General features: G+C 61.7%; 96 protein-coding genes and 2 pseudogenes (2 of these 98 cut by a window edge). 57 read left to right on the forward strand and 41 right to left on the reverse strand.

All coding sequences use genetic code 11. The annotated features are described in order from the left end of the window. Together ABNP31_RS11470 and ABNP31_RS11475 are read right to left on the reverse strand one after the other, a co-directional pair. A protein-coding gene (locus tag ABNP31_RS11470) for an acyl-CoA dehydrogenase family protein (RefSeq protein WP_350013334.1) crosses the window boundary here: on the reverse strand, positions 1-68 show its 5' end (the start). The gene continues 1,066 nt to the left of window position 1, outside the view; the window shows 68 of its 1,134 coding nt (coding positions 1-68); the start codon lies at positions 66-68; its stop codon lies off the left edge, out of view. A gap of 167 nt (positions 69-235) precedes the next feature. Beyond that, positions 236-1,126 carry a LysR family transcriptional regulator gene (locus ABNP31_RS11475; RefSeq protein WP_075045447.1) on the reverse strand — a complete coding sequence of 297 codons (891 nt, stop codon included), beginning with the start codon at positions 1,124-1,126 and terminating at the stop codon, positions 236-238. 198 nt (positions 1,127-1,324) lie between these two features. Here ABNP31_RS11475 and ABNP31_RS11480 point away from each other — a divergent pair, with 198 nt between their 5' ends. Then, entirely contained in the window at positions 1,325-2,290 is a 966-nt protein-coding gene (locus ABNP31_RS11480) for an ABC transporter substrate-binding protein (RefSeq protein WP_350013335.1), read from the forward strand. A gap of 16 nt (positions 2,291-2,306) precedes the next feature. Beyond that, entirely contained in the window at positions 2,307-3,263 is a 957-nt protein-coding gene (locus tag ABNP31_RS11485; RefSeq protein WP_075045444.1) for an aliphatic sulfonate ABC transporter substrate-binding protein, read from the forward strand. A gap of 68 nt (positions 3,264-3,331) precedes the next feature. Here the strand turns inward: ABNP31_RS11485 and ABNP31_RS11490 are convergent, their stop codons facing one another. The 4 genes from ABNP31_RS11490 to ABNP31_RS11505 all read right to left on the reverse strand — a co-directional run bounded on the left by ABNP31_RS11490 (position 3,332) and on the right by ABNP31_RS11505 (position 8,110). Then, on the reverse strand, positions 3,332-3,823 hold the full coding sequence (locus tag ABNP31_RS11490; RefSeq protein WP_085663905.1) for a GNAT family N-acetyltransferase: 492 nt from the start codon (positions 3,821-3,823) through the stop codon (positions 3,332-3,334). Positions 3,824-4,122: 299 nt separating this feature from the next. Continuing rightward, on the reverse strand, positions 4,123-5,388 hold the full coding sequence (locus tag ABNP31_RS11495) for an MFS transporter (RefSeq protein WP_085663904.1): 1,266 nt from the start codon (positions 5,386-5,388) through the stop codon (positions 4,123-4,125). A gap of 33 nt (positions 5,389-5,421) precedes the next feature. Next, on the reverse strand, positions 5,422-6,492 hold the full coding sequence (locus tag ABNP31_RS11500) for a sugar phosphate isomerase/epimerase family protein (protein ID WP_238066090.1): 1,071 nt from the start codon (positions 6,490-6,492) through the stop codon (positions 5,422-5,424). A 112-nt stretch (positions 6,493-6,604) separates the two neighbouring features. Next, positions 6,605-8,110, reverse strand: a complete 1,506-nt coding sequence (locus ABNP31_RS11505; protein ID WP_085663902.1) for a PLP-dependent aminotransferase family protein — start codon at positions 8,108-8,110, stop codon at positions 6,605-6,607. Between the two features lie 934 nt (positions 8,111-9,044). Here ABNP31_RS11505 and ABNP31_RS11510 point away from each other — a divergent pair. Together ABNP31_RS11510 and ABNP31_RS11515 are read left to right on the forward strand one after the other, a co-directional pair. Then, positions 9,045-9,281, forward strand: coding sequence for a hypothetical protein (locus tag ABNP31_RS11510; protein ID WP_015270586.1), 237 nt, complete (start codon positions 9,045-9,047; stop codon positions 9,279-9,281). 539 nt (positions 9,282-9,820) lie between these two features. Further along, the gene (locus tag ABNP31_RS11515; protein WP_350013336.1) at positions 9,821-12,373 is read left to right on the forward strand and encodes a bifunctional diguanylate cyclase/phosphodiesterase; all 2,553 of its coding nucleotides are present in this window, start codon (positions 9,821-9,823) and stop codon (positions 12,371-12,373) included. Positions 12,374-12,395: 22 nt separating this feature from the next. Here the strand turns inward: ABNP31_RS11515 and ABNP31_RS11520 are convergent, their stop codons facing one another. Beyond that, positions 12,396-13,310, reverse strand: coding sequence for a LysR family transcriptional regulator (locus ABNP31_RS11520; protein WP_054572910.1), 915 nt, complete (start codon positions 13,308-13,310; stop codon positions 12,396-12,398). 199 nt (positions 13,311-13,509) lie between these two features. On the opposite strand from ABNP31_RS11520, the gene ABNP31_RS11525 reads away from it, so the two are divergent. From ABNP31_RS11525 to ABNP31_RS11545, 5 genes are all read left to right on the forward strand, one after another. Beyond that, on the forward strand, positions 13,510-14,478 hold the full coding sequence (locus tag ABNP31_RS11525; RefSeq protein ID WP_015270114.1) for an ABC transporter substrate-binding protein: 969 nt from the start codon (positions 13,510-13,512) through the stop codon (positions 14,476-14,478). 75 nt (positions 14,479-14,553) lie between these two features. Next, on the forward strand, positions 14,554-15,405 hold the full coding sequence (locus ABNP31_RS11530; RefSeq protein WP_015270115.1) for an ABC transporter permease: 852 nt from the start codon (positions 14,554-14,556) through the stop codon (positions 15,403-15,405). Then, a complete protein-coding gene (locus ABNP31_RS11535; protein ID WP_081742278.1) occupies positions 15,402-16,235 on the forward strand; it encodes a quaternary amine ABC transporter ATP-binding protein in 834 nt (277 codons plus the stop codon). The genes ABNP31_RS11530 and ABNP31_RS11535 overlap by 4 nt, the downstream gene beginning before the upstream one ends. A gap of 11 nt (positions 16,236-16,246) precedes the next feature. Continuing rightward, the gene (gene hutH, locus ABNP31_RS11540; RefSeq protein WP_038408167.1) at positions 16,247-17,770 is read left to right on the forward strand and encodes a histidine ammonia-lyase; all 1,524 of its coding nucleotides are present in this window, start codon (positions 16,247-16,249) and stop codon (positions 17,768-17,770) included. A gap of 160 nt (positions 17,771-17,930) precedes the next feature. Continuing rightward, the gene (locus ABNP31_RS11545; protein ID WP_350013337.1) at positions 17,931-19,451 is read left to right on the forward strand and encodes an FAD-dependent monooxygenase; all 1,521 of its coding nucleotides are present in this window, start codon (positions 17,931-17,933) and stop codon (positions 19,449-19,451) included. A 299-nt stretch (positions 19,452-19,750) separates the two neighbouring features. Here ABNP31_RS11545 and ABNP31_RS11550 read toward each other — a convergent pair whose 3' ends face one another. From ABNP31_RS11550 to ABNP31_RS11565, 4 genes are all read right to left on the reverse strand, one after another. Further along, positions 19,751-21,052 carry an Nramp family divalent metal transporter gene (locus ABNP31_RS11550; protein WP_085663898.1) on the reverse strand — a complete coding sequence of 434 codons (1,302 nt, stop codon included), beginning with the start codon at positions 21,050-21,052 and terminating at the stop codon, positions 19,751-19,753. Positions 21,053-21,479: 427 nt separating this feature from the next. Next, positions 21,480-21,863 (reverse strand): MerR family transcriptional regulator, encoded by a 384-nt coding sequence (locus ABNP31_RS11555; protein WP_085663896.1) that lies wholly within the window; start codon positions 21,861-21,863, stop codon positions 21,480-21,482. Between the two features lie 165 nt (positions 21,864-22,028). Then, positions 22,029-22,607, reverse strand: coding sequence for an NAD(P)H-dependent oxidoreductase (locus ABNP31_RS11560; protein WP_025339443.1), 579 nt, complete (start codon positions 22,605-22,607; stop codon positions 22,029-22,031). A gap of 482 nt (positions 22,608-23,089) precedes the next feature. Further along, positions 23,090-24,004 carry a LysR family transcriptional regulator gene (locus ABNP31_RS11565; RefSeq protein ID WP_085663894.1) on the reverse strand — a complete coding sequence of 305 codons (915 nt, stop codon included), beginning with the start codon at positions 24,002-24,004 and terminating at the stop codon, positions 23,090-23,092. A 268-nt stretch (positions 24,005-24,272) separates the two neighbouring features. Between ABNP31_RS11565 and speB the strand changes: the two genes are divergently transcribed. The 12 genes from speB (at position 24,273) to lipA (ending at position 40,711) form a co-directional block, all read left to right on the forward strand. Next, complete coding sequence (speB, locus tag ABNP31_RS11570) at positions 24,273-25,244, forward strand: agmatinase (protein ID WP_023662744.1); 972 nt, start codon at positions 24,273-24,275, stop codon at positions 25,242-25,244. 15 nt (positions 25,245-25,259) lie between these two features. Beyond that, positions 25,260-26,768, forward strand: a complete 1,509-nt coding sequence (locus ABNP31_RS11575; RefSeq protein WP_238066121.1) for an aldehyde dehydrogenase family protein — start codon at positions 25,260-25,262, stop codon at positions 26,766-26,768. A gap of 98 nt (positions 26,769-26,866) precedes the next feature. Next, positions 26,867-27,046: a hypothetical protein gene (locus tag ABNP31_RS11580; protein ID WP_031325569.1), complete on the forward strand. Its 180-nt coding sequence runs from the start codon at positions 26,867-26,869 to the stop codon at positions 27,044-27,046. Next, positions 27,043-28,512 (forward strand): purine-cytosine permease family protein, encoded by a 1,470-nt coding sequence (locus ABNP31_RS11585; protein ID WP_350013338.1) that lies wholly within the window; start codon positions 27,043-27,045, stop codon positions 28,510-28,512. The genes ABNP31_RS11580 and ABNP31_RS11585 overlap by 4 nt, the downstream gene beginning before the upstream one ends. Positions 28,513-28,516: 4 nt before the next feature. Beyond that, complete coding sequence (gene betA / locus ABNP31_RS11590) at positions 28,517-30,205, forward strand: choline dehydrogenase (RefSeq protein ID WP_196178343.1); 1,689 nt, start codon at positions 28,517-28,519, stop codon at positions 30,203-30,205. A 446-nt stretch (positions 30,206-30,651) separates the two neighbouring features. Then, positions 30,652-32,076, forward strand: coding sequence for a D-serine/D-alanine/glycine transporter (cycA, locus tag ABNP31_RS11595; protein ID WP_085663891.1), 1,425 nt, complete (start codon positions 30,652-30,654; stop codon positions 32,074-32,076). An 81-nt stretch (positions 32,077-32,157) separates the two neighbouring features. After that, positions 32,158-33,690, forward strand: coding sequence for a sigma-54-dependent transcriptional regulator (locus ABNP31_RS11600; protein WP_085663890.1), 1,533 nt, complete (start codon positions 32,158-32,160; stop codon positions 33,688-33,690). Positions 33,691-33,949: 259 nt separating this feature from the next. After that, positions 33,950-34,327, forward strand: a complete 378-nt coding sequence (gcvH, locus tag ABNP31_RS11605) for a glycine cleavage system protein GcvH (RefSeq protein WP_085663889.1) — start codon at positions 33,950-33,952, stop codon at positions 34,325-34,327. A 14-nt stretch (positions 34,328-34,341) separates the two neighbouring features. After that, positions 34,342-37,212: an aminomethyl-transferring glycine dehydrogenase gene (gene gcvP, locus ABNP31_RS11610; RefSeq protein ID WP_350013339.1), complete on the forward strand. Its 2,871-nt coding sequence runs from the start codon at positions 34,342-34,344 to the stop codon at positions 37,210-37,212. A gap of 61 nt (positions 37,213-37,273) precedes the next feature. After that, positions 37,274-38,527: a serine hydroxymethyltransferase gene (gene glyA / locus ABNP31_RS11615; protein WP_085663887.1), complete on the forward strand. Its 1,254-nt coding sequence runs from the start codon at positions 37,274-37,276 to the stop codon at positions 38,525-38,527. A gap of 66 nt (positions 38,528-38,593) precedes the next feature. Continuing rightward, the gene (gene gcvT / locus ABNP31_RS11620; RefSeq protein ID WP_238066125.1) at positions 38,594-39,718 is read left to right on the forward strand and encodes a glycine cleavage system aminomethyltransferase GcvT; all 1,125 of its coding nucleotides are present in this window, start codon (positions 38,594-38,596) and stop codon (positions 39,716-39,718) included. Positions 39,719-39,742: 24 nt separating this feature from the next. Then, positions 39,743-40,711 (forward strand): lipoyl synthase, encoded by a 969-nt coding sequence (gene lipA, locus ABNP31_RS11625; protein ID WP_433916058.1) that lies wholly within the window; start codon positions 39,743-39,745, stop codon positions 40,709-40,711. 15 nt (positions 40,712-40,726) lie between these two features. Here the strand turns inward: lipA and ABNP31_RS11630 are convergent. Next, positions 40,727-40,900 (reverse strand): annotated as a pseudogene (locus ABNP31_RS11630) (S-(hydroxymethyl)glutathione synthase); the annotation flags it as partial. 15 nt (positions 40,901-40,915) lie between these two features. After that, complete coding sequence (locus ABNP31_RS11635) at positions 40,916-42,049, reverse strand: aminotransferase class V-fold PLP-dependent enzyme (protein ID WP_350013416.1); 1,134 nt, start codon at positions 42,047-42,049, stop codon at positions 40,916-40,918. A 311-nt stretch (positions 42,050-42,360) separates the two neighbouring features. On the opposite strand from ABNP31_RS11635, the gene ABNP31_RS26205 reads away from it, so the two are divergent. Then, the gene (locus ABNP31_RS26205) at positions 42,361-42,615 is read left to right on the forward strand and encodes a hypothetical protein (protein ID WP_433916059.1); all 255 of its coding nucleotides are present in this window, start codon (positions 42,361-42,363) and stop codon (positions 42,613-42,615) included. A gap of 56 nt (positions 42,616-42,671) precedes the next feature. Here ABNP31_RS26205 and ABNP31_RS11645 read toward each other — a convergent pair whose 3' ends face one another. Beyond that, on the reverse strand, positions 42,672-43,133 hold the full coding sequence (locus ABNP31_RS11645) for a type II toxin-antitoxin system YhaV family toxin (RefSeq protein ID WP_085663883.1): 462 nt from the start codon (positions 43,131-43,133) through the stop codon (positions 42,672-42,674). Beyond that, complete coding sequence (locus tag ABNP31_RS11650; protein ID WP_085663882.1) at positions 43,133-43,450, reverse strand: type II toxin-antitoxin system PrlF family antitoxin; 318 nt, start codon at positions 43,448-43,450, stop codon at positions 43,133-43,135. The genes ABNP31_RS11645 and ABNP31_RS11650 overlap by 1 nt, the downstream gene beginning before the upstream one ends. Before the next feature lie 241 nt (positions 43,451-43,691). Between ABNP31_RS11650 and ABNP31_RS11655 the strand changes: the two are divergent. Next, positions 43,692-43,865, forward strand: a pseudogene (locus ABNP31_RS11655) (DUF2274 domain-containing protein); the annotation flags it as partial. 79 nt (positions 43,866-43,944) lie between these two features. On the opposite strand, the gene ABNP31_RS11660 reads toward ABNP31_RS11655, so the two are convergent. The 8 genes from ABNP31_RS11660 to ABNP31_RS11695 all read right to left on the reverse strand — a co-directional run bounded on the left by ABNP31_RS11660 (position 43,945) and on the right by ABNP31_RS11695 (position 57,291). Next, entirely contained in the window at positions 43,945-45,678 is a 1,734-nt protein-coding gene (locus tag ABNP31_RS11660; protein ID WP_085663880.1) for a UvrD-helicase domain-containing protein, read from the reverse strand. Further along, positions 45,675-47,759, reverse strand: a complete 2,085-nt coding sequence (locus tag ABNP31_RS11665) for an ATP-dependent nuclease (protein WP_085663879.1) — start codon at positions 47,757-47,759, stop codon at positions 45,675-45,677. The genes ABNP31_RS11660 and ABNP31_RS11665 overlap by 4 nt, the downstream gene beginning before the upstream one ends. A 78-nt stretch (positions 47,760-47,837) precedes the next feature. After that, complete coding sequence (locus ABNP31_RS11670) at positions 47,838-49,112, reverse strand: TIGR02679 family protein (RefSeq protein WP_085663878.1); 1,275 nt, start codon at positions 49,110-49,112, stop codon at positions 47,838-47,840. After that, complete coding sequence (locus ABNP31_RS11675) at positions 49,109-53,254, reverse strand: TIGR02680 family protein (RefSeq protein ID WP_085663877.1); 4,146 nt, start codon at positions 53,252-53,254, stop codon at positions 49,109-49,111. Before ABNP31_RS11675 ends, ABNP31_RS11670 begins: the two co-directional genes overlap by 4 nt. After that, positions 53,251-54,519: a TIGR02678 family protein gene (locus ABNP31_RS11680; protein WP_085663876.1), complete on the reverse strand. Its 1,269-nt coding sequence runs from the start codon at positions 54,517-54,519 to the stop codon at positions 53,251-53,253. Before ABNP31_RS11680 ends, ABNP31_RS11675 begins: the two co-directional genes overlap by 4 nt. Then, entirely contained in the window at positions 54,516-56,063 is a 1,548-nt protein-coding gene (locus tag ABNP31_RS11685) for a TIGR02677 family protein (RefSeq protein ID WP_218191635.1), read from the reverse strand. Before ABNP31_RS11685 ends, ABNP31_RS11680 begins: the two co-directional genes overlap by 4 nt. A 449-nt stretch (positions 56,064-56,512) precedes the next feature. Beyond that, a complete protein-coding gene (locus tag ABNP31_RS11690; protein ID WP_238066130.1) occupies positions 56,513-56,974 on the reverse strand; it encodes a type II toxin-antitoxin system YhaV family toxin in 462 nt (153 codons plus the stop codon). After that, positions 56,974-57,291 carry a type II toxin-antitoxin system PrlF family antitoxin gene (locus ABNP31_RS11695; protein WP_186723061.1) on the reverse strand — a complete coding sequence of 106 codons (318 nt, stop codon included), beginning with the start codon at positions 57,289-57,291 and terminating at the stop codon, positions 56,974-56,976. The genes ABNP31_RS11690 and ABNP31_RS11695 overlap by 1 nt, the downstream gene beginning before the upstream one ends. Before the next feature lie 371 nt (positions 57,292-57,662). Here ABNP31_RS11695 and hchA point away from each other — a divergent pair, with 371 nt between their 5' ends. The 6 genes from hchA (at position 57,663) to ABNP31_RS11725 (ending at position 61,937) form a co-directional block, all read left to right on the forward strand. Continuing rightward, positions 57,663-58,541: a glyoxalase III HchA gene (gene hchA / locus ABNP31_RS11700; RefSeq protein WP_196180583.1), complete on the forward strand. Its 879-nt coding sequence runs from the start codon at positions 57,663-57,665 to the stop codon at positions 58,539-58,541. After that, positions 58,538-59,278, forward strand: a complete 741-nt coding sequence (locus ABNP31_RS11705; protein WP_238066132.1) for a PA1136 family autoinducer-binding transcriptional regulator — start codon at positions 58,538-58,540, stop codon at positions 59,276-59,278. Before hchA ends, ABNP31_RS11705 begins: the two co-directional genes overlap by 4 nt. After that, positions 59,250-60,038: an SDR family oxidoreductase gene (locus tag ABNP31_RS11710; protein WP_238066133.1), complete on the forward strand. Its 789-nt coding sequence runs from the start codon at positions 59,250-59,252 to the stop codon at positions 60,036-60,038. Before ABNP31_RS11705 ends, ABNP31_RS11710 begins: the two co-directional genes overlap by 29 nt. A gap of 94 nt (positions 60,039-60,132) precedes the next feature. Beyond that, entirely contained in the window at positions 60,133-60,555 is a 423-nt protein-coding gene (locus ABNP31_RS11715; RefSeq protein WP_238066134.1) for a nuclear transport factor 2 family protein, read from the forward strand. Between the two features lie 98 nt (positions 60,556-60,653). Further along, positions 60,654-61,556 carry an acetoacetate decarboxylase gene (locus ABNP31_RS11720; protein WP_238066135.1) on the forward strand — a complete coding sequence of 301 codons (903 nt, stop codon included), beginning with the start codon at positions 60,654-60,656 and terminating at the stop codon, positions 61,554-61,556. Positions 61,557-61,643: 87 nt separating this feature from the next. Then, the gene (locus tag ABNP31_RS11725) at positions 61,644-61,937 is read left to right on the forward strand and encodes a putative quinol monooxygenase (RefSeq protein ID WP_238066136.1); all 294 of its coding nucleotides are present in this window, start codon (positions 61,644-61,646) and stop codon (positions 61,935-61,937) included. Positions 61,938-62,031: 94 nt separating this feature from the next. On the opposite strand, the gene ABNP31_RS11730 is transcribed toward ABNP31_RS11725, so the two are convergent. The 5 genes from ABNP31_RS11730 to prpR all read right to left on the reverse strand — a co-directional run bounded on the left by ABNP31_RS11730 (position 62,032) and on the right by prpR (position 69,727). Beyond that, on the reverse strand, positions 62,032-63,798 hold the full coding sequence (locus ABNP31_RS11730) for an acyl-CoA dehydrogenase C-terminal domain-containing protein (protein WP_238066137.1): 1,767 nt from the start codon (positions 63,796-63,798) through the stop codon (positions 62,032-62,034). A 60-nt stretch (positions 63,799-63,858) separates the two neighbouring features. Next, a complete protein-coding gene (locus tag ABNP31_RS11735; RefSeq protein ID WP_414058087.1) occupies positions 63,859-65,520 on the reverse strand; it encodes a cation acetate symporter in 1,662 nt (553 codons plus the stop codon). Next, on the reverse strand, positions 65,517-65,843 hold the full coding sequence (locus tag ABNP31_RS11740; RefSeq protein ID WP_238066139.1) for a DUF485 domain-containing protein: 327 nt from the start codon (positions 65,841-65,843) through the stop codon (positions 65,517-65,519). Before ABNP31_RS11740 ends, ABNP31_RS11735 begins: the two co-directional genes overlap by 4 nt. An 85-nt stretch (positions 65,844-65,928) precedes the next feature. Then, a complete protein-coding gene (locus tag ABNP31_RS11745) occupies positions 65,929-67,524 on the reverse strand; it encodes a long-chain fatty acid--CoA ligase (RefSeq protein WP_238066140.1) in 1,596 nt (531 codons plus the stop codon). Positions 67,525-67,771: 247 nt separating this feature from the next. Then, on the reverse strand, positions 67,772-69,727 hold the full coding sequence (gene prpR, locus ABNP31_RS11750; RefSeq protein WP_238066141.1) for a propionate catabolism operon regulatory protein PrpR: 1,956 nt from the start codon (positions 69,725-69,727) through the stop codon (positions 67,772-67,774). A 196-nt stretch (positions 69,728-69,923) separates the two neighbouring features. Here prpR and ABNP31_RS11755 point away from each other — a divergent pair, with 196 nt between their 5' ends. Genes ABNP31_RS11755 through ABNP31_RS11780 form a run of 6 tightly spaced genes read left to right on the forward strand, consistent with a single transcriptional unit; the run spans position 69,924 to position 74,368 of the window. Next, entirely contained in the window at positions 69,924-70,982 is a 1,059-nt protein-coding gene (locus tag ABNP31_RS11755) for a phosphotransferase family protein (protein ID WP_238066142.1), read from the forward strand. Next, on the forward strand, positions 70,979-71,362 hold the full coding sequence (locus tag ABNP31_RS11760; protein ID WP_223625776.1) for a DUF6285 domain-containing protein: 384 nt from the start codon (positions 70,979-70,981) through the stop codon (positions 71,360-71,362). Before ABNP31_RS11755 ends, ABNP31_RS11760 begins: the two co-directional genes overlap by 4 nt. Next, entirely contained in the window at positions 71,352-72,065 is a 714-nt protein-coding gene (locus tag ABNP31_RS11765) for a histidine phosphatase family protein (protein ID WP_238066143.1), read from the forward strand. Before ABNP31_RS11760 ends, ABNP31_RS11765 begins: the two co-directional genes overlap by 11 nt. 25 nt (positions 72,066-72,090) lie before the next feature. Next, on the forward strand, positions 72,091-73,266 hold the full coding sequence (locus ABNP31_RS11770; RefSeq protein ID WP_238066144.1) for an acyl-CoA dehydrogenase family protein: 1,176 nt from the start codon (positions 72,091-72,093) through the stop codon (positions 73,264-73,266). Next, entirely contained in the window at positions 73,263-74,042 is a 780-nt protein-coding gene (locus ABNP31_RS11775; RefSeq protein WP_238066145.1) for an SDR family NAD(P)-dependent oxidoreductase, read from the forward strand. The genes ABNP31_RS11770 and ABNP31_RS11775 overlap by 4 nt, the downstream gene beginning before the upstream one ends. A 14-nt stretch (positions 74,043-74,056) precedes the next feature. After that, positions 74,057-74,368: a YdhR family protein gene (locus ABNP31_RS11780; RefSeq protein WP_238066146.1), complete on the forward strand. Its 312-nt coding sequence runs from the start codon at positions 74,057-74,059 to the stop codon at positions 74,366-74,368. Between the two features lie 52 nt (positions 74,369-74,420). On the opposite strand, the gene ABNP31_RS11785 is transcribed toward ABNP31_RS11780, so the two are convergent. Continuing rightward, on the reverse strand, positions 74,421-75,413 hold the full coding sequence (locus tag ABNP31_RS11785) for an NAD(P)H-quinone oxidoreductase (protein WP_238067621.1): 993 nt from the start codon (positions 75,411-75,413) through the stop codon (positions 74,421-74,423). A gap of 166 nt (positions 75,414-75,579) precedes the next feature. On the opposite strand from ABNP31_RS11785, the gene ABNP31_RS11790 reads away from it, so the two are divergent. Continuing rightward, positions 75,580-76,443, forward strand: coding sequence for a LysR family transcriptional regulator (locus ABNP31_RS11790; protein WP_238066147.1), 864 nt, complete (start codon positions 75,580-75,582; stop codon positions 76,441-76,443). A 69-nt stretch (positions 76,444-76,512) separates the two neighbouring features. Continuing rightward, a complete protein-coding gene (locus tag ABNP31_RS11795) occupies positions 76,513-77,463 on the forward strand; it encodes a LysR family transcriptional regulator (RefSeq protein WP_238066148.1) in 951 nt (316 codons plus the stop codon). Position 77,464: 1 nt separating this feature from the next. Here ABNP31_RS11795 and ABNP31_RS11800 read toward each other — a convergent pair whose 3' ends face one another. From ABNP31_RS11800 to ABNP31_RS11815, 3 genes are all read right to left on the reverse strand, one after another. After that, a complete protein-coding gene (locus ABNP31_RS11800) occupies positions 77,465-77,740 on the reverse strand; it encodes a DUF2790 domain-containing protein (RefSeq protein WP_238066149.1) in 276 nt (91 codons plus the stop codon). Positions 77,741-78,261: 521 nt separating this feature from the next. Further along, positions 78,262-79,820 (reverse strand): IS3 family transposase gene (locus ABNP31_RS11810; protein ID WP_414058088.1). Its coding sequence is split into 2 segments (ribosomal slippage): positions 78,262-79,361 and positions 79,361-79,820, totalling 1,560 coding nucleotides; the frame shifts between segments, so codons are not numbered across the junction. A 423-nt stretch (positions 79,821-80,243) separates the two neighbouring features. Beyond that, positions 80,244-81,158: a LysR family transcriptional regulator gene (locus ABNP31_RS11815; RefSeq protein WP_013972367.1), complete on the reverse strand. Its 915-nt coding sequence runs from the start codon at positions 81,156-81,158 to the stop codon at positions 80,244-80,246. Between the two features lie 206 nt (positions 81,159-81,364). Here ABNP31_RS11815 and ABNP31_RS11820 point away from each other — a divergent pair, with 206 nt between their 5' ends. The 3 genes from ABNP31_RS11820 (at position 81,365) to ABNP31_RS11830 (ending at position 85,642) form a co-directional block, all read left to right on the forward strand. Further along, positions 81,365-82,387 carry a zinc-dependent alcohol dehydrogenase family protein gene (locus ABNP31_RS11820; RefSeq protein WP_025339441.1) on the forward strand — a complete coding sequence of 341 codons (1,023 nt, stop codon included), beginning with the start codon at positions 81,365-81,367 and terminating at the stop codon, positions 82,385-82,387. Positions 82,388-82,901: 514 nt separating this feature from the next. Then, on the forward strand, positions 82,902-84,287 hold the full coding sequence (locus ABNP31_RS11825) for a hypothetical protein (protein ID WP_350013340.1): 1,386 nt from the start codon (positions 82,902-82,904) through the stop codon (positions 84,285-84,287). Further along, positions 84,287-85,642, forward strand: coding sequence for an aminotransferase class I/II-fold pyridoxal phosphate-dependent enzyme (locus tag ABNP31_RS11830; protein WP_350013341.1), 1,356 nt, complete (start codon positions 84,287-84,289; stop codon positions 85,640-85,642). The genes ABNP31_RS11825 and ABNP31_RS11830 overlap by 1 nt, the downstream gene beginning before the upstream one ends. A gap of 188 nt (positions 85,643-85,830) precedes the next feature. Here the strand turns inward: ABNP31_RS11830 and ABNP31_RS11835 are convergent, their stop codons facing one another. Together ABNP31_RS11835 and ABNP31_RS11840 are read right to left on the reverse strand one after the other, a co-directional pair. After that, on the reverse strand, positions 85,831-87,141 hold the full coding sequence (locus ABNP31_RS11835) for an MFS transporter (protein WP_350013342.1): 1,311 nt from the start codon (positions 87,139-87,141) through the stop codon (positions 85,831-85,833). 65 nt (positions 87,142-87,206) lie between these two features. Continuing rightward, on the reverse strand, positions 87,207-88,520 hold the full coding sequence (locus ABNP31_RS11840; protein ID WP_085663705.1) for an L-fuconate dehydratase: 1,314 nt from the start codon (positions 88,518-88,520) through the stop codon (positions 87,207-87,209). A gap of 101 nt (positions 88,521-88,621) precedes the next feature. Between ABNP31_RS11840 and ABNP31_RS11845 the strand changes: the two genes are divergently transcribed. From ABNP31_RS11845 to ABNP31_RS11880, 8 genes are all read left to right on the forward strand, one after another. Next, the gene (locus ABNP31_RS11845; RefSeq protein WP_085663704.1) at positions 88,622-89,569 is read left to right on the forward strand and encodes a LysR family transcriptional regulator; all 948 of its coding nucleotides are present in this window, start codon (positions 88,622-88,624) and stop codon (positions 89,567-89,569) included. A gap of 34 nt (positions 89,570-89,603) precedes the next feature. Next, positions 89,604-90,557 (forward strand): LysR family transcriptional regulator, encoded by a 954-nt coding sequence (locus tag ABNP31_RS11850; protein ID WP_350013343.1) that lies wholly within the window; start codon positions 89,604-89,606, stop codon positions 90,555-90,557. Between the two features lie 321 nt (positions 90,558-90,878). Next, complete coding sequence (locus ABNP31_RS11855) at positions 90,879-92,420, forward strand: UxaA family hydrolase (protein ID WP_238066156.1); 1,542 nt, start codon at positions 90,879-90,881, stop codon at positions 92,418-92,420. A 34-nt stretch (positions 92,421-92,454) separates the two neighbouring features. Then, positions 92,455-93,513 carry an Ldh family oxidoreductase gene (locus ABNP31_RS11860; RefSeq protein WP_350013344.1) on the forward strand — a complete coding sequence of 353 codons (1,059 nt, stop codon included), beginning with the start codon at positions 92,455-92,457 and terminating at the stop codon, positions 93,511-93,513. A gap of 20 nt (positions 93,514-93,533) precedes the next feature. Next, on the forward strand, positions 93,534-94,751 hold the full coding sequence (locus ABNP31_RS11865) for a fumarylacetoacetate hydrolase family protein (RefSeq protein WP_085663700.1): 1,218 nt from the start codon (positions 93,534-93,536) through the stop codon (positions 94,749-94,751). Between the two features lie 98 nt (positions 94,752-94,849). Continuing rightward, a complete protein-coding gene (locus ABNP31_RS11870; protein ID WP_350013417.1) occupies positions 94,850-96,151 on the forward strand; it encodes an MFS transporter in 1,302 nt (433 codons plus the stop codon). Positions 96,152-96,374: 223 nt separating this feature from the next. Continuing rightward, the gene (locus ABNP31_RS11875) at positions 96,375-98,024 is read left to right on the forward strand and encodes a VRR-NUC domain-containing protein (RefSeq protein ID WP_350013345.1); all 1,650 of its coding nucleotides are present in this window, start codon (positions 96,375-96,377) and stop codon (positions 98,022-98,024) included. Continuing rightward, entirely contained in the window at positions 98,021-100,282 is a 2,262-nt protein-coding gene (locus ABNP31_RS11880; protein WP_350013346.1) for an ATP-dependent DNA helicase, read from the forward strand. The genes ABNP31_RS11875 and ABNP31_RS11880 overlap by 4 nt, the downstream gene beginning before the upstream one ends. A 28-nt stretch (positions 100,283-100,310) precedes the next feature. On the opposite strand, the gene ABNP31_RS11885 is transcribed toward ABNP31_RS11880, so the two are convergent. Beyond that, positions 100,311-101,492: an NnrS family protein gene (locus ABNP31_RS11885; RefSeq protein WP_350013347.1), complete on the reverse strand. Its 1,182-nt coding sequence runs from the start codon at positions 101,490-101,492 to the stop codon at positions 100,311-100,313. 214 nt (positions 101,493-101,706) lie between these two features. Here ABNP31_RS11885 and ABNP31_RS11890 point away from each other — a divergent pair, with 214 nt between their 5' ends. From ABNP31_RS11890 to ureG, 9 genes are all read left to right on the forward strand, one after another. Continuing rightward, positions 101,707-102,621, forward strand: coding sequence for a site-specific integrase (locus ABNP31_RS11890; RefSeq protein ID WP_350013348.1), 915 nt, complete (start codon positions 101,707-101,709; stop codon positions 102,619-102,621). A gap of 395 nt (positions 102,622-103,016) precedes the next feature. After that, positions 103,017-103,850, forward strand: a complete 834-nt coding sequence (locus ABNP31_RS11895) for an urease accessory protein UreD (protein ID WP_350013349.1) — start codon at positions 103,017-103,019, stop codon at positions 103,848-103,850. Between the two features lie 9 nt (positions 103,851-103,859). Beyond that, entirely contained in the window at positions 103,860-104,162 is a 303-nt protein-coding gene (locus ABNP31_RS11900; protein ID WP_003256923.1) for an urease subunit gamma, read from the forward strand. Positions 104,163-104,181: 19 nt separating this feature from the next. Further along, positions 104,182-104,499: an urease subunit beta gene (locus ABNP31_RS11905; protein WP_015270155.1), complete on the forward strand. Its 318-nt coding sequence runs from the start codon at positions 104,182-104,184 to the stop codon at positions 104,497-104,499. Then, entirely contained in the window at positions 104,496-106,199 is a 1,704-nt protein-coding gene (gene ureC / locus ABNP31_RS11910) for an urease subunit alpha (protein ID WP_350013350.1), read from the forward strand. The genes ABNP31_RS11905 and ureC overlap by 4 nt, the downstream gene beginning before the upstream one ends. A gap of 10 nt (positions 106,200-106,209) precedes the next feature. Further along, positions 106,210-106,707, forward strand: a complete 498-nt coding sequence (ureE, locus tag ABNP31_RS11915) for an urease accessory protein UreE (protein ID WP_238066160.1) — start codon at positions 106,210-106,212, stop codon at positions 106,705-106,707. A 17-nt stretch (positions 106,708-106,724) separates the two neighbouring features. Next, positions 106,725-107,270 carry a HupE/UreJ family protein gene (locus tag ABNP31_RS11920; RefSeq protein WP_025339423.1) on the forward strand — a complete coding sequence of 182 codons (546 nt, stop codon included), beginning with the start codon at positions 106,725-106,727 and terminating at the stop codon, positions 107,268-107,270. Continuing rightward, positions 107,270-107,944, forward strand: coding sequence for an urease accessory protein UreF (locus ABNP31_RS11925; RefSeq protein WP_075045400.1), 675 nt, complete (start codon positions 107,270-107,272; stop codon positions 107,942-107,944). The genes ABNP31_RS11920 and ABNP31_RS11925 overlap by 1 nt, the downstream gene beginning before the upstream one ends. A gap of 11 nt (positions 107,945-107,955) precedes the next feature. Next, complete coding sequence (gene ureG, locus ABNP31_RS11930) at positions 107,956-108,579, forward strand: urease accessory protein UreG (protein WP_010953755.1); 624 nt, start codon at positions 107,956-107,958, stop codon at positions 108,577-108,579. Positions 108,580-108,899: 320 nt separating this feature from the next. On the opposite strand, the gene ABNP31_RS11935 is transcribed toward ureG, so the two are convergent. From ABNP31_RS11935 to ABNP31_RS11960, 6 genes are all read right to left on the reverse strand, one after another. Then, on the reverse strand, positions 108,900-109,628 hold the full coding sequence (locus ABNP31_RS11935; protein ID WP_085663692.1) for a DUF899 domain-containing protein: 729 nt from the start codon (positions 109,626-109,628) through the stop codon (positions 108,900-108,902). Positions 109,629-109,721: 93 nt separating this feature from the next. Next, on the reverse strand, positions 109,722-111,923 hold the full coding sequence (locus ABNP31_RS11940) for an LTA synthase family protein (protein ID WP_238066161.1): 2,202 nt from the start codon (positions 111,921-111,923) through the stop codon (positions 109,722-109,724). Positions 111,924-112,059: 136 nt separating this feature from the next. After that, positions 112,060-113,340, reverse strand: coding sequence for a hypothetical protein (locus tag ABNP31_RS11945; protein WP_085663690.1), 1,281 nt, complete (start codon positions 113,338-113,340; stop codon positions 112,060-112,062). A 46-nt stretch (positions 113,341-113,386) separates the two neighbouring features. Then, complete coding sequence (locus ABNP31_RS11950; protein WP_085663689.1) at positions 113,387-114,139, reverse strand: hypothetical protein; 753 nt, start codon at positions 114,137-114,139, stop codon at positions 113,387-113,389. 46 nt (positions 114,140-114,185) lie between these two features. Then, on the reverse strand, positions 114,186-114,866 hold the full coding sequence (locus ABNP31_RS11955) for a C39 family peptidase (RefSeq protein ID WP_085591260.1): 681 nt from the start codon (positions 114,864-114,866) through the stop codon (positions 114,186-114,188). Between the two features lie 62 nt (positions 114,867-114,928). Further along, positions 114,929-115,343 carry the 3' portion of a heme utilization protein gene (locus ABNP31_RS11960; RefSeq protein WP_085591258.1) on the reverse strand. Its footprint extends 1,133 nt past the window's final position, so only the last 415 of its 1,548 coding nucleotides appear in the window; its start codon lies off the right edge, out of view; its stop codon occupies positions 114,929-114,931.

Consider the following 115,343-nt stretch of genomic DNA (forward strand, 5'->3'; position numbering starts at 1 on the left):
TAGCGTTCGGCGTTGGCCGCGAGGGCCTGCGTCAGCTCGGCGAGGGCGCTGTCGGAGGGGTGACTCATGGGGTTTCATCCCTGAATGACGGTGTGTTGCTAAGACCGTATTCGTATGGATGAACGCTGTAAAAGTCTTTTTGGTTCTATGCTAATTATTTGTTTTAAGAATTTATTGTTTTTACTGTTATGCATGAATTGCATTTATTGGCGGGGCGCCAGGCGCCCCTGCGTGGTCAACCCAGGAGCCTGTGCCCTGCCACCTCACCGAAAAGCTCGACCGGTTCTTGCAGGTTGCCCAGGTAACGTGGATGGAACAGCCACAGGTCTACCTGCGGCTTGAAATCACTGACATTGATCACATCCAGCGCATCGCGGTGGCGGCTGGCCTGCAACAGTGGTTCGGGCACCAGCCCCAGGCCCTGGCCATTGGCGACCAGGCCCAGTTGCAACTCGGTGCCGAAGGTTTCCAGGTTGATTGACAGGCTCAGCCCCTGTTCACTCAGCGCCCGCTGCAGACCGGCGCGGAAACCACAGCCGTCGGGGTTGAGCACCCAGCCACGGGTGTAGCAGTCCTTGAGCTTGTAGCTGCGCTTGGTGACGCTGCCCTTGGCGGCTACCACCTTCAGCGGCATGCGCGCGATCGAACGGCTGGCGATGCCTTCGGGGAAGATCTTGCCCGGTGGGAACAGCGCGGCGGCGGCGTCCAGTTCAGCGTTTTCCATGCGCGCGATGAGGCTGCTGCCCCAACCGCTGCTGACCTGGGTGCGCAATTGCGGGTAGGCCTCGCGAATCTGCGCCAGGGCATCGAGCAGCACCACGTCACCCAGGGTTTGCGGCACACCCAGGCGCAGGGTGCCCGAAGGCGCGCCATCGTTGGCCACCAGTTCGCGCAGCGAGTCGATCTCGCGCAGGATCGCCTTGCACTGCTCGTACACCCGCAGGCCCATGGGGGTGGGCTTGAGCGGCTTGGTGTTGCGGTCGAGCAGGGTGGCGCCAAGGTCTTCCTCGAAGTTCTGCACCCGGCGGGTGATCGCCGGTTGCGTCAGTTGCAGGGCCTCGGCGGCGAGGTTGGTGGATTGGCAGCGGATGACCGCGACGAAGGCGTCCATATCATCGATTTTCATAATTGGCGCTCACAGGGTCGGAGGGAAAATAAGGCATTAGCATAATCTGCCTGGCGGGTAATGCCATCGGTTCTGTTTTGATAGATGAAAACGCATATTAGGATATTCCTAAAATCAATTTAATTTATTTGACGGATCTCGCTAGAGTCGCCTGGCACGGGCCGCATGATGCTGCCCGCCCAGACACCGAGGAACGCCATGTCCATCCGATCGAAGCTGCTGACCCTGGCCGCGGCCCTGCTGCTGGCCAGCCAGGCCGGCGCCGCCGAGCGCCTGACCCTGCGCATCGGCGACCAGAAGGGCAACATGCGCGCCCAGCTGGAAGCCGCAGGCGCATTGCGCGACCTGCCGTACGACATCCACTGGGCCGAGTTCCCCGCTGCCGCGCCGCTGGCCGAGGCGCTCAATGCCGGGGCGATCGATGCCGGCATCATCGGTGATGCGCCGCTGCTGTTCGTGCTGGCTTCGGGGGCACCGGTCAAGGCCATTGCCGTGGACAAGTCCGACCCCTATGGCACGGCGCTGCTGGTGCGTCCTGACGCGCAGCTGCACAGCGCGGCAGAGCTCAAGGGCAAGCGCATCGCCACCGGTCGCGGGTCGATCGGCCATCATCTGGCCCTCAAGGCGCTGGACCAGGTCGGCTTGAGTGAGAAGGATGTGGAGTTCCGCTTCCTTGGGCCGGTGGATGCCAAGATCGCCCTGGCCAACGGCTCGGTGGACGCCTGGTCGACCTGGGAACCCTACACCGCGCTGGCCGAGCTGAGCGGGCAGGGCCGGGTGCTGGTCAACGGCCGCGGCCTTTCCAGCGGCAACAGCTTCCTCGCCGCCACCGACAAGGCACTGGATCAACCCGAGCGGCGCGCGGCGTTGCAGGACTACCTCAACCGCCTGGCCGGGGCGCAGGTCTGGGCCAACCAGCACCTGGACAGCTACTCGAAAACCCTGGCCGCGATCATCGCCTTCCCCGAGGACGCCGCTCGCTTGCAGTTCGAGCGCCGCCAGCTGCGCTGGCAGGTGATCGACCCGCAGACCGTGGCGCAACAGCAGGACACCGCCGATTTCTACAACGCCCACGGCCTGATGAGCGAACGCCTCGATGTGGCACCGACCTTCGCCACCGGCTTCACCCTGCCCGATGCCGCCACGCTGGCCGCGCAACCCTGACTCCGGAGACCTCTACATGTCCTTCAAACCCCTGCGCCAGCTTGGCCTGGCGCTGCTGGCCAGCGCCTTGCTGCCGAGCCTCGCCAGCGCCGAACAGACCCTGCGCATCGGCTACCAGAAATCCTCGACCCTGCTGACCCTGCTCAAGGCCCGCGGCAGCCTCGAACAACGCCTGCAGGCCGAGGGCATTCGCGTCAGCTGGCACGAGTTCCCCAGCGGCTTGCCATTGCTGGAGGCGCTGAACCTGGGCAATGTCGACCTGTCGGCGGATGTTGCCGACACCGTACCGGTATTCACCCAGGCTGCTGGCGCCAGGCTCACCTACTTCGCCCGGGAGACGCCATCGCCAACGGCCCAGGCCATCCTGGTACCCGCGGACTCGCCACTCAGGACCCTGGCCGACCTCAAGGGCAAGCGCGTGGCGGTGACCAAGGCCGCTGGCAGCCACTATTTGCTGATCCAGGCCCTGGCCAAGGCTGGGCTGACCTTCAAGGACATCACCCCGGCCTACCTGATCCCTGCCGACGGCCGCGCCGCCTTCGAGAACCACAAGGTCGATGCCTGGGTAACCTGGGACCCTTACGTGGCCAGCGCCCAGCGCCAGCAGAACGCCCGCATCCTGGCCGATGGCAGCGAACTGGCCAGCTACCAGCGCTACTACCTGGCCAGCAGCGACTATGCCCAGGCCCACCCCGAAGTGCTGCAGCAGGTGTACCAGGCCCTGCGTGAGGCAGGTGTCTGGACCAAGGCCAACCCGGCGGCCGCAGCACGCATCCTCGGGCCGTTGTGGGGCAACCTGGACAGTGCCACGGTGCAGCAGGCCAATGCCCGGCGCAGCTACGACGTGCAGCCGGTGAAGCCGGAGAACCTGGCCGAGCAGCAGCGCATCGCCGATGCGTTCTACCGCGAAGGGTTGTTGCCCAAGGCGGTGGATGCCAAGGCGGTGAGCTTGTATCAGCCGGTTGCAGACTAGCGTGGGTTGTCTGTTTGGTTTGTTCTGTCTTGTTTTCAATCTCCGCTTTCGGACGAAAGCGGTAACTATCAACTAATGGATTTGGCCATTTCCGACGTTCCAGTCCAACCGGTCTGCTCATAGACCGGTTTACCCGTCTCGGTTGCGTGCAGGACAGCGAAGGTGATGCCTCGGCGAGCGAACTCGGCGTCAGCAGCTTGCATCAAGGCTGAAGCCAGGCCACGGCGGCGGTAGGCCGGCTGGACGAAAACATTCAGCACGTACCCACGCTTGTCCAGGGTCGGGTGCGATGGATGGGGAGGCCAATCAATGCTCATCAAGCCAATGGCTGCGACAGGTTGGTCGCCATCCAGGAGCTTGAAACCGTAGTACCGACCGTCACCGAGCCGCTCTTCAAGCCATGGGCGAAAGTGCTGAGTCATGACTTGCAGCTTTTCAGGGTCGCCACCTGCCTCAAGAAACATCTCCTGGCGATGTGAGCAGATCATTTCTGCGTCAGCGGGCTCGACACGCCGGCACTCCAAGCCTGAAAACTTTCCACATCCTTGTAGGTCGATCATCGTTTATCCCGTGTCAGTGGCCGATTCATGGAAAGGCAGCCTATGGCACCTTCAGGCCTGTTTGCAATGGCTAACGATCGACCTTGGCAAGCCACTCAGCTTTTGTCATCTCTCATGGAACTGTACATAACTCATTGAATCAGCAGGGCCCATGTAGGAGCGGCCTTGCGTCGCGATGGGGCGCGCAGCGGCCCCGGCAACTTCAACTGTTGCGCATCAATCCTGGGGCCGCGATGCGGCCCTTTCGCGACACAAGGCCGCTCCTACAGGTACAGCGACAACCTCGAGAGCAACGATGATCAGGCTTGTACCGCATTGACCCCGCCAGTGGGCATGGATTTTTTGCGCACCGCTTGATAGAGAAGGCTGGACACCATGAAGCCCACGATGGCCAGTATGCTCATCAAGGTGAACACATAGTTGTAGCCCTGTTGACCAGGGAAGTGGTCGAGGAGCGCGCCATAGATGACGTAGGCAAACATGCCGGGGGCATAGCCGATCAGGCAACCGATGCCGAAGGCCGAGCCGGTGATGTGCTGGGGAATGCCGACTTCGCCCATGGGTGCCCAGAACACGCCGCGCATCGAGAACACAATCAGGGCGAAGGAAAGGGTGGCCGCCATCCCCGCATAGATGAAGCCCGGGCTTTTGGGAATCAGCATGATCACGCCCATCAGCGGCAGTAAGGCCAGGAATGCCCACTTCAGGTAACGGCTGGTGCTCTTGAACTGCTTGTCGGCAATGAAACCACCGGCAGGCCCGCCGAGGATTTTCAGGAAGTACTGGTTGATGATGCCGTAGGCACCTACCAACGCCACGGGCAACCCGTACATTTCCTTGAGGTAGGGAATGAAATAGGTCAGGCCGCAGTAGACGATGTAGACCATGAACACGTTGAGACTGACCAACCAGATACCGGGTACCTTGATCGCCTCCATCAGGTTCGCCAGACCGTTTTTCGGCTTGGCGGCCGATTGCGTGTTACCGCCCTTGAGCAGGAGCCAGGTCAGGGTGCCGGCCAGAATGTCGATGACCGAGTAGAACAGGATCGCCGACTTCAGGCCGGTTTCCCCCGAGCCCATGGCGACGAACACGCCCAGTGCGGAAAAGGCCACCAGCGTATCAACCACGCCACGCCCGCCTTCCAGCAGGCCGAACAACCGGCCTTGCTCCTGATCGTCACCCAGATTACGGATGGCTTTGAGCAGCGATGGCCAGAACAGGCAGTCGGCACAGACGGCCAACAGGCTGAACACGATCAGCAAGCTGCTGAAGGGCGGAAAGGTTGCCAGGTACAACCCAAGAGCTCCGGTCCCGATCAGACCGAGGGGGATCAGTTTGCGCGTGTCATAGCGATCGGCGAGCAGGCCGCCAACCACAAACAGTGCAGTCGCGATGATCGCGTTGGCACTCAACAGCACGCCGATTTCAGTGTGGCTCAGGCCCATGAATTCCTGCATGGGGACATAGAAGGCGTCCTTGAGGTTCGCCAACTTGTAAATGGTGCCGCCACCGAGGATGAGAATCAGGAGTCTGAGCCATTTGGCCTTGTTTTGAGTTGTCATTATTGTTCTCCGGGCGTAATCGGGTCGTCAGGTTCAGGCGTTGGAAGGGGTGGCCAGGGTCAGTTCAGCCAAGGTGCGCAGTTCGCCCAGCAAGCGTCGGACATAGGCCACCTGATTGTTCGCCCAGCGGTGTTCGTCGGCCAGCATGCGCTCGAGCGAGTAGCCTTTCGGGAGCGGCGTTTCGCTCATCTCCCGGTAAGCAATGAATGGATCGGCCGCTTCAAGGCTCTGCCGGAAGGCCGGGGCCACGTAGTGATTTTCCTGCTCGAGAATGAACGCGATCACCTGTGGGGTTGCTTCGCCCAGCATCAACAGTTCGAACAGCATGCGGGCGCTGGGCAGATCGTCTTCGTCGCTGCCTTGCAATACGCCGTAATGGCCGAAGCCGTTCTGTTCGGGGACGATGCGTACGCCCTTCAGGTGAGCCTGGCGGATGTGCGGCGCCAGGTTGTGCAGGGCCTGCAGGGGCTGTTCGCAGGCATTGATCATGTTGCCGAAGTCGAACAGGGCATGCAGGCGAGGGTGGTTGAGACGGTTGAGCAACTGCGCGATTTCGCTGCTCTTGAGTTCTTCATGCTGCTCGAAGTCAAAGTACAGATCGTTGGCGTCGGCCTGTTGCGCGAGGTAGTGCAGGTCGGTCTCGATCACGTCCATCACCCGCGACAGCGTGCCCTCGTAACGTGAGTAGACACGGATGTTGCGCACCCCCAGGGCCTTGGCGATGGCGATCACCTGGTCGACATCCTTTTTCAGCGTGCTGCTGATTTCCAGGTGCACATCCAGCCCCAGCGCCTTGGCCTTGCTGGCAAACGCCTGGAGCTGCTCTGGCGACATCTGGCTCAGGCTGTTTTCCTCGCCGTCGAGCAAGTGCAGGCTCAGGCCTTGCAGCTCGTGGCGATAGGCGAAGTCCAGCAGGTCGGCGGGGGTGACACGACCGTGGGTGAGGTTGGTCAGTAGCGGATAGGCGTGGGCAAACAGGCGCAATTGCCCGAGACGCTCAAGCAACCGCTGGGCCAGTGCTTCGGTCAGCACTGGAGCAGCTACCTGTTCGACCACCTTGTGGCTCAGCAAGGCGTTGAATCGTTCCTGGATCTTGTTGTTCATTAGAGTCGTTCCTGGTTCAGACTCCGGGTCTACCGGCGCAGCCTTTATCGCGCCAGTCAGGAACTCTCGATAGATCCATTATCAACTAATTGATAAGGCCACTTGCCTCGCATCAAGTGGCTGGCGGAAGGTAACCCAGCGCGCGCAAGGCCTGGGCCAGCTCCTCGACACGCTCTCGGGCCTGCTTTTCGGGCGTGCCGGCAAAGCCGATCAACAGGGCAGGCGGCAGGTCATGCTTGATGCGGTAGTCGCTTAAGGCGTAGGTGTGAATGTTGTGTCGGGCCAGTTGCCGGGCGATGTCAGTGTCACTGAGTTCGGGGGGCAGCCAGGCGATCAGGTGCATGCCGGCATCCGTCGGAGTAATCCTGAAAAAGCTGCCGATCTGCTTTTCAAGTTGTTCGATCAATGCCTGCTGGCGCGCCTTGTACAGTGCACGCATGCGGCGGATGTGCCCCAGGAAGTGGCCTTCGCTCATGAAGTCCGCCGTTGTGGCCTGAAGCAGCGTGGGCGGGCTGCGATCCATGACCGCGCGCAGGGTGCAGAAGGGCTCGACCAGAGCCTGCGGCAGAATCACGTAACCCAGTCGCAGTGACGGAAAGAGCACTTTGCTGAACGTGCCGACGTAGATCACCCGGGCCATCTGGTCCAAGGCATACAGTGCCGGGAGAAGTCGACCACTGTAGCGAAACTCGCTGTCGCAATCGTCCTCGATGATCCAGCTCTGATGCTGCGCAGCCCAGTCGATGAGTGCCTGGCGCCGCACATAACTCAGGGTGACACCCAAAGGATGCTGACGCGAAGGCGTACAAAATACCAGGCGCGCATCAGGGCACTCGGCAAGGCCTTGCTGGACATCGATCCCCTGCTCATCAATACGCAACGGAATGATCTTGGCCCCCTGGGCTTGCAACGCAATTCGCGCGGCGATGTGCCCAGGGTCTTCCATCCAGACACTGTCCTGCGGATTGAGCAGCAGCATGCCCAGCAGGTTGAACGCTTGCTGCGCGCCGGAAACGATCACCACTTGCTCGGCATTGCAGTCGATACCCCGCGCATCGAAGACGTATTCGGCAATCGCTGTGCGAAACGCCTGCAAGCCTTGCAACTCGCCATAACCCAGAATCGCCTTGGTCGGCTTGAGCAAATGACGGTTCATCAGGCGCCGCCAGATGGCTTGCGGAAATTCTTCATAGGTGCTGTGACTGGGCAGGAAGGAGGTCGGCGTCGCGGGGTCCCAGTCTGCATAGGACACCCCGCGAAAATGATCGCTGCGCAGCGACAGCATCGACTGGCTCAGTTCGGACAGGCGCGGTGGCTGGCGCGGTTGCTCGTCCTCGATACGCCGGCTTTCCCACTCAGTACCGACATACGTACCTGCACCCGTGCGCGAGGCCAGGAAACCTTCGGCGATCAACTGATCGAAAGCATTGAGGATGGTGATTCGCGACAGCCCCAACTCGATGCTCAAGGTCCGGGTCGACGGCAGGCGCACGCCCCCCTGAATTCTGCCGTTGAGTATCTGTTTGCGAATCTGCAGATACAGCTGGCGGTACAGGGGTATGGCACTGGCACGGTCCAGTTCGATAGCCGACAGCAGCAAACCTGTGGGGGATTTCATGACATGCTCGTCTGGTGAAATGGGACTTGGCCTGGAAACCGTCAGGCGACGGGGCTTTCAGGGTAGCGAGCGATACCCGATAAGTCATCCGTCCGGCTTTGATGTCCGGCGCAGGTTGGTGGCTGGATACTGCAGAAAAGACCGATTAAAGCGTCCGCTTTGGGTCGTTGACGCTCAGTCGGGAATGGCTGCTAACGACCCTTGGCTGTCATTTTGCCCAACAGCAATCATTGTGGGAGCGGGTTTACCCGCGAACACCGGCACCGCCGGTGCCATCCACCGCGGCGCCTGCTTCGCGGGTAAACCCGCTCCCACAGAGTACGCGTCGCGCTTACGAAACCAGTTATCTTTTAGCGTCCGCTTTGGGTCGTTAGCCGCCATTCGCGGTCGATCGCTTTTGGCCCAAAGTGGACGCTAAAGGATAACTGGTTTCGTAAGCGCGACGCCGTCCCTGTGGGAGCGGGTTTACCCGCGAAGAGGCCGGTGCAGGCGACACAACATGGTGATCACTGCTGATTGGCCAGCAGGTGATGAGTGAGAGGCGCCAACGGAAGTGTTACTGCACATTCCCTTCGCTTGAAACGCTTCCCTGACACCGGTAGTCTTTGCCCGCTGCTGTAAGTCCAGCGGCCGGGTTTGGTCACCCGCAATCATCAAGGCGCACAAGCGCCCGCTCTGCGATACAGTTGGCGCTTTTTTGTGCCCGCTGTTTCGTTTTATGGCGGCTGTGCGTGGGGCGCCTCCGTGCGCGCCGGTTTCCTTGATTCCCGGTTGACCAACCCGCGTACAGTCGCCACCCATTCGTTTGGTCACGTTGTGTGGCGGCTCCAGTGAATCAAGGAGCGACACAATGACAAAAGGCTTACCCGATCCTCCCGTACGCGCCACCACGGCGTCCTCCAGTTTCTCCACGTGCGAATGCAGCCATCCGCCATTGTTTGCCGTGCGTTCTGGGGTGGACTACGAAGATGCGCTGGTGCATCTGTCCACGCTGCTCAAAGGCGCGTTTGCGACCAATCTCAAGGCACTGGAGCTGGCCAAGGGAACCTGTCGTGATCTGTTGTTGAGCAATGACCATGGGCTGGATTCGGCCAAGGCGGTGGTGGAGGCGTTGCTGGATGGGGTGGAGAGGCAGCAGTTGGTTGGGCGGAAGACGGTGCCGGGTGTCTGACGAGCGTTTGGGCTTTGTTGGACTCAAGCGGCAGCCGTGATTGACCTCGAGGGCCTCTTCGCGGGTGAACCCGCTCCCACAGGTACAGCGCCAACTCGAAGCCCGGGCAGTACCTGTAGGAGCGGGCGCGCCCGAGAAGCAAGCGGCGCGGTGGATGGCACCGGCTTTGCCGGTGTTCGCGGGCATGCCCGCTCCCACAGGTACCGCGTGATCTCAAGTGCGACGCCGGCCCTGTGGGAGCGGGTTTACCCGCGAAGCAGGCGCCGCGGTGGATGGCACCGGCTGTGCCGGTGTTCGCGGGTAAACCCGCTCCCACAATGATCGCCGTTGGGCAAAACGACAGCTATGGGTCGTTATCCGCGGAACGCACCAGATCCAACCTGGCGGTCGTTCACCGCTGGCAGGCCCCCGCGCTGTACTGACCATAGCCCCGGATCAGGCTTTAGGTCGCCTTTCGCCAACCACCGATCGTCAGCTCCATCGACCTCCAAGCCTGTCGCCCGGTCAACCGGGAGACCCTAGGCCGCGATGGTGAACCAATGGACGTCTTTGCTGACAATGAAATGTCGACCCGCAGTGATGTGGTCGGGCAACTGATCGTGGCGTTTTCCCTGATTCTGCTGTTGGCCTTGTTGCTGGGGCTGTTCTCCCTCTACCGCCTCGCCGGGGCGCTGGACGCCCGAGAAGTGGAGCAGAGCCGCTTCTATGCTGAATCCGCCATGGCCCAGCTGCAGAAGAACGACAAGACGTTCCTGCTGACCCATGCCAACTGGCAGGCCGCCTATGATCACTTGGGCGGGCAGGTCGATGCACATTGGGCATACGACGAGGACAATGTCGGCGCCACGCTCTATACCTCCGATGGGTACGAAGGCGTATATGTGCTCGATGACGACGGTACGCGGTACGCAATACTGGACGGTAGGCTCAGCCAGCAGGGCCTGGAGCAGCATACCGTCAGTGCCGGCAAGATCCTGCAGGAGGCTCGGCAAGCAGCGCAGCACGATCAGGCGTCTTCAGGCTATCTGGTGTTTCGTGGCCAGCCGGCGGTGTACGTCGCTGCACTGATCCGCCCGCAGACCCAGCCGGCCCGCCCGCCGGGACCCACTGCGGTGTTGGTGTTCATTCGGGTTCTATCGCCACAGGTGCTCTTGCCGCTGGGCCAGGCGGCGGGGCTGTCCGGCCTGGCCGTGGGCGATTCGGCCGATCAGCGCCAAGGGCGCGGTGCCTTGCCACTCGAAGGCAGCGGCCACACCTTGACATGGGATATACCGCAGCCCGGCACCGAACTGATCCACACGGTAATCGCGCCCTTGGCTATCGCCGTTCTGTTCATCGCGCTGAGCATGGCATTGTTTGCACGCTATGCGATCCGCGCCAGCACCAGGATCGATCGCAGCCACCGTGCTCTGGTGACTTCCAGGGTTGCCCTGCAATCAAGTGAAGAGCGCTTCAAGGCAGTGGCCGAAGCTGCCTCGGACTGGATCTGGGAAACGGATGTGCTCCTTCGCCTGACCTACCTTTCGGACCGGTTCACCGAACTCACCGGGCACCCCGTCGAAGCGTGGCGACAGCGCCCGATTACCGAGTTGCTGTCGTGTGATACCAGCAACCTCCGGACCTCGCTGCACAGCCTGGCCGCGACAGGCTCCTCTGGCACGCTGCGCTGCCAGTACCAGGACCATCTAGGCCAGCAGCGTATCTGCAGGATCGCTTCGCGCGCGATCGTGGCCGAGGGCGTGTGTACCGGCTTTCGTGGCACGTGCAGCGACATCACCGACGAAGTCGCCGCCCATGCCCAGATTCAGCACCTCTCCTTGCACGACGCCCTGACCGGCCTGCCGAATCGCAACAAGCTGTTCCGTTTCCTCGAACAATCAGCCCCTGGCGCTGAGCTACCCAAGGTGGCGCTGTTGATGCTCGATCTGGACAACTTCAAGCCAATCAACGACAGCCTTGGGCATCCGGCCGGCGACGCGGTGCTGCTCGAGGTAGCGAGCCGCCTCGGTCAAGTTACCCGCGACAGTGATCTGGTCGCCCGTCTGGGAGGCGATGAGTTCATCGTCGTACTGACCCGGCCAGGCGATCACCAGGACATGGACCGATTCTGCATGCGCGTGATCGAGGCGATCAAACGCCCCATTCAGGTCGAAGGGCATGTCGTGCAAGTGGGGGTAAGCCTGGGTGTAGTGCTGTCGGCCGAGTACCCTGGTACGCCGAGCGACCTGATCCGGCACGCCGACGTGGCCCTTTACAGCGCCAAGCAGGCGGGCAAGAACACCTGGCGATTCTTTTCGGCACAGATGAATGCAGCATTGATGGAGAAGCGTGTGCTGGAAAGCGAGCTGCGCGAGGGCATACCGCGTGGCGAGCTGGTGCTGCATTTTCAGCCGCGCTTCAAGGTCGATGGGGTCTCGATCGCATCGGCCGAGGCCCTGGTGCGCTGGCAACACCCGCGCCTGGGCTTGCTCCGCCCGGATCGTTTCATCCCGCTTGCCGAAGAGTCCGACCTGATCGTGCTGCTTGGCAACTGGGTGCTGCAGGAAGCCTGTACCAAGGCGCGGGGCTGGCCGCAGGCGGTGATGGTCTCGGTCAACATGTCGCCGGCCCAGTTCAGCCGCAGCGATGTGGTCCGCGACGTCGGTAACGCGTTGCGCGCCACCGGGCTGCCAGCCCACCGCCTGGAGCTGGAAATTACCGAGAACGTCATGCTCAACGATGTCGAAGGCGCACTGCACACCATGCTTGCACTGAAGGAGCTGGGCGTGCGCCTGAACATGGACGACTTCGGGACCGGTTACTCCTCGTTGGGTTACCTGCGTACCTACCCGTTCGACAGCATCAAGATCGACAAGCGCTTCGTGCAGCACCTGGGCAAGAGTGGCAGCGACCGTAGCGTGGTCCAGGCCATCATTAACCTCGGCAATGCAATGGGCATGACGGTGACTGCCGAAGGTGTCGAGACCGCCGAGCAACTGGCCTTGCTCAGCGATGACCAATGCCATGAAGTACAAGGCTTTCTGCTCAGCAAACCGCTGGAAAACGAGGTACTGATGGGGATGATGAAAGACCAGATATCGTTAGCGCAATGACGCCTCGCAGAGGAGGGCCGTTTCATTCGGATGCAAACGACGGCCGCTCCGCGAACCATGCCACCGCCAGGTCCTTGAACGCCTCAGCCGAAGGCGTCAGCGGATAGCGCTGATCATGCGCCAGCACGATGCTGTGCGTTGGCAATTTCTCCTCGGTCGGCCGACAAACCAGCGCTTGGCCATCATAGCTGCGGTCACCAAATGGCCGGGTGTAGATCAGCGCCACGCCAAACCCGTTGGCGACCAGACTACGCTGCATCTCGAAGGTGCGCACGCGGTGCACAGCGGCGGGCGAAAGATCGTAGAAGCTGAACAGGTCCAGCACATGCTGCCAGCTGTGGACCTGATCGGTGACTACCAGTGTGTATTCGGATAGCGCTTTGAGGCTGACGCGCGATTCCTTGGCCAACGGGTGATCGGCAGCCAGCAGTACCTGAGCGGTCAGCTGGCACAGCTGGGTGCATTGAGTGTTCGGCGGCAGACCCAGATCGTAGGTGATCGCCAGCTCTATCGCGCCCTCACTCAGCCGCTTGCCCACATAATCGAAGCTGCCTTCGCGCATATCGACCGTGACCCTCGGGCAGGACTCCTGCATCCGGCGCACGATCTGTGGCAGGCAATAGGGCGCCAGGTCTTCAAAACACCCGACCACCAACTCTCCGACACACTCTCCCGCATTGGCATTGATCTCGGCAAAGGTCCGAGCCTCGCTCAGAACGCGCCGGGCCTGGACCATGACGGTACGCCCGAACGGGGTCAGCGATATGCCGAGGCCACGTTGGCGCACGAAAATCGATTGGCCCAGCACCTCTTCCAATTCGCTGATGGCCGCCGAAATGGAGGGCTGTGAAACATGAAGCTCCATAGCGGCAGTCGTCAGGTTCCCGTGCTTGGCCGCTGCGAGCGCATAGCGCAGTTGTCGCAGTGTGAACTTCATAGGTTTTTCCGTTGTGATACATCAGGACATATTATTTTATCCTTTTTTGAGGTTGTGAAATATTTCCTCTGTGCAGTGGCCACCGATCAAAGGTGCCACGCCGATGCCGATTGCAAGGCTGATCAGCCAGTTTGGCGACCCTCTTTGGGCCGGATGCCCTCGACTACTGCAATCCATGTTCTTGTTTGGGAGCGTCACAATGAAAATTACAAAGGCTCTGCTGACCACGACACTATCTTTCGGGCTGCTGGCGGCCGCTGGTGCCAGCCAGGCGGCCGGCTGGTGCGAGTCTGGCAAACCGGTGAAATTCGCCGGATTGAACTGGGAAAGCGGGATGCTGCTCACGGACGTGATGCAGTTCGTGCTGAAAAATGGTTATGGCTGTGAAACCGACAGCCTGCCGGGTAACTCCATCTCCATGGAAAACGCCCTGAGCAGCAACGATATTCAGGTGTTTGCCGAAGAGTGGGTAGGGCGCAGCGAGGTCTGGAACAAGGCTGCCGCTGCCGGCAAGGTCGTTGGCGTCGGCGCGCCGGTCGTTGGCGCAGTCGAAGGCTGGTATGTGCCGCGTTACGTGATCGAAGGCGACCCCAAGCGCAAACTCGAAGCCAAGGCACCGAACCTCAAGACCATCGCCGATCTTGGGCAATACGCCCAGGTATTCAAGGACCCGGAAGAACCGGACAAGGGGCGCTTCTACAATTGCCCGGCCGGCTGGACCTGCGAGCTGGACAACAGCGAGATGCTCAAGCACTACGGCCTGGAAAGCAGCTACACCAACTTCCGCCCGGGCACCGGCCCGGCACTGGATGCCGCCGTGCTGTCGAGCTACAAGCGTGGCGAGCCGATCCTGTTCTACTACTGGTCGCCGACGCCGCTGATGGGCCTGGTCGACCTGGTCAAGCTGGACGAGAAGCCAGGCGTGGATAAATCCCTGACCATCAAAGTGGGCCTGTCGAAGGCCTTCCACGAGCAGGCGCCGGAACTGGTGGCGGTGCTGGAAAAGGTCAATCTGCCGATCGACCTGCTGAACCAGAACCTGGCGCGCATGAGCAAAGATCGCATCGAGTCGCCGGAGCTGGCCAAGTTGTTCCTCAAGGAGCACCCCGAGGTCTGGCACAGCTGGGTCAGCGAAGACGCAGCCAAAAAGGTGGACGCGGCACTCTGAGCGTGTGGGCTCGTCCGGCTCCTGCCGGACAAGGCACGCGACAGTCCGTTTCATGCACTTGCTCGAGAGAATTCCATGTTTCCCAAGAACTTCACGTTTTCCATTGCCGACTGGGTCAATGGCTGGGTCGATGCGCTTGTAACAAACTACGGGGATGTGTTCCGGCACATCTCCGACACCCTGCTGTGGGCCATCGTCAACCTCGAAGGCCTGCTGCGCGCAGTACCCTGGTGGCTGATGCTGGCCATCGTCGCCGGTATCGCCTGGCACGCCACCCGCAAAGTCGTGACCACTGCCGTGATCGTCGGCTTGCTGTTCCTGGTCGGCGCGGTCGGCCTCTGGGACAAGCTGATGCAGACCCTGGCGCTGATGCTGGTCGCAACGCTGATATCGGTTCTGGTCGGCATTCCGCTGGGTGTGCTGTCGGCGCGCAACGATCGCCTGCGGGCGGTGTTGATGCCGCTGCTCGACATCATGCAGACCATGCCTAGCTTCGTGTACCTGATACCGGTGCTGATGCTGTTCGGCCTGGGCAAGGTGCCGGCGATCTTCGCCACCGTCATCTATGCCGCGCCGCCGTTGATTCGCCTGACCGACCTGGGCATTCGCCAGGTGGATGGCGAGGTCATGGAGGCGATCAACGCTTTCGGTGCCAATCGCATGCAACAACTGTTCGGCGTGCAGCTGCCACTGGCGTTGCCGAGCATCATGGCCGGTATCAACCAGACCACCATGATGGCCCTGTCGATGGTGGTCATCGCCTCGATGATCGGTGCCCGTGGCCTGGGTGAAGACGTCCTGGTCGGCATCCAGACCCTGAATGTGGGCCGCGGCCTTGAAGCGGGCCTGGCCATCGTGATTCTGGCGGTCGTGATCGACCGTATTACCCAGGCCTATGGCCGACCACGGCATGGGGTGGGCAAATGAGCGCCAAACAGACAATGAACAAGATCGAAGTCAAGAATGTCTTCAAGATATTCGGTGCTCGCGCCGAAGATGCCCTGAAACTGATCCGCCAGCAAAAAGCCAAGGATCAGGTCCTGGCCGAAACCGGCTGCGTGGTCGGGGTCAACGATCTCTCGTTGTCCATCGGCAGCGGCGAGATCTTCGTGATCATGGGGCTGTCGGGCTCGGGCAAGTCGACCCTGGTGCGCCACTTCAACCGGCTGATCGACCCGACCAGCGGCCAGATCCTGGTCGATGGCGAAGACATTCTGCAGTACGACATGGAGGCCCTGCGCGAATTCCGCCGGCACAAGATCAGCATGGTGTTCCAGAGCTTCGGCCTGTTGCCGCACCGCACCGTGCTGGACAACGTCGCCTACGGCCTGAAAGTCCGTGGCGAGAGCAAGGCCATGTGCACAGAGCGTGCCCTGCACTGGATCAACACCGTGGGCCTCAAGGGTTACGAAAAGTCGTACCCGCACCAGTTGTCGGGTGGCATGCGTCAGCGCGTCGGCCTGGCCCGCGCCCTGGCTGCCGACACCGACATCATCCTGATGGACGAAGCCTTCAGTGCGCTCGACCCGCTGATTCGCGCCGAAATGCAGGACCAGTTGCTGGAGCTGCAGAAGACCCTGCACAAGACCATCGTCTTCATCACGCACGACCTGGACGAGGCAGTGCGTATCGGCAACCGGATTGCCATTCTCAAGGACGGTCGCCTGGTCCAGGTCGGCACACCGAAAGAAATCCTCTACCAGCCTGCGGACGAATACGTCGATCGTTTCGTGCAGCGTCGCGTAGCTTCGCTTTAAGGAACGCGTGTATGTCGTTTGCCGAAAGAATCATCATCGCCGAGGCGCCAGTGCGTTGGCAGGACGTAGTGGCTGTGGCCCGGCATGGCGCGAAGCTTGAGCTGGCCCCATCGGCCTGGGCGCGGATCGAGAACGCCCAGGCGATTGTCCAGCGCATCGTTTCCAGCGGTGACCGCGCCTATGGCGTCAACACCGGGCTTGGCGCCTTGTGCAATGTCTCGTTGCAGGACGAACAACTCAGCCAGCTGTCGCACAACACCTTGCTCAGCCATGCCTGTGGCGTGGGTACGGCGCTGTCGGACGAACAGACCCGGGCGATCATGTGCGCGGCGATCATCAATTTCTGCCAGGGCCGTTCCGGCCTGCAGCGCAAGGTGGTCGAGGCGCTGCTGACCCTGCTCAACCAGCACATCACGCCGCAGGTGCCGAAGCAGGGGTCGGTGGGGTACCTGACCCACATGGCGCATATCAGCATCAGCTTGCTGGGCGTCGGCCAGGTCAGCTATCGCGGCCAGATCATGCCGGCGCAGCAGGCCTTGGCCGAGGTCGGCCTGGCGCCGGTCAAACTGGGTGCCAAGGATGGCCTGTGCCTGGTCAACGGTACCCCTTGCATGACCGGCCTGAGCTGCCTGTCCCTGGACGACGCCACTCGGTTGAGCCAATGGGCGGACGTTATCAGCGCCATGAGTTTCGAGGCCCTGCGCGGCCAGCTCGATGCCTTCGACCCTGAAATCATCGCGATGAAACCGCACCCCGGCATGCAGCGCGTGGGCAGTAACCTGCGGCGCCTGCTCGACGGCAGCGAAATCATTGCCAGCAGCCAAGGCATTCGCACCCAGGACGCCTTGAGCATTCGCTCGATTCCGCAGGTTCATGGCGCCGCGCGCGATCAGCTGGAACACGCTGCGCGGCAGATCGAAACCGAACTCAACTCCACCACCGACAACCCGATGCTGCTGGGTACGCCCGAGTCGTATCGGGTGGTTTCCCAGGCGAATCCGCACGGCCAGTCGGTGGCCATGGCAGCCGACTTGCTGGCCATCGCGGTGGCCGAGATCGGGGCGATTGCCGAGCGTCGTCTCGATCGCCTGATCAACCCGTTGGTCAGCGGCTTGCCGGCCTTCCTGGTCAGCCAGCCGGGGGTGAATTCGGGCATGATGATTGTCCAGTACGTGGCTGCTTCACTGTGTGCAGAAAACCGTCAGCTGGCACAACCGGCAGTCGTCGACAACTACGTCACCTCCGGCCTGCAGGAGGACCATCTGAGCATGGGCACCAATGCCGGGTTGAAGCTGCACCGCGCCCTGGAGAACTGCACGCAGATCCTCGCCATCGAATACCTGTTGGCGGCCCAGGCATTCGAGTTCCTCAAGGAGCAGCGCTTTGGCGCGGGTACCAGCGTTGCCTGGCGGTTGTTGCGCGAACGGGTCCCGGCGTATGCCCAGGACCGTTGGTTGGCCCCGGATATCGCCAGCAGCGCATCGATCCTGAAGGATCCGGGCCTGCTTGGCGCTGCATTCCCCGAGCTGCTATGACCGATGCAAGGGCCACTCATGGCTTCGGATCGTGAGGGGCGAAGCTTGTGCAATCGGGGGGCAAATGCCCCCTTGATTGCGAACGGCCTATAAATCGTTGACTTTGCGCGCTATCAGGAACATTCATGATTCCAAGGTCATTGATGTTCGAGGTGAGATCATGGCGCAGACCGACGTTCTCATTGTCGGAGCTGGTCCGACCGGGCTGGTTCTTGCTCTTTGGCTCAACAGGCAAGGCGTCGCCGTAAGGATCGTCGACAGGAGCAGTGGTCCTGGCGAAGCTTCTCGCGCAATGGCTGTTCAAGCCCGCACGCTGGAGCTCTATCGCCAGCTCGATCTGGCCGAGCCAGTGATAGAGGCCGGCTATAAAACCCCCGCCATGAACATGTGGGCACGCGGTCGGCACAGGGCGCGTATCCCCTTGGGCGACGCAGGCAGAGAGGTTTCAGCGTATCCCTTCGTGTTGATCTACCCCCAGGACCGCCATGAGCGCCTGCTGGTGCAGCAGCTCCAGTCACTCGGCGTGGACGTGGAACGGCAGACCGAACTGCTGTCCTTCGAGGAGGGTGAAAGCCATGTCACGGCCCTCCTGAAACATGCTGATGGGCGAGAAGAGTCCTGCACTGCGGCTTTTCTGGCGGGGTGCGATGGCGCTCGGTCGCTTGTTCGGCAAGAGATTGGCGGCGGTTTCGAGGGCGGCACCTACAAACAGCTTTTCTATGTTGCGGATGTCAGGGTAGCTGGCGTCGAGCCGGCAGGTGAGGGGCATATCGCTTTTGACAAATCCGATTTTGTGTTGCTCTTGTGCTATGGCGAAAGGGACCAGTACCGCTTGATTGGCACCGTGCGTGATGAGCGAGCCGAGCATCCTGAACATCTGACGTTCGAGGACGTTGGCCATGATGCCATAAACGGCTTGAACCTCAGGATTACCGCCGTGAACTGGTTTTCCACCTACCGTGTTCACCATCGCGTCGCGGACCATTTCCGCCGTGGCCGGGCGTTTCTGCTCGGTGATGCAGCGCATGTCCATAGCCCGGCGGGAGGGCAGGGCATGAACACCGGCATTCTGGACGCGATCAACCTGGCATGGAAGTTGGCCGCGGTGTTGAAAGGGAAGGCGCCCGACACATTGCTCGACAGCTACCAGATCGAACGCCAGGCATTTGCCCGCACGCTGGTGGAGACAACTGACAAACTGTTCACCTTCGTTACCGCTCAGGGCGGATTTGCCGACTTTGTACGCACTCGCATCGCGCCGCTCTTCGCGAGCGTTGCATACAAGAGCGAAAACGTCCGTGAGTACCTGTTCCGAGTGGTTTCGCAAACCACCCTCGATTACCGCGAAAGCCCGCTGAGCCAAGGCAAGGCCGGTGGAGTTCAGGGCGGTGATCGCCTGCCATGGCTGCCTGTGGGCACCGAGGACAACTACGCTTCACTGGCAGCCATTCAGTGGCAGGTGCATGTTTACGGCGAAGCCAAGGCCGATTTGTCCCAATGGTGCGCAAGACACGGTATTGCACTGCATGTTTTCGCTTGGGAGCATGCGTACGAGAAAGCCGGCGTTGCCAGAAATGCTGCTTACCTGTTGCGGCCTGACAACTATGTCGCGCTGGCTGATCCTGAGGGGGAGGCGACTACCTTGAGCCGGTATTTCGAGGCGCAGGGAATGATGCGATGACCAGCGCCCACCAGTGTTTTTCACGCGATTGCGTTCACCAGATTTCATACCTGTCGCTTGATTGATCATTTTGCGAACCCCTGTAGATCTCGAAAATGTCAGCCTTTGCTGTGCTAGGCATCTTCGCGTGATGGATATGCAGGGGAAGCCAAGGCTGGCCGCAAAGTTCAAACCAACAAGTCCGGTGGTACGCTGCGTAATGGAATGCAGGCAGAAAAAATACCGGTCACGCCAGTATCAGGCCGAGGCGCAGCGCCAATCAGCCCTGGCCAACATTGAGCCAGGGCTGTCCGTTACCTTCAGGCAATAAGGTCCACTGCAAGCTGGAAGGCTACCCATAACGCCAGGCCAGTGGCGAATGCCAGCGCGATGTTTTCGAACCAGTTGTTGCGGTACGCCTTGCCCAGCAGCGATTTCTGGTTGGACATGATCAGCAGGCCCAGCGAGATCACCGGCAGGCCGATGATGTTCAGCGCGCTGACACCGATGGTAAGGGTCACGAAGTCGGGCATGCCCGGGATCGACCAGACCAGTGGCGTCACCAGGATGAACAACATGAACCACTTGTGCATCGGGTCGTTGTGGAATTCCTTTCCATGGCGTTCGCGTCGCTCGGGCTTCACATGTTGGAAAGCGTCGGTGATCAGCATGGGGAACGCAGTGGTCTTGCCAGAAATGCTGGCGAACAAAGTGGCGAATACGCCGACGAAGAAGATGTACCAGCCGATCGGGCCGAAGAACAGTTCCAATGCCTTGCCCAGATCGCCGAGCGTTTTCACCTCGATGCCGTTGGGCCGCAGGATTTCCGCGCCGACGATCCAGATCGCCAGGTTGATGACGATACCGACGAATACCGCAAACAGCAGGTCGTTGCGCTGGATGCGTTTGTGTTGCGGGCCGACCCAGCCTTTTTCACGCATGACATAAGGGTGCACGAAGTTGGCTACAGAACCTGCCACGGCACCGATCACCGATACCGCTACCAGCAGTGCGCCGTGAACGCCTTCATCGGCTGGAATGCTGAAACCGATGGTGCCTTTGACGATACCCGCCACGTCGGGGCCGGACATCACCGCCAGCGCCAGGAAGGCCAAGGTCATCACCGCCAACAGTACTTTCATGACGCCTTCGATCATTGCGTATATGTTGCGCCCCACCAGCATCCACACGGCCAGCACCACGGCCATGGAGCACAGCAGTGGGTAGTCGATCCGCAGCAACATCGCCAGCGCTTCCCCCGCACCCTTGATCATGTAGGCGTTCATCAGGTGCCCCATCAACAGGGCATAGGCCAACATGAACCAGGCGAACACCGGGTGCAGCTGCGCATAGCCCTGCAGAATGGTCATCCCTTGGTTATTGCACAGCTGGAAGCGGGCGATGATGTTTACGATCAGGTACCGGAGCAGCAGCGAAACGGCCAGCACCCACATCATGGCGTAACCGTAGTTCGCCCCGGCGACAGATGAGGTTATCAGATCTCCTGCCCCCAACCACGACAGAACCGCGATGACGCCGGGGCCAAGCAATTTGATCAGCTTTGACAGGCGATTTTGAGGGGTTACGGCAGTTTTCCCCTCGACAGAAGGTATGCTCGACATGGTGACTCCATTGTTTTTTTTGTGAGAGCGGAGCGTAGTCGATCACAGTAGATAGGATGTCGTACAACTTAAATTCCAGCAAAGATGTTTCTTAATGTTTCGAGGTAAGGTGCAATGTCCAGAGGGCGGCCGAGACGACACCGACAGGCTTCCTCAAATAGTGAGGGAAGGCCGCATTTGTCGCGGCCTTTACTCGTTAGACTTGCGCCTGGCCACCGTCGACGAACAGTTCGGCCCCGTTGACGAAGCTGGCGTCGCTGGCAGAATGCTGATTTCGCCGTGGTTCTTTGCCTCGATTGTGCCGCAGCCAGCAGTGCAAGAGGGCGAGCAGCCGGGGGGTGAGACTGTGTCAGGCTAAATCGCCGGGCTGCCTGCGTGCTGAAAACCGCACGGGGCGCCATGATCGTTCAGCGGCGGTGGTGCGGATTCAGCGGGCTTTTTCCAGGTGTTCGAACTGGCATTGCATTTGAGCATCTTTGAGGCTCAGCTCAAACTCAACCAAGCCGTCATGCACTTGCTGCAAGGCCTGGATCTGCCCCATCAATTCCTGCTTTTTGTTTTCGATGGCCTGCATGGCCAGATCCCAGGGCAGCTCCTGGCCGCGATGATCCTGCAGAATGGCCTGCATTTCCTTGAGCTTGAAACCGAGTTGCTGAGCGCATTTGATGAAGGTCAGCAGCTCTACGCTTTGCTGGCTGTAGATGCGGTACTTGCCTTCGCGTTGCGGTGGGGGCAAGAGGCCGATTTCTTCGTAATGTCGAATGCTTTTGACGGTGGTGCCCGACAGCTGGGCGGCTTTGCCGATGTACATGAAAATCCCTTTTTTGACGCATCGGAAGCGAAAAGGTGTCGCGGGCCCGCACAGGCGCGCGACATCTTTGCACAAGCGTCAGGGGGTGGGAAGCCAAGTTGGGCAAGGTGTCACAGCAGGGAGGCTCGGCTGGGCAGCGCGGGGGCACGGCCCGACCGGGGCCGATCAGCGGCTGGCGACTGCCTGGACTTGTTTGAGCCAGGCTTCACGCTGTTCCGGCTTGGAGCCCAATACCGGACCGAAGGTCAGGGTTTTCAGGGGTTTTATGCCGCAGAACTCCAGGGTGGTCTTGCGCATTTGGTGCAGGCCCGGCATGCGATACACCCACCGGTAGTACCACGGCGGCGTGTCCATGGTCACCAGAAGGTGAGCCGTGCGGCCCTTGAGCAGCTTATCCGGGAAGGGCGAGCCCTTGCGGTACTTGAAGGCAAAACCTGGCAGAAACACGCGGTCGAAGAACCCCTTGAGCAGCGCCGGAATGCCGCCCCACCAGATCGGGTACACCAATGTCAGGTGTTCGGCCCAGGTAATGTCGTTTTGTGCGTTGATCAAATCGGGCTCAAGCAACTGGACCTGGTTATAGCCATCGTGCAAGACCGGATCGAAATCCAGGGTGTCCAGGCGCAGCAGGCGCACCTCATGGCCTGCTTGCGTGGCGGCCTCGACATAACGTTCGGATACAGCGCCGCAAAAGCTGTCGTTCGAAGGGTGGCCGAGGATTACGAGCATGCGTTTGCTCTTCATGACAAACTCCAGGTAATGAAGTGCCAAGGGTAAAGTCTGCCCCTTACGGTAGAGTCAAGCGTTGCCGGTTAGCGGTAGAGGCTTTCACGAACGGCTGCTATCGACCCAAAACGGACGCTAAAAGATAACTGGTTTCGTAAGCGCGACGCGTACTCTGTGGGAGCGGGTTTACCCGCGAAGCAGGCGCCGCGGTGGATGGCACCGGCCGTGCCGGTGTTCGCGGGTGAACCCGCTCCCACAATGATTGCTGTGGGGCAAAATGACCGCTACGGGTCGAAAGCGGTCGGTCGCGATCAGCTACCTGCGACCTGTAGCCGGTCAGCGGCGACACAGGCGGGGACGTTGTAATCGACCACTCGCTTGACGCTTACCAGTACCCTCATAGGTTCTCCAGTCATTGATATTGGGGCGGCGGGCAGGGGGCAACGCCGGCAGCGCAGTATTGGCGGGCGGGGATCGTCCGTTTCGAGTAGCGGGGTGAATCAGGGGGAGCCGGGCTGGGAGGCGCAGGCATCGAGGTCTTCGAGGAACGCCTGCAGGATGGGTGGGCGCGATACGCCGCGGCGGGTGACCACATCGAACGGCGAGCAGAGGTCCAGCAGGCTGGCACCCAGGCGGCGCATGTCGCCGGTCTTGATCCATTGCTCGGCGAAGTGCACCGGCAAGAAGCCGATATAGGCGCCGGAAATGATCAGGATCGCCGCTGCCTCGATGTTCTCCACGGTTGCATCGGCCTTGGTGATGCCCAACTGCTCCAGGTCGTACTGCTGCATGTAGCCGCGCACCACGATCCGGCTCTGGCGCACGTCCTCCATCAGCCGACCGTTGCTCGCGTTGCTGGCGAACAGCGGGTGGCGCCGGCCACAGTAGAGTCCCAGTGCCTCGTCATACAGCGGCTGGTAGGACAATCCCGCGACCCGCAATGGGAAGTGGCCGATGGCCAGGTGCAGCCTGCCGTCGAGCACGCGCTCTTCGAGTTCCGCCGGGGCACCGATATAGATGTGCAGGTGGGCATCGTGCCCACGCGAAACAAAGCGCTGGGTGGTGCGCGGCAGGGGCGAGACGGGGTCGGTCAGGGTGGAGTCGATGATGCCTAGGTTGAGCTTGCCGCTGATGTGCTGCTTGAGCACGTCGGCGTCCATGCAGAAGCTTTCCACGGCACTGAGCAGGCGCAGGGTCGCTTCATGGATGGCCACCCCTTGCTCGGTCAGGCGAAAGCCACTGCGCCCGCGCTGGCAGAGCTTGACCCCCAGGCGGGTTTCCAGGTGCGACATCTGTTCGCTTATGGTCGACTGGCCGGCATTGAGCGCGGCCTGTGCCGCAGAAAAGCCGCCGCACCTGACGATCGTGGTGAATACCCTGAGCAGTTTAAGGTCGACATCGTGCAGCTGGATCACCGTAGCCTCCCGGCCGGGTGTCACATCGCCAGTGCTGATATGAACACCCGTGCATTGTTCTTGTCGCGCAAGCTAACCATGAGTACCTGGCCGCTGCAATGCCTGGTATCGCGGGGTTCAACCACCGGCAGATACTTCGGATAGGGCGATGTATGTATCTGCACTTGCGCATTTTTCCTCGCTGGCACGGTTGCCATAGTGGATCGCAACGGTGGTCGAGCAGTCGCCCCGTCTCCTGAAACAGAACAAGAACTGGAGAAACCAGAACATGGCAAAGCACGGTTACGAGTCCGGCCGCCTGAACCTGCCCTTCGTGGGCCATTGCACGTTTGCCAAGGCCCCAGTGTGCACCGACTGGGCGGCGATCGACGCCGATGTGGCAATCCTCGGTGCGCCCAACGACATGGGCACCCAGTGGCGTTCGGGGGCACGTTTCGGACCCCGCGGCATTCGCGAGGCATCGACCCTGTTCTCCTTCGGCCATGCCGGCGCCTACGACTTCGAGGATGACGCCACCTACCTGACCGAAGACCAGGTCCGCATGGTCGACGTTGGCGATGCCGATATCGTGCACACCGACATGGCCAGCAGCAACGCCAACATCGAGTCGGCGGTGCGGCAGATCCTTGCAGCGGGCGCCATGCCGGTGGTGCTGGGCGGTGACCATTCGGTACACGCCCCGGTCATCAAGGCGTTCGAAGGCCATGGGCCGATCCATATCGTGCACTTCGATGCCCACCTGGATTTCGTCGACGAGCGCCATGGCGTGCGCTACGGGCACGGCAGCCCGCTGCGCCGCGCTTCGGAGCTGGAACACATTGTCGGCATGACCCAGATGGGCATCCGCAACGTGTCGTCCTCCAACCGCGACGACTACGATGCCGCACGTGAGGCCGGTTCGCAGATCCTGTCGGTACGTGACGTGCGCCGCCTGGGCTGCGCGGGCGTGCTGGCGAAAATCCCCGAAGGCCGCAACTACTACATCACCATCGACATCGACGGCTTCGACCCGTCCATCGCCCCGGGCACCGGCACGCCGAGCCATGGCGGATTCTTGTACTACGAAGTGCTGGAAATCATCCAGGCTCTGGCGCAGCGCAGCCACGGCCGCATTGTTGGCATGGACCTGGTAGAAGTGGCCCCGGCCTACGACCCCACCGGCATGACCTCGATCCTCGCCGCGCAACTGCTGATGAACAGCATCGGCTTCATCTTCCACGCGCGCGCCAAAGCCCGCTGACCCGGAGACTGTCCTGTGGACCACAAGGTAAAAGACTACTTGCAGGCCTTTGGTGTATCCGAGGCGACCCAGCACTTTCTCGGCAAACCGCAGCGCATGTTCATTGCCGGCGCCTGGCTCGAGGCCAGCGACGGCGGCAGTGCCGAGGTGGTCGAGCCGTCCACCGAGGGTGTGCTGACGCGCATCCCCATGGCCACTGCGGATGACCTTGATCGCGCCGTGCGCGCAGCACGTGCGCAGTTCGATGGCGGTGCCTGGAGCCAGCTCAAGCCACTGGAGCGCGAGCGCCTGATCCATCGCCTGGCCGACCTGATCGAGACCCACGGCGACGAGCTGGCGCAGATCGAAGCCATCGACATGGGCAAGTCGGTCGCCCAGGCACGGGCGGTCGATATCCAGGGCACGGTCGATACCCTGCGCTATTTCGCCGGCTGGGCCAGCAAGATCCACGGCCGCACGGTCGAGCCTTCGCTGCCTGGGAATTACCTGGCGTACACGCGCAAGGAGGCGGTGGGGGTGGTCGGTGCCATCGTGCCGTGGAACTTCCCGCTGCAGACCATGGCATGGAAGCTCGGCGCGGCGCTGGCGACCGGTTGCACGGTGGTGGTCAAGCCGGCAGAGCTGACTTCGTTGTCGGCGCTGCGCTTTGCCGAGCTGGTGCAGGCCTCGGGTATTCCCGACGGGGTGGTGAACATCGTGACCGGGCGCGGCAGCGTGGTCGGCGAGGCGATGTCCCGTCATCCGGGCATCGACAAGCTGAGTTTTACCGGTTCGACACCGGTCGGCTGCTCGGTTGGCAAATCGGCGATGGACCAGATGAAACGCCTGACCCTGGAGCTGGGCGGCAAGTCGCCAGTGATCGTGTTCGCCGATGCGGACATCGAGGCAGCGGCGCAGGCCGTGGCCAACGGGGTGTTCTTCAACTCCGGGCAGGTGTGCGACGCCGGCACCCGTGCGTATGTCGAACGCAGTGTCTACCCGGCGTTCCTCGAAGCGCTGGCCAGGTACACCGCCACCCTGAAGATCGCCCCGGGCCTGGACCCGGACTGTTTCATAAGCCCCATGGTGTCGCTCCAGCAACAGCAGCGGGTGCTGGACTACATCGCCCTGGGCAAGGCCGAAGGCGCGCAGGTGTACTACGGCGGCGAGCTGCTCGACGGCCCGGGCTTCTTCGTGCAGCCCACGATCTTCGCCAACTGCAGCAACGACATGCGCGTGGTTCGCGAGGAGATCTTCGGCCCGGTGCTGGTGACCCAGCCGTTCGACACCCAGGAACAAGCGCTGGCCCTGGCCAACGATTCGGAGTTCGGCCTGGCGGCGGCGATCTACTCCAACGACCTGGGCAAGGTCCATGGGCTGATTCCGCGCCTGCGCGCGGGCACGGTGTACGTCAATGCCCACAGCACCCTGGACCCGTCCATGCCGTTCGGTGGCTACAAGCAGTCGGGCTACGGCAAGGACATGGGCGCAGAACAACTGGAGTTCCTGCTGGAGACCAAGGCGGTCTGGATCACCTTGCCCTGAGGTAACAGGGCCGTCCTGCGCCGCTGAAGGTTGGCGAGCGGCGCAGGTTTATCGAATGCATCGAATTTCAAGAACAAGAACCTGTCGAGGTGATGCCGATGAACAGCCAAGTGGATATCGAGCGAGCGCAAGACCTGGAAAGGCGCTTGCGCGCCTATGAAGAACTGGAGAACAAAGCGCACTGGCCTGGCGCATTGACGGTGGCCGACGTGGTGGCACTGGCCCTGCTGACGCTGGTGATGGTTGCCGGCGCGTACTACCTGGGAGGCCAGCCATGAGTGCTTCCCGCGAGCAAGAATTTCGCCTGAGCGCGGAACGTGGCGACACCCCCTTGCTGCCCAATGAGCGGGTTTGGGGTTTCTGGGGGTTTGCCTACGCCAACTCGGCGCTGGCGGTGGCCACCTGGGTGTTCCTGATCGGCGGCGCCACCGCGCTGTTCGTCGGGCCCTTGCAAGGGATTGCCGCAATCATCATCGGCAACATCATCGGCGTGGTCCTCGCCGCGTCGTCCACCTGCCTGCCGTGTGGCAAGTACGGCGTCGAGCAGTTCACCTTCCTGCGCAGCATGTTCGGCCTCAATGGCAGCCGCCTGGTGTACTTCCTCTCGGTGGTGGTGCTGACCATGGGCTGGCTGGCGGTGCTGGGGCTGATGTGCGGGCGGGCGCTGGACAACCTGGAAACCCTGGTGCAGCAGAGCCAGCCCAACGGTGATGGCTGGCTGGTAACCGCGGGAGGCTTGCTGGCCATCGTGCTGGCGGCGCTGGTGGCCATGCGCGGGCCGGACATGATCCGCCGGCTGAGCGCGGTGATCGCGCCCAGCCTGATCCTGATCATGCTGGCACTGATGTACTTCATCTCCGGTCGCTACAGCTTCGACAAACTGCTGGCCATGCCGCCCTTGCAGCCACCGTTCGAGAACCCGCACGTCAACTTCATGGTCGCGGTGGAGATCAACATCGCCGCGGGCTTCTCCTGGTGGCCCTACATCGGCAACCTGTCGCGCCTGTGCAGCAACCAGCGCACGGCCTTCTGGCCCAACCTGGTGGGCATCTTCGCTGCGGCGTCGCTGGGCGAGTCAATCAGCCTGTTCGCCGCCACTACCCTGGGCAGCAGCGACCCTACCGCGTGGATGCGCCTGGCCGGCGGCATGGGGTTCGGCGTCATCGCCCTGAGCTTCCTGGCGCTGGCCAACCTGACCGGCATGGTCAACATCCTCTACACCGCGGCGATCGGCTTGCGCCAGCTGGGCGGCGAGCGCCTGCGCAGCGTGGGCTGGGGGGGACTGATCGGGCTGTTCTGCATCATCCCGGTATTGATCGTGGTGTTCCTGCCGGGGATCTACGACGGCTTCTTCATCTTCCTGGTGTGGACATCCGCGCTCAACAGCGCCCTGGCCGGCATCGGCATCGCCGATTACTTCTTCCTGCGCAAGCAGCGCCTGAACCTGCGCCAGCTCTACGCCGAACAGAGCGTGTCGCCGTTGCGCTACTGCAAAGGCTTCAACCCCATCGCGCTGCTGGCGCTGGTGGCGGGCTTCGCGATCTATGTGGTGGTGTTCAACCCGCAGACGCTGGCCCATACCGACTTCTTCACCTTCGCCACCGCCTCGCTGCCGTCCTGCCTGCTGGCCGGGCTGGTGCACTACGGCCTGACCCGGCTGCTGGCGGCGCGCCTGGGCTGGGGCGGCTACCCAAAGCGCAATGAACACAACATCCAGGCCGCCGGCCTTCGTGTACAGGACTAGAACCATGACCAAGCGATACGACTACATCATCATCGGCGCAGGCTCTGCTGGCTGCGTGCTGGCCAACCGCTTGAGCGAAGACGCCGGTACCTCGGTGCTGGTCCTGGAGTTCGGCGGCAGCGACCGCAGTGTGCTGATCCAGATGCCCAGTGCCTTCTCGTTGCCGATGAACACCAAGAAGTACAACTGGCGCTACGAGACCGTCGCCGAAGCGCACCTGGACAACCGCCGCCTGCATTGCCCGCGGGGCAAGGTGCTGGGCGGCTCGTCCTCGATCAATGGGCTGGTCTACATCCGTGGCCATGCCTGCGACTTCGATGAATGGGAAAGCCTGGGGGCGAAGAACTGGAGCTACCGTAACTGCCTGCCGTACTTCAAGCGTGCCGAGCAGTACAAGTTTGGCGGTGATGACTACCGCGGCGGCATGGGGCCGCTGGCCACCAACAACGGCAACAACATGCAGAACCCGCTGTACGGCGCCTGGGTCGAGGCCGGTGCCGAAGCCGGCTATATCAAGACCGACGACTGCAATGGCTACATGCAGGAAGGCTTTGGTGCCATGCACATGACGGTCAAGGATGGCGTGCGCTGGTCCACGGCCAACGCCTATCTGCGCCCGGCCATGAGCCGGCCGAACCTGACCGTGATCACCCATGCCATGACCCGGCGCATCCTGCTCGATGGCAAGCGGGCGGTGGGCGTGGAATATGATCACGGCGGCCAGACCCACAAGGTCCTGTGCAACCGCGAGGTGCTGGTGGCGTCCGGCCCGATCGGTTCGCCGCACTTGTTGCAACGCTCCGGCATCGGCCCCGAGGCCGTGCTGAAGAAGGCTGGCATCGAGGTGCGCCACCCCTTGCCCGGGGTGGGTGAGAACCTGCAGGACCACTCGGAAATCTACATCCAGTATGCGTGCAAGGAGCCGGTGACCCTCAACGGCAAGATGAACCTGCTGGGCAAGGCGATGATCGGTTTGCGCTGGTTGCTGTTCAAGGACGGTCTGGGCGCCAGCAACCACTTTGAGGCGGGCGGTTTCATCCGCTCATCCAAGGGCCTGCGCTGGCCGGACATCCAGTTCCACTTCCTGCCGGCGGCCATGCGCTATGACGGCGACAAACCGTTCAAGGGCCATGGTTTCATGGTGCTGACCGGGCCCAACAAGCCCAAGAGCCGCGGCCATGTGCGGGCGCTGTCGGCCGACCCGTACCAACATCCGGAAATCCGCTTCAACTACCTCGAAAGCGAGGAAGACCGGGAGGGCTTCCGCCGCTGTGTGCGGCTGACCCGCGAAATCATCGCCCAGCCGGCCATGGACCGTTTCCGCGGCGAGGAGCTGGCACCTGGGCCGCAGGTGCAGACCGATGAACAGATCGACGCATTCGTGCGCGCCAACATGGAAAGCACCATGCACCCGTGCGGCTCGTGCCGGATGGGCGAGGATGACATGGCAGTGGTCGATTCGACATTGCGTGTGCATGGCCTGCAGGGGCTGCGGGTGATCGACTCCTCGGTGTTCCCGAGCGAGCCCAATGGCAACCTCAACGCGCCGACCATCATGCTGGCCGAACGCGCTGCCGACCTGGTGCGCGGGCGCCAGCCGCTGGCACCGAGCGATGTGCCGGTTGGCCTGGTTGGGGGCTGGGAGGAGCAGCAACGCAGCCGTGCGCCGCTGCGCGAGATGCCTGTCCGCTAAATAGCCGGGCTGACACGATCCCCTGTAGGAGCGGCCTTGTGTCGCGATAGGGCCGCAAAGCGGCCCCGGCAATGTTCGCTTCTTCGCTGAAATCCAGGGGTTGCTGCGCAGCCCTATCGCGACACAAGGCCGCTCCTGCAGGGGATCGCGTCAGCCTGGCGGACTGAATGCGCTCCATTGGAATGATTTCGATACAGAGTGGGGAGGGGCAGCGCTCAGTGTGCCCGGGGCTGCTCGAACGCCTGATTGGCACGGTTTTCTGGAGTGACTTCTTTACAGCCACGAAAGCCCTGATTGAATAAAACCCCGCCAACTAGCGCTATTGGCGTTTGGCACAGAGCTTGCTCTCTACCTTGCACGCGATCGGACTTGAAAGTTGTTCATCCGGTCTCGAGGTTTGAACTTGTGACGTTATAAAAACAATTAGACTAGCAAGGTAGAAAACAATGAATAACTTGCCCCACGGTCACCGCCCGCCTGATGGTGACGCACACGAACTCAAGCGTAACCTGTCCAACCGCCATATCCAGTTGATCGCCATTGGCGGTGCTATCGGCACCGGCCTGTTCATGGGCTCTGGCAAGACCATCAGCCTGGCGGGGCCCTCCATCATCTTCGTCTACATGATCATCGGCTTCATGCTGTTCTTTGTCATGCGGGCAATGGGTGAACTGTTGTTGTCCAACTTGAAGTACAAGTCGTTCATCGATTTCTCGGCTGACCTGCTCGGCCCGTGGGCGGGGTTCTTCACCGGCTGGACCTACTGGTTCTGCTGGATTGTCACCGGTATCGCCGACGTGATCGCCATCTCTGCCTATTCGCAGTTCTGGTTCCCCGACATCCCTTTGTGGATACCGGCGTTGGCGTGTGTCGGCCTGTTGCTCAGCTTGAACCTGATGACGGTGAAGATGTTCGGCGAAATGGAGTTCTGGTTCGCCATGATCAAGATCGTCGCCATCTGCGCGCTGGTCTGCACCGGGTTCTACATGGTGGCGCTGGCTTACCAGTCGCCGGCCGGGCATGCGGCATCGCTGGCCAACCTGTGGAATGACGGTGGCATGTTCCCCCATGGCGCCATGGGCTTCTTTGCCGGCTTCCAGATTGCGGTGTTTGCCTTCGTCGGCATCGAACTGGTGGGGACCACCGCCGCCGAAACCAAGAACCCGGAACGCAACCTGCCACGGGCGATCAACTCGATTCCCTTGCGCATCATCGTCTTCTACGTGCTCGCGCTGGTCGCCATCATGGCCGTCACACCCTGGCGTGAAGTGGTGGCCAACAAGAGCCCCTTCGTCGAGTTGTTCGTACTGGCCGGTCTGCCGGCAGCCGCGGGCATCATCAACTTCGTGGTGCTGACCTCGGCCATGTCGTCGGCCAACAGCGGCGTCTTCTCGACCAGCCGCATGCTTTACGGCCTGGCAGTGGATGGCGATGCGCCTGGCAAGTTCGGTGCGCTGTCCCGCCGTGCGGTACCTTCCAACGGCCTGATCTTTTCCTGTGTGTGCCTGACGGGCGGGGCGCTGGTCATCTACCTGGTGCCGAACATGCTCGAGGCCTTCACGCTGATCACCACGGTGTCGGCACTGCTGTTCATGTTCGTCTGGTCGATCATCCTGCTGTCGTACCTGGCGTACCGCAAGCAGCGTGACCCGTTGCACCAGGCGTCGAGGTACAAGATGCCGGGCGGCACGTTCATGTGCCGGGTGTGCCTGGTGTTCTTCGCTTTCATCCTGGCCTTGCTGGCGCTGGAGGCCGACACCCGCAGCGCGCTGTACCTGATGCCGGTCTGGTTTGCCGTGCTGGGCCTGGCCTATCGATCGATCCGGCGGAAAAGGCAGCAGGCCATGCAGCTGTCATTCGATGCCGATTGATCACCCTATTCACGTTTTGCCCAAGGGGGACGGCGCGCTGCGCTGTCCCCCTGTCGTCTTTCTGCCAAGCAGGGAATCTTTATGAGAATCCACGTCAACTTTGTCGACCGTGTCGGTATCACTCAGGAAATCCTCTCGCTGCTTGGGGCGCGCAACCTCAATCTTGATGCGGTGGAGATGATTCCGCCCAACGTCTACATCGATGCCCCAACCTTGTCCCCGGTGGTGCTGGACGAACTCTACGCTGCCCTGATGGACGTGGACGGCGTGCAGAAGGTGGCACTGGTCGACTTCCTCCCCGGCCACCGCCGGCGCCTGCAGCTGGAGGCATTGCTGGCGGCGATGAGCGACCCGGTGCTGGCGGTGGACCCTGGCGGTCATGTGCTGCTGGCGAACCCGACCCTGGTCGCCCTGGTGGGGCGCGAGCCGGCCGGTGAGCCGTTGAACAGGTTGTTTGCCGAGCCGGACCTGGCCCAGACCCTGATCGACAAGGGCTTCCGCCTGCCAATGTGCGAGGTGGGCTTTCAGGGCCAGGCCCTGCTGCTGGAGGCCACGCCGATAAGCGGTGGCGCCGATGGCCTGGTGGGTGGCCTGCTGACCTTGTACCCACCCAGCCGCATCGGCGAGCGCCTGGCCTCGCTGCTGCATGACAACAGCGAAGGCTTGGGGGCGTTGCTGGGCGAGTCGGCGGCGCTGCAGGCGCTCAAGGCCCGCCTGCACAAGGTGGCGAGCCTGGAGGCGCCGGTATTGATCCAGGGCGAGACCGGTACGGGCAAGGAACTGGTGGCCCGTGCCTGCCACGCGCTGAGTGCCCGGCGAGATGCCTCGTTCCTGGCGCTGAACTGCGCGGCGTTGCCCGAGAGCCTGGCCGAAAGCGAGCTGTTCGGCTACGCCGCCGGTGCCTTCACCGGCGCCCAGCGGGGCGGCAAACCGGGCCTGCTGGAACTGGCCGATGGCGGTACGGTGTTTCTCGATGAAGTGGGCGAGATGTCGCCGTACCTGCAGGCCAAGCTGCTGCGTTTTCTCAATGACGGCAGTTTTCGCCGGGTGGGCGGTGGCAGCGAGGTGCAGGTGAATGTGCGGGTGGTTTGCGCCACCCACCGCAACCTGGAAAACATGGTGATCGAGGGCGGCTTTCGCGAAGACCTCTACTATCGCCTCAACGTGCTCAACCTGCAGGTGCCGCCGCTGCGTGAGCGCGGCAAGGACATCCTGCTGCTGGCCGAGCATTTCCTGCGCCAGGCCTGTGCGCAGATCCAGCGCGCCCCGTGCCGGCTGGCGCTGGCCACCCATCCGCTACTGCTGGGCAATCGCTGGTCCGGCAATGTGCGCCAGTTGCAGAACGTGATATTCCGCGCGGCGGCCATCAGCGAAGGGGATGTGATCGACTGTGATGACCTGGAGCTGGCTGGCACCGCCTTGAGCAGCCAGCAAGCCGAGGGGCAGGAGATCGTCAGCCTGGAAGCGGCCGTGCAGGCATTTGAAAAATCCTTGCTGGAAAAGCTGTACACGAGCTACCCCTCGACCCGGCAACTTGCGGTGCGCTTGCAGACTTCGCACACGGCGATCGGCCAGCGTTTGCGCAAGTACGGCATCGCCAGTCGGGTCTCGTAGCCGGCCCGGTGCGAATACGCTCCGCTGGAGTGATTGTGCTCCAGGCGGGCGTGGTCCCGGGTTCATTGGCCCGTGCTGTCAGGGTTGGCTGCCGGGCCCAGGCCACGGAGCGAATACGCTCCATCGCGCAGGCTTGGGATGGACCGAAATAAAACAGTAAGGCATTGATGTATAAGGGTTTTAGTGAGTTGGCATCACCCTTGCTCTGTATCAGTCAGTCCTGCATCAGGACCTATCTGATAACAAGAGAGGAAGATCCATGAGCACGCTGCGTTTTACTCCTGAACACGAATGGCTGCGTCTGGAAGCGACTGGCGAGTTGACCGTCGGCATCACCAGCTATGCCCAGCAGGCCCTGGGTGACGTGGTGTTCGTGCAACTGCCGGAGCCGGGCGAGTACGGAGAGGGCAACGAAGTCGCGGTGCTCGAGTCGGTCAAGGCCGCCAGCAACATCACCATGCCTTTGCGCGGCACCGTGGTGGCCGTCAACCAGGCCCTGGCCGACGACCCCGAGCTGGTCAACACCTCGCCCATGCAGGACGGCTGGTTCTTCCGCATCCAGGCGGCCAACCCGTCGGAGCTCGACGGCCTGATGGACCAGGACGGCTATGACCGCTTCCTGGCCGACAACGCCTGAGCCAGGGGGCAGAGATGACAAACGCATCCATCCCGCTGGGCACTGACAACGAATTCATCGCCCGTCACATCGGCCCGCGCGAGGGCGATATCGACGCCATGCTGGCGCTGGTCGGCCATGACTCACTGGAAGCCCTGATCGACAGCGTCATCCCCGCCAGCATCAGGGGCACCAGCGTGCTCGAGCTGAGCAAGGGGCAGGGCGAGGCTGAAGCCCTGGCCGCACTCAAGGCAATCGCTGCGAACAACCAGCTGTTCAGCAACCACATCGGCCAGGGCTATTACCCTTGCCACACGCCCACGCCGATCCTGCGCAACCTGCTGGAAAACCCGGCCTGGTACACCGCCTACACGCCGTACCAGCCGGAAATCTCCCAAGGCCGCCTGGAGGCGTTGCTGAACTTCCAGACCCTGGTCAGCGACCTCACCGGCATGCAGATCGCCAACGCCTCGTTGCTCGACGAAGCCACCGCCGCCGCCGAGGCCATGACCTTCTGCAAGCGCCTGGCGAAGAACAAGGCCCCGGCGTTCTTCGCGTCCAGCCATTGCCACCCGCAGACCCTCGATGTGCTGCGTACCCGTGCCCAGCCACTGGGTATCGAAGTGGTCATCGCTGATGAAGCGTTGCTGGAAGGCCAAGCCCTGGACGGCTATTTCGGCCTGTTGCTGCAGTACCCGGCCAGCACGGGTGCCATCACCGACCACCGCGCCCTGGTACAACGCGCCCATGCGGCGGGTGCGCTGGTGGCTGTGGCCGCCGACCTGCTGGCACTGACCTTGCTGACCCCACCGGGTGAGTTCGATGCCGACGTGGTGCTGGGCAGCGCCCAGCGCTTCGGCGTGCCGCTGGGCTTTGGCGGCCCGCATGCGGCGTACTTCGCCACCCGCGATGCGTTCAAGCGCGACATGCCCGGCCGCCTGGTCGGCGTGTCCATCGACCGCTTCGGCAAGCCGGCCCTGCGCCTGGCCATGCAGACCCGTGAGCAACATATCCGCCGTGAAAAGGCCACCAGCAACATCTGCACCGCGCAGGTGCTGCTGGCCAACATCGCCAGCATGTATGCGGTCTACCACGGTCCCCAGGGCCTGGAGCAGATCGCCCGGCGGGTGCACCGCCTGACCGCGATCCTGGTGCAAGGGCTGAAACAGCTCGGGCACAAGGTCGAGCAGGCGCACTTCTTCGACACCATCAGCGTGGTCACCGCGAGGCCCGTGGCCGATGTGCTGGCTGCCGCCAATGCGGCACGCCTGAACCTGCGCCTGATTGACGAACTGCGGGTTGGTGTATCGCTGGATGAAACCTGCGAACAGGCCACTGTCGAGGCCCTGTGGCAGGTGTTCGCCGAACCCGGCCAGGCGCTTCCAAGCTTCACCGCGTTGGCCGCCGGCAGCAGCGATTGCCTGCCCGTGCCTCTGCTGCGTGCGACCCCGTTCCTGCTACACCCGGTGTTCAACCGCTACCATAGCGAAACCGAACTGATGCGCTACCTGCGCCGCCTGGCCGACAAGGACCTGGCCCTGGACCGCAGCATGATCGCGCTCGGCTCGTGCACCATGAAGCTCAATGCCGCCAGCGAGATGGTCCCGATCACCTGGCCCGAGTTCGGCGCCCTGCACCCATTCGCCCCGGCTGAGCAGTCGCAGGGTTACCGCCAGCTGACCGATGAACTGGAGGCCATGCTCTGCGCGGCCACCGGCTATGACGCCATGTCGCTGCAGCCCAATGCCGGTTCCCAGGGTGAGTATGCCGGCCTGCTGGCGATCCGCGCCTACCACGCCAGCCGTGGCGAGGCAGGGCGCGATGTATGCCTGATCCCGTCGTCGGCCCATGGCACCAACCCGGCCACGGCGCAGATGGCCGGCATGCGGGTGGTGGTGGTCAACTGCGACGAGCGTGGCAACGTCGATGTCGCCGACCTGCAGCTCAAGGCCCAGCAGCACAGGGCGCAGCTGGCTGCGCTGATGATCACCTACCCCTCGACCCACGGCGTGTTCGAAGATGCCATCACCCGTATCTGCGACATCATTCACGAGCACGGCGGCCAGGTGTATCTGGATGGCGCCAACATGAACGCCATGGTCGGCCTGTGCGCCCCGGGCAAGTTCGGTGGCGATGTGTCGCACCTGAACCTGCACAAGACCTTCTGTATCCCCCATGGCGGTGGCGGCCCCGGTGTCGGCCCGATTGGCGTCAAGGCGCACCTGGCGCCGTTCCTGCCCGGTCACGCCCATCTGGCGAACCCGCAGGGCGCGGTCAGCGCGGCGCCTTATGGCAGTGCCAGCATCCTGCCGATCACCTGGATGTACATCCGCATGATGGGCGGGGAAGGGCTCAAGCGCGCCTCGCAGCTGGCGATCCTCAATGCCAACTACATCGCCCGCCGCCTGGAGGAACACTACCCGGTGCTGTACACCGGGGAGAACGGACTGGTTGCCCACGAGTGCATCCTCGACCTGCGCCCGCTCAAGGACAGCAGCGGTATCAGCGTCGAGGACGTGGCCAAGCGCCTGATCGACTTCGGCTTCCATGCCCCGACCATGTCCTTCCCGGTGGCTGGCACGCTGATGGTCGAGCCGACCGAGAGTGAGTCCAAGGAAGAACTGGACCGCTTCTGCGCAGCGATGATCTGCATCCGCGAGGAAATCCGCGCCGTGGAAAACGGCACCCTGGACAAGCTCGACAACCCGCTGAAGAACGCCCCGCATACCGCCACCGAGCTGGTGGGCGAATGGCCCCACGGCTATGCCCGGGAGCTGGCGGTGTACCCGCTGGCCGAACTGCGCGACAGCAAGTACTGGCCGCCGGTGGGGCGCGTGGACAACGTCTACGGCGACCGCAACCTGGCCTGTGCCTGCCCGCCGCTGTCGAGCTATCAAGATGCCTGACCCTGCTGGCCCGGACGCTTCCGGGCCGTGCTTGTCGACCGAACAACAAGGAATCTCACCCATGTTCCACAAGAGCCTGACCCTGTCCGATTTCGACCCTGCATTGTCCGCGGCCATCGGCCGTGAAGTGCAGCGCCAAGAAGACCACATCGAGCTGATCGCTTCGGAAAACTACACCAGCCCGCAGGTGATGCAGGCCCAGGGCACCGAACTGACCAACAAGTACGCCGAAGGCTACCCGGGCAAGCGTTACTACGGGGGCTGCGAGCATGTCGATGTGGTCGAGCAGCTGGCCATCGACCGCGCCAAGCAGTTGTTCGGTGCCGGTTATGCCAACGTCCAGCCACACTCGGGCTCCCAGGCCAACGCGGCGGTCTACCTGGCCCTGCTGCAGGCCGGTGATACCTTGCTGGGCATGAGCCTGGCTCACGGCGGCCACCTGACCCACGGGGCCAAGGTGTCGTCCTCGGGCAAGCTGTACAACGCCGTGCAATACGGCATCGATGCCAACGGCCTGATTGACTACGACGAAGTCGAGCGCCTGGCGGTCGAGCACCAGCCGAAGATGATCGTGGCTGGTTTCTCGGCCTACTCGAAGACCCTCGACTTCCCGCGTTTCCGGCAGATCGCCGACAAGGTCGGGGCCTACCTGTTCGTCGACATGGCCCACGTCGCCGGGCTGGTCGCGGCAGGCCTGTACCCCAACCCGCTGCCGTATGCCGATGTGGTCACCACCACCACCCACAAGACCTTGCGCGGGCCGCGTGGCGGCCTGATTCTGGCCAAGGCCGACCCGGAGCTTGAGAAAAAGCTCAACTCGGCGGTGTTCCCAGGCGGGCAGGGCGGGCCGCTGATGCACGTGATCGCGGCCAAGGCGGTGTGCTTCAAGGAGGCCCTGGCGCCTGGTTTCAAGGATTACCAGCGCCAGGTCATCAGCAACGCCCAGGCCATGGCGCAGGTGTTCATGCAGCGCGGTTTCGACGTGGTTTCCGGTGGCACCGACAACCATCTGTTCCTGGTCAGCCTGATCCGCCAGGGCATCACCGGCAAGGATGCCGACGCCGCGCTGGGCCGTGCGCACATCACGGTGAACAAGAACGCGGTGCCCAACGACCCGCAGTCGCCGTTCGTGACCTCGGGCCTGCGCATCGGTACCCCGGCAGTGACTACCCGTGGGCTCAAGGAGGCGGAATGCCGCGCCTTGGCGACCTGGATCTGCGACATCCTCGACCATCTCGGTGATGCCGACGTCGAGGCCCAGGTGGCGCGCCAGGTGGCAGCGCTGTGCAAGCTGTTCCCTGTCTATCCGGCCTGACCTCAGGGCTTGGCGGCTGCCGGCAGTGTGCCGGCAGCCCATATCATCGAAGGCCAGGAGCCAGCCATGACCACAGAACAACTGCAACAAACCCCGCTGCACGACCTGCACCTGGCGCTGGGGGCACGCATGGTGCCATTCGCCGGTTATGCCATGCCGGTCCAGTACCCGCTGGGTGTGCTCAAGGAACACCTGCACACCCGTGAACGGGCTGGTCTGTTCGACGTTTCGCACATGGGCCAGATCCGCCTGCGTGGCGCAGAGGCCGCCAGGGCGTTGGAAGCGCTGGTGCCGGTCGACATCATCGACCTGCCGGTGGGCATGCAGCGCTATGCGCTGTTCACCAATGACGACGGCGGCATCCTCGACGATTTGATGGTGGCCAGGCTGGGTGACGACGAACTGTTGCTGGTGGTCAACGCCGCCTGCAAGGAGCAGGACCTGACCTACTTGCGCCAGCACCTGGAAGGTTATTGCGAGGTCGAGTCGCTGTTTGCCAGCCGGGCCTTGCTGGCCCTGCAAGGCCCGGCGGCGGCCAAGGTACTGGCGCGACTGGCGCCCCAGGTTGCCGGCATGACTTTCATGCAGTTCGCCAGTGTGAGGCTGCTGGGTGTCGACTGTTACGTCAGCCGCTCGGGCTACACCGGCGAAGACGGCTACGAAATCTCGGTACCGGTCGAGGCGGCGCCCATGCTTGCCCGTTCGATGCTGGCCGAAGCCGAGGTCCAGCCCATCGGCCTGGGGGCCCGTGATTCGCTGCGCCTGGAGGCCGGGCTGTGCCTGTACGGCCATGACATGGCGGTGCACACCACGCCGATCGAGGCCAGTCTGGGCTGGGCGATCTCCAAGGCCCGGCGTGCCGAGGGTGAGCGCGCTGGCGGCTTCCCCGGCGCCGAGCGCATCCTTGCCCAGCAGCACGAAGGCGTGGCCAGCAAGCGCGTGGGCCTGCTGCCTGCAGAGCGCGTGCCGGTGCGTGAAGGGGCAGAGATCGTCGATGCTCGGGAGCAGGTGATCGGCCGGGTCACCAGTGGCGGTTTCGGCCCCAGCCTGGGCGCGCCGCTGGCGATGGGCTACCTGCAGAGCGAGCAGGCAGCGCTGGGCACGCAAGTGTTCGCCCTGGTACGCGGCAAGCACGTGCCGATGCAGGTGGTGCGCACACCGTTCGTGGCGCAACGTTACTACCGTGGCTAAAGGCCAGACTGTCGGAGCATGAGCATGAGTGAAATCCAGACTGCCCCTACGCGCCCGCAGCCCTTGCAGGCTGGGGTGAAACTGCGCGGCGCCGAGAAGGTGGCGCGCATCCCGGTGAAAATCCTGCCCACCGAGCAGGTGCCGCGCAAACCCGACTGGATTCGCGTGGAGATTCCCACCACACCGGAAGTGGCACGGGTCAAGGCCCTGCTGCGCAAGCACAAGCTGCACAGCGTGTGCGAAGAGGCGTCCTGCCCGAACCTGGGGGAGTGTTTCTCGGGCGGCACGGCGACGTTCATGATCATGGGCGACATCTGTACCCGCCGTTGCCCGTTCTGCGATGTCGGCCATGGCCGGCCCAAGCCACTGGATGCCGATGAGCCGACGAACCTTGCCATCGCCATTGCCGACCTTGGCCTGAAGTATGTGGTGATCACCTCGGTGGACCGTGACGACCTGCGCGATGGCGGCGCCCGCCACTTCGCCGATTGCCTGCGCGAGATCCGCAGGCTGTCGCCGGGTATTCAGCTGGAAACCCTGGTGCCGGATTACCGTGGCCGTATGGACGTTGCTCTGGACATCACTGCGCAAGAGCCGCCAGACGTGTTCAACCACAACCTGGAGACCGTGCCGCGCCTGTACCGGGCGGCACGGCCGGGCTCGGACTTCGAGTGGTCGCTGGACCTGCTGGAGCGCTTCAAGCAACGCCTGCCGGCGGTACCGACAAAGTCCGGCCTGATGCTCGGCCTGGGCGAGACCGATGCCGAGGTGGTCGAGGTGATGCAGCGCATGCGTGAGCATCAGGTTGACATGCTGACCCTGGGGCAGTATCTGCAACCGTCTCGCAGCCACCTGCCGGTGCAGCGCTTCGTGCACCCTGACACCTTCGCCATGCTTGCCGAGCAGGCCTTGGCGATGGGGTTCAGAAACGTGGCCTCCGGGCCTCTGGTGCGCTCGTCCTATCACGCTGACCGGCAACTGCAAGCAGTTTAAGGGTTCAGATCACCATCATTCGCGGTAGGTGCCTTTTTGCTTGGCGGCGTGAACCGCGAGTGCATCCATGAGTGGGGGCGACAAGCAGTCGCAAGGTTCCAGGCCAAGTTCACGCAGACGCTCGCGAATCGCCGCCATCTGTGCCGGTGGCGTGCCGCTTTCGATCACCGAGAACACGAAAGCGGCAAATGCCAGGATGAGGCCTCAGTTCACCATCACTTCGTCCAGTGCCTGCTCAAGGGTGCTGACCGTGCGCTCGATATCGTGCAGTTTTTCGAGCCCGAACAGACCGATGCGGAAGGTCTGGAAGTCGGCCGGCTCGTCACATTGCAACGGCACTCCGGCGGCTATCTGCAGGCCGTGCTCGACAAACTTCTTACCGCTCTTGATATCGGCATCATCGGTGTAGCTCACCACTACGCCCGGGGCCTGAAAGCCGGCTGCGGCCACGCTCTTGATGCCTTTGCCAGTCAACATGGCGCGCACCCGATCGCCCAGAGCCTGTTGTTCGCCGCGGACCTTGTCGAAACCGTAGGCTCGCATCTCGTTGATTACTTTGTTAAATCGCGCGAGAGAGTCGCTGGGCATGGTCGCATGGTAGGCATGCCCGCCCTGTTCGTAGGCCTGCATGATCTGCAGCCACTTTTTCAGGTCGCAGGCGAAACTGCTGCTTTGCGTCTGCTCGATGCGCTCCAGGGCCAAAGCACTGAGCATCACCAGGGCGCAGCAAGGGGAGGCGCTCCAGCCTTTCTGTGGAGCGCTGATCAGCAGGTCGACTGCGCACTTTTGCATATCAACCCAGATCGTGCCTGAGGCGATGCAGTCGAGCACGAACAGGCCGCCCATCGCATGCACAGCGTCGCCGACGGCCCGCAGGTAATCGTCGGGCAGGATAATCCCGGATGAGGTTTCAACGTGGGGGGCGAAGACAATCTGCGGCTTGTGCGCCTTTATCGCCGCCAGCACTTCGTCCAGAGGGGGCGGAGCGTAGGCAGCCTGGCGACCAGTGTCGACCGGTCGGGCTTTCAGCACCGTGGTCGCCGCCGGGATGTTGCCCATCTCAAGGATCTGGCTCCAGCGATAACTGAACCAGCCGTTGCGTATCACCAGGCATTGCTGACCGGTGGCAAACTGGCGCGCTACCGATTCCATGCCGAATGTACCGCTGCCGGGCACTACCGCAACAGCCTGGGCGTTATAGACCTGTTTCAGGGTCCTGGAAATGTTCTTCATCACGCCTTGAAACGTCTGCGACATGTGATTGAGCGAGCGGTCGCTGTACACCACCGAGTACTCGACCAGCCCCTCAGGATCAATGCTGGGATAAAGCTTCGACATGGGTGACTCCTTTGGCAGGGATGTCATTGGTATCGACCCTGTCCTTAGCCTTGTCAAATGCCAAGATCGACCGGGACTGATGAAATCCATGTGATACCGCGGCGCCTGCTTCGCGGCTGAAGCCGCTCCCACAGGAGGGCGTGGCGTTCTTGCCGGCCAAGCGTGAAAGCCCATGCTGGGCCAAGGTTGCAGCAAAGCATCGGCCGCTGGGCCGCCTGGCATCGTGTTGATCTGCGACCGATTGTGGGTGACTTTCGTCAGCTTGTATTGGCTGGTGTGGTGCATTAAGCACCGTCGAGGAACGTCTCGGCGTGCCGCTGTTCGTGCGCCAGCACAATGCCCTGATGGCGAATGATGCCGGGCTTTGTGTGGTGCACTATGCACTGTTGATCCATAGCCTGGGCCATTTGCGCGATGAGGTGTTGGGGATCGTGCTCAGAGGCTGTCAGGATCCCCGAAGAACATTTGGACATTCATATAAATCAAATGGTTATGAATGGATAATTGGTTTTGTACCCCCCCCAGATGTACCCCTTTTTACAGCAGCTACGAGTGGATTACAGTGAACACACCGGGGGCGTGGCTCGCGCAGAACGTGCAATCCCTCACCCATTTGCGCAACTCATGCTTTGGGCTCGTCCCAGTCGCTACGCGTTGCGGCAGTCAGCGCATCCCAGTCATCAGGAGGGTTGCCGCGGCCCAACATCTTCTCGAATACGGCGTAGGGATCGGATTTGCTGCCTGCGGACCGTAAGGTGTTTTCGTCGTTGACCCATGCATAGACGATGACCTTGGACCTTGAGTCGTAGCGAAAGAACAGCCGAAAGCGCCTGCCGATTTTTGCGCGGCGCCAATGTCTGTAGGCGGTGCCCAGCGTGTTGCCTTGGCGGAACTCATCACGGCCCGGGTCGGCAGGCACAGCCTCCATGATTAGATGGCTCAATGCCCGAAGCAGCTTGACGTTGGCGTTGCTCTCAAAACCTTGCGGGTCGTTCTGCTCGGCCCGGGCGGCGGCTTCTTGCAATTTGCGTAGCTGTAACGTCACACCTTCATGGAACAACAGTGTCCAGCCATGTCGCAGCATTAGATCGCGACCTCACCATCGATATCTTCGTCGAGGTTTACGTAGAGGTTTGCGTTGGCGAGCATGGTTTGCGCCAGGCCTTCCGGCAGGGTGGTGAGGTTGCGGCCTCCTCGGATATCTGCCTCCAGCAAACCCAGGAACGCACCGATGGCAGGGTCTTCGTGGGTGGTTTCTACGCGGCTGACCACGATTTCACCGCCTCGTACGTCGAATGCAATTTTGCCACCTGTGTCAATGCCCAGTAGCTGGCGAACGGATTTGGGCAGTGTGACCTGCCCCTTTGAGGTCAACGTGGCGATTTCGTGGATGGCAGGCATGAGTGTTCTCCGGATATACAGATTGAATGGTAAGGAATAATCCTTACGCAGTCAATCTTGGTTTCTGCTGATCAGGCACTAATAGGGTTACCGACCAATGCGGCGAGTGTCGACAGCAAGGGTTTCCTGCCCAACCCTTTCGCAGGTGAAAAGCCATTCTTCATAATCACTGCGCAGAATGCCGAGTAGTACCGGGCGTATCTGAGCGAGGGACAGATGGCAATGCTGCGCCGCTGTCGTTTACGCAGCGCTGCATGCAGAGGCCTATGGTGAGAGGGTTGACGCTCTAAGTCTGATTCCACACATGCTGGAGGCGTTCATGGTAGGAGATCGGGAGGGCTGCGGAGTCGCTACGCACAAGACCAGCGCGCAAACAGGAGCTGTTCCGATCAGCCGAGAACCCCACACTGACTGACGATCTTGCTCCTCAGCAGCAGGCCACTCTGAATCGCCCCGCTGGCTAGGCGGAACTGTTGGGGGGCTGTCACACAGCTTCAGGTCGGGATAGCAAGTTCCACTACGTTGTCGCCTCCAAAAAGACGATTCACCGCTGCGAGAGCTGTATCCGGCATGGCCTGTGTGGCCAGCACGGCGAGTCGCGTCATAGGTCGGGAGATGGATACATAAAAGAGATTACGAGCACGATAGAAGCCCTTTGTGTTCTTTGCATTCAGCGCATTTGTCTCAATTAGCTCGAGTAGTTGTGGCCAGTTATAGTGGTTCCAACCGCCTCCCAGCACTACAAGAACGTTCTCAAACTCGGCGCCCTTGACGCTATGTTGCGTGGCAAAGGATGTCTGCTTTTCGATGAACTTGACCACCTCAACGACCTCTCCGTAAGGAATGTCCCGCAGCTTGCTGTACCGCATAAGTGCGGATGCATCCTCAGGTATGGGGTCGCCGTTTAGTGCTATGAGTTCTTCGTCGCGCCGCAATACGCGGTCTGGTGGCGATGGACGTCTTGTCACCTTCAGGTGGTCAATGACCTGTCCGATCGTGCCTTCTGCACGCAGCTTCTGGAGGGCATCCATGTCGCGACGCCAACTGGCTTTGTCTTCATGTTTGGTTATCGCAGGACCGGAGCCGAATGCCCTGAACATATCGCCGTAGCGAGATGCGCCGTAGGCTGCACATATGGGTTCAACGACTTCTGCAAAGAACTTGATCGCCGGGTCTTCCTTTTTTGCGAATAGATCGTTACGGCCGCTGAATACCTCAGCGAGGTTGGGATAGCCCTGTTCAGCGGCTAGGACGTTGTGGGTAAGCATCAGTACCTTCGTCCTGCTCAGGTCCCAGCCCTCGGCTTGCAGCTGTTGCATCAAATCTTCCCGAGTGCATCGGGCCAGATCAGGTGGCAGATCCTCCTTGGCGTGCCGGTCATTTGTCCGTTGACCCTTGTAAGCGTTGGTGTGAAAGAAGCGCGCCTCGCCCTTTGCCTCGGGGTCATGAACGGCTTGGTGTAGTTCAGGTCGCAGCTTGTTCAGCACATCTACGACTGCGGGAACCGACCGGAAGTTGGAGCCTTTGGCAATTTCTTTGATCGGATATTCCGCGAGCTCGTATTCACTTCGATAAATGGTTTGCCAGTGGTCTCCAAATAGACCAACGAGGGGCCCGGTTGCGGGCTTTAAGAAGTGCTCGGTAATCGCCTCCATGAATTGGCGATGGGTATCTTGATACTCGTCGATAAAAATCACTGGAAACTGCTGGGTCAAGATGCGTCGAAATTTTTCCTTCTGCAGAAGCTTGGCCATCATCTCTGGGATGTCGTCGTGACTCAGCGTGACTCTGTCCATGTCGACGCCGAAGAATCCCAGGTCGTAATCCACGGGCTTTGAGCCGATACCTCCGCCTTGTTCGACTTTCTCTTTCCGATCCTCCATTTCCCCCACGAGGTCACGTAGCGCCTTCTGAAACTGGCGTAGGAATGCCCACGAGAAGCCGTGGATGGTATTGACCAGAATGGCGGGATGATCCTCAATCTCTTGGGCAATCTCATTACGGGCAACTTCGGTGTAGGTGATGCAGGCTACCTTTTGCCCCGCTCGAACCAAGGCTGGGCCTCGCTCCGCAATCAATCGCTTCAGCGCGGTGACCAGGGAATACGTCTTGCCTGCGCCGGCACCAGCTTCAAGGCGAAAGCTGTGACCCGTATCAAGGGCCTCATTGATCTTTCTTTGAGCCTCTTGTGCAGCGATGAGTGCGGGATTCTCGTCAGGTTTAGTCATACTGCCTCCTCCTTGGCTGGCGCTTCCACGTTCTGTGCGGGTGGAGGAGGGGGTTCGGAAAGCCATGCCAGGCCTTCCTGGATATAGCGGGGTACCACCCATTCTTTCTCGCGAATGGCGAACCGCAAGGCCGTATCCGCTTTCGCGAGCCCCTGGGCGATCTCCCACGCTTCATTGGCCTCGTCCTGTTCCTTTAACCACTCAAATCGATCCGGGTTTGCTAGAACGAGCGCGTCTTCATAGCTGCGGGCGCATACGTTCGTACCAGGTTTCTCTGCAATCTGATAGGCAATGCGACGGTAGCCGCTTTGCTTCTCCTCGGCAGTCTTGGCAACAAGCTCGGCAGGAGTGATTTGCCAGTCATCCTTTCCCTCGGTATCTTCGGGGCGAAACCATTCCTTGATAGCCGCGTTCGACGTCCGCTCGCCTTCAGCCACAGGGCACTTGTCCCAAGTCGTAATCGTCTTTCCTTTCTTGTTCTGCTTTTCCACCGGTTTGGTTGAATCCAGATCGGTGACGACCAAGGTCTTGAGTTCGAGAAAGTCGAGGAGTGGATAGAAGATGTGCGCATAAGCTCCGCCGACCTCGACGCAGGTTACGTACTGTCTGGCCAGCTTGTGCTTGTCGTCGAGCGACCTATCAACCAATTCGCACAGCCGAGGCATCAGCAGCCGCTCCGTCGTCCCTTCGACCATAATGGCCTTGTCCGCAAAGTACAGATCGCACTTGGTCAACGTCATGTACTGGTGCAGGAAGTTCTGGTCGTCGGGAGAGATACTGCTCATGCCCTTCTTGAAATCTTTAACCTTGGTCTGACGAGCATTTGTCTGGCCCGGCGACTCATTTAGGAAATACCGTACTGCTTCAAACGATGCGGCATTTGCAACATGCGGAGAATGCGTCGTGATGACGAACTGAACGTTCCACGCAGCCTCTTCGGGGTAGCTCGCCGACAGCTTTCTAATGGCGGCATTCAGTTGGCCGATGAAAACTTCTTGCATCTGCGGATGCAAATGAGCCTCAGGTTCTTCAACGAAGATTAGATGTGTGGCTGGGCGGGTTGCCTTGGCTCGGTAGGCCTTGTGGTAGCTTTCGAGCTGCAACAACATGTAGATCAGATTGCGAGTGCCGAGGCCGTTGTAGCCTTCCGGAAGATGTACCCCGTCTGTGCCGGTGTAGACCACCTTTGTGTGGTCCGACAGCAGGGCCTCAACATTCAATGAGGTCTCGGGCCGAAGCTCGGTATCGTTGAGGCTTGGAAAGCCCAGTACTTCCATGGCCGGCAGCAGCTTCTTCAGCATTTCATCGAAGTTACCTTGAATGCTGCGTTCGATGCCTTCGACTGACGCCTTCAGCTTTGCCGCCAGCTCCTGATCTCCTGCTGCGGCCGTTGGTGCGGAAGCAGTCTTGAATAGCGCGCTGAGCAATTTGCCAATGACATCGGCGTCGCCATGCTTTGCATGGTCGAGAGTTCTTTGTGCGCGAACGAAATTGCACTGCAGTAAAGCCGCTAGTGCGGTCGTACCCTCAAAGTCACGCCGATTGGTATCGTCCGTGGGGTCGATGGCGAACACATGGATGTTGTATGCCTTGGGCAACGTGTCGCGTAATGAGCGGAAGAAGTGTGTTCTTAGCTCGACACCTTCTGGCTCGGCAGGTACATCAAGCAGAGTGTGGAGAGTTGCCAGCGTCGCTTTGTACTCGACGCGCACAATGGCTGTGGTGGAGTCTACGTCCAGGTCAATAACGAAAGGCGCAAGAGGCCCTAAATTCGGGGCGGTGCTGTCGTAGCGGAAGGTTAGAGTAAGAGAGAGCGTCGGGAGTGCTGCGAGTACGTCCTCTGGCTTTGCCGACTTTTCTCTCAGCGTCTTTGCATTGAAGAACCGCTCGCGTTGGGGGGGCGAAAAGTCTTCCAGACGAAATCGCGCTCCGGTCTCCCCGGTGAAGCGATCAAAAATGTCGGTAAACGATGTCTTCCCGCTATTGTTGCGCCCTACGATTACTGTGGAATTTCCTTCCAGCATGATCTCAACATCCTGGAGGAGTCGAAATCCCTCGACCCTAACCTTCTCGATTCGCATGTTTGCTCCCGATTGATTGCCTCTAGTCGTTTCCTGTTTGCCGCCTGGTCTTAGATGCTCTGTTGATGATCGGGCGGATTACTTTTCCCCATGGCTCAGATCGTCTAAGAGAGTGCTGGCAACCGCTTCCTCTGGAATTGCGAGCCCTTGGGTGTCCATGGCGGTGTGCAGCTCTTTGTCCCATAGAGCCTCGACCCCGTTGAGGGCCAAATCGCGCGGTCGCGTCTGCACTACCATCACCGCTTCGAGGTAGTCTCTGCAGCCGAATCGCCAAGGGACTGCCTGCCAAGTACGCATGACGTGATTGCCGATGACGATCCCTGGCCAGTCGTAGTCGCCATGGTAGTGCAGGCGCGCGCCGGCGGCGGCCAACTGGTCGAGTAGAATTCGCTGCGCAGCGGCGGGCATGCCATCGGTGCAGACTAATGGAGCACTATCGGCACCCAGACGGTCGGCGACGATGGCTACTATGTTCGGGTTTTCACATACGTACACATTCCGTCCGTCTACTGCCCAGGAATACGGCTTGCGAACCAATTGCCGCAGTGAGAGGTAGGCGGGCTCGCCAGGCAGCCAGGTGTGGGCTGTGTCTGGCAGCGCAGGCAAGTTAAGAAAGAGAGCAGGGCGGGCCAGCTCGTTGACGAGAACTCCCGCCCTCGACCAGACCTCCCGCACACGCTCTTCGGCTCCACCGCCAGTCTCGGTTGTTGCCTCATCTTCTTGAGAGCCGCCCGTGCGCTCGTGCAGGCGCCAGGCCGACAGTACCAGGGTCGCAACAGGACGGCCGGGATCCAGCGCATGGGCATCGCCCAGCGTTTCGGCGGCAAGTTGCGAGCGAGGCAGTCCTTCCTCGGGCAGACGGCGGAGCACAGTATCAGTCGCTGCCAGTAGCTGATTGGCGCGCACGGGATCGCGCCCAAGACGCTTGAGCAGGGGCATGCAGGTTGCCGCGTTTTGCAGCCAGGCGCAGAGGAGAGGGCTGCCTTCGGCCGACGCCGAGGTCGTGAGGGCCGACCATTGTGCCGCTAGCGTTTTACGCAGGCTGGCTTTCGCAACAATGGGGCCATCCAGTTGCGCCAGCGCATCCTGTAGCGAGTTGGCTAGCCCGGCCTCACGCAGTCGTGCATCGAGCTCGGCAATGTCCAGCGTCATCGAGCAAGCTATTCGTGAGGGGCGACCGGTCAGTTGGCAAAGAGCCGAGTACTCTTCCGCGGCAAGGTTGCTCAAGTGAACCGAGGATAGCGACTGCTCGGCATCGGCGAGCTCAAAACGGCGGCGCAGGCGCTGGCGCAGGGCGGCCAGTGCTGGCCCGCCGAGCAGGCGCTGTAGACGTAGGTCGGGGCTGGTCTTCATGCCAAGGGGAACCTGCGATCAGGATCTTCTTCGAGTCGCTTAGCCCGTCCATCCCAGGTCCAGCGCGAGACGAACACCGCATCGATACCTTCGCGACGCTGCAACTGGCAGATCGACACGCCAGGTAGCTCCGCATAGCAGGCCCACTCCCGCTCGCTGGTGATGACGAAATCCAGGTCGAATTCCCGCACCAGGCCCATGCAGTGGGCGCGGGCGGTATCGTCGATACCGGCGAAGGCTTCGTCGAGCAGCATCAAGCGTGGCGCCAAGGGACTGCCGCCGTGGCCGTAGAAACTGGCGATAGCGGCGAACAATGGGACGGTCAGGCCTAACGCGCGTTCGCCACTGGAGGCCGGTCCAGACAGCTTGCGCCATTGACCATCCTGCTGACGCTGGATGCGGAAACGATGCCAATAGCGATAGTCCAGCGCGTGGGCGAGTTGATCGAGAAGACTTCTACCTGCGCTGTCAGCGTCGGCCAGGGCGCGTTCGGCGGCGATCTGCTGTTGCAGCATGGTACCGACCGCACGCCGGTCTTCGGTCGACCAGAGGTCGGCGCTGGTATTGAGCAGGCTCTTGCGTGCGGCCTCCAGGCCTGCCGGTGCGCCTTCCTCGACTGATAGCGGCTCCCATAGCAGGCGGTAGCGTACGCCAGTGGTGGTTGGGCGCTTGTGCAATTCGTTGTTTATCGCCTCGACGCGGTCGTCGGCAGCTCGCATCAGTCGCTGGAGCTCGGCGGCGATTTCTGCCTGGAGGTGATTTTCCAAAACTTCACGCTCACGAGCCGACAACAGTTCGCTGCGCTGGGCAATATCCTCGGCCAACAGTAGCGCGAGGGTATCGGGGCGCTCGGCACGGTTCTGGTACTGGATTGTGACGGTGATGCCCCAATCGTTGGGTTCTGAGATGGCCTGGTGGTTCAAGGCGCTCAGCCCGCGCTGCAGTTCACTTAGGTCTTCGGCGATCTGTTTCTGTACGCGGGCCCAAGTGGCTTCGTCATCGGCGATGTCAGCCAGCGCCTGTTCGATGCGGCGGGCTAGGTTCAGCGCCGGGTCGATGCTCCAATGCTCAGGCAATTGCAGGTCCGGCAATGCGGCGGCCAGCAGGCCGCTGGCGCTGAAATGGCGAAGGCGTTCGACGGCCATGGCGCGCTCGTTGCTACGCTCGCTCAGAGTCTGCTCAGTGCGTTCGACGTGCGCTGCGATCACGGCCTGCCGTTTTTCCGCTTCGCCCAGCGCCGTGCGGCGTGTTTCGGCGTCCTGCTCGGCCTGGGTACGTCCGGCAAGCGCGGTGGCCAGTTTGGCCAGCAATTCTTCCACTTGCTGGCCGATGGACTGGCGTAGTGTCTCCAAGCGGACCCGGGCCTGTTCAGCCTGCTCGTCGGCGACCATCAGGGTTTCCTCAGCCTGTTCCAGCACCCTGCGCGCTTCGCCTTCGCGCTGTTGCTGCTGACACTGATCGGGCCATGCGCGCTGCCACTCGCGTGCCGCCTGGACCAGGTGCGCCTGGACGGTGGCGAAGTGTTCCAAGGCCTCTTCGGTTGCTGGTAGCAGCTCGAGCTCTGCCGGCAGGCTCAGGTCGGTCGCGTCGTGGTGTAACTGCTCGCGTGCCGATTGCCATGCGTCTTTGGCTTCCTGGCTGCGTGTTTCGGCCAGCACCAACAGCTGCCGGATCCGATCGACATCACGAGCGGCCTGCAGCGCAACAGCAATCGCATCGTGCAGTGGGCGCTCGGAGGGTATGCTTTTCCGTTCCCGTTCGGCTTGGCTGCGCTCGGCGGCCAGGGTTTCGTATTGTCGTTCGAGCTTGGCTTGCGCCATGTCGAGTTCGGCAAGGAGGGTGGCGAGTGCTTCCAGCCGTCGTTGTCGTGCCAGTTCCCGTGCACTGCGGCCGATGTAGCCTGCTTCGGTTTTTTGCCAGGCACCTGCCAGCGGCCCCAGACGATAGCGACCATCAGGCGACAACCAGGCTTCGGCATCGCTCGGCTCCTGCGTGCCGTAAGCCACGCCCTCCAACAGTGCAGTCAGCGTTGCTAGTGCGATCGGGCAGGCCTCGGGCAATGCCGGGATCAGTGCAGCGTTCAGGTTGGCACCATTCACTGGCGCGCGCTGGTGCCAGCTGCTATCGAGCAGCGGCGTACCGTCGCTATCGCTCAATACCCCATTTGGCGACAGCCAGGCGTCAAGTAGGCCGCTGGCTTCCAGGGCGGCTTCCAGCCCGGCCCGTTGCGCGGCATCCAGGCTCGGGTGGAAATCCACCAAGTGCCAGAGCGGCGCGCCGTGCCGTTGCAGACGCACACCACTGGCCCGGGTGAGCGGCTCGGCGGGCAGCGCATCTTCGCCGGCGGCCAGGCGGGTGCGCTCGTCCTCGATATCGGCGCGCTGCTTGTCCAGGCTGGTATGGTAACTGTCCAACTCCGCCTGTTGGGCGGCGTGTCGTTGCAGCGTCGTCTGCCAGGCGTTGTCCAGTGCCACTTGCGCCGGGTTTTCGACTTCCGGAAGGGCCACCCACTCGGCCAGTTGTAGCAAGGGCTGCTCAGCATTGAAGCGCAGTTGGATGAGGCTTGTGCAGTGCTCGGACCAGGCTTCGAGCAACGCGCTGCCTGCCTGTTCTGCTTGCTGGTCGGCCCGCTCGCGTTGCGCCAGTGATATGTCCATTTCACCGCGAATGGTTCGAGCGTGTTCTTGCTTGTCCGCCAGTACCGCTTGGTGTTGGCTAACTTCGGCATGACGCTTACGCAGATGGGCGATGTCCTGGCGCCGACTCCTCACCAGCTCGCGCAGGGCTTCTTCAGCGGCCCTGTACTCGGGCGGATGTGCCGCGAGCGCTTCGGCTTCAAGGCTAAGCAGTGGGTTGATTGCGAGGTCTGCGGTTATAGCGAGTGCTTCGGCCGCGTCCAGCGTACGAGTACGCGACTTGTCCAGCTCATCGCGAGCTTGAATGGCCGCAGCGGTCCGTCGCTGGCTCAGTTCTACTTCGCTATTGAGTTTGCTACGCGCTTCATCGCGCTGTCGGCCTGCCGTGTGAGCTGCATGTTGCCGTTCAGTGGCATTACGCTCTTCCAGGGCAAGACGGTTGGCGTCCTGGTTGGCGGGATCGCTCTGCAGCGTATCTACCAGCTCCCGGGCCGCCGAATACTTCAGCTTCGCGGCTTCGTGCTCCGCAAAAGCCTCACCCTGCGCGTTCTGTGCGCCGGCGAGTTCAGCCTGCGCTTGATTGCGAGCCTCGCTGGCGTTGTCGAAATGGGTTTGAGCCTGGCGTAGTTCTCGTGCCTGGCGCCGCGCCAACATACCGGTATAGATTCGGTAGCGTCGTTCAAACTGGGTGACGGTTTGCTCCAGTAGGCGCGTTTCTTCCAATTGAATGCGGTCTTCCTCCAACTGGTTGAGCGCTTCGGCCACATCGCCCAGCAGCTCGGGTGGTAGCGGTGGCAGCGACTCGCTCAGGGCATTGGATAGGCCGGTTTCGTCGGGTTTCTTCGACAGTTGTGGCTGGCGCAGCTGGATCAGCGTATCCATCAGCGCGTCGTAGCGCCGTGTCCCTAGCTGGAACAGGCGCTCGTCCACGGCACGGCGATACAGCTGATGGTTTTCGAATAGTTGACCGCGTCCGCCAAGTGCATCGCGCAAGCGTTCGCGAGTAAGAACCTGGCGCTCGGCAGTGGTAAGCCAGAGATCTTCGCCGATACGTGGGTCTAGTGTCGTGCCGTCACCTTCCACGATGAAAAACCAGCTGTCCACTTGAGCCCGGCCATCGACTGCCGACAAACCGACCCCCAGGGTCAGGTAGCGGGGGCGGCCATCGCGCTCGCGTCGGCCGAACTCTATCCAGCTGTAGCCGATACGGCGGGGATAGTTGCCGACCAGGAGGTTCCAGGCCATCTTCTTGCCGCTATCACCGTCGGGCTCGACGCGCGACGAGCGCAATTGTGCGTCCAGCAGCAACGGTAAGGTCAGCGACAGCACCTTGGATTTCCCGGTGCCGTTATTGCCGCGCAGAAGTAAATGACCATCGTGGAACCAGAACTCCTCACTGTCGTAGTGGAACAGTTCGACTAGGCCAAGACGTAAGGGCTGCCAGCGTTCGCGCAGAGGTTTGGGCAGTGCGGGGCGGGAGGGGGTGATGAATAGGTCGCTGGTCATGCGTCAGGCTCGGTTAGAAACAGGGTTTCGGCCCCTTGGGCGTTGCGCACCTCGGTCTGTCCGAGGGAGAAGCGGGCAATGGCGGGCAACGGATGTACGCCATGCATATCACGCAGCATTAGGCCCAGACGACATAGGCGAGCGATGGCGATTTCCGCCAGCTCGTGTTCGGCGCCTGGCGAGCGCGCCGATTTGCGCCAGTAGCGACCATATCGCCCAGCGGCCTCGTGCAGGAACAGGGCAATCTCGCTTTCTGTCGCTCGCAATGGGGCACGTTTATCCCGCAGACGCCGGGCCAGGTACTCCGCTACCAGCAGCGTTACATGAGCCTCAGTGCCCTCGGCGGGCATGGCTATATCCGTCAGTTGCCCGCTCTCGTCGATCAGGGCCAGGCCTTCGGCGCGTTGCTCGGCGACCAGTCCGGTGGCTTCACACAAGCGGTTGGCGAGAACACCACGCTGATTGAGGAAATAGCTGCGCGTCTCTTCATCCAGGCTGTCGGTATACAGCACCGGATCGTCGAGCAGGCGTCGCGCCAGGTGGTGGCGTATGGCGTCGCGCCTGCCTTGCTCGCTGTCCGCTGTAAAGCCGGCCACCAGTGCATGCAGCCGCGCCTCGGTATTTCCCGGAGTCTCCTCTGTGCTCCAGGTCGAGGGCCCGCGCACCGCCGCCAGCAGGCCGGCCAGCAAGCGCCGGTGAATGTCGTAGAGCGCGTCGGACTGTGGCCCGCTGCCGTCCTGTACGTAACTCTCTTCCTCGCCAGCGACACGTTCGAGAACGCCATGAGCCAGGAGGGTACGGCACACCATGACCAACTCGCGTCTTTCGGCAGCGCAGTGCAAGGTGAAGGCGAAACCCAGTGTCTGCAATGCCGGGTCGGCGGCTTGTTGTACGATCCGTTCGCCGATCTGTCGCAGGGTGATCTGCGGGTCGGCTCGCTCCAGCACTGCAGCAGCCAGACACAGCAGTACATAGCGACGCCGGTCATAGTCCGGCAGGCCGCGGGTCGGAGCGGACAGGTCGGCCGGGCGCTTGAACAGGCGGGCACCCTCGCGGTCCACATGCAGCGGCCAGCCGGTCTCGCGGGCGAACCACTCGCGCAGGCGCTCGGCTTGGCGACGTACGGCGGGGAAATCCGCGTGCCCTGGCGGCATGAGCGGGCACATCAGCAGGCTACGCAAAGCCCGGCGGAATTCGTCTTGCTGCTGCGCCTTCTGTGTTTCTCCGACATGTCGGGTGCCACGGCGGGACGAGGGTATGCTCATGATCTGTCCTCGGTGAGCCGGATCGTCAGCAGATGATCCCGGCCGGAGAACATCCCGGCTGCCGTGCAGATTTGGGCGCGGCTGTTTTCAGCCAAAGGTTCCAGGCGAATATGCAGCAGACCGTCGCCCGTTTGGCGCTCGACAGGGCTGTTCGGATCCTGTTGTTCAGCCAGTGCCTCGCCAAGCAATCCCAGAAAGAGGCCGAAGGCATGCACATCGAGCTCGCCCAGCTCCGATAAGCGTGTCGGGCGGCCGCTCGCCAATCGCCGGCGCGCGGCCTCGACCTGGCGCGATTCCTCCGCCAATTGCTGAGCCATCAGCGCCCGATCCCGGCTACGATCGCGCACTTTCGCCAGTGCGCCGCGCGGTGCGGCTTCACCATACTCGCGCAAGCGCGGATTGATGATCAGCGGAGGTGCATCCAGCCAAGAGGTGCTCGCTGGCACGTCGTCCGCATCAGCAACCTCTAGTGAGAAGTGGCGCGCTGGGTGCAGCGCGAACGCTGCTTGCGCGAGACGGTGTGCATCGTCGTCGCTGTCGCATGCAGCGAACCACTGTGCCAGCACTCGGAAATCGGCCGATCGGTCGCTGCGCCCGCTGCGTCGCTCATTAATTGCCGCGATGGCGCTAAGCAGTTGCGGAATCGCCGATCGCGCTCGGGCACGCAGTAGTTCTGCTTGAGGCGGTTCGTTGCCGGTGGCCAGAAACCAGCCACGCAATCCTTTCCAACGCTCGCGCCAGATATCCTGGCGACGCTGCGTTTCCTCTGCCTGCTCGCCAGTGTCGTCGGGGGCGGCATCACGCGCTTCACGTGCAGCGACTTGGCGTAAGACATACTCGATGATGGCGGACAGTTCATGCAGCGTGCGGGCGATGGCATCGGAGCGGCGGATCAGATCACCCATAAAGCGCTCGAGATAGTCGATCAGCCGTCGCTTGTAAGCGACCAATGCGGTGGCGTCGGCTTGCTGCAGCTCTAGACTACGTGCCACTCCAGCCATGAACGCCTGGGCGTTTTCAGTAAGACCCTCAAACACTCGCACTAGGTCGCGCAGAATCTCATGTGCCTTGGCGGTATCAAGGTCGTTGCCGGATTGTGCCTCAGCCATCAATCGCTGCAAGGCTCGTAAGCGGCTGTCGATGTCCTCCAGCGCGACTGTCTGCAGTTCTGCACGATGACGTAGGCTCTGCGCGAATGCTATCAGGCCGGCCTCTACCGCCTCGCCGCCGCGCGAGAGCCTATAGAGAAAACGTGCCCGGTAATAATCGTTGAGCGTGGATACACGCGTCATGTCCGGCTGCGATTCGAGATTGCCCCAGGTCGCCAATTGAGCTAATGCAGCGGCAACCTCTTCCTGAGCCGGTGGCGTCCGATGACTCCAGTTTGCTTCAGATAATACTTCGTCGGGCCGTAATTGCAGGCGGTACTGGCGCTTGGCAGCAGCGAACACCTCCATGATGGCACGATAGAGGGCCGCCTTTTCCGCAGTGGCGTGGCGGAACAAATCCGCTGAAGCTTCCGGCCAGGATGAGTTGTGAATCACCAAATTCTACCTCAGTGACCTTCCGTGATCGATGAGACCATTCTTCAGTTCTCTTCGCTATTTGCCAAGCTTTCCCTGCGAGCCAAATACTTAGGAGTTTTTTTGTGTCGGGGGCGCTGAGCATCTTCGGTTGGGGGCATCATTTTCAAACCATCCAAAGCATGCCCTCAAATATGTCCCAAATGTAGCAATTAGCTGGAAGTAAATAGCTATTCGAGGCTAGAAAAACGCAGAAATGATCAGCTAACAAGCATGCGCGAAGCCCCTAAAGACTGTCAGGGTCGCCAAAGAACATTTGGCCATTCATATAAATCAAATGGTTATGAATGGGGAATTGGTTTTGTACCCCCAGATGTACCCATATTTACAGCAGCTACGAGTGGATTACAGTGGACGCACCGGGGGCGGGGCTGGCGCGAAACGGGCAATCCCTCACCCACTTGCGCAATTTATGCTTTGGGCTCGTCCCAGTCGCTACGCGTTGCAGCAGTCAGCGCATCCCAGTCATCAGGAGGGTTGCCGCGGCCCAACATCTTCTCGAATACGGCGTAGGGATCGGATTTGCTGCCTGCGGACCTTAGGGTATTTTCGTCGTTGACCCACGCATAGACGATGACCTTGGATCTTGAGTCGTAGCGGAAGAACAGCCGAAAGCGCCTGCCGATTTTTGCGCGGCGCCAATGTCTGTAGGCAGTGCCCAGCGTATTGCCTTGACGGAACTCATCACGGCCTGGGTCGGCAGGCACAGCCTCCATGATCAGATGGCTCAATGCCCGAAACAGCTTGACGTTGGCGTTGCTCTCAAAACCTCGCGGATCGTTCTGCTCGGCTCGGGCGGCGGCTTCTTGCAATTTGCGTAGCTGTAAAGTCACACCTTCATGGAACAACAGTGTCCAGCCATGTCGCAGCATCAGATCGCGACCTCACCATCGATATCTTCGTCCAGGTTTACGGAGTGGTTTGCGTTGGCGAGCATGGTTTGCGCCAAGTCTTCCGGCAGAGTGGTCAGGTTGCGGCCGCCTCGGATATCAGCCTCCAGCAAACCCAGGAACGCACCGATGGCAGGGTCTTCGTGGGTGGTTTCTACGCGGCTGACCACGATTTCACCCTCGCGTACGTCGAATGCAATCTTGCCACCAGTGTCAATGCCCAAAAGCTGGCGTATGGATTTGGGCAGTGTGACCTGTCCCTTCGAGGTCAACGTGGCGATTTCGTGGATGGCAGGCATGAGTGTTCTCCCGGATGTATTGATCGGATGGTAAGGAATAATCCTTACTCGGTCAATCTTGGTTTTCTGCTGATCAAGCATAGGCGGGGAGGACGCCTAATAGCGCCGCAAGATGGAGTTACACCACTTCCAGGGACACGATCCCATCTCTCGACTGCCCTGCATGAGATCGACTATCCCAAGGTACAGGATGAAGATAGGGCCATCGGAGCCATCGGTCGGGGTTTTTCACCCGCCTTGCCGTTGCACTAAAATTTTAATCTAAATCTCAGTTGAGGAGCTGCATGGTTAGGGGAAAACCCTCATTGCTGACGGGATGGGCGGGCCCCTAGCATGATCATCGTATTTTGCCAGCCACGACGGAGTAAGCTATGACTAATGCACAAGCTGAAGACAAGCGCCCAACCGAAGACCCCGCAGAGGACAATGCGTTTTTCCCCTCGCCTTATTCGCTAAGCCAATTCACTTCGCCAAAATCCGATCTCAGTGATGCCGACTATCCTGATCCCTATAAAGGTGGCCGGTGGAAGGTGCTGGTCATCGGCGCTGACGAGCGCTATTTGTTAACCGATAATGGCACCATGTTCTCCACAGGCAATCACCCTGTAGAGACGCTGCTGCCGATGTACCATCTGGATAAAGCAGGGTTCAAATTCGACATTGCGACCTTGTCCGGCAACCCGGTCAAGTTCGAGTTCTGGGCGATGCCATCTGAAGACGTCGAAGTGAAGGGGCTATACGCTAAATATCGCGATAAGTTCAAACAGCCTAAAAAACTGGCTGAGGTAATCGACCAGGCATTAGGTGACGACTCCGACTACATCGGCGTGTTTATTCCTGGTGGCCACGGCGCACTAATCGGGTTGCCAGAAAGCGTCGATGTAAAAAGGGTGCTTGAGTGGGCGTCCAGGAAAGACAAGTTTGTGATTTCGTTGTGCCATGGACCCGCTGCGCTTATCGCTGCAGGTTTGGGTGAGAGCCCAGAGAGCTATATTTTCAACGGGTACAAAATTTGTGCGTTCCCTGACGACCTGGATGCGAAAACGCCGGACATTGGCTATATGCCGGGGCACTTGACCTGGAAGTTTGGTGAAAAACTAAAAGCGTTGGGCCTTGAGATCATCAACAAAGATATATCTGGAGCGGTGTATAAGGATCGTAAATTGCTGACCGGCGACAGTCCGTTGGCGGGTAACGCTCTGGGCAAGCTGGCTGCGGCTGAACTGTTGAAGGAGGCTGCAGGGCAATGAAATCCGGTCTAGCCGATGCTGCTATGCAAGTCGTCCTGGAAATAGAGCGAGCTTCGATGCTCTCGTTGATCGAAGATGCTGTTCGTGTCTTCGCCAAGCGCTTCGGCTATGACCGTTTTGTTCTTTTCTCTGTTGCCCCATCAAGGGATGACCTGGTCGATCGTATTTTTTGGGTGGAGGGCAATTGGTGGGAAGATGGCCAAACGGTTGATGCCAAAACATACGTCAGACGTTGCCCTGTCACCCGTCATATTTTGGAGGCTCGAGAACCGTTCTTCTGGACGAAAACCCACTGTGTGACAGGGGACAGTTATCGGGTGGTCCGGCGTCCGATTGGGCCTGGACCACACGGACTGCAGGTGCCGGTGTTCGGCCCTCAAGGACTGGAGGGGGCGATGAGTCTAGGTGGCGATAAGGTAGATAGCAGCCCCGACGCTCGCTTGGTATTGGCTATGGTGGCCACCGCTGCTTTCAATGCCGCTCACAGATTGCTGGAAGCGCCCCACACTGAAGGTGTCCGACAACTTTCCGTTCGCGAGCGCGAGGTGTTGACTTGGACGGCAGCGGGTCGACGGCATGCTGATATTGCGGCGACGCTGGGCTTGTCGGAGCGTACTGTGGAGAACCATCTTCGTGCGGCGCGGCGCCGTCTTGGTGTCGCTACCACTGCTCAAGCGATCAAGATCGCCATGCGCAACGGCGACCTTGGTGACAGTCGAGACCAACATGATGGGTAAAAAAGTGCTGGTGACAGGCGCGGCAACCGGTTTTGGAAGAGGCGTGGCCTGGGCGCTGTCGGAGCGTGGGCACCAGGTGATCGCTGGATGCCAGATATGGCCGCAGGTGTGGGAGCTGCGTAACGCTGTGTTGTCGGCCGGGATTGAGATGCAAGTTATTAAACTTGATGTCCTCAACGAGATTGACCGCAAACATGCGCTGGCAATCGAAATCGATGTTCTGTTCAACAATGCGGGCATCATGGAGTCAGGTCCCATTATCGAAATACCTATGTCAGTGTTTCGTTCGGTTTTTGAGACCAACGTATTTGCGGCCCTTGAGTTGGCGCAAGGCTTTGCTCGGGTGATGGTCCAGCGCGGCTATGGGCGGATCGTCTGGACGTCGTCGGTGGCCGGCTTAGTCAAAGTGCCTTTCGATGGAGCGTATGCCGCCTCCAAGCACGCGGTCGAAGGCATCTGCTCGGCAATGCACGATGAACTGATGCCCTACGGTGTCCAAGTAGTGACGGTCAACCCAGGTGCCTACCGCACGGGCTTCAACGACACGGGCATGGAGAGCATGGATCAGTGGTGGGGTCAGGGTGATAGGGTTGTCGCTCATTGGCCGGTGCGTGAGCTCAATCGTCAACATGATCCTGCCGAGATGATCAGTGCCATCATTGCGGTGATTGAACAGGACAAGCCCAGCTATCGTACTGTTCGACCAGCCAGTGCTGAAGAAATGGTGAAGAAAGAGCAGTCAGACGTATGGAAACGATAGCCTCATTGAAATAGCCCAGGATGCTGTAGAAAAATTGGAGGCGCTTGAAATCGGCATTGCCCAATATGTCGGCTGATGAATCGAGGAGTTTAAGATGCAAGCATCCGTAGACATCGCTAAGCACTTTTTCTCGCGGTATAACGCTCATGACCTTCAAGGCATGTTGGCCTGTTTCTCTCCAGAGGGTCGAGTTGATTATCTGCCCATTGGCCTAGAGGGGACGGTGGATGTTGCTGGCCTTGAAATATGGGGAGCACTGATTGATGCATTTCCCGATTTGAACAATCAGGTGACTGCACACTATATTGATGAGCACGCACAAACGATTGTAGTCGAAGTGACTATTCGCGGTACTCAGGCGAAAGATGTATTTGGCATTGACAACCTGGGGCGCAGCTTCGAGTTACCTCATGTCTTCATACTTGGACTTACCGACGATGGCCTGATTCTGGCGATGAAGGCCTATTGGGATAACGTCACGTGGTATCAAGCCCTGGGTAAAAAGCAAATTGGCTAGCTGCCCGTAATAAATATCACTCAACTCAGTTGAGGAAGCAATTCCTCTAGCGCTGTAGCGACTAGCTGTTTCTCAACTATCGCTTGGAGGCAACAGTCATGAACTGTCCAGTTGATTTTTCACGCAGGCAGGTTTTACTAACGGCAGGCATCGGGCTTGTGGCAGCTTCGTCACCCTTGCTCGCCCAGTCGCTAAATGGCACACAGCTCTCCACTCGCTCGTCGGGCGGGCTCTATCTTCCGAATTCTGCCGCCGGTACGCCATGGACGCCTGAAAGCGTTCGTCAAAAGGCTTATGCGATGCCAGTAGTTTCGCCCGGTTACCCGCAACCGCCAAGTTGGTTTCTGGACCGCCCGTCGCTGACGATAACTTATCGCACCGACATTGAGCTCGCGCGGGCAATGGTGCCTGAACCATTGATGGTCAAAGACCCGCTCGTCAGCCTTTCGTTCCTTTGGATGGTTGCGCCCGGGATCGGTGACTATTACGAGTTCGCCCAGAGCATCGCTTGTTTTCTGGGTGATGAGGCTGTCAGTTTTCGCCCGCTCATGGTGGCCGAGAATGTCACCGCCATCATGCTGGGCCGCGAGGTCTGGGGATTGCCCAAGAAATACGGCCATCCTCGTGTTGGGCAAAACAATGAATCTTATGTCGGCACGCTCGAGTACGACGGCACGTTGGTGGCCAGGGCCAGCATGGCCTACAAGTACCAGGAGGTCGACTTGGCGCAAGCAGCGGCGGCCATGCGCACCCCCGGGGTTGTTCTCAAAGTCATTCCCGATGTGGACGGCAAGACAGCGCGTATTGCCGAACTGGTGAGGTTCGAATATTCGACGGTAGAGCTCAAGGAAGCCTGGACGGGGGCAGCGAGCCTCGAGCTGTTCGACCACGAGGCAGTCCCGATAGCCGCGCTGCCCGTTCGCCAGATCGTGTCAGTGCGCCATACGCTTGGCAACTTCATGCTGGCGCCCGGCAAGGTCGTGCACGACTATCTCAAGTAGCCGCGGATGGCGGCCGTAGACCGGGTCTTGGCTGCGTTTTGATCCCGGCAGCAGCACACAATATATTTCCATGCAGAGAACCCGCCGATGTCCACGTTGTATGTCACTGCCAGTTTCATGGTCAAAGCCCAAGGGCTCGAAAATGTACTCGAAGTGTTGACTACACTGAGCGAAACTACCCTGCAAGAGCCAGGTTGCCTGGACTATGGCTATTACCAGTCGCTGGAAAATCCGTTGCAGCTGACATCCTTCGAAGTCTGGCAAGACGAAGAGGCCGAAGCGCAGCATTGGCGAACCGAACACCTCGAGGCCGCGCTGGTCCAGGTTTCCGAATGGCTGCAGGGGCCGGCGCAAGTCACCCAGTATCGTCGCGTGTGCTGAACCGGGTGATGGCGTTGGATTTTCGCGGCCCTGGCCAGCCTGGGTCGGCCATCCAGGCCAGACCCCGGCGGCGCTGCGCTGCAGCGCCGATCTCTCAGAACTGTTCGGCGTCCAGCACGTAAAGGCAGGCACTTCCCACGCGAGCGACACTGATCAGGGACTCGATGCGAGGTAACAGGCGGTCGAAGTAGAAGTGGGCGGTGGCCAGTTTAGCTTGATGGAAACTGTCTTCCTTTCCGGTAGCGGCCCGTGCCATGCGTGCCCACATATAGGCGTAGGCGGTGTAACCGAAAATATGCAGGTAGTCGACGGCCGCGGCACCTGCCTCGTAAGGGTTGGTCCTGGCAATTTTGATCAGATAATGGGACAGCGCCTCCAGTTGCCCTAGTGCTTCCAGCAGGCGGTGGCTGAAGGCTTCATGGGGCACTTGCGCCACGAAGGCGCGTATTTCTCCGGCAAAAATATTAAATAGCGTGCCTTCATTGGTCAGAACTTTACGTCCCAGCAAGTCCAGGGCCTGGATACCATTGGTCCCCTCATAAATCTGCGAAATGCGTACATCGCGAACAAGCTGTTCCTGACCCCACTCGCGGATGTACCCATGCCCACCGAAGACTTGCTGGCCGTGTACGCAGCTTTCCAAACCGGTGTCGGTAAAAAACGCTTTTGCGATTGGGGTTAGCAGCGCGACCAGTCCTTCCGAGCGGGCACGCTCCGTCGCCACCTCGGAATATTTGGCAATGTCCAGGTGTTGACCAAGATAGGTGGCGAATGCGCGCCCCCCTTCAGTCAGCGCCTTCATGGTAAGCAGCATGCGACGCACATCTGGGTGGACGATGATCGGATCGGCCACTTTGTCATGTTGTTGAGGCCCGCCCGGTGCGCGACTTTGCAGCCGGTCACGGGCATAGCTCACTGCATTCTGATAGGAGTTCTCGGCGCAGCCTATGCCTTGAACGCCTATGGACAGCCGTTCGTAGTTCATCATGGTGAACATTGCCGCAAGGCCTTTGTTGGGTTCGCCCACCAGCCAGCCGACCGCACCGTCGAAGTTCATTACACAGGTGGCCGAGGCCTTGATGCCCATTTTGTGTTCGATGGAGCCGCAATGGACCTGGTTGCGCTCACCCAGTGATTGGTCCGCATTGACCAGCACCTTGGGCACCAGAAATAGCGAGATACCGCGGGAGCCGGCCGGGGCGTCAGGCAGTTTGGCCAACACCAGGTGGATGATGTTTTCGGTAAGGTCTTGTTCCCCACCGGTAATGAAGATCTTGGTGCCGGTGATGGCGTAGCTGCCGTCTGCGTTCGGTTCGGCCCGGGTTCGAATCAGCCCGAGGTCGCTGCCGGCGTGAGCTTCGGTGAGGCACATCGACCCGGCCCAGCGTCCTTCGTACATGGCCGGTAGATAGGTAGCCTTCAGTGCTTCGCTGGCATGCGCGTCGATGGCCAGGCAGGCACCTGCAGATAGCGTGGAGTAAAGGGCGAAGCTGGCATTCGCGCCGTACATCATTTCCTCGAACTGCACAGAGAGCATTTTCGGCATGCCCATGCCGCCATACTGCGGATTGCCCGCCAACCCGACCCAACCACCCTCGCCATAGATGCCGTAGGCATCGCGAAAGCCGTTGGGGGTAGTGACTTCGCCGTTGTTCCACTGCGCACCTTGCTCATCGCCACTGCGGTTTAGTGGGGCAACCAGTTCACGGCTGATCTTTGCCGCTTCTTCAAGAACCGCGTCGGCGATATCGGCGTCGATGCGTTCGGCCAAGGCCGGTAGCCGTTGCCACAGTGCGGGCGCGTCAAATACCTCGTTGAGCAGAAAGCGCATGTCGCGCAGTGGGGCATTGTATTCGGGCATTGATTGGACCTCTTGTTGCGGTGGCGGGTAGGGCCTTTGCGGCAACGCTTACCCGATGAGTCAATGTTCGCTGGCGCCAGCGATGCCCACGCCAGTCTGGGCGCGGACCATTTGATCGTCGAAGCCCTCATGATCGAGCGCTGCTCTGGCGCTGCGGTCGAGCTTGGAAACCAGCACGATGACCAGGAACGTCAAAGGCATGGCGAACAGTGCAGGATGGTCGTAAGGGAAGATGGCGTGTTCGTGCCCTAGAACAGTGACCCACACTGTCGGCGACAAAATCACCAGGCCCAGCGCGCTGAGCAGGCCTGTCACGCCGCCATAGATGGCGCCTCGCGTGGTCAGCCCGTGCCAATACATCGCCATGAGCAGCACAGGGAAATTGGCCGAGGCGGCAATGCCGAACGTCAGGCCGACCAGAAATGCGATGTTCACTTGCTCGAACAGGATGCCGAGTGCGATCGCGAGCACGCCCAGAGCGACCACCGCCGCACGTGAAACCAGCATCTCCCGCGCTTCATCGGCGACGCCGCGCTTGATGACCATGGCATAGAGGTCGTGGGAAATGGCGGATGCTCCGGCCAATGTCAGCCCTGCGACCACCGCCAGAATGGTGGCGAAGGCAACAGCGGACAGGAAGCCGAAAAACAGATTGCCGCCAACAGCCTTGGCAAGGTGCATGGCCACCATGTTGTTCCCGCCCAGGATCGCTCCGCCAATCTTGCCGTCGACGTAGTAGGCAGGGTCTGTACCGACGATTACGATGGCGGCGAAGCCCAACACACAGACCACCACAAAGAAGTAACCGATGAAACCGGATGCGTAGAACACCGATTTTCGTGCTTCACGGGCATCGGGCACGGTGAAGAAACGCATCAGGATATGTGGCAGACCTGCAAGGCCAAACACCAAGCCCAATGCCATTGAGGCGACATTCAAGGGGTTTGCCAACATGCCGCCGGGCGCCATGATGGCCCAACCGCCGGAGTGGCTTTCTATTGCGCGGCGCGCCAGTTGCTCCAGGCTGAAGTCGAAGGGCGCCAAAGCCAGCAACATGAGCAGGGTCCCGCCCACCAACAGCAGGATCGCCTTGGTGATCTGCACCCATGTCGTTGCCAGCATGCCGCCGAAGATTACATACACCAGCATCAGCAGCCCGACTATGACCACCGCCACGGAGTAGTCCAGGCCAAACAGCAGTTTGATCAGCTGACCTGCGCCCACCATTTGCAATAGCAGGTAGCAACACACCACCGTCAATGAACCGCAGGCTGCAAGCACACGTATTCGACGTTGATCCAGACGGAATGAAACGATGTCTGCGAAGGTGAAACGGCCGAGGTTGCGCAGGCGCTCAGCCATCAGGAACGTGAGGATTGGCCAACCGACGAAGAAGCCGGTCATGTAGATGATGCCGTCGTAGCCTTTGCTGAACACCATGCTGGATAAGCCCAGCAGGGTCGATGCCGACATGTAGTCACCGGCAATTGCCAAGCCATTTTGCAGGCCGCTGATGCCTCCGCCTGCTGTGTAGAAGTCGCGGGTCGATTGGGTTCTTCTGGCCGCCCACCACGTGATGACCAGCGTAATGGATACGAACAACAGGAACATGCCGATCGCATTCAGGTTCACTCCGGGTTCTGTAGCGACAACGGTGGACGCATACGCGGGTTGCCAAGGCAAGGCGATGACGGCAAGCAAGGCATGGATGGGCTTCATCACTGGCACTCCTCGACGATCTTCGCACTGAGTTTGTCGAAGTGCGTGTTGGCACGGTGCACGTACCAACCGGTCAGCAACCAGGCCATCACTATCAGCAAGATCGCAATGGGGATACCTGACGACAGGTGGCTGCTTTGATGCAGGGGTATCTGCAGTAGCTGCGGCCGGCAGGCGGCAACTGCCATGAACGAGAAATAGGAACAGAGCACCAGCGCACTCAGCCCCCATGTAAGCCTTGAGCGGGCATTGATCAACGCGATGAACCCAGGGTTTTCCCGGATTCGTTGGTAGTGCTCGGCCTGTGAGACAGTGACCTTGTTCATGGCGCCTCCGTTTTTTTGTTGTAGGGCTACCTGTTGGCTCACCAGCAGGCGAGCCAATTAGCGCGGTGCGTAACAGGGTGTCGGGTCAAGGCCAGACGTAATGGTCGAATTGCTCGCGCAAGGTCTTTTTACTCACCTTGCCAGTGGCGGTATGGGGCAGTTCGTTCAGGTACTCGCTTGCATCGGGCAGCCACCATTTGGGGATTCGCCCTTCCAGGAATGCGATGAGCTCATCGTGTCGAGGGACTTTTTCGGGATGCTTCGGCACAACGATCAGCAAAGGACGTTCGCTCCAACGCGCATGCGGTACACCAATGACGGCCGCCTCCGCGATCAACGGATGAGCCGTTATCGCGTTCTCGATCTCGACAGAGGAGATCCACTCGCCGCCAGACTTGATGACGTCCTTGATGCGGTCGGTGATCAGCAGGTACCCGCGGCGGTCAATGGTTGCCACATCGCCGGTATCGAACCACACGTGCGAAGCAGGCTGGCCGAAGTAGCCACTGCATACCCAAGGGCCACGTACCTGCAACGAACCGGAGGACTGGCCGTCGTGGCTCAGCGCATTGCCGGCCTCATCGACGATGCGCATCTCGACGCCGAACAATGCCCGGCCTGACTTGAGCACTTGCTGGCTACGGGGCTCTTCTGGCAACACGTCGTACCACGGCTGATGGCGGTTGTAGCTGCCCATCGGGCTCAGCTCGGTCATGCCCCAACCATTTTCCAAGGCCACACCGTGACGCCCCATCGCATGAATCAGCGAAAGTGGACACGCCGCGCCACCGCTGACGGCACGTTTCAAAGTAGGAATACGCTCGCCCTGGGCATCGAGATACGTCGAGATGTTGGTCCACAAAGTAGGTACAGCCAGGGAGAAACTCACGTGCTCCTGATTGATCAGCCTGACCATGGCTGCAGCATCGCCGACTCTTGGCCCCGGCAGCACCAGTTTCGCTCCCACCATTGCGGCATTGTATGGCATGCCCCAGGCATTGACATGGAACATGGGGACCATCGGCATTACAACATCGAGGGCACGCAAACCAACATTGTCCGCCATGTTTTGCGCCATGCCGTGCAAGACGGTACTGCGGTGACTTGCCAGCACGCCTTTGGGGTTTCCCGTAGTCCCGGAGGTATAGCAAAGCCCGCTGGCGCGGTTCTCGTCCAGTTCTGGCCAGTTGTAGTTTTCATCGGCATCTGCAATCAGCTTTTCGTAACTGAGCAGGTTGGGAAGGGTGCTGTCCGGTATCTCATCCCCATTGCACAGGGCAACGTACCAACGCACGCAATCCAGCTCGGGTTGAATGCTTTCCAGCAAAGGAATGAACTGCGGATCGACGAACAACACATCATCTTCAGCGTGGCGAATGATGTAGCTGATCTGTTCTGGGAACAATTTGGGGTTGATGGTATGGCAGATTCGCCCCGAGCATGGAATCGCGTAGTGCAGTTCGAAGTGCCGATGATCGTTCCAGGCCAGGGTGCCCACCCTCGCATCGCCAGGGCAACCCAGTGCGTCCAACCCATCGGCTAATCGTCGTGCTCTGGCAAAGGCGTTGGCGTACGTGTATCGATGTACTCGGCCATCGGCTAAGAGAGAGACAATCTCGGTATCGGCAGCAACCATGAGTGCCTGCCGCATGACCGCGGCAATACTCAGGTTGAAGTTCATCATCATGCCTTGCACAGGCACCTCCAGCCTTGTTCTTCTTGAGGTTCGAGGCTGGGCGCGCGAGGGCGCCGAGCTTGGAATGAGCAAGGAGCAAGGGGTGTGCCAATTTGCAGATCAATCGGGGTGCGTGAAAAAAACGATAAAAATCATATGGTTGTACTTAGGGTCAGTTTTCCGGGGTTCAGCAGGTCCTGAAAAGCTGATTTCAGAATTGAATCGGATTTCAAGGTTGCAAAGGCGCAGACGCCTAGCTTTTTTCATCCTTGAGGCGTCGCCACAGGGTCGTGCGGCTGATGCCAAGTCGCTTGGCGGCTTCATCCATGTCACCTGCGCAATGAGCCAGCACTTCCCGAACTCGCCTTACTTCTTCGGCGCGACTGTGGCTGCGCAGGTCCTGGCTTGTCATGCCTTGCAATGTTGCATGCGGGGCCGGCTCGAAGAGTTCGTCGAACAAGGCCTGTAACAGCCGAGGGTTGTCCTGGCCTTGCAGTGCACTTGCTGAAAGCGCGGCACGCTCGACGATGTTTTCCAGCTCTCGGATGTTTCCTGGCCAACTGTGCCGCTCCAGTTGAGGCATGAGCCTCTCGAGCAGGCTGCTGGACGATTCATTGGCCGAGCTGTGTCCCGTCAGTTTGTCCAGAATCGACCTGGCAAGCATTGGAATGTCGCGGGAGCGTTCGCGCAGGGGTGGCATGGTCAAGCGCAGGATGTTGAGGCGATAGTAGAGGTCTTCGCGGAAACAACCTTCGGTGATGCGTTGGCGAAGGTCCCGGTGCGTGGCAGCGATTACCCGGATGTCTACCGGTGTCGGCTCTGCCGCCCCCAGGCGTAACACCTCACGTTCTTGAAGCACGCGTAGTAGGCGCGTTTGCAAAGTGACCGGCATATCACCGATTTCATCGAGGAACAGGGTCCCGGTGTGGGCGTTTTCTATCAAGCCAGCCTTGCCACCCTTGCGCGAACCCGTGAAGGCACCTTCCTCGTAGCCGAACAGCTCACTTTCGAGCAATGTTTCAGGGAAGGCTGCGCAGTTGATTGCAACGAAAGGGCCTGCCTGGCGTTGGCTGGCGTTATGTATGCTTTGTGCCAGGAGCTCCTTGCCCGTCCCGCTCTCTCCATGAATCAACACCGTGGCGTCGGCCCCCGCGTAGTGGCGGGCAAGCCCCAGCATGGCCTGGAACCCGGCTGTGTCTCCAAGCATTTGTTCAAAGTGATAGCGAGCCGTGAACTGCTTGGGCTTCACCTGACTGCGGATACGCCGGTCCGCGCGTTGGATTGCATTGGCTTCCTGACAGGTGATGACGACCCCGTCGGGCTTGTCGTTTTCGATGATGGGCGTGATGTTCGCCGCCAGTGTCCGGCCCGCTGCTTTCAGAATCCGGTTTTCCTCGCTTTCACCACTGCAAAGTACCGTCGTTATATCCAGGCCTGGGATGACCTCGGCGAGCGGGCGTTCGCGTGCCCACTCGCTGGAAATACCGAGAAGTGCGGCCATGCGTGGGTTCAGGGACTGAACGAGCCCTTCAGCGTCCACCGCGATTACGCCATCGGACAAGTTGCGCAGTATCGAATTGAGGCGCTGTTGTTGAACCAGGCTCTGCTGGCGACTGCGGCAGATGGCCAATGCATCTTCCATGGCGCGCCGCACGGTGTCGGTGTTCAGCGCCAGTACGCCTTGTGCGCCGACCGACTCGGCAAGTTCAACGGCTGTAGATGACCCTACCACCACTCGGTAACCGTCATCGACCAGGCGGTGTACCTGCTGGCGGGCCTCTTCATAGCTGGTGTAGGTAGCCTGGCGGATATCGACGGTAAAAAGCGACGACATCGCCTCAAGCTCTGGATGAGCGTGCTGGAAACTGAGAATACCGACCTGGGTGGCTCGGGCACGGGCGAGGTCCAAGGCACGGATCAGGTCGTACTCGCCCATGCGAATCGACAGGATGGCCGTCGCGATGTGCTGCCTCAGGTACTCGGAGGTTGCGCCCGAGCAGATGATGACGTCCACATCCCCTCTGGCCTCCAGCTCAAGGCCTGTGTTGCGCAGTTCGCCGACCGTGGTTTCGACAATTTCGACGCGCGCACGGCCGGTATAGTCGGGAATCACCTGTTCGACTATTCGCGCCATGCGGCTGAGCCCCTCAGGCAGACGAAGGTGGGTAATCAGGGCAACCACTTTGGGAAGGTACTCTCGACCACGCATGATTGATCACTCGACAATTTTTTCCATGTTGAAACAGAAATTTCATGTCTGCAACGAGGGCCATTCTTCAACGATTGCTGATTGAATCAATAATCTCAATAACTAATTGATTTAAAATAAGAATTTAAAAAATATCGTCATCTGGCCCAGCTCTTGCTCAGTCGCTTTGAGTCATTAGAGCGAGTTCGATATTGCGATGAACAGTATTTCCAACCCAGGCCCCGCAGATGCTCGGGTCAGCATCCCAGATGCGTACCCGGCACTTGCACGATATTTGCAGCAACAACTCGGCGCCGATCTGGTGAACATAGATCAGGGCCAGCGCCTTTCAGGTGGCGCCATTCAGGAAAATTGGCTACTGAATGGCACAGTCCAGTTTGGGACAAAGACATTCGTCGACAGCTGGGTGCTGCGAACCGATGCCGCTTCGTCCGTGGCCGTCAGCATGAGCCGCGCAGAAGAGTTTGCGGTGTTGGCCGCCGTTCACACTGCTGGAGTCCGCGTACCAGAGCCGCTTTGGTTATGCGAAGACGCCTCGGTCATAGGCCGCCCGTTCTTCATCATGCGTAAGTTGAACGGCATTACCAACGGCCATCGGCTGACATCAGATCCAGGCCTTGATCCGAAGCGCGACGAACTGTGCAGATCGCTTGGTCTGAATCTCGCCCAACTGCATCAGATCCGTCCGCACCACCCAATGCTGGCGTTTCTGGTACCACCGGCCGCTGACCCCATACAGGCCAGCATCGACCAGTACCGGCGGTTTCTGGATGCATTGCCCGACAACCATCCGGTCATCGAATGGGGGCTTCGATGGTGTGAACTCAACAAGCCCGCACCGTTGCCTGCCGGGCTGATCCATCGTGATTACCGCACTGGCAACTTCATGGTCGAGCAAGGCCAGCTCAGTGGCATCCTGGACTGGGAATTCACTGGTTGGGGAGACCCCCGTGAGGATATTGGCTGGTTCACCGCCCGTTGTTGGCGCTTTGCCCGGCGAGACCGTGAGGCGGGCGGTATAGGGGACATCGACGCCTTCTTGGCCGGCTACGCGTCTGTATCCGGTTACTGGGTGAGTCATGAAGAGCTGCGGTACTGGCAACTGATGGCTCATCTACGTTGGGCGGTCGTGGCGCTGCAGCAAGTGCAGCGGCATATCTCCGGCCAGCAGCCCTCTCTTGAATTGGCGCTGACTGGCCATCTGCTGCCCGAACTCGAACATGAAATCCTGGCCCTCAGTGGAGAGACCGTATGAACGCTAGCAACGTCAGCGCGATTGACCTGTTGAACACGGCCAGACATGTCCTGATCGACGACCTTTTGCCCTTGCTGGGTGAGGCGAACCACTACGAATGCAGAATGATTGCCCGGGCCATGTCAATCGCTGCCCGAGAGATCGAGTTGCGCGCAGAAGTCAGTGCACTTGAATCGAATGTTTTGGGCGAAGTCATGGGGCGCCATGGGCTGTTGAAGCTGACGCCGGCCCATGCGCGCCATTTGCTGGCCGGTTTCATCAGAAAAGGCGTTTTCGATAATGCCGACTCTGCTCAGTCCAGCATGCTTGAAGCCCTGAGACAAATTACCCATGCACGACTGGCCATCAGTAATCCGAAGGTTGCGTGCCATGGCAAATAGCATCGGGATCAAACGACGACGCTGTTATCTGGTTCGTCATGGCCATGTCGATTATTTCGACGCACAAGGCCGTCCTTTGGACCCGCGCTCGGTGAGTCTCTCCGACCAAGGTGCTTTGCAGGCGAGAGCGCTTGGCGTGGTGATGCACGCAACTGCGTTGGATCGCGTACTGGTTTCCGATTATCCGCGGGCGCAGCAAACACTCGACCTCGTGCTGATGGGGCGAGCGCTGAAGGTTGAATCCACGCCTGCGTTACGCGAAATCAGAGCCGGCCGTTTGCGTGAGATACCTGAGCCATCCATGCAAGAGGCCATCGTGGGCGCCTATCGCAATGCCGCCGAGCCTGATGCCACGTTCCTGGGCGGCGAACGCTGGAGCGATTTCAGCCAACGCGTGCTGGACAAGTTTCACGCAGTGCTGAACGAGGATGGCTGGGAGTCGCTGCTGATCGTTGCCCATGACGCCGTCAACCGCATCGTCCTGGCATGGGCCGCTGGTACAGGCCTGCCAGGGATTGCGGCCTTCGAACAGGACACCGCGTGTCTCAATGTCATCGACATCGACGGGGAGGGCGATGGCTCATTCGCCGCGATCATCCGCGCGCTCAATGTCACGCCCTACGACCCAGGCAAGGCAGGTATTCGCGACACCGTCCTAGAGAACCTTTACCGCCACATTCGCCCGGGCAAGCCATTGGCCTGACTCAGGACTATCCGAGGAAACAACAATGAACTTCGCATTTCCCGATGATCTGGTTGCGCTGCAGTCGCGTGTCCGAGAATTCATCCTCAACGACATCATTCCCATGGAAGCTGACCCTCGACAAAGCCCCCATGGCCCGTCGGAAGAACTTCGCCACGCGCTCGTCGAAAAGGCGCGTGCCAAGGGCCTGCTGACCCTGCACGCTTCCCGCGAGATGGGCGGGCAGGGCCTGAGTCACGTTGAAAAGGCTGTAATCTTCGAGGAGGCCGCCTACTCACCCTTGGGCCCCACGGCGATGAATATTCATGCGCCCGACGAAGGTAACATCCACCTGATGGAAGTTGTCGCCACCGAAGCGCAGAAAGACCGCTGGTTGAGGCCCCTCGTACAAGGTCACATTCGCTCCTGCTTCGCCATGACCGAGCCTGCGCCTGGGGCAGGTTCTGACCCTTCCATGCTTGCCACCACGGCCGTCCGAGACGGTGATGATTACATCATCAATGGCCAGAAGTGGCTCATTACCGGCGCTGAGGGGGCAGGCTTCGCCATCATCATGGCCCGGACCGAAGACGGTAACGCCACGATGTTCCTCACCGATACGAACCAGCCAGGTTTCATTCTCGAGCGAATGATGGACTCCCTGGACAGCTGTTTCACCGGTGGCCATGCGGTGCTGCGTTTTGAAAATCTTCGCGTGCCCGCTACCCACGTTCTAGGTGAAGTCGGCAAGGGCTTCCGGTATGCCCAGGTGCGACTGGCGCCGGCACGCCTGACCCACTGCATGCGTTGGCTGGGCCAAGCACGTCGTGCTCACGATGTGGCCTGCGCCTACGCCAAGCGGCGCGAGTCCTTTGGCAAGCGGCTGGGCGATCACCAGGGGGTGGGCTTTATGCTCGCCGACAACGAAATGGACCTGCTCACCACACGCTTGACCATCTGGAACTGCGCCTGGGTGCTGGACCAGGGCTCACGTGGCAATTTCGAGTCGAGCATTGCCAAAGTGGTGAGCTCGGAGGGCATTTGGCGAGTGATTGACCGCAGCGTGCAGGTTTTGGGCGGGCAAGGGGTTACCAGCGAGGCGATCGTCGATCGGATTTTCCTAGACGCCCGCGGTTTCCGCATCTATGACGGCCCTAACGAAGTCCATCGGATGAGCCTTGCACGAAAAATCCTGGACCGTGTCGTCGGAGGTGAACAGTGAGCGCTCTCGTCTCCAAGCTCTTTGATCTGACCGGTAAACGTGTGCTGGTGACCGGGGCGTCGAGTGGACTGGGTTTGCACTTTGCCAAGACCTTGGCTTCGGCAGGTGCTCGTGTTGCGGTTGCGGCTCGGCGTGTCGATCGCCTTCATGACCTGGTAAGCGGCTTGTGTTTCGAGGGGCACGACGCAAGAGCCTACGCACTGGATGTGACTTCGCGCCAATCGGTGATCGAGTGCATCGACGCCATCGAAGCGGATTTTGGTGGGCTGGATATCGTGGTCAACAATGCCGGCGTAAGCGATACCAAAAGGGTGCTCGATTATGACGATCAGGATTGGCAAGCGATTGTGGATACCAACCTCAAAGGCGCGTGGATCGTGGCGCAGGAGTCGGCCAAACGGATGGTCAAGGCCGGGCAGGGGGGGAGTGTGATCAATATCACCTCGATCCTCGCAAGCCGCACCGGAGGAGGTGTAGGGCCTTATTGTGCGGCCAAGGCAGGGCTTAGCCATTTAACCCGATCACTCGCGTTGGAGCTGGCACGTCACGGAATACGGGTGAACGCGCTTGCGCCTGGGTACATCGCTACGGAAATCAACGACGCGTTTCTTTCCAGTGAAGCCGGTGAACGCTTGCGTGCGCGTATACCCAGTCGTCGTTTTTGCACGAGCAGCGACCTTGATGGTGCCCTGTTGCTCCTGGCCTCTGAAGCTGGGCGAGGCATGACGGGCGCAGAGATCATTGTCGATGGCGGTCACGCCTGTGCGGGTCTTTAAAAGAGGTTGCTACGATGATTACGGCAGTAGTGCGCATTCGCCTTCCTGAAGGGCTTGAGCTGGCGGCAGCCAAGGACATTTTCAAAAGCACAGCAGTGCAATACCAAGCTGTGCCCGGGCTTGTCAGAAAATACTATTTATTGTCTGAAGATGGCCGCTCTGTAGGCGGCGTCTATTTGTGGGAGTCGCGAGAACAGGCGCTGGCGCAATACACAGATGAGTGGAAAGCTTTTGTAGAGGGCAAATACGGAACACCGCCGAGCGTTGAGTTGTTCGAAACCCCGGTGGTCGTAGACAATCTATTGAACAGGGTGGTGGTTTCGTAGAGGCTCAGCTAAAAAGAGATGACGCTGCCTTGAAGGCAGCGTCATGCTTGAATCAGTTTTCCGTTGACACGCTCAAGACAACCTTGCCGATGTGTTGTCCAGACTCCATCAGGGCATGGGCCTTGTCAGCGTCCGAAAGTGGAAATTCTTTATAAAGCAGCGGCTTTATGGTGTTGTTCTTGAGGTGTGGCCAGACGTGCTGCTCAAGCTCGGCCAGAATGCTGGCCTTGTCGTCATGGGTTCTTGAGCGCAAGGTCGAACCGATATGAGTCAGGCGTTTGACAAGCATTGGGAAAAGATCGACGTTGGTTGCGGCGCCTTTGATAACACCAATTTGCACGATTCGACCGTTCATGGCAGCGACCTGGAAATTTCGCGAGACATAGTCGCCGGCAATAATATCGACAATGACGTCAACGCCCTTGCCGTTAGTGCCCTGCATGACTTCATCGACGAAGTCCTGTTCGTTGTAATTTATCGCCACATCGGCCCCCAGGTTCTGGCTTGCAACCTGCTGCTCTTTATTGGCGACGGTCGTGAACACTTTAGAGGCGCCAAAAGCCTTGGCCAGCATGGTCGCGGTAGTGCCGATGCCGGAGGCACCTCCGTGGATAAGTACCGAATCGCCTGCTTTGAACTGACCGCGTTGAAAGAGATTGACCCATACCGTCATGAAGGTTTCAGGAACAGCCGCAGCTTCCTGCATGGAAAGCCCAGCTGGCAAATGTACAACCGTCCGCTCATCCGACACGGCGTACTCGGCATATCCACCGCCTGGAACCAGCGCCATGACCTTGTCGCCGGCAGAGAAGCGCGTGACTTCATTGCCTACCACCGCGACCACGCCTGAGATCTCCAGGCCAGGAATGTCGGAGGCTCCGGCGGGCGGGTCGTAGAGCCCTTTGCGCTGAAGAAGGTCTGGTCCGTTTACGCCCGCTGCATGAACTTCGATCAGGACATCACGAAGACCCAGCGTCGGGACCGCTCGCAGGGTCGCTTTCAAAACCTCCGGGCCACCAGGCCGGGTAATTTCAATAGCCGTCATCTCAGCGGACGGCTTGCTGTTGGTTATGCTCATGGAATATTCCTGAAAAAGAGTGAAAGCCAGCCAACGCGGCTAGCGTGAACTCAAGGGTACGGAAGAGTTGAACCTGGGGCGCGCGGCGTTTTTGCGACGCTCTGTTGCAGTTGTTCTTCAAGGAAAAAAGCTTATGAACTGGGATGATGCACGGGTCTTGCTGGCGCTCGGGCGAGCGTTGACGTTGCGCCGCGCGGGGCGCGTGCTTCGGATTGACCAAGCGACGGTGGGAAGGCGGATTGCCGCGATGGAGGAAGACTTGGGATCTACCCTGTTTCTGCGCACGCCTACGGGTTATCAATTGACCGCCATCGGAGAAGTGGCATTCGAAATGGCGGAAAAAATGGAGAGCGCCGCCATGGAGTTGGCCCGCCGAACACGCGGAGCCGACCAGGAGCAAGCGGGGGAAGTGCGTTTATCTACAACGGACTCGCTGGCCTATGACTTTGTAATACCAGCATTGAAGCAGTTGCACATTACGCACCCCGAAATACGTGTTGTCTTGAACAGCACATCGGAAATTGTGAATTTGTCAAAGCGAGAGACTGATATCGCACTGCGAAATCAGCGTCCGGAGAACCCTGATTTAATACTGCGAAAGCTGGCCGAGTGGCCGATGGGGTTGTTCGCATCTGCGCAATACATAGAGAAACATGGCGAGCCGGAGCCTGGCACAGGGTTTGAGGGGCACGACCTAGTCATGTATGAGCCTTACTGGAGAGACCGGGGCCACCCCAGGCTGGTCGATGAAAGCATTGAGCAAGGCCGGGTAGTGGTGGCCGCCAACACCAGCATGATGGTGCGGCGTTCGATAAAAGAAGGCCTGGGAATCGGAGAAATTCCGATTGAAATGGGAATCCGTGACGGGCTTCAAAGAGTGTGGCCCGATCGGGTAAGAGCCAAGCCTTATGACGTCTGGATGGTCACCCACAAGGACCTCAGACACACTGCGCGTATCCGCTTTGTCATTGAGCATCTGGCGCAGGCCTTCGCGTGATGCGTCGGGAAAGTTGACGTCGATTTTAGTTGGCGTTCGCGCGTGTAGAACCTTGATCAGGATCAGGAAATGGATATTGTACATGCCATGCACATTTTTGTTCGGGTAGCGGAGTTCAACAGCTTCACCGCAGCCGCAGAGTCGTTGGGGTACTCGACCCCACATGTCTCGCGAAGTATTTCAGATCTTGAAATTCATCTGCGGGCAAAACTGATAAACAGAACGACACGAAAGGTGGCGTTGACTGAAGCCGGCTACCGTTATCTCGAACGCTGCAAAGTGCTGCTGGAGGACCTGAAGCTTGCGGAGCTCGAAGCGGCGGGGGCGCATCTGGAAGCCTTTGGCAAATTGCGCATGCACTCGCCGAACGGCATCGGCCATTATCATATTATTCCGTTGATCGCCAAGTATTCTCAACTGCAGCCCAATGTAGACTTTGAACTCAACCTGTCTCAAGCCGCACCGGACTTGCTTGCCGAAGGCTATGATCTAGTCATTTCGGCGGACAGCCGGGTTTCCGACTCCAGTTTCATTGCCAGAGAACTGGGAGAGACCTACAGCGTTTTTTGCGCAGGCCCGGCTTATATCCAGGAACATGGGTTGCCAGAGGAAATTGATCAATTGAAAGACCATACCTGCCTCAGGCTTCATGACCCCAGTTTTCCGAAGGGTTGGGAAATTGATGGGTATGACATGGATGAAGTGATTTCTCCCAGACAAACGTTCACGGTCAACGTGGCTGGGTCAATCGCTCAAGCGGCAAAGGAAAACATGGGGGTTTGCCTCATACCAAGCTATGTGGCTGCGAGTTCAATCGCCAGAGGTGACTTGATCAGGGTGTTGCCCACGGTAAAGGCCAATCAGAGAAGTATTTCGGTGATTTATCCTTCACGGCACTTTCTGGATGCCAAGGTCAGAACCTGGGTCGAATTCTTGAAGGGGCAACTTCCAACACGGCTAGAGGGTGATGAGGCGGCATTGCAAGCCGGAGCGAGTGGCAGGCTCGCTCCAGGCCATTAGATTAACCATTGTCACACCGGCTCAGGTTGGAAACCTTGAGGTAATCGATGGTATGGGTTACACCCTGGTGGTCAACATAAGTGATGCTGGCAGGCACCACACCGCATCCACTCTCATCGTTGTTGGTCATCGAAATGACATGGGCGATGTCCATCGCCATTCCGTAATGATAGCTCTCGACAGTATTTGATTTGTGTTGGCTGGCCTCATCGCTGGTTTGTGCGGCGAATGAATGGCTGGCAACGGTAAAGGCGATTATTGCGAACAGGTATTTCACTTTTACATCTCCACGCTGGGGAACATACTTTTTCTACCGGCTCAGAAGTTACTGATACTGCTTGGCTTCGGTAGGGTTAATTCTAAGCTTCCTGCGTGCTGTGTAAATGTGCTGCCAGTTAATTCACTGTTTTGGTCTGCTTAATAATCCAGGGTTGATGCTGTGGCGGGATCTGTCTGTGCTTATCGCAAGCTTTTGGTAGGGTGTGAGTTGTCTTTCTAAAGTGTCGTGCTTCACTTTGTTATTTGAAGCTTTGTTTTGGTTGGATTTCACTACTGGTCGATCGAGTTCATGGGGCGGATGCTGCCATGCGATCTGCGGTTAAGCACTTTGCGAAAAAGCTGCCACGCAGTCAGCGCGATATATTGTTCAGGATGGGCAGTAGTCCCGCGCCTCGGGAACTGGCTGGTCAACTTTGCCAGTTCTTGCCGTTCTGATTAGTCACATACATGAAGTTCGCTCAATGGCTATCCGGATCCCCGCCGGCGTTTTTCAAGGTAGTTGTCGCGTCAACCATCCAACTATGCGGCTTGCTTCACGTGCTGTTGTTCCCGATCAGGGTTCAGCAGCACCGTACCAATTGGCTCCCAGTTGCGAGTGCGTCCTGACCATCGCTCCGGATTTCTATTTCGAGCGCGCTCATAGAGTTCGTGGCGCAGGGTAAGGATTTGCCTGTCCTGACCTCGATGACGCTCTGCTGGCGTGACGAAGCGGATTCGGCTGTGCCGGTGTTCGTGGTTGTACCAACGGATAAAATCACGCACCCAGCATCGTGCAGCATCCAGGGTTTCGAAGCCCTTGGTCGGCCATTGCGGGCAGTACTTCAGTGTTCTGAAAAGCGCCTCCGAGTATGGGTTGTCATTACTGACACGCGGCCTGCCGCGGGATGGGGTTATGCCCAGTTCGTACATCTTACTCAGCAAAGTGGCCGATTTCATCGGCGTGCCGTTGTCCGAGTGCAACACCAACGGCTCTCTCAAGCGCTGTTCGCTGATCACACTTCTCTGCAGCAACACTGCTGCTTTGGCGCCGTCTTCGTTCTCGTGTACCTCCCAGCCCACAGTCTTGCGGCTGTAGATGTCTTCGATCAGGTACAGGTAGTAGTATTTTCCACGTACCGAAGACGGTAAGTATGTGATGTCCCACGACCACACCCGGTTAGGTGCGCAGGCAGCATGCGTTGTCGGCTCGGCATGACACCCAGGGCGTTGAGCGCGCCCTAGGCGTTCTCGCTGTCCAGCAGACCGAAGCACCCGGTAGAAGGTCGACTCCGAGCCTATATAGAGTTGCTTATCGGCCAGCCTCGGCACGATCTGGCTAGGTGGCAAGTGAGCATACTCAGCGCTGTTGCACAGGTTCAGAATCGCTTGTCGCTCGTGCTCGCTCAGCGCGTTCGGTGGGGCGGCGCGAACTGCAGTTGTGCGTGCGTCCGCCGCCACCTCTTCCGTTTGAGTCCAGCGCTGCAAAGTTCTGAGCGTCAAGCCAACTTCCTGACATGCCGTCAATTTCCGTGCTCCGGAATTAATCGCCTCAGTCAGCCAGGCCACCAGCAGTTGCCGTTCCGGCAGAGCAGTCAATTGTCCTCGTCGTCTACTCCCCAGTAGTCGTTGAGCTTTTTTCGCAGCACCAATAACGCGGCTGTTTCAGCCAGCGCCTTATCCTTACGTCGCAGTTCGCGCTCAAGCTGTTTAATACGTTTTTTCTGATCCTGACGGGCCTGCTCCCGATCAACCTTAGGCTGCGCTTTTGGAGGCGCCATCCCGCTCAGGAACGCTTGCCGCCAGCCAGCAATCTGCTCGGGATACAAACCTTTGCGACGGCAGTATTCACCCAGCTCAATCTCGGACAAGCTGGCACATTCGGCAACAGCCGCGAATTTCATTTCTGCCGACCAGCTCTCGGTCGGGTGTTTGGGATCGGTCACCACCACGCATCCTTCGGCACTGGCTCGTTTGCGCCAGGTATACAGCGACATTTCAGTAACGCCCTCGCGCCTGGCGACTTCGGCCATCGTCAGGTTGAGTGGAGGGCCCAACATCTTGAGCAGTTCGGCTTTGCGCTCAGAGGAATAGTACGGCACAACGGCTCTCTTTCCGTCCCCGGATTCTGGTTTCAGGTAAATCTGGTAAGGCGACAACTATCCTGACACCGGGGGGGAGAGCCAAGTGGAGTTGGGGCGTAACCACGTCGATTGACGCGTCGTTTTGTTGTCAGGTGAAGGTTAGCGGCAGGGCTTTGTGAAGAGCAAGCTTACGGACAAATCCATTGATGGCTGTGGGCCGTGATCACTCGACGATCCAATTGCATTCAACGGCGATAGGGAACTGTCGCAGGTGATTTTTCGAGAAGATGATTGTTGAGCCCCAAGCTGGGGGCATCCTTTTCAAACCATCCAAAGCATGCCCTCAAATTTGCCCCACATGTAGCAATTAGCTGGAAGCAAATGGCTATTCGAGGCTAGAAAAACGCAGAAATGATCAGCTAACAAGCATGCGCGAAGCCCCTAAAGACTGTCAGGGTCGCCGAAGAACATCTGTATCCGCGACCGCAACCACCGCTCCGCCGGGTCATTGTCCTGCGCCCCGCGCCAGGCCATGTGCAGCTCGAAACTGCGCACATCCAGCGGCAGATCCTCGGCCCGCAACCCACCCGCCGCGGTCAACGCATCTGCCGTGTAGTCCGGCACCGTAGCGACAATATCGGTGCCCGCCAGCAAGCTCCCCAGCCCGTTGAACTGCGGCACGGCCAGCACCACGTGGCGCTTGCGGCCAATCTCTTCCAGCGCCTCGTCGATGAACCCCGACAGGTCCCCGGCAAACGACACCAGCGCATGCGGCCGCGCGCAGAAGTCGTCCAGGGTGATGGCGCCGGGCACGCTGTCGGCGCGCAGCAGTTTCGGCATGCTGCGGCGCAGCACCTTGCGCTTGGCGTTGGCTGGCAGTTCGCTGGTATAGCTGACCCCCACCGAGATCTCGCCCGAGGCCAGCAGCGTCGGCATCAGCAGGTAATTGACCCGGCGCACCACCAGCACGATACCCGGCGCTTCGGCGCGGATGCGCTTGAGCAGTTGCGGCAGCAGGGCGAATTCGGCGTCGTCCGACAGGCCGATGCGGAACACCGCATTGCTGGTGGCCGGGTCGAATTCGGCAGCGCGGCTGACGGCGGTGGAAATCGAGTCCAGCGCCGGGGACAGCAGGGCGAAGATTTCGTGGGCCCGGGCCGAGGGCTCCATGCTGCGGCCGGTGCGCACGAACAGCGGGTCGTCGAACAGGTTGCGCAGGCGCGACAGGGCCGCGCTGATGGCGGGCTGGCCGAGGAACAGTTTTTCCGCGGCACGGGTGACGCTGCGCTCGTGCATCAGCGTTTCGAACACGATCAGCAAGTTGAGGTCTACGCGACGCAGGTCGTTTCGATTCATCGGTGCGCTTCGCCTAAAGTGGGGCAGAGGTGAATCTTAAGGCCAAAGGCTGGTACCCTGCACGGGTTTAGGGGGACCAATCGCAGGGAAAGTCAGGTGCCCAATCGATGACAAGCATGTCGACTATTAATGACCACTGATGGTCTAACCGGCAAAGCCCGGATAAAGTCCGTGGTAATTAGAGGTTCACAAAGGCGAGGTATGCGATGTCCCGCATGATCCGTTTCCACAAGTTCGGCGCTGCCGATGTGCTCCGTTGCGAGGAGCAGGCCGAATCGTCACCTGCTGCCGACGAGGTACAGATCCGCGTCGAGGCGGTTGGCGTCAGCTGGTATGACGTGCTCTGGCGCCAGAACCTGGCACCGTCCCAGGCGCGCCTGCCGGCGGGGATCGGCCACGAGATGGCCGGGGTGGTGACCGCGGTCGGCGAAGGGGTCGAGGATATTGCGGTGGGCGACCGGGTTGCCAGCTTCCCGGCCACCAGTGCCAACGACCACCCGGTGTATGGCGATGTCATCGTGCTGCCGCGTACGGCCATTACCCGTTATCCGGATGTGCTCACCCCGATCGAGGCCAGCGTGCACTACACGCCGCTGCTGATCGCCTATTTCGCCTACGTCGACCTGGCCCGGGCCAAGGCCGGGCAGACCGCGCTGGTCACCGACGCCAGCCACTGCGCGGGCCCTGCCTTCGTGCAACTGGGCAAGGCCCTGGGGCTGAAGGTGTTTGCCGCCACCAAGGAGCCGGAACAGCGTGAGTACCTGCTGGGCCTGGGCGCCGACAAGGTGATTGTCACCGAAGAGCAGGACCTGTTGCTGCAGGTTGGCAAGTACACCGATGGTCGTGGCGTGGACATGGTCCTGGATGGCATGGGCGGGCCGCAGATGTCGCTGCTGGGCGATGTCCTGGCTCCACGTGGCAGCCTGGTGCTGTATGGCCTGCAAGGCGGCAACCAGACGCCGTTCCCGGCCTGCGCGGCGTTCCAGAAGAACATCCAGTTCCATGTGCACTGCATCGGCAACTTCACCGGCAAGCCGGAGCTGGGCATCAGCCAGGATCAGGTGGCGCTGCAGCGCGCCCTGCGTGATATCAACCAGTTCACTGCCGACCAGTTGCTGACACCGCAGATCATCAAGGTGTACCCGTTCGAGCAGGTGGTCGAGGCGCATCGCTACATGGACCAATGCCCGTGCGGCGGGCGTGTGGTGCTGGACATGGCGCAACACTGACAGCGGTCTGCATCTATCAGGAAACCCGGGCAGAGTCCCGGGTTTTTTGTGCCTAATAGAGACTGGTTTTACGTTAAAAAAAGAAGTTTCCTACAATTAAATACGACGCGGACTATATTTGAACTGATTGCTCCGTGGCTTGCCGAAATATCCCGCCAAGTTTTTTGTCTTGTACTGTTCCCGTCTGGCAGTCAATGTGTTTTCTCACTTCCGCTGAATGGTTTTTTTACCCTGATCTGTATCTTCTATTCGCTTTGCATCCCTCGATAATGGCTCAATGATAGTTTGCGCAAGGAGCGTGGAATGAGCATGGCTATGCCCAGGCCAGGGCGGTGTATGGCAGCGGCGGGGCGTCGCGACGATGGGTTTTTCTCGATGTCATGGCGACAGTGATGGTTACGTCATTACTTCCAATTAGTTGTAGGAAATTTCTTCTGGAAAAGTTCGGGGCATGTTGATGTTCAGGTCCTCTGATCAACGTGCGCTGGCTGCATGAAGTTGATGAGGTGATCTCGTGACTGCTATTCACGACCAGGCAATGCACTATATCTACCAGCAAGTACTCGAGCGCTTGCTCAGTCATATGTCACAAGCGCAGCGTGCTTCCTTGCAATTGCTGATACAACGGCTGCTGGTTGCTGCAGGCGGGCCCGACTACATCGGTACCTGCCGCTTGCTGGTGCTGCAAGGCAACGATCGTCGCAGCGCCCGGCTGCTGGCCATGCTGCGTGCCGCACAACTGAGTATCGCCCTGCGTGCGCCGGTAACCTTCCAGCTGCGGGTGCTGGTGGTGAGCCTGCCCGTGGCTGACAGTGCCACGCTCGAATGCCATGAGCGCAGCTTCAATGCGCTGTTCTTGCAGGATGACCCGCGGGTGCAACTGCAGATGATCAAGGGGCGTGAAGTGGTGCCGTTCAGCCGGCATGCCCCTGCCGCGCCCGACAACTGGCTGTTGGCGAGGGAAGCCATGCTGATGTTCGGTCACCTGGTCGACGCCAGGCCCGAAGCGCTGCTGGGGTGTCGCCTGCACCTGGAACTGGCGGCGGCCGTCGGCTTTGCGCTGCAGGCCCATTCACCTGCGGATGTATTTATCACCGCCATCCCTGCGCGCCAGCGCCGCCGGTACCTGGCCTGGGCACGGCGCAGCCTGCGCCTGGCAGGGGAGCGTGGTCCGCATGTGGTGCACCAGTGCCTGGCGACGCTGGCACAGGGGCTGAGCCGCCTGCACGGCAGTATCGGGTTGCCATCGGGTGCCTTGGCGGGGCCGACCTCGGCGAGCGTGCCGCAGAGTACGTCGGTGCGGTTGATTGCCATTGACGACCTGCTGCCGCCATTGCTCGAAGAGCAGCAGCTGGACCGCATGCTCGGTTGTCGCTTCGAGGGGGGGCAGGACGCCTGGCCATTGACCGCGTTCGTCGAGCCGTTGGCCCCGGTGCAGCTGCGGGAGCTGCACGCACGCAGTCTCGAGCCGCAGGGCAGTCGCCCGGCATTGCGGCTGGCTGGCCAGCCGGGCGCCAACAAGCGGCGCGACACGCATCAGCTGCAGTTCGGCAAGGCATATGGCATCAACCAGATCCAACAGGTGTGCCTGCTGTTCAGCCCGTTTGCCAGGCAGGGGAAGAACCTTGAGCGTTTTCTGCAATGCTGGCATGCCGACATGCTGGTGGCGCTGCCATACCTGCATCGGGCCTTGCAGGGTAAACCCTGCCCAGATGCGGTGAAAAACTGGCTGGTGAATACCAGCGGCCTGCCGCTGGGGCAACTCCGGTTGATCTATGGCGGAGGCCTGCCGCTGGCCTCCTGGCGTCTCATGAGCCACCTGGCCCGTCGCGATGTACAGCTGAAGTTGCTGCCACGGCGGGCAGCGGGGCGGCGGCGTGGTCATGCGGGGCCGCCTTGATGGAGCAATCGGGCTCCGGCGAGTTCGCCTATCGCAAGGTCTATCGCTACCTGGAAGCCCTGATCGACCAGGCGCCACGCAGTGGCCCGTGCCGATTGCCGTCGTTGCGCGTGTTGGCCCGGCGGTTACGGGTGTCATTGGCCACCGTGCAGAGTGCCTACAGCCTGCTGGAAGAAGAGGGCCGCGTGCAGTGCCTGCCCAGGTCGGGCTATTACGTACAGGGCGCTGCCAAGGGGGATGCTGCGGCCATGCCCCGGCAGGCACCCTTGCCGGCACAGCCGATGCTTGAGCGCACCCTGTTCACCCACGAGCGGCGCCTGGCACGTCAGCGCACGCACAGTGTCGCCCCGTGGGACGCGCCCGGCAGCGCCCGCCTGCGCAATGCCATCGCCGAACGCTATACCCGTTCCTCCCACCAGTACTGGCGTGCCGAGGACGTGCAGCTGGCGCCAGATGTGCAGGCGTTGCTGGAGACTTTGCTGGCGGCGCTGGCCCTGCAAGGCGGGACCGTGGTGGTGCACTCGCCCTGTTGCTGGCAGGTGCTGCGTGCGTTGGCCCGTGCCGACATGCGAGTGCTGGAGGTACCACTGGATACCCGCGGCAACCCGGACCTGCGCGCCCTGGCCCGGCTGCTGGCCAGCGAGCCAGTGTGCATGCTGGTCATGCCATCGTGCCTTGGCATGCCGCAGGGGCGGCTGGTTTCACTGCACTATCAGCAGCAGCTTGGCCAGCTGCTTGGCCAGCACCCTGTATGGTTGCTGGAGAACGACCTGGACAGCGAGCACTGTTACAGCGGGCCGCCGAATACGCGCCTGCGCGATTGGGTCGATCCTCGTTGGCTATTGGTGATGGGGGCGTTCGATGCCGCAGTGGGGAGCGAGGCGCCCTATGCCTACCTGCTGGGCCATGATGCCGTGCTGGCCCGGGCTTTCGCTGAGCGTGCATTTCGGCTTGCACCGCTTCGCCTGCAAGCGCTGGCGCACATGCTGGGCAAAGGCGAGATCGAGGCGCAACTGGTGCGGCTGCGCACCGACCTGCAAAAGCGCATGCAGTGCCTGGCGCGTGAGTTGCAGCTGCAGTTCGGCCAGCGGGTGGTGTTGGAAACGCCGGAGGGTGGCCGGACACTGTGGGTGCGCTTTCGCCAGCCACTGCCGTGGGAGGGTATTGCTGCAGCGCTGGCTGGTTCAGCACTGCATGCCCTGCCGGGCGAGCAGTTCAGCCTGCAGGGTCGCTACCAACAGTGTCTGGCGATGGCGTGGCTGGGTGATCACCCGGGGGAGCTGCAACAGGCGGTAGAGCGCCTGGCTCAGGTGCTGGAACTGCGCTGTGGCCGGCCTGCCGGCGCTACACTTTGAGCCGCCGGGGTTGCTCGGGCTGCGCTGTCGTGCAGGGAGCAATGTTCAAGAGCGTGTCACATTCCCTGTGGGAGCGGGCGTGCCCGCGAAGCGTACAACACGGTGCATGGCACCGGCTTCGCCGGTGTTCGCGGCGGTTCGACGCCTCGACACGCCCGCTCCCACAGTTGTTCCATGAGCGCAGCCTGTCAGCAATTCGCTTGCTCCTGCCCTTGCCGCAAGCGGTTACTGACCAGCGCTGCCACCACCAGCAACGCGGCGATGATCCACAAGCCATTGCGGGTACTGCCGGTGGCCTGCTCGATCAGGCCCATCACCGATGGGCCGACGAAACCGCCAAACAGGCCGCAGGTGGTGACAAAGGCCAGCCCTGCCGCCAAGGCACTGCCACTCAGGCGGCTGGAGGGGAAGACGAAGATGATCGACTGCACCACGAACAGCATCAGGGCAGTCAGCGAAAACCCGATCAGGCCGATGAACGAGTTCGCCAGCGACGCCAGCAGCAGCCCGGCCGCCATGGTCAGCAGGCCGCAGAACAGCAGGGTGCGGCAACGGCTCGGCGAGGTGGCCAGGCGCGGGAAGGTGGCGGCGCCGATGGCGGCAGCAATCCACGGTACGGCGGTCAGCAGGCCGACCTGGAAGGGCGACAGCGCGCCGTAGGTGCCGATGATGCCCGGCAGGAAGAAAATTACCGTGTAGATGGTGATCTGGTGCACGAAGTACACCACGATCGCCAGCCAGATCTGCCGGTCGCGGAACATCTGCCCCAACTTGCTCTGCTGCGGTGCGGCGGCCCGCTCCGCAGCCAGGCGGCGCTCGATGTCCGCGGCTTCGGCGGCCGACAGCCAGGGCGCCGAGGCTGGGCCATCGGGCAGTTTCTTCCATACCACATAAGCCAGCGCCACCGCCGGCAGGCCCTCGAGCACGAACAGCCATTGCCAGCCGTGCCAGCCCAGCACACCGTCCATTTCCAGCAGGGCACCCCCCAGCGGGCCGCTGAGGATGTTGGCCAGGCACACGCCCAGCAGGAAGTAACCCGTGGCGCGGGCACGCTGTTCACGGTCGAACCAGTAGGTCAGGTACAGCATCACACCGGGGAACAGACCCGCTTCGGCGACCCCGAGCAACAGGCGCATGACGTAGAACGAGGTTTCGCCCTGGACGAAGGCCATGCCCGCCGAGAGCAGGCCCCAGGTGATCATGATGCGGGTGATCCAGAAGCGTGCGCCCACCCGATGCATGATCAGGTTGCTGGGTACTTCGGCCAGGGCGTAGGTGAGGAAGAACAGGCCGGCGCCCAGGCCATAGGCCGCTGCCGACAGGCCGAGGTCGATGCCCATGCTGGCCTTGGCCAGGGCAATGTTGGTCCGGTCAAGGAAGCTCATCACGTAGACAACGATGAGCAGTGGCATCAATTTGCGCAGCAGCAGGCCGTTCAGGCGCTGTTCGGTGGTGGCGGCAGGGGCGGGTGCCGCTGCAGTACCGGTGAGGATTGTCATTGTTTTTTCCCCGTGGAAAGTGCTGGTGGCGTGCCGCGCAAAGGCGGCACACCCAGGTAGGTGGGTCAGGAACGGTTGATGTCGAGCCACACCGCGCCGTTGGGGTACTGGTAGCGCTCCAGGGTCTCGGCATGCATTTCAATGCTGTAGCCCGGGCGTTGCGGTGGCATGTAGCGCCCGCGGCGGATCACCACCGGGTCGATGAAATGCTCGTGCAGGTGGTCGACGTACTCCAGCACCCGGTTGTGCAGCGAGGCCGATACCGCGATGTAGTCGAACAGGGCAATGTTCTGCACATATTCGCACAGGCCGACACCGCCGCCGTGCGGGCACACCGGTACGTCGTACCTGGCCGCCATCAGCAGCACGATCAGCACTTCGTTCAGGCCACCCAGGCGGGCCGCGTCCAGTTGGCAGAAGTCCAGCGCGCCGGCCTGGAACATCTGCTTGAACATCACCCGGTTGTGGCAATGTTCACCGGTGGCCACGCCAATCGGGGCAATGCGCTGGCGGATGGTGGCGTGCCCGAGGATGTCGTCCGGGCTGGTCGGCTCTTCGATCCACAGTGGCTCGAAGGCGGCCAGGCGGCGCATGTTGGCGACGGATTCCTCGACGCCCCATACTTGGTTGGCATCCATCATCAGGGTGCGCTCCCAGCCAATTTCGTCGCGCAGGATGCTGGCGCGGCGAATGTCTTCCTCCAGGTCCGCGCCGATCTTCTGCTTGATGTGGGTCCAGCCATCTTCCACCGCCTCGCGGGCCAGCTTGCGCATCTTTTCTTCGCTGTAGCCCAGCCAGCCCGGCGCGGTGGTGTAGCCGGGGTAGCCTTCGCGCAGCATCTGCGCTTCGCGCTGGGCCTTGCCCGGGGCCTGGCGGCGCAGCAGGGCGATGGCTTCTTCGGGGGTGAGCACATCGGTGACGTAGCTGAAGTCCAGGCAGCGCACCAGCTGCTCGGGCGTCATGTCGGCCAGCAGCTTCCACACCGGCTTGCCTTCGTGCTTGGCCCACAGGTCCCACACGGCATTGATGATCGCGGCGGTGGCCAGGTGGATCACGCCCTTTTCCGGGCCCAGCCAGCGCAACTGGCTGTCGCTGACGGTGAAGCGGTGCCAGAAACCGCCCATGTCGGCCGTGATTTCCTCCAGGGTGAGGCCGACGATCAGCGGCGCCAGCGACTGCACCGCGGCCGCGCAGATCTCGTTGCCACGGCCGATGGTGAAGGTCAGGCCGTGGCCTTCCAGGGCCTCGGCGTCGGTGTGCAGCACCACGTAGGCCGCCGAATAATCGGGGGCGCTGTTCATGGCGTCGGAGCCGTCCAGCGACAGCGAAGTGGGGAAACGAATGTCGCGAACGCTCAGGTGGGTAATACGTATGCTCATGGTCGGCTCTTGTTCTGTTCAAGCACTGGGAGACCTGACTGTAGGTTGTCGAGCGATACAGGCATAATCGCCAAATCTTAACCAGCGATACCGGATTCGATATGTCTCGCTTGCCACCCGACAGCGCAAAGGCGCCTGCCAGCCTCGGCGCATTGAAGATCTCCAGCCGGCAGATCACGCTGCTCAACGCCTTGGGCGAGTTCGCTAACCTGCGCCGTGCTGCCGCGGCGATGCACACCACGCAACCGGCAGCGAGCCTGTTGCTGCAACAGCTCGAGGAGCGCCTTGGCGTACGCTTGTTCGAGCGTTTGCCACGGGGCATGCAAGCGACGCTGTATGGCGAAGTGATGATCCGCTATGCGCAGAACGCGCTGCATGAGTTCGAGCACGCCCAGGCGCAGATTGCCGAGCTGGCGCGCGGGGCCCAGGGCCTGGTGCGGGTGGGCAGCGTCATGGGCCCGGTGCCGGGTGTGCTGACCAAGGCGGTACTGGCCTACAAGCGCGACCACCCCAAAGTGCGCATTTCCCTGGAGGTCGGCACCAGCGACACCTTGCTGCCGGCCTTGCTGCGTGGCGACTTCGACATGGTGGTGGGGCGCCTGCCGGACCAGAGCGACAGCCAGGACCTGAACATCGAACTGTTCGAAGGCGGTGAGCAGATGCGCGTTATTGCCCGCGCAGGCCACCCGCTGGCCAATGCCACCGGGCTGCAACTGGCTGACCTGGTGGCCTTGACCTGGATACTGCACCCCATCGGCAGCCCGATGCGCCGCCGCGTCGAAAGCGCGTTGCAGGCCGGCGGCATGGTGCAGTCGCTGGATATCGTCGAAACTGCCTCGATCCTGGCTACCACCGCCATGCTCGAAGCCTCCGAGATGATTGCGGTGGTGCCCGATGACGTGGCCAAGCATTATGCCCGCTATGGCATGGTCGCCATCCTGCCGGTGGAACTGCCGCTGGCGATGGCCAACCTGGGCGTGTTGACCCTGCGCTCGCGGCCCAACTCGGTTGCCCTGGACACCTTGCTGCACTACCTGCGGGCGCAATAGCCCTGCCTTTTCACTTGCCTGAGGCCCTGCGTCGATGCCGCCGGACATGACCCATTCCAGCTTTTGCAACTGGATCCGCTACAAGCACCTGGTGCTGATCGACACCTTGGCGCGCACCCGCAACATGCACGCCACCGCCACGCGCATGAACCTGAGCCAGCCGGCACTGAGCAAGATGTTGCGTGACCTTGAGGAGCAGTTCGGCTTCGCCCTGTTCGAACGCCTGCCGCGGAGCATGCCACCCACCGAACTGGGCGAATATGTGGTGCGTTATGCTCAAGGCGCGCTGGCCGAGTCGCAACAGTTCGTCGATCAGGTAAACCGCCTGCGCAACGGCGGGCACGGCTTTATCCGCGTCGGTGGGATATTTGCCGCCACCGCGCTGGTGCTGCCGCAGGCCATCGCCGCGATCAAGGCGCGCAGCCCGTTGCTGTCGATCGAAGTGGTGGAGCATTCCAGCGATCACTTGTTGACCATGCTGGAGCAGAACAAGCTCGACATCATGATTGGCCGCTTCACTGAAGAACGCTTCAGCCAGCTGTTCGACTTCCAGCCCCTGGAGCCGGAACCGTTCAGCCTGGTGGTCAACAGCGAGCACCCGCTCAACCAGCTGGAAAGCACGCCACTGACGGCGCTGGGCGACTGGCCGTGGGTGCTGTACCCGGTGGGCACGCCGATTCGCAACCGCCTGGAGCAGGCCTTCCGGGTTGCCGGCATCGCCACGCCTGCCGACAGCGTCGAAACCATCTCCATGCCGATGTTCCTGCAATTGCTGCAGGCGGCGCCGATGATCGCCATGTTGCCGCGCTCGATGGTTGCCGCGCAGCTGGCCAGCGGCCAACTGAAAGAACTGCGCAGCCCCTTGCACCTGGCGGCGCTGGAGTACGGCGTGGTTACCCGCAAGGACGAGCCGCTGAGCGCTTCGGCCCGGGCGTTTGTCGAGATTTTGCTGGAGGGCGCACGGCGCCGTGAGCAGGAACAGAGATAAAGCCACCTGATACGCGGTCAACTGTAGGAGCGGCCTTGCGTCGCGAAAGGGCTGCGAAGCAGCCCCAGGGTTTCAGCGCAGAAGCACGAATTGCCGGGGCTGCTTTGCAGCCCTTTCGCGACGCAAGGCCGCTCCTACAAGGATCCGCGCAGCTGCCAAAAAATGGTCTTCATAGGCGATTGATAAACACGCGCTTAGACCGGCTTTTGATAACCCAGGGTTATCGCACGATCGGATCATCTCATTGGGAATGTTGCCCAAGGCTTCTTACAGTGGTCGCAGCCATAACAAGAAGCCAGCCGCACCGCCCTGAGAGGTCCCATGCAACTGATTGCCAAGTCCGGTGACCTTGCCGTCATCCGCCTCAACCCGCTGGACAACGTGCTCATTGCCCGCCAGGCCCTGCCGCAAGGCCTGCGCCTGGACGCCGAGGCGATTACCGTGCGCCAGCCGATCCCCTCGGGCCACAAGCTCGCTACCGAACGTGTGGAGCAGGGCCAGCCCCTGCGCCGTTACGGGCAGATCATCGGTTTTGCCTCGCAGGCCATCGACGCCGGCGAACACGTGCATGTGCACAATGTGCAGATGGGCGATTTCGCCCGTGACTACGCCTTCGGTGTCGACACCCGCAGCCAGCCCGGCCGCGAGGCGCAGTTCCAGGGCATCGTGCGCGCCGATGGCCGGGTCGCCACCCGCAACTACATCGGCATCCTCACCTCGGTGAACTGCTCGGCGACCGTGGCTCGGGCTGTGGCCGACCATTTTCGCCGCGACATCCACCCTGAAGTGCTGGCCGATTACCCGAACATCGACGGCGTGGTAGCGCTGACCCACGGCGCCGGCTGTGCGGTGGACCCCAGCGGTGAAGCCTTGGGCCTGTTGCGTCGCACCCTGGCCGGGTACGCCGTACACCCCAATTTCGCTGCCGTGCTGATCATCGGCCTGGGCTGCGAAACCAACCAGATCGAAAGCTTGCTGGAAACCCAGGGCCTGCAGGCCAGCGCCCAGCTGCGCCCCTTCACCATCCAGGGTATCGGCGGCACCAGCAAAACCATCGCCGCCGGTATCGACCAGGTCAAGGCGCTGCTGGCCGAGGCCAACCAGGTGCAGCGCCAGCCGGTCAGTGCGCGGCACCTGGTGGTCGGCCTGCAATGTGGTGGTTCCGATGGCTATTCCGGCATTACCGCCAACCCGGCGCTGGGCAATGCCGTCGACCGCCTGGTGGCCGCCGGTGGCACCGCGATTCTCTCCGAGACCCCGGAAATCTACGGTGCCGAGCACCTGCTGACCCGCCGTGCGGTCAGCCGCGAGGTCGGCGAAAAGCTGGTGGCCCGCATCCGCTGGTGGGAAGACTACTGCCAGCGCATGAACGCCGAACTGAACAACAACCCCTCGGCCGGCAACAAGGCCGGGGGCCTGACCACCATCCTCGAGAAGTCCCTCGGTGCGGTGGCCAAGGCCGGTTCCAGCAACCTGGTCGATGTGTACCAGTACGCGGAAGCGGTGCGCGCCCAGGGTCTGGTGTTCATGGACACCCCCGGTTACGACCCGGTTTCGGCCACCGGCCAGGTGGCTGGCGGGGCCAACCTGATCGCCTTCACCACCGGCCGTGGCTCGGCTTACGGCTGCGCCCCGGCGCCGTCGATCAAGCTGGCCACCAACAACCGGGTGTTCGAGCACCAGGAAGAAGACATGGACGTCAATTGCGGTGGCATCGCCGACGGCTCCACCAGCATCGAGGAACGCGGCGCGTTCATCTTCGAACAGATGCTGCGCATCGCTTCCGGTGAGCGCAGCAAGAGTGAGCTGCACGGCTACGGGCAGAACGAATTCGTGCCCTGGCAGATCGGTGCCGTGACCTGATCGCCAGCCCTGTCCCATTTCCGAGGCAACCGCAATGACTCAAGCCACACATTACAATGTGCAAGCGCTGACCACCTTCGTCGAGCGACTGTTCGAAAAGGCCGGCGCCGATGCCGAAGTCGCCCAGGTAGTGACCCGGGTACTGCTCGAAGGCGAATTGCTGGGCCATCGCACCCATGGCCTGAACCTGGTCAGCCGCTACATCGACGGCATGCTCGGCGGCCAGGTCAAGGCCCGCGCGCAGGCACTGGAGCAGGTATCGGACAGTGGCATTTCCAGCCTGTTCGATGGCCACTACGTGTTGGGGCCGTACTGCGTCAGCCGTGCCCTGGACTGCGCGGCAAAGGGCGCCACTTCGCAGGGTATCGGTATCGCCGTGGTGCGCCGTGCCGCGCATATCGGCTGCCTGGCAGCCTACCTCAAGCCCTACACCGACCAGGGCCTGGTAGCCATGCTGTATTCCTCGGACCCATCGGTAGGGCTGGTCTGCGCCCATGGTGGCGCCGACCCGGTGTACACCCCCAACCCGATTGCCGCGGGCATCCCGACCCAGGGCGAGCCGATTCTGCTGGACGTCAGCATGTCCACCGTCACCCTCGGCCTGGTCGGCCAGTGTCGCGATGCCGGCAGCCGCCTGCCGCACCCGGTGCTGGTGAGCAATGACGGGCAACTGAGCGACGACCCGCGCGACTTCTTCACCAGCCCGCAAGGCAGCATCCTGCCCTTGGGTGGCCAGGCTTTTGGCCACAAAGGTTTCGCCCTGGCGCTGCTGGTCGAGGCCCTGACCTCGGGGCTGGCCGGCCATGGCCGCAAGGATGCACCAGACCAGTGGGGGGCCTCGGCCACCGCCGTGGTCATCGACCCGCGTTTCTTCGGCGGCCTGCAAGCGTTCACCGACGAAACCAGCTTCCTCGGCCAGCTGGTCCTGGCCAGCCGGCCACTCGACCCCGAGCGCCCGGTGCGCCTGCCTGGGCAGGCTGGCCTTGCCCTACGCCGCCAGGCCCTGGAGCAGGGCGCAAGCCTTTCGTCACAGCTGGTGGCCGACCTTGACCGCCTGGCCGGGCAGCTGCAACTGCCGGCACTTTCCCAATGAATGACAGTAAGGGTACACAGATGACTGATCGAGCGAACGGCAAGCGACCGCTGCCTCTGAATCACGATGCCAGCGCGTTCGACAGCGGCAGTTGGGTAGGGCGGGTCTGGCTGCCGGAGCAGGGCCCTGCGGTGGTGCTGGTGAAGGCCGGCGCCGTGCACGATATCAGCGCCCATGTAGCCACCGTCTCGGCCCTGCTGGAAGTGGCCGACCCGGTGGCCTACCTGCGCAGCCTGCCGCTGGCCGAGCCGCTGATCGGGCTGCCAGCGTTGCTTGGCAACAGCGACCCGGCCCTGCGCGACCCACGCCAGCCATGGCTGCTGGCACCCATCGACCTGCAGGCGGTGAAGGCCGCTGGCGTGACCTTCGCCACCAGCCTGCTGGAGCGCGTGGTCGAAGAGCAGGCCAAGGGCGACCCGGCCAAGGCCGATGCCATCCGCGACACCCTGGCCAGCCGCATCGGCGCCGACCTGTCGCAGATCGTGCCGGGCTCGGCCCAGGCCGAAGCGCTGCGCAAGGTGCTGGTGGAGCAGGGCCTGTGGTCGCAGTACCTGGAAGTGGGTATTGGCCCGGATGCCGAGGTGTTCACCAAGGCCCAGCCGCTGTCGGCGGTCGGCCATGGCGCCGACATCGGCATCCACCCCAAGTCGAGCTGGAACAACCCCGAGCCGGAAGTGGTGCTGGCGGTGTCGAGTGATGGTCGCATCAAGGGCGCGATGCTCGGCAACGACGTCAACCTGCGCGATTTCGAAGGCCGTAGCGCCTTGCTGCTGTCAAAAGCCAAGGACAACAATGCCTCCACCGCGCTTGGCCCGCTGCTGCGCCTGTTCGACGAAAGCTTCGGCCTGGACGACGTGCGCGCCGCCGAGGTGGACTTGCAGGTGGTTGGCGAAGACGGTTTCATCCTCGCCGGCCGCAGCTCCATGCGCCAGATCAGCCGCGACCCGCAGGACCTGGTGCAGCAAACCCTCAACGAGAACCATCAGTACCCCGACGGTCTGGTGCTGTTCCTGGGTACCTTGTTCGCCCCCAAGCAGGACCGCGACCAACCGGGCAACGGCTTCACCCACAAGCCGGGCGATGTGGTGAGCATCAGCAACCCGCAACTGGGTACCCTGTGCAACCGCGTGACCACCAGCGACCTGGCACCGCAATGGCACTTTGGCCTGCGTGCGCTGATCGACAGCCTCGGCCGGCGCGGGCTGCTGGACGTTGCAACCACCGCGCGCCAGCCTTGAGCGGCGCGCTGCGTCAGGGAGGGCGCAGCATGAACGAAGGATCGCCAAGGCGCTGACAGCGCGGCAACAATAATAATAAAGGTCATCACATGAACCCTATGAAGAAGTACCAACGCGTCACCGTCGTGTTCCTGCTGTTGATCGGCATCGTCAACTACCTGGACCGTAGTGCGTTGTCGATCGCCAACACCTCGATCCAGAAAGACATGATGATCAGCCCGTCGCAGATGGGCATCCTGTTGTCGGCGTTCTCCATTGCCTATGCCTTTGCCCAGCTGCCGATGGGCATGATCATCGACCGCCTGGGCAGCAAGATCGCCCTTGGTGCCTCGCTGCTGGGCTGGTCGGTGGCCCAGGCAGCGTTCGGCATGGTCAACAGCTTTGCCGGCTTCATGGGCCTGCGGGTGCTGCTGGGGATTGGCGAGGCGCCGATGTTCCCGTCGGCGGCCAAGGCCCTGTCGGAGTGGTTCGATGCCAACGAACGCGGCACCCCGACCGGCGTGGTCTGGTCCTCGACCTGCCTCGGCCCGTGCCTGGCGCCACCCTTGCTGACGCTGTTCATGGTCAACTTCGGCTGGCGCGGCATGTTCATCATCACCGGCGTGATCGGCGTGGTGCTGGCGCTATGCTGGCTGACCTTCTACAAAAGCAAGGCCCGCTACCTGGCGGAGCTTGCTGCCGAGGGCAAGCCGTTGCCGAGTGGGCAGCAGGTGCCGGCAGCCACTGCACAAGCGCCGAAGGCCTCGTACTTCGCCGGCTGGCTCGACCTGTTCAAGCACCGCAGTACCTGGGGTGCGGTGCTGGGCTTCATGGGCGTGATCTACATGCTCTGGCTGCACCTGACCTGGCTGCCTGGCTACTTCGAGCGTGAGCACGGCCTGGACCTGTACAAGACCGCCTGGGTAGTCTCGCTGGCCTATGGCTTTGGCGCAGCGGGCACGATCGTTGCCGGGCGCTTCTGCGACTTACTGGTGAAGCGCGGCATGAGCGTGCTGGCCAGCCGCAAGTTCAGCGTCATCACCGGGCTGGTGCTGGCGGCGCTGTTCACCCTGCCGCTGTCGTTCGTCACCGGCCTGACCGGTTGCATCGTCCTGCTGTGCCTGGCGCTGTTCAGCATCAACATGGCCAGTGCCACTGCCTGGATGATCGTCAACACCATCGTCGACAGCCAGCGCGTGGCCTCGTTTGGCTCGATCCAGAACTTCGGCGGCTACATTGCCGGCTCGGTGGCACCGATCGTCACCGGCTTCAGCATCCAGTACTCGGGCTCGTTCACCACGGCGTTCATGATCAGTGCGGTAGTGGCGCTGTGTTCGGCGGTGGCCTACTTCCTGCTGCTGCAGGCACCGATTGGCAGTGCCAAGGTCAAGGCGGCGGAGATGGTTGCCGCGACTGAGTAACCTTTGCGCCGTCGCCTGTAGGAGCGGCCTTGTGTCGCGATGGGCTGCGCAGCAGCCCCGGCGATTTCGGCGTTGGCTTCAAAATCCCGGGGCTGCTCCGCAGCCCATCGCGACACAAGGCCGCTCCTACAGACAGCGCCACCGAGATGACCCACGGCACTTGCCAGGTATACTGGTCTGTATGTATAACCAGTATCCATTCCAGCCGCCTGACCCCCAGCCCGTGATCGCCCATTCCGTCGACGACCCGTTCTACTACCTGCACAATTTCCGCCAGGTGCTGCTGTGGGTCGAACAGCGCTACGAAGACCTGCTCGACGATCAGGAACTCGCTTTCATCCGCACCTTCAGCCAACTGGACGCCCCGGCACAGGCCCTGATGGTGCGCATGGTCATGCGCAAGGGCGAGCTGTTTCGCAGCGATCGGCTCGACTATGCCGAAATCGGCGATACCTGGCAGGCCCTGCAGCCGCTGCTGGCCCTCGGCTGGGTACGGGAGCCCGCGCAACTGGAACTGCAGCAACTATTCGCCCTGCTGCGCAAGGACGAACTTGCCCGTTGTTTTGCCCCGCAGCTGAGCCGCCCTCGCGCCGCCAAGCATGACCTGCTTGCACAGCTGCAACCCCTGGGCCTGCAAGCCCGTTCATTGGCCGAGTGGTTCCCGGACAGTGGCGTGCGCATCCTCCAGTGGTGCCTGCAACCCTTGTGCGACCGCATGCGCCTGCTGTTCTTCGGCAACCTGTACCAGGACTGGTCGGACTTCGTCCTCGCCGACCTCGGGTTGTTGCGCTACGAACAGGTGCCGTTCAGCACCGATTCGCGTGCCCTGCAGCAACGCGCCGAAGTCGACCTGGCCATGGCCTTGCACCAGTGCGCCGAGCGCCTGGAGCAGGGCGACGACCCGCTGTCGATCCTGGCAGCCATGCAGGGCCTGCACAGCGACAACCCATGGCTGGCCCGGCGCCATGCGCGCCTGCAATTCGCCCTGGGCCAGCAATGCGAGCGCCTGGGCGACTGGGCGCAAGCCATGGCTGTGTACACGCAGTGCAGCCATGCCCAGGCGCGCATCCGCCAGGTGCGGGTGCTGGAGCGCAGCGAACAGTGGCACCAGGCCCATGCACTGGCGCTGCAACTGGCGGCGGCGCCGGCCAACGCCCTGGAAGTGCAGGCGCTGGAGCGCATGTTGCCACGCCTGGCACGCAAGCTCGGTGGCCCGCCACAGCGGCGCCAGCGTGTCGCGCCCCTGGAGCTGATCGAGCTGGAGCTGCCCCGGGAACTGGCAGCGCTGGGTGTGGAGGAGGCGGTACGCCAGCACCTGGCCGAAGCCGGTGGGCCGGTGCATTACGTGGAGAACACGCTGTTCAACAGCCTGTTCGGCCTGCTGTGCTGGGAGGCGATCTTCGCCCCGGTGCCTGGCGCGTTCTTCAACCCGTTCCAGGCCGCCCCGCAGGACCTGCACGACGGCGACTTCCAGCAACGCCGCAGTGCTCTGTTCGAACGTTGCCTGGGGCGGCTGGACGATGGCAGCCATCACCGGGCGATTCTCGACTGCTACGCCGCCAAGCAAGGGCTGCAGTCGCCGTTCGTGTTCTGGTCCGTGCTCAGTGAAGCATTGCTCGAGCAAGCCTTGGCCTGCCTGCCGGCGGCCCATTTGAAACAGTGCTTCCTGCGCCTGCTGCAGGACATCCGCAACAACCGCGCCGGCATGCCCGACCTGATCCAGTTCTGGCCCGAGCAAGGTCGCTACCGCATGGTCGAGGTCAAGGGCCCTGGCGACCGCCTGCAGGACAACCAGCTGCGCTGGCTGGAGTTCTGCCGGGCCCACGGCCTGCCTGTCGCGGTGTGCCACGTGCGCTGGAGCGAAACACCGTGAGCTACAGCGTGGCGGTACGCGCCTTGTGTGAATTCAGCGCCAAGGTCGGCGACCTGGACCTGCGCTTCACGCCATCACCTACCGCCCAGGAGGGGATCGAGGGGCATCGGCGGGTGGTGGCGCGACGCGCTGCGGGCTACGAGTCGGAAATTGCCCTCGAAGGCCAGTTCGATACCCTGAAAGTGCGTGGCCGTGCCGACGGTTACGACCTCGTCTGCAACCGCCTGGAAGAGATCAAGACCCACCGTGGCGACCTGTCGCGCCAGCCGGCCAACCATCGCCAGTTGCACTGGGCGCAGGCCAAGGTCTACGGCTGGTTGATGTGCCAGGCACGGCAACTGCCGGCCATCGAGGTAGCGCTGGTTTACCTGGACGTGGACAGCGATGGCCAGACGCTGATCAGTGAACACTGCACGGCTGCCGAATTGCAGGCCTTCTTCGAAACTCAGTGCCAACGCTTTCTGGCTTGGGCACAAGGGCAGGAGCAGCGCCTGGCCGAGCGTAACCGGGGCCTGCAAGCACTGGGCTTCCCCTATCCGGCGTTCCGCCAGGGCCAGCGACAACTGGCGGAAACCCTGTACAAGGCCGTGAGTACCGGCCGTTGCCTGATGGCCCAGGCCAGCACCGGAATTGGCAAGACCCTCGGTACCTTGTTCCCTCTGCTCAAGGCCATGGTGCCGCAGCAGCTGGACAAGCTTTTCTTTCTCACCGCCAAGACCCCGGGCCGGGCCCTGGCCCTGGATGCCATGCGCCAGATCACCGATGCCACGCCGCAGCCGGCCTTGCGCACGCTGGAGCTGATCGCCCGCGACAAAGCCTGCGAGCACCCCGACAAGGCCTGTCATGGCGAATCCTGCCCCTTGGCCGCAGGCTTCTACGACCGCCTGCCGGCCGCGCGGCAGGCAGCGGCAGCGTTGCCCTTGCTCGACCGCGCCCAACTGCGCGAAGTGGCCCTGGCGCACCAGGTATGCCCGTATTACCTGGGCCAGGAGATGGCGTGCTGGGTAGACGTGCTGGTGGCGGACTACAACTACTACTTCGATGCCCATGCCTTGTTGTTCGGCCTGACCCAGGCCAACCAGTGGCGGGTCGCGGTGCTGGTGGACGAGGCGCACAACCTGGTCGAGCGCGGCCGCGGCATGTACAGCGCCAGCCTCGACCAGGGCCAGTTGCAGGCCCTGCGCCAGAGCAAACCGCCCGGGCTGGTCAGTGCGCTGGACCGGCTGAACCGGCAGTGGAATGCCCTCTACAAGGAGCAGCGTGCGCCGTACCAGGCCAGCGAGTCGCTGCCGGACGCTTTGCTGCGCGCCCTGCAGCAATGCATCGGGCTGATCCAGGAACAAATGAACCAGACGCCTGCGCAAATGGACCCGCAGGTGCTGCAGTTCTTCTACCAGGCGTTGCAGTTCAGCCGGGTTGCCGAGCTGTTCGACGAGCACTTCCTGTTCGACATCAGCCAGCGCCAGGGCCCGCGCAAGCGGCGGCTGGCCACCCTGTGCCTGCGCAATGTCACCCCGGCGCGCCTGTTGGGCCCACGCATGCAGGCGGCGCACAGCGTGACGCTGTTTTCCGCCACCCTGAGCCCACGGCACTTCTACAGCGACCTCCTGGGCATGCCGGCCGATACCGCCTGGCTGGAAGTGGCCGCGCCGTTTCGCGCCGAACAGCTGGAAGTGCACATCGCCAGCCAGGTATCCACCCGTTACCAGCAACGCCAGGCTTCGCTGGCGCCGATCGTCGAGCTGATCGCCCGGCAATATGAGCGCATGCCGGGCAACTACCTGGCGTTCTTCAGCAGTTTCGAGTACCTGCAACAGGTGGCCGGGCTGCTGGCCGAGCGGCATGCACAGATACCCATGTGGGCCCAGGAACCGGGCATGGACGAAGCGGCTCGCCAAGGCTTTCTCGACCGTTTTGTAGCGGATGGCCGTGGGGTGGGTTTTGCGGTGCTGGGTGGTGCATTCGGGGAGGGGGTGGACTTGCCAGGCACACGGCTGATCGGCGCGTTTGTCGCCACCCTCGGGCTACCCCAGGTCAACCCGGTCAACGAGCAGTTCAAGCAGCGCCTGGGGCGGCAGTTTGGTGCGGGGTTCGATTACGCCTATCTCTACCCAGGCGTGCGCAAGGTCATCCAGGCGGCAGGCCGGGTCATCCGGGGCGACCAGGACCGTGGCGTTCTGATCTTGATCGACGAGCGCTTCGCCGAACCCCGGGTGCAGCAGATGTTCCCGGGGTGGTGGCCAGCGCCGGGAGGTTAACGCGGCCTCGGCAATCTGGGCATCAAGGCTAGCCAGGCATACCGTCAGCCCGTGGCCGCAGCAAGATGGGCAGGTAATGTTGCAGGAACAGCAGCAGCGCCAGGCTCCAGCACACTACTGAAAGGCTCACCCCCAGCGGCGTGAACAGCGGCAGCACCACCCGCGCCAGCGTCGCCAGTTGTATCAAGGCAAAGGCCCAGGCAATGCTGGTCGGCACCTGCAGCGGCCTGCCGGTGTGGCCCAGGCTGACCCGTGCCATCATCGCCAGGATCAAGCCGCTCATGGCGCCCACGGTCAGTGCGTGGGTCACCAGGCTCGGGCTCAGTGCCACCCCGGCATGCCACAGCGCCATGCCCAGGCAGGCAATGGCAATCCAGGCATAGGCCAGGTGCAGCGACCACAGCAGGGGCACCCGCCACAAGCCACGGTCATGCCACAAGGCCAGGCGGGCGGTATGCAGGGCGAACAAGGCGCCGAACAGCGCGGCCAGGCCGATACGTGGCGTATCGGCCAAGCCCGAGGCGAAGGCCAGCGGTACCGCCACGCTCAGCAGCAGGCAGGCCCGGTCCAGCCAGGGGCGGGCAGGGGACGGGGCCATGTTGCCCAGGCCGCGTCGGGTGAAGAACGGGATCACCCGCCCGCCAAGCACGCTCATCATCGCGGCTACCAGCCACAACCCGGCAAACACCCCGCGGCGCTGCCACAGTTCCTCCTGGCGCAGCCAGCCGACCAGGGTCAGCCACTGGCAGGCGGCGATCAACAGCACCAGGCCGACGATCGGGTAGTTGTTACGCAAGCGCCGTTGCACGATCGGCCGCGCCAGGGCCAGTGCCACCAGTGGCAGAAAGCTGCCCTCGATCACAACCAGCAAGCTGCCCGGTAATGGCAGGAACCAGCTTGCCCGGCCTAGCAGCCAAAGCAGGAACAAACCCTGCAGCGCACGCCCGCTCAAGCCTGGGGTGCCGCTCCAGTTCTGCACGGCGGTCAGCAGGAAGCCGGCGATGATGGCGGCAGTGAAGCCATAGAGCATCTCGTGGCGGTGCCAGGCGAGCATGCCGCCGGGGGGCGTTGGCTCCAGCACCCCGGCCAGTACGCCGGCCCACAACAGCAAGGCGAGTAGCGCAAACAAACTGCCACCCAGGAAGAATGGGCGGAAACCCAGGCCCCAGACGGCCTGGCGTGGGCGTGAATCGATCGGCTGCACAAGCATGGGCGGACCTTCGTTCGTTCAGTAGGCTCAATTGGGGTAAGATCACGATCCGTGCCAGCTCCGAACCCCTTGTATATCAAGGTGATGGCACCTCTCCGGGTCCGAATGACATGCGTTTTCTGCTGTTATTTGGACCTGCTTGTATGTCGTATTGACTTGCTTCAGGGTCTGGCCGGTTCGCCGCTGGCCAACGCTTCGCTACAGGATTCACGTTTTGTCCGACCTCTCGAAAAATCCACTGCTGCAGTACATGGCCCGCCTGGCCCCATCCAGCCAGCAAACCATGCGCTACATCCTTCAGGACGCTGCCGACCGGCTGGGGTTTGTCGACTGCAATATCGTCGATGTGCCCTGGCATCGGCTCGAGCCCGGCCATGTGATCGCCCTGGTGGCGGCGCTGCGTGCCGACGGTTACGCACCCAACAGCTCGTCGCTGTACGTCAACGCCATCCGCGGTGTGATGAACGAAGCCTGGCGCCAGGGCCTGATCGATCACGAGCAGTTGTTGCGCATCCGCGAGGTCAAACCGGCCACCGGCAGCCGCCTGCCACCGGGGCGCAACCTGCGCCGCAGCCTGATTCGCGAGCTGATGGATGTGTGCGCGGCCGACCCACGGCCGCAGGGTGTGCGTGACGCGGCGATCATCGCCTTGCTGTACGGCACCGGCATGCGCAAGTCGGAATCGGTGGACATCGACCTGGCCCAGGTTGACTTCGAGGCGCGCAGCCTGCAGGTGCTGGGCAAGGGCAATCGCCAGCTGATCAAGTACGCCCCGCCATGGGCGTTCGAGAAGTTGCAGGCGTGGCTGGACCTGCGCCGTCAGGAGTTGCCGGCAGGGGCCGAAGACGACCCGTTCCTGTTCAACCGCATCCGCCGTGGCAGCCATATCACCCGGGCGCGCATCACCAAGCATGCCATTTACTACATCGCCCGCCAGCGTGGTGCGCAGGTGGGCGTGAAGATCATGCCGCACGATTTCCGCCGGGCGTTCATCACCCGGGTGATCGAAGAGCACGACCTGTCCATTGCGCAGAAGCTGGCGCATCACGCCAATATCCAGACCACCGCCATCTATGACCGGCGTGATGACAACGAACGCCGGCGTGCGGTGGACCGCTTCGATTACTGACGCCTTGTCGCCGTATGAAGGGCTTGCTCGAACCCTGTGGGAGCGGGTTCACCCGCGAACACGGGCGAAGCCCGTGCCATGCACTGGGTTGGATTCTTCGCGGGTAAACCCGCTCCCACAGAGGCCGTGTCGCAGCATCGGGTAATTTTTGCCTTGAGATGGGCTGGCACCGAAACAGGGCCAAAGCACGCCCCCGCCTTGTGCGCCATCCCCCCGTATGCCCGATGCCAGAGCGGCTTGGGCAAAAGTTTCATCTTCGTTCACCTGCGGAGTTGGCCCGCAACCTGCTATATCCAGCCTGCGAATTTGATCGAGTGGTCAGGCCGCGCGCGCCGTAGCCGTGCGTGCCTGCCCCTCTAAACGGCCAGCAGGCCACGGATTTCAGGGGCCGCAGGATGTCGCTCGCGGAGCAGATCGAACAACAACAAGACGATGCCGGCTGGAGCGCTCACCTGCAGTTGCGTTTCGTCAGGCGTGACGAGGTGACCCGCCTTGGTGCGTGGCGGCATTTCGGACCTCTTTTGGTGCAACGACCGTTCTATCCGGAAGGTGCGCCGTGCCATGTCTACGTGCTGCACCCACCCGGTGGGATCGTCGCCGGCGACCGCCTGGAGCTGGATATCCAGCTGGAGCCGGGTAGCCACGCGCTGCTGACCATGCCCGGCGCCAGCAAGTTCTACCGCAGCATCGGCCCGACCGCGCGGCTGGTCCAGCGTTTTCACCTGGCCGCCGACAGCACCCTGGAGTGGCTGCCGCAGGACAGCATCTTCTTCTCCGGTGCCCGCGCCAGCCTCGACAGCCGTTTCACCCTCGAACCGGGGGCGCGCCTGCTGGCCTGGGAAACCCTGTGCCTGGGGCGCCCGGTGATGAACGAGCGTTTCGAGCAGGGTGCCCTCGACAGCCGCCTGCACATCGAACTGCCCGACGAAGTGGGCCTGCACGAGCGCCTGCGCGTCGAAGGCGGGCGCCTGAGCAAGCTTGGCGGGCATCCGCTGCTGGCCACCTTCTGCGCCGCACCCGCCGACCAGGCTGTGCTGGATCTGGTGCGCCCGCTGCTCGACGAGATGGCCAACCCGGCCGGCGCGACCCTGCTCGGGTCGTTGCTGGTGATCCGCGTGCTCGACCATGACAACCAACACCTGCAACGCACCCTGCAACGCCTGTGGCATGTGCTGCGCCCGGCCGTCCTCGGCCTGCCGGCCTGCCCACCGCGTATCTGGGCCACCTGAGAGAGCGCCATGGAGCTGACCCCGAGAGAGAAAGACAAACTGCTGCTGTTCACCGCCGCGCTGCTGGCGGAGCGGCGCCTGGCCCGTGGCCTGAAACTCAACTACCCGGAAGCGGTGGCGTTGATCAGTGCCGCCGTGCTCGAAGGCGCCCGTGATGGCCGCACCGTCGCCGAGCTGATGAGCCTGGGGCGCGAAGTATTGAGCCGCGAGCAGGTAATGCCTGGCATCGCCGAAATGCTCCACGACGTGCAGGTCGAAGCGACCTTCCCGGATGGCACCAAGCTGGTGACCGTGCATGACCCCATCGTTTGAAGTTGCCCAGGAGCCCCGCATGATCCCAGGTGAAATCCAGGTCGCCGCCGGCGACATCGAGCTGAACAGCGGCCGCGCGACAGTCAGCGTCAGCGTGGCCAACCATGGCGACCGCCCGGTGCAGGTCGGCTCGCACTACCACTTTTACGAAGTCAACGAGGCGCTGGTGTTCGAGCGCGCGCCTACGCTGGGCTTTCGGCTGGACATCCCCGCGGGTACCGCCGTGCGCTTCGAGCCTGGCCAGGCGCGTACCGTGCAACTGGTGGCATACGCCGGCAAGCGCGAGGTCTACGGCTTCCAGGGCAAGGTGATGGGCGCGCTGGAGGGCAGGGCATGAGCCGCATTTCCCGCCAGGCCTATGCCGACATGTTCGGCCCCACCGTGGGCGACCGCTTGCGCCTGGCCGACACCGCGCTGTGGGTCGAGGTGGAGCACGACTTCACCATCTATGGCGAAGAGGTGAAGTTCGGTGGCGGCAAGGTCATCCGCGATGGCATGGGGCAGGGCCAGATGCTGGCTGCCGAAGCCATGGACCTGGTACTGACCAATGCCCTGATCATCGACCACTGGGGCATCGTCAAGGCCGATATCGGTATCAAGCACGGGCGTATCGCGGTGATCGGCAAGGCTGGCAACCCCGATGTGCAGCCGGGCGTGAACGTGCCAGTGGGCCCCGGCACCGAGGTGATCGCGGCCGAGGGCAAGATCGTCACCGCCGGTGGTGTCGACTCGCACATCCACTTCATCTGCCCGCAACAGGTGGACGAGGCGCTGAACAGCGGTGTCACCACCTTCATCGGCGGCGGTACCGGGCCAGCCACCGGCACCAACGCCACCACCTGCACGCCCGGCCCCTGGTACCTGGCGCGCATGCTCCAGGCTGCCGACAGCCTGCCGATCAACATCGGCTTGCTGGGCAAGGGCAACGCCTCGCGGCCGGAAGCGCTGCGCGAGCAGATCGCGGCCGGCGCCGTGGGCCTCAAGCTGCACGAAGACTGGGGTTCGACACCAGCAGCCATCGACTGCTGCCTGGGCGTGGCCGAGGAAATGGACATCCAGGTGGCGATCCACACCGACACCCTCAACGAGTCCGGCTGCATCGAAGACACCCTGTCGGCGATCGGCGACCGCACCATCCACACCTTCCACACCGAGGGTGCTGGTGGCGGTCACGCCCCGGACATCATCCGCGCGGCAGGGCAGGCCAACGTGTTGCCGTCCTCGACCAACCCGACCCTGCCGTACACGGTCAACACCGTGGACGAGCACCTGGACATGCTCATGGTCTGCCACCACCTGGACCCGAGCATCGCCGAAGACGTGGCCTTTGCCGAGTCGCGCATCCGCCGCGAAACCATCGCCGCCGAGGACATTCTCCACGACATGGGCGCCTTTGCCATGACTTCGTCCGACTCCCAGGCCATGGGCCGGGTTGGCGAGGTGGTGCTGCGCACCTGGCAGGTGGCCCACCAGATGAAACTGCGCCGCGGGCCACTGGCGCCGGACACCAGCTACAGCGACAACTTCCGGGTCAAGCGCTACATCGCCAAGTACACCATCAACCCGGCCCTGACCCACGGCATCGGCCACGAAGTGGGCTCGGTGGAAGTCGGCAAGCTGGCCGACCTGGTGCTGTGGGCGCCGGCGTTCTTTGCGGTCAAGCCGGCCCTGGTGATCAAGGGCGGAATGATCGTCACCGCGCCCATGGGTGACATCAACGGTTCCATCCCCACGCCGCAACCGGTGCATTACCGCCCGATGTTCGGCGCCCTGGGCGCGGCGCGGCATGCCACGCGCATGACCTTCCTGCCCCAGGCGGCGATGGACCGTGGCCTGGCCGAGGAGTTGAACCTGCGCAGCCTGATCGGCGTGGCCCACGGCTGCCGCCGGGTGCGCAAGCCCGACATGGTCCACAACACTTTGCAGCCGCTGATCGAGGTCGATGCGCAGACCTACCAGGTGCGTGCCGACGGCGAACTGCTGGTCTGCGAACCGGCCCGCGAACTGCCGCTGGCCCAGCGTTATTTTCTATTCTGAAGGAGCACCGATGATCGTCTTGACCCGCCGTATCACCGAGCCCGGCCAGCTGGGCGAAACCGGCACCGTTACCCTGGACGTGGACAGCCGCATCAAGAGCCGCCTGCGTGTGACCCTGGATGATGGTCGCGAGGCCGGGCTGATGCTCGAACGCGGCCACCTGCTGCGCGGAGGCGAACTGCTGGCCGATGCCGAGGGCACCCAGCTGATCCGTGTGCTGGCGGCGCCCGAGGCGGTGTCCACGGTGCGCTGCGCCGACCCGCACCTGCTGGCCCGCGCGGCCTATCACCTGGGCAACCGCCATGTACCGCTGCAGATCGAACCCGGCCTGTTGCGCTTCCAGCACGACCACGTGCTGGACGACATGTTGCGTGGCCTGGGCCTGACGGTAGAGGCCGAACAAGCGCCGTTCGAGCCTGAAGCGGGCGCCTACCAGAGCGCGCCGCACAGCCACAGCCATGCCCACGGCCACGATCACCCGTTCGTGCGCCTGCCTGCCCATTCCTGAACTGCCTGGAGCAACCGATGAAAAAGACTTTCGCCCTGTTTCTGCTGATGCTGGCTCTGCCTGCCTTCGCCCACCCCGGGCACGACGCCAACCCGCTGCAGGACGGCCTGCTGCACCCGCTGACCGGTCTTGACCACCTGCTGATGCTGCTGGGCACCGGTGTACTCGCCGCGTTGACCCGGCGCAGCCTGACGCTACCCCTGGCAACCCTGGCGGCGATGTTCGGCGGCGCGGTGTGCGGCCACCTGTTCGGCGATGTGCTGGGCATGGAAACCCTGATTGCCGTGTCGCTGCTGGTGGCTGCCGGTGCCGTGCTACTGCCCAGCCGCCAACTGCTGCTGGCCATGGCCATGCCGGTGTTCGCCCTGTTCCATGGCTGGGCCCATGGCGTGGAAGCCACGCCAAGCGCGTTCTGGCAGTTCAGCGCCGGCTTCGTCACGGTCAGCGGCCTGTTGCTGGCGGCCGGCTTTGCGGTCGGTTGCCTGTTGCGCAGGCATAGCGGCCTGCAGAAGGCCTTTGGCGGTGGCCTGCTGGCCGGCGCCGCGCTGGTACTGGCCGGTTGATGGACAGCGACCTGGCGTTGTTGCGCCTGCTGCAGCTGGCCAGCCCTGGCTTGCCGGTGGGTGGCTTCACCTACTCGCAAGGCCTGGAGTGGGCGGTCGAGGCGGGCTGGGTACGGGGCGTGGATGGTTTCGCTGCCTGGCAGCGCGAGCAGATCGACGACACCCTGGCCTGCCTCGACTGGCCGGTGCTGGCGCGCCTGTACCACGCCTGCCAGGCCGAGGACGCCGAGGCCTTCGGCCACTGGAGCCGCTTTCTGCTGGCCAACCGCGAAACCGCCGAGCTGCGCCTGGAAGAACAGCAGCGCGGCGCGGCGCTGGCACGGCTGCTGGACGGCTGGCAACTGGGCCAGGCACCGGCCTGGCGGGCCAGCCTCGAACTCACCCAGCTGGGCGGTATGGCCTGGCTGGCTGCGCACTGGGCGATCCCACTGCGCCAGTTGGCCCTGGGCCATGGTTTTGCCTGGCTGGAGGGCGCGGTAATGGCCGGGGTCAAGCTGGTGCCGTTCGGCCAGCAGGCTGCCCAGACCTTGCTGCGCGACCTGGGGGCGGGGCTGCCCGCGGCCCTCGACCAGGCGCTGGGCCTGGGTGATGACCAGCTAGGCGGCGGCCTGCCGTTGCTGGCCATTGCCTCATCGCGACACGAAACCCAATACACCCGATTGTTCCGTTCCTGAGGACTGCCTGCATGCAAAGCTATCAACAACCCCTGCGCGTCGGTGTCGGCGGCCCGGTCGGCTCCGGCAAGACGGCGCTGCTCGAAGCCTTGTGCAAGGCCATGCGCGACCACTACCAGATCGCAGTGGTCACCAACGACATCTACACCAAGGAGGACCAGCGTATCCTCACCGAAGCCGGGGCCCTTGAGCCGGAGCGCATCGTCGGTGTGGAAACCGGCGGCTGCCCGCACACGGCGATACGTGAGGACGCCTCGATGAACCTGGCGGCAGTCGAAGCCCTGGCGCGCAAGTTTGGCAACCTCGAGGTGATCTTCGTCGAAAGCGGCGGTGACAACCTGAGTGCCACTTTCAGCCCGGAGCTGGCCGACCTGACCATCTACGTGATCGACGTGGCCGAAGGCGAGAAGATCCCGCGCAAGGGTGGGCCGGGGATTACCAAGTCGGATTTCCTGGTGATCAACAAGACCGACCTGGCGCCCTATGTGGGGGCTTCGCTGGAAGTGATGGAGCGCGATACCCAGCGCATGCGCCCGCAGCGGCCATGGACCTTCAGCAACCTGAAGAAGGGCGAGGGGCTGCAGGCGGTGATCGACTTCATCGTCGAGCGCGGGATGCTGGGCGTGCGCGGGTGACATATCACGGCCCCCGTGGGAGCGGGCGCGCCCGCGAAACAGGCGACGCGGTGCTTGGCACCGGCTTTGCCGGTGTTCGCGGGCATGCCCGCTCCCACAAGGGAAATGTGTTGCCTCACGTTATTTGTGGCAGCGCGCCCCAGTGGCGTGGCTGAGTGACTGCAGGTTTGCGCGGGCTTTTGTAGGAGCGGCCTTGTGTCGCGAAAGGGCTGCAAGGCAGCCCCGGCAATTTGTGCGTCGACGCTGAATATCCTGGGGCCGCTTTGCGGTCCTTTCGCGACACAAGGCCGCTCCTACAACGACCGCGTACGGGCTGAGTATCACTTATGGCAGCAGCTGGGCTTGTCCGGCTGCCCTTCATAACGGTCATGGTGCCGCACCCAGTCCATGGTCCCGGCCTCATTGCGCCCCAGTGGCGCAATGTCGAGGAAGTTGTAGGTGTTGACCAGGATGTCCAGCCCGCGGGCATAGGTCGAATAGGTGTGGTACACGCTGCCATCCGGCTCGCGATAGAACGCACTCAGCCCGGGAAGCTCGCTTTCATCGCCCTCGTATGGCTCATAGTTGTACTGCCGCTGGCCCTCGCTGCCAACGCTGACGCCAAAGTCCTCGTTGAACCCGCTGCCATGTGACGAATACCAGGGGAACTGCCAGCCCATGCGCCGGCGGAAGGCCTGGAACTCGGCATACGGTGCCCGCGACACCGCCACCAGCGACACGTCGTGATGCGCCAGGTGCAGGTTGGCGCCGTCAAAGTGGTCGGCCAGGAACGAGCAGCCGTGGCAGCCTTCGCTCCAGCCCTCGGCGAACATGAAGTGGTAAACCAGCAACTGGCTGCGGCCCGCGAACAGGTCGGCCAGGCTCAGTTCGCCGTCCGGCCCCTCGAAGCGATAGTCGTGCTCCACCTTGACCCAGGGCAGGGCGCGACGGGCTGCGGACAGCGCGTCGCGGTGGTGGGTGAAGGCCTTTTCGTGCAGCCACAGTTGCCGGCGGGCCACCAGCCACTGGCTGCGCGAAACCACCGGGTGCCTGCTTTCGCTCGTGCTCATGGTGCTGTCTCCACATTGGGGGATTCACACACTAGTCGAGCACGGGCGGGTCGAATCGACAGGCCGCGGCGGCCGGGCGATGAGTGGTATTGCTCAGCCCGAATGGGCGATATGCCCTTCGGTCAGTTCATCCGCTGCTTCATCTTCCCCAGGCAGCGCGGTGATCACGCTGAAGTCGCTGACTTCCACCTGGCCACCGCCATAGCCCAGCAAATGGAAGGAAAACGCTTTGCGCGCGGTCGGGTTGTCGAAGCTGAACTCCATCTCCAGCGGCTCGTCGGCGGTGACTTTCACTTCGTCAGGCAAGCCCAGCGGTACGTCTTGCTCCAGCTGCTTGGCCTTGAGCTGGATATAGGCTGCGCGCTTGGGGTCCAGCGAACGTACCTTGACCCGTACGCGGGTATGCGAACCCTCGGGCATTTCCAGGTACTGGGCGCCGATCAGGTTGTCGGCCCAGTCATCTTTGATGCGCTTGCGCAGCTGGATCGGCGATGGGCCGCCGAACTGGTAACGCAGGTTGAGTGGTGTCTGCAGCAGGGACTGGTCGAGCACCCCGGCGAGGGCACCGATCTGCTGGCCGAGCAGGCTGTCGCCCGGGCCAAGGTAACGTGCCTGGTCGGCGATGAAGCCCTCGCTGGCGTAACGCCGGCAGCGCTGCTGGAAGTCGCATTCGGTGAACACACCCTGGCCGTCGTGATAACGCAGCATGCCGTTGGTGTAGGAGATCATCTCGCGACCGCTGTCGTAGTCGCGGTACAGCGAGCGACCGCCGAGCGCCATGGGGATGGGCAGGGCCAAGTAGTCGAGCAGGGAGGTGGCCAGGTCGATATGGCCATAGGTACCGCGCTTGATCCGTGGCAACTGCGCCTGCTCCGGCGCCAGGGTGAGGTTGAAGCCCCAGGACGAGGCCAGGCGCACACCGTCGATGCCGTGGGACTCGTCGGAAGTCACCACCACCAGGGTGTCCTTGAGCACGCCCTGGCGTTCGAGGTTGTCGAGGAATGCACCGAGTGCGTCGTCCAGGTAGGCGACTGCCGCCTGTTTCGGCGTGTCGTAGCGCTCCAGGTACTCGGCCGGTGCCGAGTAGGGCTGGTGGGTGCCCACGGTGAGCAGGGTCAGCATCCATGGCTTGTCCTGCTTTTGCAGCTGGCCGACGTAATCCAGCGCACCCTCGAAGAAGGCGCGGTCATCTTTGCCCCAGGGGAAGTCCAGGTAGTTCCTGTTGCGGAACCACTCCTGGCCGTGCACCGCGTCAAAGCCGATGTGCGGCATGATGCGGTCCTTGGCCATGAAGCGCAGGCCGGCGCCCTGCAGGTAGTGGGTGGTGAAGCCGGCCTGGCGCAACTGCGCCGGCAGGCAGGCCTGGTTGCGTTCGTTCTGGGTCAGCAGTTCCACGCCCTTGGGCGTGCCGTTGGCCAGCTTGTCGTAGTCACCGCACAGCATTGCGTACAGGCCACGGATGGTCTGATGGGTATGCAGCACGTAGTCCGGGGTGTTCATGCCGCGCTCGGCCCACTGGCTGAGTTTGGGCATCAGCTCTTCGTCGAAGCGGCTGTGCAGGGCCTGGCGGTTGGGCCGCAGGTAGGCCCCGGGGATGCCTTCCACGGTGATGACCAGCAGGTTGCGGGCGTTGCCTGGCCCGGCGAGCAGGCGCTGGCCATGCAGGTCGGACTGGGTCAGGCCGGTGCTGGCCAGAGGGGTGAAGGTTTGCGTACGGCCCATCCAGCCTTCGACCTGGCGCTGCAGGTTGCCGGCCCCGGCCGACAGCAGCTGATGGGTGAGGTTGTATTGCCGCCATTGGTCGGCGTCGGAAGGTACCAGTTGCTGGCTGCCCCAATGGGCGCCGAACAGTAGCAGCGGAATGGCCCAGGCCGTGCGTGGCAGCGGCTGGCTGGGTTGGGTGCGGCTGCGCCAGGCGCTGGCCAGCCAGGCCAGCAGGCCGGCGCCCATGGCCCACGGCAGCCAGGCATGGGCCAGGCCGCCACCGGTCGAGTTTTCCATGAACTGCGGGTCGAGCAGGTACGTCAGGTCGGCGCTGGTGGGCAACCGGCCCACCGCGCTCACCAGTTCAGCCGAAGCCACCCAGAGGGCCGCCCAGGCCAGCAATACGGGGAACGCCAGCCACCACGGCCGACGGTGCAGCAGCAAGACCAGCAAGCTGCCGAGGGCGAGGTCGGACAGGTAACCGAGTGGGTTGGACCAGCCCAGCATGGCGCGCGTACCCAGTGGGATCACCAGTACCAGGGTCGCCAGGGCGACAAGCCGGGTACGTGGGTGGTCTGACAGGTTCTTCACAAAAACATCCCTTTTGCCATTAAATCGTCATGCAACTGTGCTTGATGATAACAGGCCGTGGCAGGGAAGGCGGTCCGGGACAAGGCTGGTAACCAAAAGCCGGGCCCGTTCGCGCGAGCCCGGCCGATGGCAAGTATCAGAAGTAGTAGGGGAATTTCAGGCTGAAGGAAAAGTCCGGCGCGTCATCGGTCAGACCAATGGCCAGGTTGGGCACGATGGTCAGGTTGTCGGTGGCGGCGAAGGTCATGCCGATGTTGAAGTTGGCCGCGTTGTAGTCGCTGTTGGAGATCGACTGCCAGTCGCCGCCATCCGGTTTTATCTTGCTCTTGCGGGCGAACTGGTCGGACACCGAGAACGACATGCTCATCTTCTCGTTCAGGGCAAAGGCGATACCGCCGCCGATCTGCCACGAGTCGCCCAGCTTCACATCGCCCGGCACCTTGCTGTTGACCTGTGGGCTGATGTCGCTGAACGAGTCTTCCATGTTGTAGGTGTAGGACAGGCTGCCGAACAGCACGGCGGGGTCGAAGGTCTTGACCAGCGAGATGCCCGGCGTGATCGACCAGACGCCGTTGCCGGTCGGCAGGCTTTCCGGTACTGACAGGTTGTCGTTGCCCTCTACCTGGCGCAGTTTTATGCCATAGGGGTCTTTGCCGGTCGGCGCCTTGATGCGCAAGGTCGCGACGGCGTCAGGCCAGGTCTCGTCTTCGTCGAGGAACTTGTAGGCGACACCGACGTTGACGTCGCCGATTTCCGGGTCGCGGGTTACGGTTTCGTCCGAGGTGCTTGCCCCGGCGCCGCCCGCACCGCCGGAAGAGTAGGTGGATTCGCGGTACACCACCGGGACGTTGATGTCGAACTGCCAGCGCTGGGCGAGGTTGTAGCGGGCAGTCATGTCCAGGGTCCAGTTATCTGCCTTAACCCGGTCAAGGTTGATACTGCCGAGGAATATCGAGTCCAGCGCCAGGAAGCCGTTGAGCACAAGCGCCCGGGTATCGTAGTGGGTATAGGTGACACCGGTCTCGAAGCTGAACTTGCCGCCGCCGAAGAAGCCGCTGGCCTCATCGTACAGGTTGGACACGCTCTGAGCCGGTTCAGCGTCGGCGGTCAGCGCCTGGCCATAGGAGCTGCCGGTGGTGCCCGGTGCACCCGATGCCACAGTCTGTGCACCTTTGACCCCTTCGGCCGGGGACCTGACCAGACGTTTGGGTGGGGGGGCTGCCGGGGTTTCTTCTACCTGGCGCACGCGCTGCTCCAGCACCATCAGTGCTTGCTGCTGGGCTTCGTAGCGTTGTTTCAGTTCCATCAGTTCCTGCTTGAGAGCCTCGACCTGAGGGTCGGCTGCGGCGTAAAGCAATGTGGCCGGGGCCAAGGTGGTCAAACACACAAAAGCTTTGAGCGATAAAGATCGGTGCATGGAATTGCCGTCCCTGCCGACTACTTTTGATGAGACTGAGCGTAGATCAGTATCCAAATGTGCGAAGACCTTTGAGCTGATCGAGGCTACCGTTCAGCGACGCGGCTGTCGGCACGCTTTCGCGCATCACTACATTGAGCGTGGTGACGTTATTGACCCGGTTGCCATTGCCCAGCAGCGTCGAGTTCTGCATCAGGCCACCCTGCGCCAGGCGCTGCACGCTGCTGCCCTGGTTGTTACTGGCACTGATATTGAACTGCACCCCTACGCCGCTGGCGGACACACTCAGCGCGCCTGCGCCGTTTGCGCCTGTCAGTGTCTGGCCGTTGGCCAGTGCCTGGCCCTGTGGCTGCGCGGTAGGCGCCTGGTCGGCCTTGGAAACATTGATGGCGACATTGTTGTAGGCGGTATTGTTGTCGCCAGCTGCGCGTACCACCTGGGTAACACCCTCTGTGGTGTTGAGGCCGGCGCCGCCTGTAACGGTACCGGTGCCCGGTGCCGTGGCTCCAGCTGACGCTGTGCCAGTGCCGCTTTCGTCGATCAACGACACGTAGAATTGCGGTTTGATGGTCGACTGCTGAATCTGCATCGTGCTCGTCGCGCCGATCACGTCCCCTTTGGCATTCTGCCAGGTGCTGGACATGACAATGCCGAAACTCACGATCCGCCCCGGCATCACGTAGCGGCCACGCAAGGTCGCCAGCTCATGGTCCTTCAGCTCGATGGGCTTGAAGGTTTCGGCCTGGGTAGGAAGGCTGACGGTCAGGCATGCGATTGCAAGCCAGAATGCATTCTTCATTGGGGTGCTCCCCGGAGCCTCGTGCTCCTTGTCGTTGCAAGAGTCGTTAGAAGAAGTCGCTTTTGATGAACCCGAAGTCCAGCAGCTCTGCATCCTGCACCGGGGTGAAGTTGTTCACCCGGCCCTTGGCGGTCAGGGGCAGGGGCGGGTCGAGCAGGATGTTGTTCTTGTCGTAGCCCTGGCCGATCACGGCGAAGATGATGCCGTTCCAGCCCTTGAGAAAGTCGTCGACCCTGTAGCGCTTGTGGCCCAGTACCGGGTCACCGATGTACACCCAGCCCTTGTCTACCTTCTGCATGACCACGAAGTGCTTGTAGCCGCGCACGTCCATCAGCACCACGACCGGAATGCGCACGCTGTGCAGGGTCTCGGGCGCCACCCGGTAGCCGCGGGCACGCATCCCCAGGCTTTCCACGTAGCGTTTCATGTCGAGCATCGAGAAGCCTTGCGTGCGCACCAGGTCCTGGTCGGCGTGGGCCAGCATGCCTTCGATGATCTGTTGTTCGTCCACGTCCAGCCAGTAGGCCTGGCGCAGGATGGTGGCCAGCGCGGCGGCGCCGCAGCTGAAGTCGGTCTTCTGTTGCACCAGGTCGGCGAACTTGCGCTCGCGTACGCTCTGGATGGGCTTGAACACCACGGCGCCGCCCGGGAGGACGGACAGCGGCATTTGTGCAGCTTCGCTCACGCTGGCCAGGCACAGCAAAAACGCCAGGGCAATGATGCGCATGATCGGATGCCTTCCGGTTCTGTTGAAGAAAGGCCCCCCGAAGGGGGCCTCAAGCGCAGCGATCAGAACGAGGTGTTGGAGATGGCCAGCGAGTTGCTCTGCTGGTTGCCCACACCGGCTGCCACGTTCACGCCCAGGTTGCCGCTGCCACCGTTCACCGAACCGCTAAGGGTTGCAGTGTTGGTAACAGGGTTGGCCCAGCCGGTCGGGGTCAGCACTTGGAAGGACACGGTATTGCTCAAGTCGTAGGCACTGCTTTCGCTGTAGCTCTTCGACACGTCGTTCGACGATTGAGACGATTTCTCGCCAGACTTTTCAAACGCCGATTCCGATGCGTTGGCATAGGTCGACTCGTGAGCCTTCTCATACGAGGAGTCGCGAGACTTCTCGTAGGCCGATGCGCGAGTCTTGTCGTACGACGATTCGTGGTTGCGGTCGAAGGAAGACTCGTTCGACTTGTCGAATGACGAGTCGAAC

This window comes from Pseudomonas asiatica (assembly GCF_040214835.1).
Lineage (GTDB): Bacteria > Pseudomonadota > Gammaproteobacteria > Pseudomonadales > Pseudomonadaceae > Aquipseudomonas > Aquipseudomonas putida_Z.

Coding starts and splice junctions, on each gene's coding strand:
- ABNP31_RS11905 (WP_015270155.1), top strand. CDS start 104,182: ATGATCCCAGGTGAAATCCAGGTCGCCGCCGGCGACATCGAGCTGAAC.
- ABNP31_RS11660 (WP_085663880.1), bottom strand. CDS start 45,678: ATGACTAAACCTGACGAGAATCCCGCACTCATCGCTGCACAAGAGGCT.
- ABNP31_RS11720 (WP_238066135.1), top strand. CDS start 60,654: ATGAACTGTCCAGTTGATTTTTCACGCAGGCAGGTTTTACTAACGGCA.
- ABNP31_RS11505 (WP_085663902.1), bottom strand. CDS start 8,110: ATGAAATCCCCCACAGGTTTGCTGCTGTCGGCTATCGAACTGGACCGT.
- ABNP31_RS11955 (WP_085591260.1), bottom strand. CDS start 114,866: ATGCGCATCATTGCCCTGGCGTTTTTGCTGTGCCTGGCCAGCGTGAGC.
- ABNP31_RS11635 (WP_350013416.1), bottom strand. CDS start 42,049: ATGTCGAAGCTTTATCCCAGCATTGATCCTGAGGGGCTGGTCGAGTAC.
- ABNP31_RS11715 (WP_238066134.1), top strand. CDS start 60,133: ATGCAAGCATCCGTAGACATCGCTAAGCACTTTTTCTCGCGGTATAAC.
- ABNP31_RS11530 (WP_015270115.1), top strand. CDS start 14,554: ATGTTTCCCAAGAACTTCACGTTTTCCATTGCCGACTGGGTCAATGGC.
- ABNP31_RS11895 (WP_350013349.1), top strand. CDS start 103,017: ATGTCGCTCGCGGAGCAGATCGAACAACAACAAGACGATGCCGGCTGG.
- ABNP31_RS11585 (WP_350013338.1), top strand. CDS start 27,043: ATGAGTGCTTCCCGCGAGCAAGAATTTCGCCTGAGCGCGGAACGTGGC.
- ABNP31_RS11495 (WP_085663904.1), bottom strand. CDS start 5,388: ATGACAACTCAAAACAAGGCCAAATGGCTCAGACTCCTGATTCTCATC.
- ABNP31_RS11745 (WP_238066140.1), bottom strand. CDS start 67,524: ATGAACTTCAACCTGAGTATTGCCGCGGTCATGCGGCAGGCACTCATG.
- ABNP31_RS11945 (WP_085663690.1), bottom strand. CDS start 113,340: ATGCACCGATCTTTATCGCTCAAAGCTTTTGTGTGTTTGACCACCTTG.
- ABNP31_RS11790 (WP_238066147.1), top strand. CDS start 75,580: ATGAACTGGGATGATGCACGGGTCTTGCTGGCGCTCGGGCGAGCGTTG.
- ABNP31_RS11925 (WP_075045400.1), top strand. CDS start 107,270: ATGGACAGCGACCTGGCGTTGTTGCGCCTGCTGCAGCTGGCCAGCCCT.
- ABNP31_RS11520 (WP_054572910.1), bottom strand. CDS start 13,310: ATGAAGTTCACACTGCGACAACTGCGCTATGCGCTCGCAGCGGCCAAG.
- ABNP31_RS11515 (WP_350013336.1), top strand. CDS start 9,821: ATGGACGTCTTTGCTGACAATGAAATGTCGACCCGCAGTGATGTGGTC.
- ABNP31_RS11860 (WP_350013344.1), top strand. CDS start 92,455: ATGACTCAAGCCACACATTACAATGTGCAAGCGCTGACCACCTTCGTC.
- lipA (WP_433916058.1), top strand. CDS start 39,743: ATGAGTGAAATCCAGACTGCCCCTACGCGCCCGCAGCCCTTGCAGGCT.
- hchA (WP_196180583.1), top strand. CDS start 57,663: ATGACTAATGCACAAGCTGAAGACAAGCGCCCAACCGAAGACCCCGCA.
- ABNP31_RS11865 (WP_085663700.1), top strand. CDS start 93,534: ATGACTGATCGAGCGAACGGCAAGCGACCGCTGCCTCTGAATCACGAT.
- ABNP31_RS11600 (WP_085663890.1), top strand. CDS start 32,158: ATGAGAATCCACGTCAACTTTGTCGACCGTGTCGGTATCACTCAGGAA.
- ABNP31_RS11730 (WP_238066137.1), bottom strand. CDS start 63,798: ATGCCCGAATACAATGCCCCACTGCGCGACATGCGCTTTCTGCTCAAC.
- ABNP31_RS11765 (WP_238066143.1), top strand. CDS start 71,352: ATGGCAAATAGCATCGGGATCAAACGACGACGCTGTTATCTGGTTCGT.
- ABNP31_RS11680 (WP_085663876.1), bottom strand. CDS start 54,519: ATGAGCATACCCTCGTCCCGCCGTGGCACCCGACATGTCGGAGAAACA.
- hutH (WP_038408167.1), top strand. CDS start 16,247: ATGTCGTTTGCCGAAAGAATCATCATCGCCGAGGCGCCAGTGCGTTGG.
- ABNP31_RS11555 (WP_085663896.1), bottom strand. CDS start 21,863: ATGTACATCGGCAAAGCCGCCCAGCTGTCGGGCACCACCGTCAAAAGC.
- cycA (WP_085663891.1), top strand. CDS start 30,652: ATGAATAACTTGCCCCACGGTCACCGCCCGCCTGATGGTGACGCACAC.
- gcvP (WP_350013339.1), top strand. CDS start 34,342: ATGACAAACGCATCCATCCCGCTGGGCACTGACAACGAATTCATCGCC.
- ABNP31_RS11835 (WP_350013342.1), bottom strand. CDS start 87,141: ATGACAATCCTCACCGGTACTGCAGCGGCACCCGCCCCTGCCGCCACC.
- ABNP31_RS11475 (WP_075045447.1), bottom strand. CDS start 1,126: ATGAAAATCGATGATATGGACGCCTTCGTCGCGGTCATCCGCTGCCAA.
- ureE (WP_238066160.1), top strand. CDS start 106,210: ATGATCGTCTTGACCCGCCGTATCACCGAGCCCGGCCAGCTGGGCGAA.
- ABNP31_RS11820 (WP_025339441.1), top strand. CDS start 81,365: ATGTCCCGCATGATCCGTTTCCACAAGTTCGGCGCTGCCGATGTGCTC.
- ABNP31_RS11760 (WP_223625776.1), top strand. CDS start 70,979: ATGAACGCTAGCAACGTCAGCGCGATTGACCTGTTGAACACGGCCAGA.
- ABNP31_RS11920 (WP_025339423.1), top strand. CDS start 106,725: ATGAAAAAGACTTTCGCCCTGTTTCTGCTGATGCTGGCTCTGCCTGCC.
- ABNP31_RS11785 (WP_238067621.1), bottom strand. CDS start 75,413: ATGACGGCTATTGAAATTACCCGGCCTGGTGGCCCGGAGGTTTTGAAA.
- ABNP31_RS11725 (WP_238066136.1), top strand. CDS start 61,644: ATGTCCACGTTGTATGTCACTGCCAGTTTCATGGTCAAAGCCCAAGGG.
- ABNP31_RS11770 (WP_238066144.1), top strand. CDS start 72,091: ATGAACTTCGCATTTCCCGATGATCTGGTTGCGCTGCAGTCGCGTGTC.
- ABNP31_RS11780 (WP_238066146.1), top strand. CDS start 74,057: ATGATTACGGCAGTAGTGCGCATTCGCCTTCCTGAAGGGCTTGAGCTG.
- ABNP31_RS11740 (WP_238066139.1), bottom strand. CDS start 65,843: ATGAACAAGGTCACTGTCTCACAGGCCGAGCACTACCAACGAATCCGG.
- ABNP31_RS11815 (WP_013972367.1), bottom strand. CDS start 81,158: ATGAATCGAAACGACCTGCGTCGCGTAGACCTCAACTTGCTGATCGTG.
- ABNP31_RS11500 (WP_238066090.1), bottom strand. CDS start 6,492: ATGAACAACAAGATCCAGGAACGATTCAACGCCTTGCTGAGCCACAAG.
- glyA (WP_085663887.1), top strand. CDS start 37,274: ATGTTCCACAAGAGCCTGACCCTGTCCGATTTCGACCCTGCATTGTCC.
- ABNP31_RS11885 (WP_350013347.1), bottom strand. CDS start 101,492: ATGCTTGTGCAGCCGATCGATTCACGCCCACGCCAGGCCGTCTGGGGC.
- ABNP31_RS11525 (WP_015270114.1), top strand. CDS start 13,510: ATGAAAATTACAAAGGCTCTGCTGACCACGACACTATCTTTCGGGCTG.
- ABNP31_RS11935 (WP_085663692.1), bottom strand. CDS start 109,628: ATGAGCACGAGCGAAAGCAGGCACCCGGTGGTTTCGCGCAGCCAGTGG.
- ABNP31_RS11695 (WP_186723061.1), bottom strand. CDS start 57,291: ATGCCTGCCATCCACGAAATCGCCACGTTGACCTCGAAGGGACAGGTC.
- ureC (WP_350013350.1), top strand. CDS start 104,496: ATGAGCCGCATTTCCCGCCAGGCCTATGCCGACATGTTCGGCCCCACC.
- ABNP31_RS11870 (WP_350013417.1), top strand. CDS start 94,850: ATGAAGAAGTACCAACGCGTCACCGTCGTGTTCCTGCTGTTGATCGGC.
- ABNP31_RS11665 (WP_085663879.1), bottom strand. CDS start 47,759: ATGCGAATCGAGAAGGTTAGGGTCGAGGGATTTCGACTCCTCCAGGAT.
- ABNP31_RS11580 (WP_031325569.1), top strand. CDS start 26,867: ATGAACAGCCAAGTGGATATCGAGCGAGCGCAAGACCTGGAAAGGCGC.
- ABNP31_RS11950 (WP_085663689.1), bottom strand. CDS start 114,139: ATGAAGAATGCATTCTGGCTTGCAATCGCATGCCTGACCGTCAGCCTT.
- ABNP31_RS11545 (WP_350013337.1), top strand. CDS start 17,931: ATGGCGCAGACCGACGTTCTCATTGTCGGAGCTGGTCCGACCGGGCTG.
- ABNP31_RS11535 (WP_081742278.1), top strand. CDS start 15,402: ATGAGCGCCAAACAGACAATGAACAAGATCGAAGTCAAGAATGTCTTC.
- ABNP31_RS11755 (WP_238066142.1), top strand. CDS start 69,924: ATGAACAGTATTTCCAACCCAGGCCCCGCAGATGCTCGGGTCAGCATC.
- ABNP31_RS11705 (WP_238066132.1), top strand. CDS start 58,538: ATGAAATCCGGTCTAGCCGATGCTGCTATGCAAGTCGTCCTGGAAATA.
- ABNP31_RS11645 (WP_085663883.1), bottom strand. CDS start 43,133: ATGCTGCGACATGGCTGGACACTGTTGTTCCATGAAGGTGTGACGTTA.
- ABNP31_RS11845 (WP_085663704.1), top strand. CDS start 88,622: ATGTCTCGCTTGCCACCCGACAGCGCAAAGGCGCCTGCCAGCCTCGGC.
- ABNP31_RS11675 (WP_085663877.1), bottom strand. CDS start 53,254: ATGACCAGCGACCTATTCATCACCCCCTCCCGCCCCGCACTGCCCAAA.
- ABNP31_RS11480 (WP_350013335.1), top strand. CDS start 1,325: ATGTCCATCCGATCGAAGCTGCTGACCCTGGCCGCGGCCCTGCTGCTG.
- ABNP31_RS11560 (WP_025339443.1), bottom strand. CDS start 22,607: ATGAAGAGCAAACGCATGCTCGTAATCCTCGGCCACCCTTCGAACGAC.
- ABNP31_RS11550 (WP_085663898.1), bottom strand. CDS start 21,052: ATGTCGAGCATACCTTCTGTCGAGGGGAAAACTGCCGTAACCCCTCAA.
- gcvT (WP_238066125.1), top strand. CDS start 38,594: ATGACCACAGAACAACTGCAACAAACCCCGCTGCACGACCTGCACCTG.
- ABNP31_RS11830 (WP_350013341.1), top strand. CDS start 84,287: ATGGAGCAATCGGGCTCCGGCGAGTTCGCCTATCGCAAGGTCTATCGC.
- ABNP31_RS11855 (WP_238066156.1), top strand. CDS start 90,879: ATGCAACTGATTGCCAAGTCCGGTGACCTTGCCGTCATCCGCCTCAAC.
- speB (WP_023662744.1), top strand. CDS start 24,273: ATGGCAAAGCACGGTTACGAGTCCGGCCGCCTGAACCTGCCCTTCGTG.
- ABNP31_RS11650 (WP_085663882.1), bottom strand. CDS start 43,450: ATGCCTGCCATCCACGAAATCGCCACGTTGACCTCAAAGGGGCAGGTC.
- ABNP31_RS11840 (WP_085663705.1), bottom strand. CDS start 88,520: ATGAGCATACGTATTACCCACCTGAGCGTTCGCGACATTCGTTTCCCC.
- ABNP31_RS11485 (WP_075045444.1), top strand. CDS start 2,307: ATGTCCTTCAAACCCCTGCGCCAGCTTGGCCTGGCGCTGCTGGCCAGC.
- gcvH (WP_085663889.1), top strand. CDS start 33,950: ATGAGCACGCTGCGTTTTACTCCTGAACACGAATGGCTGCGTCTGGAA.
- ABNP31_RS11795 (WP_238066148.1), top strand. CDS start 76,513: ATGGATATTGTACATGCCATGCACATTTTTGTTCGGGTAGCGGAGTTC.
- ABNP31_RS11850 (WP_350013343.1), top strand. CDS start 89,604: ATGCCGCCGGACATGACCCATTCCAGCTTTTGCAACTGGATCCGCTAC.
- ureG (WP_010953755.1), top strand. CDS start 107,956: ATGCAAAGCTATCAACAACCCCTGCGCGTCGGTGTCGGCGGCCCGGTC.
- betA (WP_196178343.1), top strand. CDS start 28,517: ATGACCAAGCGATACGACTACATCATCATCGGCGCAGGCTCTGCTGGC.
- prpR (WP_238066141.1), bottom strand. CDS start 69,727: ATGCGTGGTCGAGAGTACCTTCCCAAAGTGGTTGCCCTGATTACCCAC.
- ABNP31_RS11900 (WP_003256923.1), top strand. CDS start 103,860: ATGGAGCTGACCCCGAGAGAGAAAGACAAACTGCTGCTGTTCACCGCC.
- ABNP31_RS11670 (WP_085663878.1), bottom strand. CDS start 49,112: ATGAAGACCAGCCCCGACCTACGTCTACAGCGCCTGCTCGGCGGGCCA.
- ABNP31_RS11490 (WP_085663905.1), bottom strand. CDS start 3,823: ATGATCGACCTACAAGGATGTGGAAAGTTTTCAGGCTTGGAGTGCCGG.
- ABNP31_RS11690 (WP_238066130.1), bottom strand. CDS start 56,974: ATGCTGCGACATGGCTGGACACTGTTGTTCCATGAAGGTGTGACTTTA.